Origin of the sequence: Alteraurantiacibacter lauratis (assembly GCF_037154155.1) — a bacterium.
GTDB classification, from domain to species: Bacteria; Pseudomonadota; Alphaproteobacteria; order Sphingomonadales; family Sphingomonadaceae; genus Alteraurantiacibacter; species Alteraurantiacibacter lauratis.
On sequence record NZ_JBANRN010000003.1, the window covers coordinates 1 to 112,964 of the forward strand.

The 112,964-nt window shown below is 64.8% G+C and carries 103 protein-coding genes, 2 tRNA genes and 2 pseudogenes (1 of these 107 running past the window's edge); 57 read left to right on the top strand and 50 right to left on the bottom strand.

The window, feature by feature from the left end; genetic code table 11:
• Positions 1-75: 75 nt before the first annotated feature.
• The 3 genes and pseudogenes from WFP39_RS03825 to WFP39_RS03835 form a co-directional block, all read left to right on the top strand.
• Positions 76-471: pseudogene (locus WFP39_RS03825) on the top strand (alpha/beta hydrolase); the annotation flags it as partial.
• Between the two features lie 15 nt (positions 472-486).
• The gene (locus tag WFP39_RS03830; RefSeq protein ID WP_336917826.1) at positions 487-1,305 is read left to right on the top strand and encodes a tetratricopeptide repeat protein; all 819 of its coding nucleotides are present in this window, start codon (positions 487-489) and stop codon (positions 1,303-1,305) included.
• Positions 1,302-2,300 carry an LLM class flavin-dependent oxidoreductase gene (locus WFP39_RS03835; RefSeq protein ID WP_336917827.1) on the top strand — a complete coding sequence of 333 codons (999 nt, stop codon included), beginning with the start codon at positions 1,302-1,304 and terminating at the stop codon, positions 2,298-2,300. Before WFP39_RS03830 ends, WFP39_RS03835 begins: the two co-directional genes overlap by 4 nt.
• A 122-nt stretch (positions 2,301-2,422) precedes the next feature.
• Here WFP39_RS03835 and WFP39_RS03845 read toward each other — a convergent pair whose 3' ends face one another.
• From WFP39_RS03845 to WFP39_RS03865, 5 genes are all read right to left on the bottom strand, one after another.
• Positions 2,423-6,940 carry an autotransporter domain-containing protein gene (locus tag WFP39_RS03845; RefSeq protein WP_419716200.1) on the bottom strand — a complete coding sequence of 1,506 codons (4,518 nt, stop codon included), beginning with the start codon at positions 6,938-6,940 and terminating at the stop codon, positions 2,423-2,425.
• A gap of 180 nt (positions 6,941-7,120) precedes the next feature.
• Complete coding sequence (locus WFP39_RS03850) at positions 7,121-7,651, bottom strand: DUF3237 domain-containing protein (protein WP_336917828.1); 531 nt, start codon at positions 7,649-7,651, stop codon at positions 7,121-7,123.
• The gene (locus WFP39_RS03855) at positions 7,651-8,400 is read right to left on the bottom strand and encodes an SDR family NAD(P)-dependent oxidoreductase (protein WP_336917829.1); all 750 of its coding nucleotides are present in this window, start codon (positions 8,398-8,400) and stop codon (positions 7,651-7,653) included. Before WFP39_RS03855 ends, WFP39_RS03850 begins: the two co-directional genes overlap by 1 nt.
• 13 nt (positions 8,401-8,413) lie before the next feature.
• On the bottom strand, positions 8,414-8,803 hold the full coding sequence (locus WFP39_RS03860; RefSeq protein WP_336917830.1) for a nuclear transport factor 2 family protein: 390 nt from the start codon (positions 8,801-8,803) through the stop codon (positions 8,414-8,416).
• Positions 8,800-10,446 (bottom strand): GMC family oxidoreductase, encoded by a 1,647-nt coding sequence (locus tag WFP39_RS03865; RefSeq protein ID WP_336917831.1) that lies wholly within the window; start codon positions 10,444-10,446, stop codon positions 8,800-8,802. Before WFP39_RS03865 ends, WFP39_RS03860 begins: the two co-directional genes overlap by 4 nt.
• A 159-nt stretch (positions 10,447-10,605) precedes the next feature.
• Between WFP39_RS03865 and WFP39_RS03870 the strand changes: the two genes are divergently transcribed.
• Positions 10,606-11,757 (top strand): cobalamin-independent methionine synthase II family protein, encoded by a 1,152-nt coding sequence (locus WFP39_RS03870; RefSeq protein ID WP_336917832.1) that lies wholly within the window; start codon positions 10,606-10,608, stop codon positions 11,755-11,757.
• A gap of 2 nt (positions 11,758-11,759) precedes the next feature.
• On the top strand, positions 11,760-12,518 hold the full coding sequence (locus tag WFP39_RS03875; RefSeq protein ID WP_336917833.1) for an IclR family transcriptional regulator: 759 nt from the start codon (positions 11,760-11,762) through the stop codon (positions 12,516-12,518).
• Here WFP39_RS03875 and WFP39_RS03880 read toward each other — a convergent pair.
• The 3 genes from WFP39_RS03880 to WFP39_RS03890 all read right to left on the bottom strand — a co-directional run bounded on the left by WFP39_RS03880 (position 12,515) and on the right by WFP39_RS03890 (position 15,386).
• Complete coding sequence (locus tag WFP39_RS03880) at positions 12,515-13,084, bottom strand: hypothetical protein (protein WP_336917834.1); 570 nt, start codon at positions 13,082-13,084, stop codon at positions 12,515-12,517. The two genes, WFP39_RS03875 and WFP39_RS03880, sit on opposite strands and share 4 nt — an antisense overlap.
• A 129-nt stretch (positions 13,085-13,213) precedes the next feature.
• The gene (gene desA, locus WFP39_RS03885) at positions 13,214-14,638 is read right to left on the bottom strand and encodes a syringate O-demethylase (protein ID WP_336917835.1); all 1,425 of its coding nucleotides are present in this window, start codon (positions 14,636-14,638) and stop codon (positions 13,214-13,216) included.
• Between the two features lie 34 nt (positions 14,639-14,672).
• Complete coding sequence (locus WFP39_RS03890) at positions 14,673-15,386, bottom strand: alpha/beta fold hydrolase (RefSeq protein WP_336917836.1); 714 nt, start codon at positions 15,384-15,386, stop codon at positions 14,673-14,675.
• A gap of 140 nt (positions 15,387-15,526) precedes the next feature.
• On the opposite strand from WFP39_RS03890, the gene WFP39_RS03895 reads away from it, so the two are divergent.
• Positions 15,527-16,399 (top strand): methylenetetrahydrofolate reductase, encoded by an 873-nt coding sequence (locus WFP39_RS03895; RefSeq protein WP_336917837.1) that lies wholly within the window; start codon positions 15,527-15,529, stop codon positions 16,397-16,399.
• Positions 16,400-16,416: 17 nt separating this feature from the next.
• Positions 16,417-17,340 carry a bifunctional methylenetetrahydrofolate dehydrogenase/methenyltetrahydrofolate cyclohydrolase FolD gene (gene folD / locus WFP39_RS03900; protein ID WP_336917838.1) on the top strand — a complete coding sequence of 308 codons (924 nt, stop codon included), beginning with the start codon at positions 16,417-16,419 and terminating at the stop codon, positions 17,338-17,340.
• A 38-nt stretch (positions 17,341-17,378) separates the two neighbouring features.
• On the opposite strand, the gene WFP39_RS03905 is transcribed toward folD, so the two are convergent.
• Positions 17,379-18,344, bottom strand: coding sequence for a magnesium and cobalt transport protein CorA (locus tag WFP39_RS03905; RefSeq protein ID WP_336917839.1), 966 nt, complete (start codon positions 18,342-18,344; stop codon positions 17,379-17,381).
• A gap of 45 nt (positions 18,345-18,389) precedes the next feature.
• Between WFP39_RS03905 and WFP39_RS03910 the strand changes: the two genes are divergently transcribed.
• The 3 genes from WFP39_RS03910 (at position 18,390) to WFP39_RS03920 (ending at position 20,902) form a co-directional block, all read left to right on the top strand.
• A complete protein-coding gene (locus WFP39_RS03910) occupies positions 18,390-19,877 on the top strand; it encodes a flavin-containing monooxygenase (RefSeq protein ID WP_336917840.1) in 1,488 nt (495 codons plus the stop codon).
• Positions 19,878-19,888: 11 nt separating this feature from the next.
• Positions 19,889-20,650 (top strand): competence/damage-inducible protein A, encoded by a 762-nt coding sequence (locus tag WFP39_RS03915; protein WP_336917841.1) that lies wholly within the window; start codon positions 19,889-19,891, stop codon positions 20,648-20,650.
• An 81-nt stretch (positions 20,651-20,731) separates the two neighbouring features.
• Positions 20,732-20,902, top strand: a complete 171-nt coding sequence (locus WFP39_RS03920; RefSeq protein WP_336917842.1) for a Flp family type IVb pilin — start codon at positions 20,732-20,734, stop codon at positions 20,900-20,902.
• Between the two features lie 96 nt (positions 20,903-20,998).
• On the opposite strand, the gene rplA is transcribed toward WFP39_RS03920, so the two are convergent.
• Together rplA and rplK are read right to left on the bottom strand one after the other, a co-directional pair.
• On the bottom strand, positions 20,999-21,691 hold the full coding sequence (rplA, locus tag WFP39_RS03925) for a 50S ribosomal protein L1 (protein WP_336917843.1): 693 nt from the start codon (positions 21,689-21,691) through the stop codon (positions 20,999-21,001).
• Positions 21,692-21,695: 4 nt separating this feature from the next.
• Positions 21,696-22,127 (bottom strand): 50S ribosomal protein L11, encoded by a 432-nt coding sequence (gene rplK, locus WFP39_RS03930; protein WP_336917844.1) that lies wholly within the window; start codon positions 22,125-22,127, stop codon positions 21,696-21,698.
• A gap of 239 nt (positions 22,128-22,366) precedes the next feature.
• Here rplK and WFP39_RS03935 point away from each other — a divergent pair, with 239 nt between their 5' ends.
• A complete protein-coding gene (locus WFP39_RS03935; RefSeq protein ID WP_336917845.1) occupies positions 22,367-23,998 on the top strand; it encodes a DUF5597 domain-containing protein in 1,632 nt (543 codons plus the stop codon).
• A gap of 26 nt (positions 23,999-24,024) precedes the next feature.
• Here the strand turns inward: WFP39_RS03935 and nusG are convergent, their stop codons facing one another.
• Both nusG and secE read right to left on the bottom strand, forming a co-directional pair.
• A complete protein-coding gene (nusG, locus tag WFP39_RS03940) occupies positions 24,025-24,561 on the bottom strand; it encodes a transcription termination/antitermination protein NusG (protein WP_336917846.1) in 537 nt (178 codons plus the stop codon).
• Positions 24,562-24,606: 45 nt separating this feature from the next.
• A complete protein-coding gene (secE, locus tag WFP39_RS03945) occupies positions 24,607-24,831 on the bottom strand; it encodes a preprotein translocase subunit SecE (protein ID WP_336918075.1) in 225 nt (74 codons plus the stop codon).
• A gap of 298 nt (positions 24,832-25,129) precedes the next feature.
• Here secE and WFP39_RS03950 point away from each other — a divergent pair, with 298 nt between their 5' ends.
• The gene (locus WFP39_RS03950) at positions 25,130-26,665 is read left to right on the top strand and encodes an alanine/glycine:cation symporter family protein (RefSeq protein ID WP_336918077.1); all 1,536 of its coding nucleotides are present in this window, start codon (positions 25,130-25,132) and stop codon (positions 26,663-26,665) included.
• 74 nt (positions 26,666-26,739) lie between these two features.
• On the opposite strand, the gene WFP39_RS03955 is transcribed toward WFP39_RS03950, so the two are convergent.
• Positions 26,740-26,815 (bottom strand) — tRNA-Trp (locus WFP39_RS03955).
• An 80-nt stretch (positions 26,816-26,895) separates the two neighbouring features.
• Between WFP39_RS03955 and aat the strand changes: the two are divergent.
• Positions 26,896-27,465, top strand: a pseudogene (gene aat / locus WFP39_RS03960) (leucyl/phenylalanyl-tRNA--protein transferase); the annotation flags it as partial.
• Positions 27,466-27,554: 89 nt separating this feature from the next.
• Here the strand turns inward: aat and WFP39_RS03965 are convergent.
• Genes WFP39_RS03965 through WFP39_RS03980 form a run of 4 tightly spaced genes read right to left on the bottom strand, consistent with a single transcriptional unit; the run spans position 27,555 to position 29,705 of the window.
• Complete coding sequence (locus WFP39_RS03965; RefSeq protein ID WP_336917847.1) at positions 27,555-28,175, bottom strand: DUF2155 domain-containing protein; 621 nt, start codon at positions 28,173-28,175, stop codon at positions 27,555-27,557.
• On the bottom strand, positions 28,172-28,570 hold the full coding sequence (locus WFP39_RS03970) for an NADH:ubiquinone oxidoreductase subunit NDUFA12 (RefSeq protein WP_336917848.1): 399 nt from the start codon (positions 28,568-28,570) through the stop codon (positions 28,172-28,174). The genes WFP39_RS03965 and WFP39_RS03970 overlap by 4 nt, the downstream gene beginning before the upstream one ends.
• Before the next feature lie 60 nt (positions 28,571-28,630).
• The gene (locus tag WFP39_RS03975) at positions 28,631-29,137 is read right to left on the bottom strand and encodes a DUF192 domain-containing protein (protein WP_336917849.1); all 507 of its coding nucleotides are present in this window, start codon (positions 29,135-29,137) and stop codon (positions 28,631-28,633) included.
• Positions 29,127-29,705, bottom strand: coding sequence for a regulatory protein RecX (locus WFP39_RS03980; RefSeq protein WP_336917850.1), 579 nt, complete (start codon positions 29,703-29,705; stop codon positions 29,127-29,129). Before WFP39_RS03980 ends, WFP39_RS03975 begins: the two co-directional genes overlap by 11 nt.
• 129 nt (positions 29,706-29,834) lie before the next feature.
• Here WFP39_RS03980 and WFP39_RS03985 point away from each other — a divergent pair, with 129 nt between their 5' ends.
• Positions 29,835-31,565 (top strand): fatty acyl-AMP ligase, encoded by a 1,731-nt coding sequence (locus WFP39_RS03985; RefSeq protein WP_336917851.1) that lies wholly within the window; start codon positions 29,835-29,837, stop codon positions 31,563-31,565.
• 27 nt (positions 31,566-31,592) lie between these two features.
• Here WFP39_RS03985 and WFP39_RS03990 read toward each other — a convergent pair whose 3' ends face one another.
• Both WFP39_RS03990 and WFP39_RS03995 read right to left on the bottom strand, forming a co-directional pair.
• On the bottom strand, positions 31,593-31,952 hold the full coding sequence (locus WFP39_RS03990) for an MAPEG family protein (protein WP_336917852.1): 360 nt from the start codon (positions 31,950-31,952) through the stop codon (positions 31,593-31,595).
• A 13-nt stretch (positions 31,953-31,965) separates the two neighbouring features.
• Entirely contained in the window at positions 31,966-33,498 is a 1,533-nt protein-coding gene (locus tag WFP39_RS03995) for a DUF389 domain-containing protein (protein ID WP_336917853.1), read from the bottom strand.
• A gap of 103 nt (positions 33,499-33,601) precedes the next feature.
• On the opposite strand from WFP39_RS03995, the gene WFP39_RS04000 reads away from it, so the two are divergent.
• From WFP39_RS04000 to WFP39_RS04010, 3 genes are read left to right on the top strand one after another with little or no spacing between them, the layout of a single operon-like run.
• A complete protein-coding gene (locus tag WFP39_RS04000) occupies positions 33,602-34,804 on the top strand; it encodes a toxic anion resistance protein (RefSeq protein ID WP_336917854.1) in 1,203 nt (400 codons plus the stop codon).
• Positions 34,804-35,601 (top strand): hypothetical protein, encoded by a 798-nt coding sequence (locus WFP39_RS04005; protein ID WP_336917855.1) that lies wholly within the window; start codon positions 34,804-34,806, stop codon positions 35,599-35,601. The genes WFP39_RS04000 and WFP39_RS04005 overlap by 1 nt, the downstream gene beginning before the upstream one ends.
• A complete protein-coding gene (locus WFP39_RS04010; RefSeq protein ID WP_336917856.1) occupies positions 35,601-35,912 on the top strand; it encodes a polyhydroxyalkanoic acid system family protein in 312 nt (103 codons plus the stop codon). The genes WFP39_RS04005 and WFP39_RS04010 overlap by 1 nt, the downstream gene beginning before the upstream one ends.
• A gap of 3 nt (positions 35,913-35,915) precedes the next feature.
• Here the strand turns inward: WFP39_RS04010 and WFP39_RS04015 are convergent, their stop codons facing one another.
• Genes WFP39_RS04015 through WFP39_RS04025 form a run of 3 tightly spaced genes read right to left on the bottom strand, consistent with a single transcriptional unit; the run spans position 35,916 to position 38,198 of the window.
• Entirely contained in the window at positions 35,916-36,374 is a 459-nt protein-coding gene (locus WFP39_RS04015) for a DUF2721 domain-containing protein (RefSeq protein ID WP_336917857.1), read from the bottom strand.
• Positions 36,375-36,389: 15 nt separating this feature from the next.
• On the bottom strand, positions 36,390-37,424 hold the full coding sequence (locus WFP39_RS04020; protein ID WP_336917858.1) for a mannose-1-phosphate guanylyltransferase: 1,035 nt from the start codon (positions 37,422-37,424) through the stop codon (positions 36,390-36,392).
• A gap of 45 nt (positions 37,425-37,469) precedes the next feature.
• On the bottom strand, positions 37,470-38,198 hold the full coding sequence (locus tag WFP39_RS04025) for an energy transducer TonB (protein ID WP_336917859.1): 729 nt from the start codon (positions 38,196-38,198) through the stop codon (positions 37,470-37,472).
• A 191-nt stretch (positions 38,199-38,389) separates the two neighbouring features.
• Here WFP39_RS04025 and WFP39_RS04030 point away from each other — a divergent pair, with 191 nt between their 5' ends.
• From WFP39_RS04030 to WFP39_RS04040, 3 genes are read left to right on the top strand one after another with little or no spacing between them, the layout of a single operon-like run.
• Positions 38,390-39,067, top strand: a complete 678-nt coding sequence (locus tag WFP39_RS04030; protein ID WP_336917860.1) for a response regulator transcription factor — start codon at positions 38,390-38,392, stop codon at positions 39,065-39,067.
• The gene (locus WFP39_RS04035) at positions 39,057-40,466 is read left to right on the top strand and encodes a sensor histidine kinase (RefSeq protein WP_336917861.1); all 1,410 of its coding nucleotides are present in this window, start codon (positions 39,057-39,059) and stop codon (positions 40,464-40,466) included. Before WFP39_RS04030 ends, WFP39_RS04035 begins: the two co-directional genes overlap by 11 nt.
• On the top strand, positions 40,463-41,071 hold the full coding sequence (locus WFP39_RS04040; RefSeq protein ID WP_336917862.1) for a hypothetical protein: 609 nt from the start codon (positions 40,463-40,465) through the stop codon (positions 41,069-41,071). Before WFP39_RS04035 ends, WFP39_RS04040 begins: the two co-directional genes overlap by 4 nt.
• A gap of 119 nt (positions 41,072-41,190) precedes the next feature.
• Here WFP39_RS04040 and WFP39_RS04045 read toward each other — a convergent pair whose 3' ends face one another.
• From WFP39_RS04045 to WFP39_RS04075, 7 genes are all read right to left on the bottom strand, one after another.
• Positions 41,191-46,089: a hypothetical protein gene (locus WFP39_RS04045; RefSeq protein WP_336917863.1), complete on the bottom strand. Its 4,899-nt coding sequence runs from the start codon at positions 46,087-46,089 to the stop codon at positions 41,191-41,193.
• Positions 46,090-46,121: 32 nt separating this feature from the next.
• Positions 46,122-47,423, bottom strand: a complete 1,302-nt coding sequence (locus WFP39_RS04050; protein ID WP_336917864.1) for a surface lipoprotein assembly modifier — start codon at positions 47,421-47,423, stop codon at positions 46,122-46,124.
• Positions 47,424-47,557: 134 nt separating this feature from the next.
• Positions 47,558-49,675 carry a glycoside hydrolase family 43 protein gene (locus tag WFP39_RS04055; RefSeq protein ID WP_336917865.1) on the bottom strand — a complete coding sequence of 706 codons (2,118 nt, stop codon included), beginning with the start codon at positions 49,673-49,675 and terminating at the stop codon, positions 47,558-47,560.
• 81 nt (positions 49,676-49,756) lie between these two features.
• A tRNA-Lys gene (locus WFP39_RS04060) sits at positions 49,757-49,832 on the bottom strand.
• Between the two features lie 17 nt (positions 49,833-49,849).
• Entirely contained in the window at positions 49,850-50,278 is a 429-nt protein-coding gene (gene folK, locus WFP39_RS04065) for a 2-amino-4-hydroxy-6-hydroxymethyldihydropteridine diphosphokinase (RefSeq protein ID WP_336917866.1), read from the bottom strand.
• A 68-nt stretch (positions 50,279-50,346) separates the two neighbouring features.
• Positions 50,347-51,222, bottom strand: coding sequence for an N-carbamoylputrescine amidase (aguB, locus tag WFP39_RS04070; RefSeq protein WP_336917867.1), 876 nt, complete (start codon positions 51,220-51,222; stop codon positions 50,347-50,349).
• 48 nt (positions 51,223-51,270) lie between these two features.
• Positions 51,271-52,107, bottom strand: coding sequence for a class I SAM-dependent methyltransferase (locus WFP39_RS04075; protein ID WP_336917868.1), 837 nt, complete (start codon positions 52,105-52,107; stop codon positions 51,271-51,273).
• A 127-nt stretch (positions 52,108-52,234) separates the two neighbouring features.
• Here WFP39_RS04075 and msrA point away from each other — a divergent pair, with 127 nt between their 5' ends.
• Positions 52,235-52,771 (top strand): peptide-methionine (S)-S-oxide reductase MsrA, encoded by a 537-nt coding sequence (gene msrA, locus WFP39_RS04080; protein WP_336917869.1) that lies wholly within the window; start codon positions 52,235-52,237, stop codon positions 52,769-52,771.
• Between the two features lie 7 nt (positions 52,772-52,778).
• Here the strand turns inward: msrA and WFP39_RS04085 are convergent, their stop codons facing one another.
• A complete protein-coding gene (locus WFP39_RS04085; RefSeq protein ID WP_336917870.1) occupies positions 52,779-53,915 on the bottom strand; it encodes a hypothetical protein in 1,137 nt (378 codons plus the stop codon).
• A 58-nt stretch (positions 53,916-53,973) separates the two neighbouring features.
• Positions 53,974-55,206, bottom strand: a complete 1,233-nt coding sequence (locus tag WFP39_RS04090) for an RsmB/NOP family class I SAM-dependent RNA methyltransferase (RefSeq protein ID WP_336917871.1) — start codon at positions 55,204-55,206, stop codon at positions 53,974-53,976.
• 55 nt (positions 55,207-55,261) lie between these two features.
• On the opposite strand from WFP39_RS04090, the gene WFP39_RS04095 reads away from it, so the two are divergent.
• Entirely contained in the window at positions 55,262-55,420 is a 159-nt protein-coding gene (locus tag WFP39_RS04095; RefSeq protein WP_336917872.1) for a DUF1674 domain-containing protein, read from the top strand.
• Here WFP39_RS04095 and WFP39_RS04100 read toward each other — a convergent pair.
• Genes WFP39_RS04100 through WFP39_RS04115 form a run of 4 tightly spaced genes read right to left on the bottom strand, consistent with a single transcriptional unit; the run spans position 55,417 to position 60,452 of the window.
• Positions 55,417-56,001 carry a hypothetical protein gene (locus WFP39_RS04100; RefSeq protein ID WP_336917873.1) on the bottom strand — a complete coding sequence of 195 codons (585 nt, stop codon included), beginning with the start codon at positions 55,999-56,001 and terminating at the stop codon, positions 55,417-55,419. The two genes, WFP39_RS04095 and WFP39_RS04100, sit on opposite strands and share 4 nt — an antisense overlap.
• Positions 55,998-57,038: a ferrochelatase gene (hemH, locus tag WFP39_RS04105; RefSeq protein ID WP_336917874.1), complete on the bottom strand. Its 1,041-nt coding sequence runs from the start codon at positions 57,036-57,038 to the stop codon at positions 55,998-56,000. The genes WFP39_RS04100 and hemH overlap by 4 nt, the downstream gene beginning before the upstream one ends.
• A 40-nt stretch (positions 57,039-57,078) precedes the next feature.
• On the bottom strand, positions 57,079-59,496 hold the full coding sequence (locus WFP39_RS04110) for a molybdopterin cofactor-binding domain-containing protein (RefSeq protein WP_336917875.1): 2,418 nt from the start codon (positions 59,494-59,496) through the stop codon (positions 57,079-57,081).
• A gap of 38 nt (positions 59,497-59,534) precedes the next feature.
• Positions 59,535-60,452: a P-loop NTPase gene (locus WFP39_RS04115; RefSeq protein WP_336917876.1), complete on the bottom strand. Its 918-nt coding sequence runs from the start codon at positions 60,450-60,452 to the stop codon at positions 59,535-59,537.
• A gap of 185 nt (positions 60,453-60,637) precedes the next feature.
• On the opposite strand from WFP39_RS04115, the gene hflK reads away from it, so the two are divergent.
• The 3 genes from hflK (at position 60,638) to WFP39_RS04130 (ending at position 64,404) form a co-directional block, all read left to right on the top strand.
• Positions 60,638-61,840 carry a protease modulator HflK gene (hflK, locus tag WFP39_RS04120; RefSeq protein ID WP_336917877.1) on the top strand — a complete coding sequence of 401 codons (1,203 nt, stop codon included), beginning with the start codon at positions 60,638-60,640 and terminating at the stop codon, positions 61,838-61,840.
• 1 nt (position 61,841) lies between these two features.
• Positions 61,842-62,675, top strand: a complete 834-nt coding sequence (gene hflC, locus WFP39_RS04125) for a protease modulator HflC (RefSeq protein ID WP_336917878.1) — start codon at positions 61,842-61,844, stop codon at positions 62,673-62,675.
• 175 nt (positions 62,676-62,850) lie between these two features.
• A complete protein-coding gene (locus WFP39_RS04130; RefSeq protein WP_336917879.1) occupies positions 62,851-64,404 on the top strand; it encodes a trypsin-like peptidase domain-containing protein in 1,554 nt (517 codons plus the stop codon).
• A gap of 93 nt (positions 64,405-64,497) precedes the next feature.
• Here the strand turns inward: WFP39_RS04130 and WFP39_RS04135 are convergent, their stop codons facing one another.
• Positions 64,498-66,624: a transglycosylase domain-containing protein gene (locus tag WFP39_RS04135; RefSeq protein WP_336917880.1), complete on the bottom strand. Its 2,127-nt coding sequence runs from the start codon at positions 66,622-66,624 to the stop codon at positions 64,498-64,500.
• Between the two features lie 377 nt (positions 66,625-67,001).
• Between WFP39_RS04135 and WFP39_RS04140 the strand changes: the two genes are divergently transcribed.
• The 7 genes from WFP39_RS04140 to WFP39_RS04170 all read left to right on the top strand — a co-directional run bounded on the left by WFP39_RS04140 (position 67,002) and on the right by WFP39_RS04170 (position 75,165).
• Entirely contained in the window at positions 67,002-68,483 is a 1,482-nt protein-coding gene (locus WFP39_RS04140) for a putative bifunctional diguanylate cyclase/phosphodiesterase (protein WP_336917881.1), read from the top strand.
• 98 nt (positions 68,484-68,581) lie between these two features.
• The gene (locus WFP39_RS04145; RefSeq protein WP_336917882.1) at positions 68,582-69,838 is read left to right on the top strand and encodes a methyl-accepting chemotaxis protein; all 1,257 of its coding nucleotides are present in this window, start codon (positions 68,582-68,584) and stop codon (positions 69,836-69,838) included.
• A gap of 71 nt (positions 69,839-69,909) precedes the next feature.
• The gene (locus WFP39_RS04150; RefSeq protein ID WP_336917883.1) at positions 69,910-72,297 is read left to right on the top strand and encodes a chemotaxis protein CheA; all 2,388 of its coding nucleotides are present in this window, start codon (positions 69,910-69,912) and stop codon (positions 72,295-72,297) included.
• Positions 72,294-72,776, top strand: a complete 483-nt coding sequence (locus WFP39_RS04155; RefSeq protein WP_336917884.1) for a chemotaxis protein CheW — start codon at positions 72,294-72,296, stop codon at positions 72,774-72,776. Before WFP39_RS04150 ends, WFP39_RS04155 begins: the two co-directional genes overlap by 4 nt.
• A 50-nt stretch (positions 72,777-72,826) precedes the next feature.
• On the top strand, positions 72,827-73,192 hold the full coding sequence (locus WFP39_RS04160) for a response regulator (RefSeq protein WP_336917885.1): 366 nt from the start codon (positions 72,827-72,829) through the stop codon (positions 73,190-73,192).
• A 9-nt stretch (positions 73,193-73,201) separates the two neighbouring features.
• Positions 73,202-74,320: a chemotaxis-specific protein-glutamate methyltransferase CheB gene (gene cheB, locus WFP39_RS04165; RefSeq protein ID WP_336917886.1), complete on the top strand. Its 1,119-nt coding sequence runs from the start codon at positions 73,202-73,204 to the stop codon at positions 74,318-74,320.
• A complete protein-coding gene (locus tag WFP39_RS04170; RefSeq protein WP_336917887.1) occupies positions 74,317-75,165 on the top strand; it encodes a CheR family methyltransferase in 849 nt (282 codons plus the stop codon). Before cheB ends, WFP39_RS04170 begins: the two co-directional genes overlap by 4 nt.
• Before the next feature lies 1 nt (position 75,166).
• Here WFP39_RS04170 and msrB read toward each other — a convergent pair whose 3' ends face one another.
• The 4 genes from msrB to WFP39_RS04190 form a co-directional block, all read right to left on the bottom strand.
• Positions 75,167-75,574: a peptide-methionine (R)-S-oxide reductase MsrB gene (msrB, locus tag WFP39_RS04175; protein WP_336917888.1), complete on the bottom strand. Its 408-nt coding sequence runs from the start codon at positions 75,572-75,574 to the stop codon at positions 75,167-75,169.
• A 69-nt stretch (positions 75,575-75,643) separates the two neighbouring features.
• Positions 75,644-76,315 carry a glutathione S-transferase family protein gene (locus WFP39_RS04180; protein WP_336917889.1) on the bottom strand — a complete coding sequence of 224 codons (672 nt, stop codon included), beginning with the start codon at positions 76,313-76,315 and terminating at the stop codon, positions 75,644-75,646.
• Between the two features lie 44 nt (positions 76,316-76,359).
• Positions 76,360-76,728, bottom strand: coding sequence for a hypothetical protein (locus WFP39_RS04185; RefSeq protein WP_336917890.1), 369 nt, complete (start codon positions 76,726-76,728; stop codon positions 76,360-76,362).
• A 37-nt stretch (positions 76,729-76,765) separates the two neighbouring features.
• Complete coding sequence (locus tag WFP39_RS04190) at positions 76,766-77,290, bottom strand: nuclear transport factor 2 family protein (RefSeq protein WP_336917891.1); 525 nt, start codon at positions 77,288-77,290, stop codon at positions 76,766-76,768.
• 128 nt (positions 77,291-77,418) lie between these two features.
• On the opposite strand from WFP39_RS04190, the gene WFP39_RS04195 reads away from it, so the two are divergent.
• The 8 genes from WFP39_RS04195 (at position 77,419) to WFP39_RS04230 (ending at position 88,367) form a co-directional block, all read left to right on the top strand.
• Complete coding sequence (locus WFP39_RS04195; RefSeq protein WP_336917892.1) at positions 77,419-78,189, top strand: nuclear transport factor 2 family protein; 771 nt, start codon at positions 77,419-77,421, stop codon at positions 78,187-78,189.
• Between the two features lie 4 nt (positions 78,190-78,193).
• Positions 78,194-79,624: an NAD-dependent succinate-semialdehyde dehydrogenase gene (locus tag WFP39_RS04200; RefSeq protein WP_336917893.1), complete on the top strand. Its 1,431-nt coding sequence runs from the start codon at positions 78,194-78,196 to the stop codon at positions 79,622-79,624.
• Positions 79,625-79,684: 60 nt separating this feature from the next.
• Complete coding sequence (locus WFP39_RS04205) at positions 79,685-81,244, top strand: FAD-binding oxidoreductase (RefSeq protein ID WP_336917894.1); 1,560 nt, start codon at positions 79,685-79,687, stop codon at positions 81,242-81,244.
• A 10-nt stretch (positions 81,245-81,254) separates the two neighbouring features.
• Positions 81,255-82,310, top strand: coding sequence for an amidohydrolase family protein (locus WFP39_RS04210; protein WP_336917895.1), 1,056 nt, complete (start codon positions 81,255-81,257; stop codon positions 82,308-82,310).
• Between the two features lie 48 nt (positions 82,311-82,358).
• Positions 82,359-83,216 (top strand): SDR family oxidoreductase, encoded by an 858-nt coding sequence (locus WFP39_RS04215; protein ID WP_336917896.1) that lies wholly within the window; start codon positions 82,359-82,361, stop codon positions 83,214-83,216.
• A gap of 1 nt (position 83,217) precedes the next feature.
• Positions 83,218-84,861 carry an MFS transporter gene (locus tag WFP39_RS04220; RefSeq protein ID WP_336917897.1) on the top strand — a complete coding sequence of 548 codons (1,644 nt, stop codon included), beginning with the start codon at positions 83,218-83,220 and terminating at the stop codon, positions 84,859-84,861.
• 3 nt (positions 84,862-84,864) lie between these two features.
• The gene (gene mdlC, locus WFP39_RS04225) at positions 84,865-86,418 is read left to right on the top strand and encodes a benzoylformate decarboxylase (RefSeq protein ID WP_336917898.1); all 1,554 of its coding nucleotides are present in this window, start codon (positions 84,865-84,867) and stop codon (positions 86,416-86,418) included.
• Between the two features lie 128 nt (positions 86,419-86,546).
• A complete protein-coding gene (locus WFP39_RS04230; protein WP_336917899.1) occupies positions 86,547-88,367 on the top strand; it encodes a DEAD/DEAH box helicase in 1,821 nt (606 codons plus the stop codon).
• Between the two features lie 12 nt (positions 88,368-88,379).
• Here the strand turns inward: WFP39_RS04230 and WFP39_RS04235 are convergent, their stop codons facing one another.
• From WFP39_RS04235 to WFP39_RS04250, 4 genes are all read right to left on the bottom strand, one after another.
• A complete protein-coding gene (locus WFP39_RS04235) occupies positions 88,380-88,910 on the bottom strand; it encodes a superoxide dismutase family protein (RefSeq protein ID WP_336917900.1) in 531 nt (176 codons plus the stop codon).
• A 71-nt stretch (positions 88,911-88,981) separates the two neighbouring features.
• Entirely contained in the window at positions 88,982-89,443 is a 462-nt protein-coding gene (locus tag WFP39_RS04240; protein WP_336917901.1) for a DUF3237 domain-containing protein, read from the bottom strand.
• An 11-nt stretch (positions 89,444-89,454) separates the two neighbouring features.
• Positions 89,455-90,699, bottom strand: coding sequence for a serine hydrolase domain-containing protein (locus WFP39_RS04245; RefSeq protein ID WP_336917902.1), 1,245 nt, complete (start codon positions 90,697-90,699; stop codon positions 89,455-89,457).
• Positions 90,700-90,764: 65 nt separating this feature from the next.
• Positions 90,765-92,252 (bottom strand): lignostilbene-alpha,beta-dioxygenase, encoded by a 1,488-nt coding sequence (locus WFP39_RS04250; RefSeq protein WP_336917903.1) that lies wholly within the window; start codon positions 92,250-92,252, stop codon positions 90,765-90,767.
• Between the two features lie 138 nt (positions 92,253-92,390).
• Here WFP39_RS04250 and WFP39_RS04255 point away from each other — a divergent pair, with 138 nt between their 5' ends.
• From WFP39_RS04255 to fdhD, 13 genes are all read left to right on the top strand, one after another.
• Positions 92,391-92,855 carry a Saro_0803 family transcriptional regulator gene (locus WFP39_RS04255; RefSeq protein ID WP_336917904.1) on the top strand — a complete coding sequence of 155 codons (465 nt, stop codon included), beginning with the start codon at positions 92,391-92,393 and terminating at the stop codon, positions 92,853-92,855.
• Positions 92,856-92,927: 72 nt separating this feature from the next.
• On the top strand, positions 92,928-94,265 hold the full coding sequence (locus tag WFP39_RS04260) for an MFS transporter (protein WP_336917905.1): 1,338 nt from the start codon (positions 92,928-92,930) through the stop codon (positions 94,263-94,265).
• Between the two features lie 91 nt (positions 94,266-94,356).
• Entirely contained in the window at positions 94,357-95,469 is a 1,113-nt protein-coding gene (locus WFP39_RS04265) for an S-(hydroxymethyl)glutathione dehydrogenase/class III alcohol dehydrogenase (protein ID WP_336917906.1), read from the top strand.
• Positions 95,470-95,642: 173 nt separating this feature from the next.
• Positions 95,643-96,026 carry a VOC family protein gene (locus WFP39_RS04270; protein WP_336917907.1) on the top strand — a complete coding sequence of 128 codons (384 nt, stop codon included), beginning with the start codon at positions 95,643-95,645 and terminating at the stop codon, positions 96,024-96,026.
• A gap of 3 nt (positions 96,027-96,029) precedes the next feature.
• On the top strand, positions 96,030-96,416 hold the full coding sequence (locus tag WFP39_RS04275) for a VOC family protein (protein WP_336917908.1): 387 nt from the start codon (positions 96,030-96,032) through the stop codon (positions 96,414-96,416).
• Between the two features lie 4 nt (positions 96,417-96,420).
• The gene (locus WFP39_RS04280) at positions 96,421-96,804 is read left to right on the top strand and encodes a VOC family protein (protein ID WP_336917909.1); all 384 of its coding nucleotides are present in this window, start codon (positions 96,421-96,423) and stop codon (positions 96,802-96,804) included.
• A gap of 10 nt (positions 96,805-96,814) precedes the next feature.
• A complete protein-coding gene (gene fghA / locus WFP39_RS04285) occupies positions 96,815-97,657 on the top strand; it encodes an S-formylglutathione hydrolase (protein ID WP_336917910.1) in 843 nt (280 codons plus the stop codon).
• An 8-nt stretch (positions 97,658-97,665) separates the two neighbouring features.
• On the top strand, positions 97,666-98,094 hold the full coding sequence (locus WFP39_RS04290; protein ID WP_336917911.1) for an NAD(P)H-dependent oxidoreductase subunit E: 429 nt from the start codon (positions 97,666-97,668) through the stop codon (positions 98,092-98,094).
• The gene (locus WFP39_RS04295; RefSeq protein ID WP_336917912.1) at positions 98,091-99,641 is read left to right on the top strand and encodes an NADH-ubiquinone oxidoreductase-F iron-sulfur binding region domain-containing protein; all 1,551 of its coding nucleotides are present in this window, start codon (positions 98,091-98,093) and stop codon (positions 99,639-99,641) included. Before WFP39_RS04290 ends, WFP39_RS04295 begins: the two co-directional genes overlap by 4 nt.
• Positions 99,638-100,189, top strand: coding sequence for a molybdenum cofactor guanylyltransferase (gene mobA, locus WFP39_RS04300; protein WP_336917913.1), 552 nt, complete (start codon positions 99,638-99,640; stop codon positions 100,187-100,189). The genes WFP39_RS04295 and mobA overlap by 4 nt, the downstream gene beginning before the upstream one ends.
• Positions 100,189-103,035 (top strand): formate dehydrogenase subunit alpha, encoded by a 2,847-nt coding sequence (fdhF, locus tag WFP39_RS04305; protein WP_336917914.1) that lies wholly within the window; start codon positions 100,189-100,191, stop codon positions 103,033-103,035. The genes mobA and fdhF overlap by 1 nt, the downstream gene beginning before the upstream one ends.
• Positions 103,035-103,250, top strand: coding sequence for a formate dehydrogenase subunit delta (locus tag WFP39_RS04310; RefSeq protein ID WP_336917915.1), 216 nt, complete (start codon positions 103,035-103,037; stop codon positions 103,248-103,250). Before fdhF ends, WFP39_RS04310 begins: the two co-directional genes overlap by 1 nt.
• A 17-nt stretch (positions 103,251-103,267) precedes the next feature.
• Positions 103,268-104,032, top strand: coding sequence for a formate dehydrogenase accessory sulfurtransferase FdhD (gene fdhD, locus WFP39_RS04315; RefSeq protein ID WP_336917916.1), 765 nt, complete (start codon positions 103,268-103,270; stop codon positions 104,030-104,032).
• Between the two features lie 10 nt (positions 104,033-104,042).
• Here the strand turns inward: fdhD and metW are convergent, their stop codons facing one another.
• Together metW and metX are read right to left on the bottom strand one after the other, a co-directional pair.
• Positions 104,043-104,630, bottom strand: coding sequence for a methionine biosynthesis protein MetW (gene metW / locus WFP39_RS04320; RefSeq protein ID WP_336917917.1), 588 nt, complete (start codon positions 104,628-104,630; stop codon positions 104,043-104,045).
• Entirely contained in the window at positions 104,627-105,736 is a 1,110-nt protein-coding gene (gene metX / locus WFP39_RS04325) for a homoserine O-acetyltransferase MetX (RefSeq protein ID WP_336917918.1), read from the bottom strand. Before metX ends, metW begins: the two co-directional genes overlap by 4 nt.
• Positions 105,737-105,805: 69 nt before the next feature.
• Between metX and hisC the strand changes: the two genes are divergently transcribed.
• Both hisC and WFP39_RS04335 read left to right on the top strand, forming a co-directional pair.
• Complete coding sequence (hisC, locus tag WFP39_RS04330; RefSeq protein WP_377923225.1) at positions 105,806-106,954, top strand: histidinol-phosphate transaminase; 1,149 nt, start codon at positions 105,806-105,808, stop codon at positions 106,952-106,954.
• Positions 106,951-107,859, top strand: coding sequence for a prephenate/arogenate dehydrogenase family protein (locus WFP39_RS04335; protein WP_336917919.1), 909 nt, complete (start codon positions 106,951-106,953; stop codon positions 107,857-107,859). The genes hisC and WFP39_RS04335 overlap by 4 nt, the downstream gene beginning before the upstream one ends.
• A gap of 6 nt (positions 107,860-107,865) precedes the next feature.
• Here the strand turns inward: WFP39_RS04335 and WFP39_RS04340 are convergent, their stop codons facing one another.
• From WFP39_RS04340 to trxB, 3 genes are all read right to left on the bottom strand, one after another.
• Positions 107,866-108,321: a DUF3237 domain-containing protein gene (locus WFP39_RS04340; RefSeq protein WP_336917920.1), complete on the bottom strand. Its 456-nt coding sequence runs from the start codon at positions 108,319-108,321 to the stop codon at positions 107,866-107,868.
• Positions 108,318-109,610, bottom strand: coding sequence for a flavin-dependent oxidoreductase (locus WFP39_RS04345; protein WP_336917921.1), 1,293 nt, complete (start codon positions 109,608-109,610; stop codon positions 108,318-108,320). Before WFP39_RS04345 ends, WFP39_RS04340 begins: the two co-directional genes overlap by 4 nt.
• 126 nt (positions 109,611-109,736) lie before the next feature.
• Positions 109,737-110,708 carry a thioredoxin-disulfide reductase gene (gene trxB, locus WFP39_RS04350; RefSeq protein WP_336917922.1) on the bottom strand — a complete coding sequence of 324 codons (972 nt, stop codon included), beginning with the start codon at positions 110,706-110,708 and terminating at the stop codon, positions 109,737-109,739.
• A gap of 167 nt (positions 110,709-110,875) precedes the next feature.
• On the opposite strand from trxB, the gene WFP39_RS04355 reads away from it, so the two are divergent.
• Both WFP39_RS04355 and WFP39_RS04360 read left to right on the top strand, forming a co-directional pair.
• Positions 110,876-111,931: a hypothetical protein gene (locus WFP39_RS04355; protein ID WP_336917923.1), complete on the top strand. Its 1,056-nt coding sequence runs from the start codon at positions 110,876-110,878 to the stop codon at positions 111,929-111,931.
• A 123-nt stretch (positions 111,932-112,054) separates the two neighbouring features.
• A protein-coding gene (locus WFP39_RS04360; RefSeq protein ID WP_336917924.1) for a carotenoid oxygenase family protein crosses the window boundary here: on the top strand, positions 112,055-112,964 show its 5' portion. It continues 689 nt past the right edge of the window; the window shows 910 of its 1,599 coding nt (coding positions 1-910); it begins with the start codon at positions 112,055-112,057; its stop codon lies off the right edge, out of view.

Consider the following 112,964-nt stretch of genomic DNA (forward strand, 5'->3'; position numbering starts at 1 on the left):
TCGCCAGAAACTTCCTATCCGCCGTATGCCTTGCCGCCGCCGTGGCTTTCTGGCTCTGATTGAGTCTCGACCCTAGCAATCCCCGACCGGCTGGCCGGACTTGTCGGCATCGCCGCCGCACCGGACTTTACCGATTGGGGCTATTCGCCGGAACAGAAGGCGCAGCTGGCCGCGGGGCAAACCGTGTTCGAGGATAATCCCTATGGCCCTGAACCCACGCCGACCCATGCCGGTTTCTGGGCCGATGGGGAAAGGCTGAAACTGCTTGATGCGCCCATCGCCCTCACTTGCCCGGTGCGGCTGATCCACGGTCAGGAGGATGCCGATGTGCCGCCCGCGATCTCGCTGCGGCTGGCGGCGGCCTTGCGTTCAGACGATGTGCAGGTGACGCTGGTCAAAGGCAGGGATCACCGCCTGTCGCGCGATGGGGATATTGCCCTGCTGCTCCGCACGCTGGCCGCTTTGGCCTGAACGGATTTGTCGCTCATGCTCCTTATTGCCTCGCTTGCCTTTGCCCAGCTGACCATCCCGCTCAACCTGCCCACTTTCGGCAGCCCCGACGCGCCGCGCGCCGCCCCGGTGGAGGTGTCCGCCGCCACTGCGCGCCTTGCTGCCTGCATCAGGCAGGCGCGCGACAATCCGGATGCGGCGGTGGTGGCCGCGCTGCAATGGCAGGAGGGGTTGAGCCCGCCGGCCACAGCCGCCCCGCAGGAATGCCTGGGCTTTGCGCACACAGAGGCAGGACGGTGGGACGCCGCCGAAACTGCCTTTGTCGCCGCGCGCGATGCGCTGCTGGCGGGCAATGCGGCCGAACGCGCGCGGCTGGGCGCGATGGCGGGCAATGCCGCGCTGGCGGGCGGGCGGCTGGAGCAGGCGCTGGACCTGCTGACAACCGCCCAATCCGACGCAGGCGCGGCAGCCAATGCCGATATGGCCGGCGCGATCGCGGCCGACCGGGCGCGGGCGCTGGTAGCGCTGGGCCGCGAACTTGAGGGGGCGCAGGCGCTCGCCAGCGCGCGTGACCTCGCCCCGCAGGATGCCACCGTCTGGCTGCTGTCGGCCACACTGGCGCGGCGGATGGAGGATCTGGCCTCTGCACAGGGATGGATCGTCACCGCAGCACGGCTGGACCCGCGCAGCGCAGCGATTGCCCTCGAAGCCGGCCTCATAGCCGCACTGGCGGGCGAGGACGATACCGCACGGCGGAACTGGCAATCGGTGATCGAAATGGATCCGCAGTCTTCACAAGCCGCTGCCGCGCGCCAATATCTGGCCCAGATCGATAGCCAATCGGAAAGCCCATGATCCCGCTCAGCGTCCTTGATCTCGTCCCGATCCGCGAAGGCAGCGATGCCCGCGCCGCGCTGGCAGAGGCCTGCGCATTGGCCCGCGTGGCCGAGGAGGCGGGATACCGGCGCTATTGGGTGGCCGAACATCACGCCACGCCCGGCATTGCCGGCGGCGCCACCGCCGTGGTGCTGGCCGCTATCGGCCATGCGACACGCACAATTCGCATCGGGGCGGGCGGGATCATGCTGCCCAACCACAACCCCTTCGTGATTGCCGAACAGTTCGGCACGCTCGATGCGCTGTTTCCGGGCCGCGTCGATCTGGGGCTGGGCCGTGCGCCGGGCGCCGCGCCGATACTGGGACAGGCGCTGCGCAAGGATCTGGGGCGCGCGGCCGAGTATTTCCCGCAGGACGTGGTGGAACTGCGCGCGCTGCTGACGGGCGATATCGACCTGCCGATTGCCGCGACGCCGGGCCTTGGGGCAAAGGTCGATCTGTGGATGCTCGGCTCCAGCCTGTTCGGCGCGCAGCTCGCCGCCCGGCTGGGCCTGCCCTATGCCTTTGCCAGCCATTTCGCGCCCGATCATCTGGATGCGGCGCTGGCGACCTATCGCGAACACTTCCGCCCATCGGCCTGCCTGGAAAAGCCGTATGCGGCAGCGGCGATGACCGTGATCTGCGCCGAAACCGACGCCGAGGCGGACCTGCTGGCCAGTTCGCAGGATCAGGCCTTTGTGCGCCTTCGCACCGGCGATCCGGGCAAGCTGCCTCCGCCTGTGCCCGGTTACCGGCAATCGCTCTCGCTCTCGGAACAGGGGATGCTCGAACGGCTGGCCGCGGCCCGCGCGGTAGGATCGCCGCAGACCGTGCGTGCCCGGATTGCCCGTTTTGTGGAGCGCACCCGCGCGGACGAGATCATCGTGTCGGGCGCGACATTCGATCCGCTGGCCCGGCAGGAATCGCTGAGGCTCACCATGGAAGCGGTCGGCGGCACAGTCCTCGCCGCCTGACAATCGCGGCGGCGCTGTGCCGCGCCCGTGCATCCCGACCCACCCACGCGAAGCCCACGAAAAAGGGGCCGGAAGGTTTCCCCTCCGGCCCCTGTTTGTTTGCGTGTCGGTGAAACCGAACCTTAGCGGCCCGAACCCGGACCGTAGGTGATTTCCACGCGGCGGTTCTGCAGTTCGCGCACGCCGTCGGCGGTGGGAACGCGGTTCTGCGTTTCGCCGAAGGCTTCGCTGGAAATGCGTGCCGCGGGGATGCCGCGACCCACCAGATATTCCTGCACCGCGGCGTTGCGGCGTGCCGACAGGCCGACATTGTACTGCGCCGAGCCCGAACGGTCCGCGTGGCCGGCCAGCATGATCGCGGCGCTGCCGCAATTGCCGTAAGCCGTGACGGCCGAGTTGAGCACCGTGGCCGCTTCAGCCGTGATCGCCGAGGAATCCCAATCGAAGAACACGATGTAGGGGCCCTGGTTGCACTGCACCACCGGCGGCGGAGGCGGCGGGGGCGGAGACGGCGGCGGCGGGGGAGGCGGCGGCGGGGGCGGCGGGGGCGGCGGCGGAGCCACCGGCGCCGGCGCGCGGCCACCCAGTTCAAACCGCAGCGTTGCGGTACCGCCGTGCACCTCGTGCACATCGCCGATCCAGCCCTCGTAGCCCAGCCGCAGCGACACGCGATCGCTCAGCGAGGCGGCGAGGCTGAGGCCCGCAACAATCGCATCCTCATCCCGCTGGGGGCCGAGCACCGTGAAGCTGGCACCCGGTTCCGCGGCAAAGGCCGTGCGGAAGCTGGACGGCGCGTCTTCAAACTGGTGACGCCAGCCGACCTTCGCTTCCGGCATTACATTGCCGATCGGCAGGCCCAGACGCAGACCCAGTTCAGAGGTCGCATAGCTGTCCTTGCCGCCGGCAACGGCCAGATTGGCCGCCGTGCCGCCCGCTTCGGTGAAGCCCTTCAGCTTGGCCGAGACATAGTCGAGGCCGGCATAAGGCGTCAGCGTGGCACCGCCCAGCGGGATGCGGTAACCCGCTTCGCCGCCCAGCGCCCAGATCGTGGCATCCACATCAGCCGTGGCAACGCCGTTGATCGTGCGCACTGCGATCTGGCGGGTCGAGGCACCGCTCAGGTCCGAATAGCTGCCCGACACCTTGAGGTAGAGCGAGCCCGGATCGTAAGCCGCATAGCCGCCGATCTGGTAGCCATCGGAATCGAGTGCTCCGCCGAACTGGTCGAAGGTCACATCGTTCTTCACATAGCCACCGCCAAGGCCGATCACCCCGTATTCACCCACGCGGACATCGAAACCGCCTGCGATGAAATACTGGTCACCCGAAAGGCCGGTGGCATCCTGCGCCGGATCGCTGTCGATATCTTCCGAGGCATAGCTGCCGCTGACCCAGATGCCGGCCGGGCTTTCACGCCGGCAGGATACCGTGCCATCGGTGAGACGCAGCGCCGCGCATTCACCCATGTCACCCAGCACGCCGTTGAAGCGCGAACCCATCCAGCCGAGCGACTGGAGATAGGTCGCATATTGCGCCCCGTGCATGGTGCTGAGTGCCGAGCGGTAGACATTCGCATCATTGATCAGGAACATCTCGGCCATCAGGCCGCCCCAGGCGCCGGTCGCGGTCGGCGAATACACCGCCTCGATGGCAGTGGCCGCGGACTGCTGGTTCGGAGTCAGGTTGAAGCCTGCCGCGTTGAAGTCCAGGCGCGAGATGCGCAGGTCCACATTGTTGGCATTGTCATACACCGCCACCGGGTTCAGGAAGATCGAACCGGTATTGGTGCGGACATTGGCGAACTGGCCCACGCGCGTTTCGGCATCGATGATGTCGTTGAAGACATAGACATCATCATACAGCCCGTTGGGCGTGGACAATTGCACCAGCAGATTGCCGCCGGTCAACGTTGCCGTGTTGGCGTTGACATAGGGATAGGCCGCCTGCGCCGCCGCTGCCGCCGTGAAGGTGGGCAGTTGCATTTGCAGCGTGCCGCCCGGAGCCACGGTGAAGCTGTCCACATTGACTGCGGCCGGTCCATCGTAGTTCGGGTTGTTCGCCTGCTGGTTCACCAGATACAGCGTCGCGCCATTCTGGATCGTCAGGCTGCCCACCAGCGGGCCGACCGGGCCTGCCGCAGCAGTGCCAAGGCTTGCCGAGTCGATGATCATCGTGTCCTCGATCGGATTGACGATGCCATCGAACGTGGTGACGCCACTGACGATGTTGATCGCATCGTCGCCGCTCAGCTTGATGTTGCCATAGACATTGCTGGCCCCGGTGAAGTTCACCGTTACCGCATTGGGCGCATCGGTGAGGTCAATCGCCGTGCCGTGCTGGTAGGTTGCCCCGCCATCGCTGCTCTGGCGCGCAATGATGGTGCCGCCAGCATTGGCGATGGTCATCATCGCGTCTTCGCCCACCGGATTCGGGTTCTCGTCGTAAGTATCGACCAGAATACCCGTTGCCGTGCTGCCCGTGCCGTTGGTGGTGGTGGTCACCCGGATCGTGCCGCTGTTGGTCAAGGTGGCGGTGTTGGACGCAGAGTTGAAGTAGATGCCGACCGCGGTGGCGTAATCTTCGCCTGCGACCTCTTCGCCCAGAGCGCCCAGCGTGGAGGAGGCCGTAACCGCCAGCGTGCCGCTGTTGGCAACCGTGCCGGTAATGGCATTGGTCCAGCCATCCCAAGGGCTTTCCTCCTCGGCAGTGGGTGACAGTTCACCACCGCCACCGCCGCCACCATGACCGCCGCCGCCACCATGACCGCCGCCGCCTTCGTCTTCGACAATCGGATAGACATCGGCAAAGAAGCCCATGCCGCCGGCAAAGGCGTAGACATAGCCATCCGAAACCGCATTGGCGGTGACGGTGTAGGTGCCGCCATTGCTGACATTGAGATCCAGCGGTTCACCGCGCGAGACATAGCCGCGCGCATCGGCATAGGCCGAAGCGTAGTCGGTGCCCGTGGTCGTTGCCGACGCGCTGGTGGTGTAGGTGCCGGTATTGGCAAAGTTTGCAGTCACGCCCTGCAACGGTGCCAGAAGATACTGGTAGAGACCGACAGCGCCGGCATAGCTCCCCGCGCCTGCCCCATCGGCTACCGAGGTGGCCCCTGCATTGAACGTGCCCGCATTGGTGAAGCTGGCCGACGCGCTGCCGGTCATTTCCGCCTGCTGGTACACCGCTGCGCCGATATTCGTCTGGCTGTTCGCTTGCCCGTTGGAGCTTGAAGTGGCCGATCCGGTGATCGACAGCACGCCGCCCGCGGCATTGGTCAGGCTGATCGTGCCCGTACGGCCCAGGAAGCTTTCCGGCCCGCCTGCCTCGACAGTCTGGTGGATCGTGCCATTGGCAATGGTCTGCGCGTAAGCGCCCAGGTCCAGGTAGACCGGAACGATTACGTCGTCCGGCTCTTCATATTCGCCCGTCGAGATTGCCGTAGAAGCAAAGGCGAAGCGCATTTCGCCCGCATTGGTCAGGCTGACCGAGGGATCCCCGTCATCCGCGCCGCTCGCCTGCGCCTTGAGCACAATGCCGCCGCCCTTGTCTTCCTCTAGGGTCGAGAAGGCAGTGCCGCCCAGCGTGGTCGCGTTGGCGTAATGGGCAGCGGTTGCCGTGGCCGTGGCCGCCACCAGCACATCGCCGGCGGCCTGGTTCGTCATGGTGATGGTCGCGGTATCCTCACCCACACCGTTGGTGCGCGAACGCAAGTGCACAAGGCCATGCTCGCCGCCGCCAGCTTCGGCCACGGCCGAGGCATTACCCGCGCTGGATGTGCTCGCCGCCGTGGCGCTGAGATCGAGCAGGCCGCTGTTGGTGAGCACGGTGAGCGTGGTCGCATCGCTCGCGCCGTTGCCCGAGGAGCGCATGTAGATGGCTTCGCGCGTGGTTGCTTCCGCAATCGCGTCGTCAATCGCGGAGGCATTGGCATCGGAATAGACAACGAGCGAGCCGGTATTGGTGCTGGTTGCCGTGGCGTTGCCATCGGTGTTTTCCGAAATCCCGGCTTCCTGGTGGAAGCCGCCGGTGACATTGGCGATGGCGCGGGCAGCGAAAGTGTCTTCACCAAAGCCGGGCGCGAAACCACCCAGCGCCGTGGCCTCTGCGCCCGCGGTGAGCGAACCGGTGTTGAGAGCGGTTGCGGCGACGCCGTCAATCGGCGCTTCGATAATCTGGGAAACAGCATCGGTAACGCTGGCAAAGGCCTGAGCAGGGCCGTTGCCATCCTCGCCAGTCGACGTGGCGGAGGCAAGAACCGAGACATCGCTGCCGTTCTCAAGATAAAGCGTGCCGGGCGGAATTTCCGCGATTGTGAGCGCTTCCTCTTCGTGCTCCTCGCCCGGAACCCCCTGCACGATCGTGCCGGTGGGGATGTCGGTCACATTGGCAACTGCGGCGGCAGCGGTGGACACCGTGCTGACACCAGAGGAAAAATCCTCACCCGATGAGAAGACGAACTCGTCGGGGAGCTGCACGCCCTCCAGAATGGTGGTTTGAACTGACTGGGCAAGTGCCACCCCTGCAACGCAAAGGCTGATCACCGAAACGCTAGTCGCAAGCGACTCTCGTGACACAATCCTCATAACTTCTCTCCCGGATCGGCGTCTTTGGCGCCAACAAAATGTTACGCCAGTTACCATCCAATGCGAGTCCTACTGCGAAGACTTGCACTGCAACATTGATACCGATCAAAGCCGTTTTGTTTCCCGGCTTTGAAGAGAAAATCCAAATGTTTGAATTTTATTAGTATTTGCGCAGCGAATTGCCGACCGCAGTGGTGCGCGCATGGGGATATATTTGGGGAAGGCCCTGATCGCGACTCACACCAGTGCGTAATAACGCAGGCAATTGCCGTCGCTGCGACGCTCGCCGACCCCGACAAAGACGTGCCGCGTCAGCCAGTCGTGCTTGCCCACCGGCGTTTCGAATGTGGGGTTGCCGCGCAGATAATAGTCCTCGTGCGGAACGGGCGCGCCGCCCGCAAAGGCCCAGTCACGCAGCCGGGCCATCGTGTCGGGCTTGCGTCCCCACAGAAAGCCCTTGTTGTGCAGCAGGATGATCGTGCCGTCCTCCTCCTCCAGCAGATAGCGGGCATCGAAAACGGCAGTATCGTCGGGCCGGAAATAGGCGTAATCGCCGCCTGAGCCCGGAATCGCACGGCCGCGCAGACGCGGGCCTTCGAATGTGCCGCCCTTCACCAGCACCGCGCTGCGCATCCCGCCATTGGGGTGCGGGGCCATGGTGTAGACTTCGGGAAAGGTCAGCCGCACTTCCATCACGAATTCCAGGCGCGGATTGTCCAGCGTGGAAAAGGGCGGGGTGAAGGGGGTGGTGTCGGAAAAGTCGGTCATCAACGCAACTCGATCAGGCCGCCATCAACAAGCATGTCGATGCCGGTAATGAAGCCCGCATCCGCGCTGGCGAGGAACAGCACAGCTTTCGCCACTTCCTCGGCCGTGCCCATGCGGTGCATCGGGATATTGGCGATCATCATCTCCTTCAGCCGCGCGACATCCTCCGGTCCCATGCCGGGATTGCGGTGCAGCAGCGGCGTGTCGATGGGGCCGGGGCTGACGAGGTTGAGGCGGATCTTGCGCGGCAGCAATTCCTTCGCAAACACCTTCATCGCCATGGCGAGGCCCGCCTTGGCCGCCGAATAGGTGCCGTTCCCTTCCAGCGCGCCGTGCGCGCCAATCGAACTGGTGACGACGACCGCCCCGCCCTCGCCCATGATCCGCACCGCCTTTTGCAAGGCAAAGACGCAGCCTTTCAGGTTGATGGAATGGACATGGTCCCAATCGTCTTCGGTGATGCGTTCCAGCGGGGCAAAGCCGCCCACGCCGGCATTGATGAACAATACATCGATGCGCCCATCCGCCGCCTCCACTGCGCGCACCACATCGGCGGTGCTGGCGATATCGGCAATGTCGGATTGGTAGCTGCTTGCGCCGGGAATGGTCGCCACCGCTTCGTCCAGCGTCGCGCGGTTGCGCCCGGTCAGGTGCACCTTGGCCCCTTCGGCGGCGAAGGCCTGCGCGGCTGCGAGGCCAATGCCCGAATTGCCGCCCAGAACAAGCACGACCTTGCCCGAAAAGCGCATGTCTTCCCTCCTCTCAGAAGGGGCCGATGGGGTTCGGCCCGCCCTCGATCACATCCTGCATCACGTCCCAATGTTCCGCGATCATCCCGTCCTCGATGCGGAAGATGTCGATCACCGCCCAGCCCAGATCGCCCGGCCAGCGTCGCACATGGTAATGCACCGTCACATGGTCGCCATCGACAAAGGCGCGCTTCACATCGTGCACCGCATCGGGCGTTGCCTCGCGGATCATGTCGAGAAAGCGCTTCAGCCCTTCCCTGCCCGGTTCGGCTGCCTGGTTGTGCTGGATGTAACCGGGCGCAATGAAGCGATCGACTGCGCCCGAATCCATCGGGTTCAAGACATGGGCAAACATGTCGAGCACCAGTGCCAGATTGGCCTCTTCCTGCGCGGTGCGGCTCATGCGGCCACCTGCTGCGGCAATTCGTCCGCGGGCAATTTGCGCCCGCGCATCGCGTCCACCGCCTTTTCGGCCAACATGATGACGGGCAGATTGGTGTTGCCGCCGGGCACGGTGGGCATCACCGAGCAATCGATCACGCGCAAGCCCTCCACGCCGATCACGCGGCATTCCTCGTCCACCACGCTGCGATCGCCCATCCCCATGGCGCAGGTGCTGGTGGGGTGCTGCGCGGTATAGCAGGTGGCGCGGATCAGATCGGTCAGCTCGTCATCGCTCTGCGCAGCGGCACTCGGCATCCGTTCCTCGCCCACGAGGCGCGCCATCGGTTCACTGGCATAGATGCGGCGCGCGGTGCGGATGGCGCGGCGCATCTGCACGAGGTCGGCCTCCTCCGCCATCAGATTGAGGGTAACTGCGGCTTCCTCCAGCGGGTCGGCGCTTTTCAGTTCCACCCAGCCGCGGCTTTCGGGGTGCAGTTGCACCACGCCCGCCCAGAACACATGATCCTGTTCGGGCTTGATGCCGGGGAACCAGGTCTGCGCGTCGAACCGGATGGGGTTGACCATGATCTGCATGTCGGGCCGGTCGAGATCGTCGGCGGTGCGCACCACGACATTGCACGAATTGAGCTGGCTCGCCATCGTGCCCTTGCCCGTCAAGGCCCAGCGCACGGCGTTGAGCGCCAGCCTGTCCCAGCGCAGATGCCGCAGGAAAGTCACCCGCTCCTTTGCCAGCCATTCAAGGCTGGTGGTGGGATGTTCCTGAAGGTTCCGGCCCACGCCGGGGCTGTCGTGCAGCACCTCCTTGCCGAAATCCTTCAGATGCGCGGCCGGGCCAATGCCCGACAGCAGCAGCAGATGCGGCGAGTTGTAGGTGCCGCCCGACAGGATCACTTCGCGCCGGGCGCGCACGATCCTCTCGCCATCGGGCGTGTGAATCGCAACGCCCACCGCGCGCTTGCCTTCAAACACCACGCGGGTGACCTGCGCGTTCTGCCGCACGTCGAGGTTCTGGCGGCCAAGCGCGGGCTTGATATAGGCGCTGGCCGCCGACACGCGCAGGCCCTTGTCATCCACCGTCTGCTCGCCGCGGGCAAAGCCTTCGGGCACCGCGCCGCCCAGATCATCGGTGGTGGCGAAACCGGCATTGGCCGCGCTCGCCATCATTTCCTCGTGCAGCAGATAGGGGCTGTCGATCGGGCGGATGCGCACCGGGCCGCCGGTGCCGTGATACAGGCTTTCGCCGCGCCAGCTGTCCTCCATCTTGCGGAAATAGGGGAGGCAATCGGCATAGGACCAGCCGCGCGCGCCCATTTGCGCCCACTGGTCGTAATCGGCCGGATGGCCGCGCATGGCGAACATCCCGTTGATGCTGCCCGATCCGCCCATGACCTTGCCCCGCGGCATCGGCATCCGGCGGCCGTTCAGATGCGGCTCCGGCTCGGTAAGATAGCGCCAGTTGAACTGCGGCATGATCATCGCGCGCAAAAAGCCCAGCGGCATACGGATATAGGGGTGATCATCGCTGCCGCCCGCCTCCAGCAGCAGGACATTGCTCTGCACGTCTTCGGAAAGGCGCGCGGCCACCACGCAGCCCGCGCTGCCACCGCCCACCACGATGTAATCGAACCCTGCCTCAACCATATCCGGCGATCTCTCTCCTGTCGGGCACATATGCTAACGACCGTTACGATTGCGCGCAACTGGCAGAACCCGGCGGAGTACGAGGCGGCAATTATTTCATACTTGCGTTAATTTCGCATATCTGAAATAAGCGGCGACTTAAGGAAGGGGCTTCATTACGTGATCGAAACCACCCATGTCGGCAGCCTGCCCCGCGGGCCGGAACTCGTGCCGCTGCTCCTTGCCCGCGACAAGAGGGAGGATTTCGATGCCGACGCCTTCGACCGCGTGGTGCAGGCCGCAGTGGACGATGCCGTCCGCCGCCAGGTCGAGGCGGGGATCAACATAGTCTCTGACGGGGAACTGGGCAAGGTCGGCTATTCGACCTATATCATTGAGAGGCTTTCAGGTTTTGGCGGCCATTCGCCGCGCAAGCCCGCGCTGGATCTGGCCGCCGTGCCCGATCTGGCGAAGAAGCTTTCCGCCATCATGGGCACGCAGGAATTCACCCGCGCCAGCGCGATTGCCAAGGTGGAACTGGTCAATCTCCAGCCGCTGCATGACGATATCCGCCGGTTTGCCAATGCCCTAGCCGACTATGGACGCAAGGCGGATGGGGCGACGGTAAAGGCCTTCCTCAACACCGCCTCGCCGGGCCTTATCACCGCGTTCCAGCCAAACCAATATTACCCCAGCCACGAGGCCTATCTGGCCGATCTGGTCACCGCCATGCGGCCCGAATATCACGCCATCGTCGAGGCGGGCTTTCAGGTGCAGTTCGACTGCCCTGACCTCGCAATGAGCCGCCACACAGGCTATCAGGACATGAGCGAGGCCGAGTTCCTCGCCACGATCCGTGCGAATGTCGATGCGCTGAACGAGGCGACCGCCGATATCGACCCTGCCGCCATGCGGATGCACATATGCTGGGGCAATTACGAAGGTCCCCACGACTTCGATATTCCGCTGGAAAAAATCATCGATACCGTGCTGGCGGCCCGGCCCGCCACCATTCTGTTCGAACACGCCAATCCGCGTCACGAGCATGAATGGAAGGTCTGGCGCGATGCGGCCGAAGCGGGCAAGCTGGAGGGCAAGATCCTTGCCCCCGGCTTTATCGACAGCTGTTCCAACTACCTTGAAACGCCCGAACTGATTGCGCAACGCATTGAACGCTTTGCCGAAATTGTGGGAAAAGACCGCGTAATCGCCAGCTCGGATTGCGGATTTGGCACCTTTGCGGGATACGGCAAGATCGACCCCGCCGTCGCATGGAAGAAGCTGGCGGCGCTTCGCGAAGGGGCGGACATCGCGGACAGACGGATCAGCTGACCATGACAGACATCCTTTCCAGCGCCCAGAACTCGCAGGTCAAATCGGCCACGCGCACGCTTGATATCATCGAATATGTGGTGGCGCATAACCGCCCCATGGTGGCGCAGGAAATTGCGACCGCACTCAGCATCCCGGTGTCGAGCCTGTCCTATCTGCTCTCCACGCTGGTCGAGAGGCAATATCTGGTGCGCGAAGGGCGCCGCTATTCCTGTGGGCCGGGTCTGGCGCGCCTGCAATCCACCAATCCCGGCTTCACCCTGGCCGACCGCGCCGCGCCGCTCGTGCGCACACTGCGCGTGCAGCTGGACGAGACGACGAGCTTCTTCGTCCGCGACGGGTGGGAAATCGAGGCGATCGTCACAGAATCGAGCGAGCAGGCGCTGCGCTATTCGGTGCCGCAGGGCCGCCGCCTGCCGATGCACGCGCTGGCCGCGGGCAAGGTGCTGCTGGCTGCGCTGCCGCCCGAAGAACTCGACCGCTATTTCGCCGAAAGCGAACGGCGGCATTTCGCCGAAGCCACCATTACCGACGAGAAGCGCCTGCGCGAACAGCTGGAAGAGGCACGCCGCACCGGCTTTGCGATGACGGACGAGGAATTTTCGCTTGGCATCGTCGGCATCGCCCGGTTGGTGACGATCGACGGCGAACCGGTCGGCTCGCTCAGCGTGGCAGTGCCCAAGGTGCGGTTCGACGATGACCTGCACGCGCGCGTGGCGGACCTGCTCGATCGCACCGCCGATTTGCTGGAAGGCAATTAGAACCCGTCGAGGAAATCTGCCGCGACACGCGGAGCCTCAGGCTCACCGGAGGGCGCTGGCGGCTGTTCTGCCGCGTCACCCGTCAAGGTGCGGCGGTAAACCCGGCCCGATTCCCAACCGCCAAGCGCGTCTCCTTCGGCTGCCCGAACCAGCGCATAGGGCGCCAGATCCGTGCCCACATAAATCATCTGCGCGCTGTCAGGCCCGGTCAGGCGAAAGCGAAAGATATCGGGGATCGCGCCGGGACGCGGATCGTCGAACGCCAGCTCCACCGCGCCCTGGTATTCCAGCGCGGTCATGCTGGCGGTGGTGCGGATGCCGGGCCGGATATTGTAGAAGGCATTGCCATCCGAATTGAAGGTCTGCGGCCGGGTCCAGCGCCCGCGCCATTCGCCTTCGCGCGGTTCCTCCAGGTGGAAGCGGAAAATGGTGACGCCGCCCGCCTGCAGGTCCCATGCACCTGCCAACCCGTCAGGCGCGGCGTCGCCGTCCTCCTGCGCCGCAAGCGGAGCTGATACCACACAGACGAACAGGGCGATAAAGGTCAAGAGGAGCCGCAGGGTCATGCCGGCGCTGATACATGGCCTGCCCATACCCCCGCAAACGAAAAGCCACCAAAGGGAGATGTGCAAAAGGGGCGACCGGTTGACCGGCCGCCCCTCCTCTCTCCGTCTCTCCGCGGAGTGGTTGTGCGTTTAGCGGTTGGCGCCCACGCCGGTCGCGCGCCAGCTGTCCGCATAGGCGGTACGGGCCACGTTCGAATAGGGAACGGGGCTGATCACGGCCTTGATTTCGGTCTGCACATGCGGCTCGACAGTCGGCTTGGAGGTGCCGCCATTCGGCTCGCCCCACACCAGCTTCACTTCCTTGCCCATTTCGACCTCGTCCGGATCGATCATGGCGAGGGTGAGCATCTTGCCTTCGTTCGACGAGTAGCCGACCCAGGTCGACACGCCGATGAACTTGCCGTCCACAGTGCGCACTTCATCAAACGGGTGCATCGCGTAAACTGCGCTGGGGAATTCGAAATACTTGGCCCGGTCGCCATTGGCGAAGAGCGAGGACATCACACGCGTCATGTCTTCGTTGTCCAGCGCCAGCGTGACCTTCTGCTTGTGCTTCTGGTCCTTCATCTTCTCCAGCGCTTCGCGGCCCACAAAATCATGGTCGAACTTCACGATGTGGCCATAGCCGATGTCCCATGGGGTCAGGTAATAACCCTCGATGCTGTCCGGCACATAGGAACCGCCGATCGAGCACATTCCGGCATAGGAATTGGCCGAGGCCCAGGCGCGGAAATCCTTCATCATCTGGCTGTCGCCGGTGTAGAACGCGGGCAGCGGCGAAGGCAGCCAGCCCGATTCCAGCGTGTTCGACGAATAGGCCCGGCCGCCGACCAGGGCGAGGCCGAATTCCTTGCCGGCTTCCACCAGCGCACCGTGGACGGTGGCGTAATCTTCCCACGGGCCGAAGAGTTCGTAACCGGGCTGGCCCGCCATGCCGTGACGCAGCGCGATCACATCCTTACCGGCAATGTCGATGTGGGCCATGTTGAAGAACTTGAGGTCCGGCGGGGTCTGGCCCATGGCCTTTTCCAGCACTTTCATCGCGTTCGGGCCCTGCAGCTGGAAGCGGTAGTTCTTGCGTACGCCGTCGGTGCGCATCGCAGTGCGCTCGTCACGCTCCACGGTCACATTCCACTTGCTGCCGTCGGGCTTGGGATACTGGGCGTGGAATTCCACCCACTCGATCGCGGGCGCACGGCCTACCAGGCTGAATTCGTTTTCGGCAAGGTAGAACAGGATGACGTCACCGATCACATAGCCATCGGGCGTGACGGGCACATACTGCTTGGCCTTGTTGACGGTGAAGTTCTTGAAGCTGTTGATCGCGGTGTATTCCAGCAGCTGGAAGGCTTCCGGCCCGCGCACATAGAGTTCGACCATGTGGTAGGACTGGTTGAACAGCACCGCGGTCTTGGCCCAGGCGCGCTGTTCGTTGCGCCAGTTGGAATATTCGGCCGGAACGCCCGGATAGACATTGGGGCCGACCTGCTGGTTGCGCAGGAAGTCCACAATATTGCCTTGCGCGTCCAGCTTCTGCTGAAGGGTTTCACTCATGGTATGCTCCTCTCCTCGAAAGGGTGCGGGTTGATCAGGATGCCGGCCTGTCGAGCCAGCGGGTGATGGCATCATTCACCGCTTCGGGAGCTTCGGGCATGATCATGTGACCAGCCCCCGGAACGATGACGAGTTCGGAATTGGGAATGCGCGCGGCAATATCGGCGTGCTGCGCAGGGCTGGCCCAGCTGTCCTGCTCGCCCGTCATCACCAGCACGGGACAGGTGATCTGGGAAACGAGCGTTTCGACTTCGGGCCGGTTCAGCAGCGCCTTGATCTGGGCGTCGAACACGGATTGGCCCATCGACAGGCACATTGCGCGCATCGGATCGTAAATGGCAGGGTTGGCACGGTTCGCCTCGGCCACCATCGGCGGCAGCCAGTGATTGACGAGCGCGGGAAAGCCCTGTTCGTGACCCACGGCCTGAAGCGCGGCACGGCTGGCAGGTTCGTTTGCGCCCAGCGGATGAATGCCGGTGGACACCAGCGCCAGCCGCCGCACGCGATGCGGCGCCAGGCGATAGACTTCCAGCGCCACGCGCCCACCCATGGAATGGCCGAACAGATCGAACCGCTCTGCCCCCAGCCGGTCCGCCTCTGCCAGAGCGATTCGCGCCATATCGGCAAGCGAATCGGCCGGGGCATCCTTGCTGCCGTAGGAATCCACCGCATGCGATTGCGCAAAGGCGGCCGTCTGCGCGGCATAGATGCGCGCATCGCAGATCAGGCCTGGCAAAAACAGCAGCATGGGTGAAAAGGGACTCTCGCCTGTTCGCTCTTATGAAAATTTCGTCTATACGAATAAAGCCCCCTGCGCTAGGGGCTTTGTGATGAGGCGTGCGGCAGCTAGGAGCGGCCCGCGCGGCCTGTGGAAGAGGAGAAGCGTCGATGTCCTATGCTGCAATTCATCCCAACTGGGAAAAGTCCCCCGAAAACATGGTGGATGGCTATTCGCTGGAGATGACGGCGAAGGAGATCGAAGGCCTGAAGGAAGCGGCCCCGCTGATCCGCCCCGGAACCCAGATTGCCGTCACCTTCCTGCCCGGCGAAACGCTGGAACAGCGCGTGGACGCCGCTGTGCTGGTCCGCGAACTGGGCTTTGAACCCATCGTGCACCTTTCCGCCCGCCGCATTGAAAGCGAAGAACAGCTCGACTGGTATCTGGGCGAAATCACCCAGAAGGCGGGCGTGAAGCGCGTCTTCATCATTGCAGGCGACCCGCCGGAACCCGAAGGCCCCTATTCGACCTCGCTCCAGATCATCGAGACGGGCCTTCTCGAAAAGCACGGCATCGAGATCGTGGGCGTTGGCGGTCATCCCGAAGGTCACCCGAACAACACCCCGGCAGAGCTGTGGGACTGGATGGAACGCAAGATCGCCGCCGTCCGTGCGCACGGCATGGTGCCGCTGGTCGTCACCCAGTTCGCCTTTGACGATGATGCCATCGTCGCCTGGCTCGCGGAAATGCGCCAGCGCGGCATCGATGTGCCGGTGCGTCTGGGCGTCCCCGGCCCTGCCGGGATCAAGCGCCTGCTGGGCTTTGCCAAGCGCTGCGGCGTGGGCGCCAGCGCCAGCGTGATGAAGAAATACGGCATCAGCCTCACGAACCTCATCGGCAGCGCCGGACCGGACAAGCTTGTTGCCAGCCTCGACAAAAAGCTGGGCGCGGAACATGGCCGCGTGCGCCTGCACCTCTACCCCTTCGGCGCGCTGACCGCATCGGCGGAGTGGATTAACGCTTACCACGCCAAGCATTCCTGATAAGGCGCAGCGCATTTATGGCACAGATCATTGATGGCAAGGCGGTGGCGAACCGCCTTGATGAAAAGAGCAAGGCTGAAGTGGACGCCATGATCGCCGCCGGGATGCAGCGTCCCGGCCTGGCGGTTATCCTTGTGGGCGATGACGGGGCCAGTCAGGTCTATGTCCGCCGCAAGATAAAGGCCTGCCAGAAGGTCGGCATCACCAGCATCGAACACCGCCTGCCTGCCGATACCACGCAGGAAGACTTGTTGAAGCTGGTGCACGAACTGAACAATGATCCCGCCGTGCATGGCATATTGTGCCAGGTGCCGCTGCCGCCCCATATCGACACGCGACTGGTGCTGCGCTCGATCAGCCCGGACAAGGACGTGGACGGGTTCCACCCGGTCAATGTGGGTCGCCTGTCCACCGGAACCGGCGGCATTGTCCCCTGCACCCCGCTGGGCGTGATGATCCTGCTGCAAAGCGTCATCGACGGTTTCAAGGGCAAGGATGCGGTGGTGATCGGCAAGTCAAACATCGTCGGCAAGCCGGTGGCAAACCTGCTGCTCGACGCCGAATGCACCGTGACTGTCACGCATATCTACACGCACGGGCTGCCCGATATCTGCCGCAAGGCCGATATTATCGTGGCAGCGGCAGGCGCGCCGCATCTTGTGAAAGGCGATTGGGTGAAGCCCGGCGCCGTGGTGATCGATGTGGGCATCACCCGCGTGATGGACGAAGCCACCGGCAAGGAGCAGTTGCTGGGCGATGTTGATTTCGACAATTGCCAGCACGCGGGCGCGATCACCCCGGTTCCCGGCGGTGTCGGCCCGATGACGATTGCCTGCCTGATGGCCAATACCGTGCAGGCGGCCAAGGCGCTCCAATCGGGCGGGAACAGCCGCACTGCCGATTACGAGGACGCACCCTCGCGCTCCATGTTTGGCGGCTGAAAGGTGAAGGGCGGCCACCAGGGCCGCCCCGCCAGGCGCTAGAGCCAACCGATCCGACGGAACCGCCAGAACAGCAGCGCACAGATTGCGCCGATCACGCCCAGCACGATGAAATAGCCGTACCGCCAGGTAAGTTCGGGCATGAATTCAAAGTTCATGCCGTAAATCCCGGCAATCGCGGTCGGCACGGCGAGGATCGCAGCCCAGGCAGCCAGTTGCCGCGTGATGGCTCCTTGCCGGCTCTGTTCCAGCAGACTCGCCACTTCCAGCACATTCCCCAGCGCATCAAGCAGGCCCCGCACCCGGCTGACCGCGCGGCGCGTGTGATCGTAAACATCGCGGAAATAGGGGCGCGCGCGCGCGTCGATTGCGGGAAGTTCGCTCTGCGCCAGTTTGCCGACCATCTCCTCCATGCGGCCCGCAGTCACTTCCAGCCGGCGCAGGATACGGCGAAGGCGGAAAATGCGGCGGATATCCGACGCTTGCGGAAACGCCTCCACCGCCCTGTCCTCCATCGCCTCGGCGGTGCGCTCCAGCGTGTCGAGCAGCGGATCATAGCCATCGACAATGAAATCGAGTACAGTGTGCAGTACAAAATCCGGCCCTTCGGCCAGCCGTTCGGGCAGGTTTTCCAACTGGCTGCGCAAATCGGTGTGGGCACGGGGACTGCCCAGCCGCACGGTGATAATGAAATTATCGCCCAGAAAGATCGCCGTCTGCCCATAGGACAAGGCGTCATTCTTGTCCTGAGCAGCGGTTCGGGCGATCACGAAGAGCTGGCTACCATAGGCTTCGGCCTTGGGCGGATGACGCGGGGTCAACGCATCCTCCACCGCCAGCGGATGCAAGCCGTAGCGATCGGCAAGGGAAGCCAGGTCCTCTGCGCTGGGTTCGACCAGCCCGATCCAGTCGAATTCACCGCGCCGCGCAGGGGCGGCGGCGGCCAATGCATCGGCGAGCAGCACATGGCCATCACGATAGCGGCGGGCAGCAATGGTCGTCATCACGCGGGAGGTGACACGGCGCGCGCCTGCTGGCAATCCTGATGCATGAGCAAACCTGTCGATGTGCTGATCGTGGGGGCGGGGATTTCCGGCCTGTCAATGGCGGTGCATCTGCAACGGGCCTGCCCCGATCACCGCTTTGCCATTGCGGAGGCGCGCGCGCGCGCGGGCGGCACCTGGGATCTGTTCCGCTATCCCGGCGTGCGGTCGGACAGCGATATGCACACGCTGGGCTTTGGCTTTGCCCCGTGGCGCGGGGAGAAGGCGATTGCGGCGGGGGCCGATATCCTCGCCTATCTGGACGAGGTGATTGCCGATCAGGGCCTTGCCCCGCACATCGCCTATGGCACGCGCGTGCTGGCGGCGGACTGGCGCGCAAGCGAGGCGCTGTGGCATGTGACGCTGGCCGACGCAGCAGGCGAGCGGGTGGAGCGGGCGCGCTTCCTTTATCTGGCCGCCGGCTATTACGATTACGAGGAGCCTTATCAGGCAGACATTCCGGGGCTGGAGCGCTTTGCGGGGCCGGTGGTGCATCCGCAATTCTGGCCACCTGACCTCGACTGGAGCGGCAGACGCGTGGTCGTGATCGGATCGGGAGCCACCGCCGTCACGCTGGTTCCCGCGCTGGCGGAGCGGGCAGCCCATGTCACCATGCTGCAACGCACGCCAAGCTGGCTGGTGGCGCAGCCTTCGGTTGACCGGCTGGCGCGCGCCCTGCGCCGCATCCTGCCGGAAAAGGTCGCCTACCGCCTGACGCGCTGGATCAACACGCGGCTGCACGTGCTGGTCTACAACCGGGCGCGCAAGCGGCCCGATCAGGTCGCCGCGCTGCTCACCCGGCGGCTGAAGCGGGCTTTGGGCGCAGCCTACGATCCCCGACATTTCCGGCCGCCCTATCCCCCGTGGGAACAGCGGCTGTGCCTTGTGCCCGATGGCGACTTGTTCCGCGCGCTGCGCGAAGGCCGCGCCGCGATGGCGACGGGCGCAATCGCGCAAGTCGAGGCAGACGGCGTGCGGCTGCAGGATGGCACGCATATCCCGGCCGATATCCTCGTTACCGCGACCGGCCTTTCGCTGGCGATCGGCGGCAAGATCGCCCTCTCGCTCGACGGCGCGCCGGTGGATTGGGCAAAGCGCTGGTTCTACCGCAACGCGATGTTCTCGAATGTGCCCAACCTTGCCGTGGTGTTCGGCTATCTGAACGCCAGCTGGACCCTGCGGGCGGATATGACCGCCGATTACATCACCCGTGTCCTCACCGAAATGGCGCGGCGCGGTGCGGATGTGGCGGTGCCGGTGCGCAGCGATGACGCGCCGGAAAAGGCGGTCGATCCCACTTTCGGCTTCTCGTCCGGCTATCTGGCGCGCGCCGCACCGCTCATGCCGCGCAGCGAGGCGGAGCTGCCCTGGCGGCTCAACATGGATTACCTCGCCGACCTGGCCGATTACCGCAAACGCCCGGTGGATGACGGCGTGCTGCGGTTTGGAAAAGCGGGCCAAAGTCCAGTGGAACAGGGCGGCGAATTGCCCTAACGCAGCGCACCATGACATCGACACGCATCTACCGCGCCGCCCTCCTCGTGATCGGGGACGAGATTCTCTCCGGCCGTACGCATGACAAGAATATCGCCCAGATCGCCAGCTGGTTGCAGGTGCAGGGAATCCGCCTGACCGAGGTGCGCGTGGTAGCCGACGATATGGACGCGATTGCCGAGGCGGTGAACGCGCTGCGCACCAAATACGATTACCTCTTCACCACCGGCGGCATCGGCCCCACGCATGACGATATCACCGTGGACGCAGTGGCACAGGCATTGGGTGTTCCGGTGGTCATCCACCCCGAAGCGCACGCGATCCTGGCCGATTATTACAAGGACAAGGAAGGTGGGCTGACCGAAGCGCGCCTGCGCATGGCGCGCGCGCCCGAAGGGTCAGGCCTCATCCCCAACGCGATGTCGGGCGCGCCGGGCATCCGCCACGGCAATATCTTCATGATGGCGGGCGTGCCCAGCATCACCGCGCAGATGCTCGCCGCGCTGACAGGCACGCTCGAAGGCGGCGCACCGCTGATTTCGGAAACCGTCGGCGGCTGGATCAAGGAGAGCGAAGTGGCCGATCTCCTGCGCCAGACCGAAAAGGCGCACGAAGGGTGCCAGATCGGCTCCTACCCCTTTTTCCGCGAAGGGCGCACGGGGGCCAATTTCGTGGTCCGTTCCACCGATGCGGACAAGCTGGCCGCCTGCCTGGATGCGCTGTGCGCAGGACTGGCGGCGCGCGGGCTCGCCTATACGCGCGGCGGAATCTGAAACAGCCCTGCCAGCGGCTTAACCCAGCTTGGCAATCCGGCGGCAAGCAAGCGCGGCGATCCTGCGTTCAGGAGATGCGCCATGCCGCGGAATATGTTGCAGGATGAAAGCGGCGCCACCGCGATCGAATACGGCCTGATCGTGGCGCTGATTGCGGTCGCATTCATTATCGCCTTCCGGACGCTGGGCTTCAATCTGGCGGATGTGTTCACCACCCTGTCTGACACGCTTGCCAACAGCAATGCGCGCTGAGGGGGGAAAGCAAAAGGGCCGACGGGATTTTCTCCCACCGGCCCTTTGTGATTGCTCCAGCCGGACCTTGCGGCCCGCTTGCGCCTGACGACGGGTTTAGGCGCCTTCGACTTCGGCGAGGTCCAGCTTCAACCCCGGACCCATGGAGGAGGTGATCGACACCTTCTTCACATACTTGCCCTTGGCGCCCGCCGGCTTGGCCTTCACCACGGCACTGGTCAGCGCCTTGAAATTGGCCTTGAGCGCATCATCAGCGAACGACAGCTTGCCGATGCCCGAATGGATGATGCCCATCTTTTCCACGCGGAATTCGACCTGGCCGCTCTTGGCGTCCTTCACGGCCTGCGCCACGTTGGGGGTGACCGTGCCCAGCTTGGGGTTCGGCATCAGGCCCTTGGGGCCCAGCACCTTGCCGAGGCGACCCACCACACCCATCATGTCGGGCGTGGCAATCACGCGATCGTAATCGAGATTGCCGGCCTGCATGTCTTCCATCAGGTCTTCGGCACCGACCTTGTCGGCGCCGGCAGCCAGCGCCTTTTCGGCGTTCTCACCGCGGGCGAACACCGCCACGCGCACGTCCTTGCCGGTGCCCGAAGGCAGCGACACCATGCCGCGCACCATCTGGTCGGCGTGACGCGGGTCAACGCCCAGGTTCATCGCCACTTCGACGGTTTCGTCGAACTTGGCGGCATACTGGCGCAACGTGGCGAGAGCCTCGTCCACGGTGTAGAGCTTTTCGCGGTCGAGCGCGGCGAGAGCCTTGGCCTTCTTCGTCAGCTTTGCCATGTCGTTAACCCTCCACCACGTCGAGGCCCATCGAACGGGCAGAGCCTTCGATGATCTTCATGGCCTGGTCGATATCGTTCGCGTTGAGATCGGCAAACTTGGTCTGGGCGATTTCGCGGATCTGCGTCTTCGTCACCTTGCCAGCAACAGCCTTGCCCGGCTCCTTGGAGCCGCTCTTCAGGCCGGCGGCCTTCTTGAGCAGGAAGCTGGCGGGCGGGGTCTTGGTGATGAAGGTGAACGAACGGTCGCCATACACGGTGATCTTCACCGGAATCGGCATACCCTTTTCAAGGTCGCCGGTCGCCGCGTTGAACGCCTTGCAGAATTCCATGATGTTCACGCCGCGCTGACCGAGCGCCGGGCCGATCGGCGGCGAGGGGGTGGCAGAGCCCGCGGGCACCTGCAGGTTGATGTAACCTTCAATCTTCTTGGCCATGGGGCCAACTCCTTCTTCTCACTGCCGGGGCGCTGTTTCCAGAAACCCCGCATGGTAAGCGGTGATAGCGGGCTGCACGCAGCCCTCCCGCACGGAAATCCCCTTGCAGGGACGGCGCGCTCATAGCCGGGCAGCGCCAAAAAGCAAGCGCCGAGTCGGCAAAGGCTGTCCCCGCAGGCTTTGCATCGGGCCGCGTTCAAGGCATGGTGGCGCGCAAGTGATTGAAATGGGGTGAGGGAATGGGCGCAACCGTAAAACAGCTTGCCGCGCTGCTGCTGGCGTCAATGTTGGCGATGGCACAGCCCGCGCAGGCCGACACGCCCCTGCCCCGGATCGAGGCCGGGGCCCTGCGCCCCATGCTGGTGGTGGATGGGCAGCCATTTACCGCGCTGGCGGTGCAGGCGAACAATTCGTCCAACTATCCCGCCATTCTGGGCCGCGTCTGGCCGGTTGTGGACCGGGTGAGCGCCAATACGTTGATGATGCCGGTGGCATGGGAACAGATCGAGCCGGTCGAGGGGCGCTTCGATTTCAGCTTTGTCGACACGCTGCTGGGCGAGGCGCAGGAACAGGACAAACGGCTGATCCTGCTGTGGTATGGCACATGGAAGAACACCAGCCCTGCCTATGTTCCTGCCTGGGTCAAACGCGATCCGCAGCGTTTCCCCCGGATGCGCCATGCCGATGGGGGCGTGCATGAAGTGCTCAGCCCGCATGGCGAGGCCACGATGCAGGCCGATGCCCGTGCCTTTGCGCAGCTGATGCGCCATCTGGCGGCGCACGATACCACCCGCCGCGTCATCATGGTTCAGGTGCAGAACGAAGCCGGCAGTTGGGGCCTGGCGCGCGACCATTCGCCGCAGGCCGAGGCCTTGTTTGCCGCGCCCATTCCGGATGATCTGGCCCGCGCGATGGATATGCCCGCCGTGTCATGGGCCGACGCCTTCGGCACCCGCGCAGAGCAGTTCTTCATGAGCTGGCACATTGCCCGCTATATCGACCATGTCGCCCGCGCCGGGCAGGCCGAGCTGGCGTTGCCGATGATTGCCAATGCCGCGCTGGGCAACGCCTTTACCGACGAACACGGCGAAGTCGGGCCATCGGGCGGCCCGAACTGGAACGCGCTGCCTATCTGGCGCGTGGCCGCCCCGTCGCTGGCAGGCATTGGGCCGGACATCTACACGCGCGATGCGGCGGCGGTGCACCGTTTCCTTGATCGCTATTCCGAACACGGCCCGCTGATGGTGACGGAAATCGGCAATGCGGCCGAATATGCCCGCTTCGTCTGGCCCGCCATGGGCCGGGGCGCGGTGCTGTTTTCGCCTTTTGGCATGGATCATACCGGCTATTCGAATTACCCGCTGGGGGCCAAGCTGCTCGACGAGGCAACGCTGGAGGCCTTTGCCGCGCCGTTCCGCCTGTTCGCCTCTGCCGGGCCGGAATGGGCGAGGATTGCGGCGGATCGCCCCATCTGGGGCGTGGCGCGCGGGAACAGCCGGGCGAACGAAAGCACCGTGATGGGCCGCTGGCGGCTGACCGCGCAATTCGGCAGCTGGGCCTTTGGCGAGGATGGCTGGACCTGGATCGCCACCGATCCGCACCCTCTGGCCGATCAGCCCGAAGGCGGGCTGGTGGCGGCGCAACTGGCGGAGGATGTCTTTCTGGTCAGCGGCCGCCATGTCCGCCTGCGCCTGTCACTGGCCGATCCGCAAGGCGGCGAAAGGCACGAACTGATCGAGGCGCAGGAAGGCACCTTCGTAAATGGCGAGTGGGTGATGACCCGCCGCTGGAACGGGGACCAGATCGACTACGGCTTCAATTTCGGCGCAGAGCCGGTCTGGCTGCGGATCGAGATGCACGCGCTGCGCTGAAGGCAAGGCGCGTGCGTGGATCGCGCTTACTTGACCAGCTCGACCTCGTCGAAGCCCAGTTCCACCGGGGTGGCGCGGCCGAAGATCGACACGGCGACCTTGACCTTCTGCTTCTCGAAATCGAGTTCTTCGACGACGCCGTTGAAGCTTGCGAACGGGCCGGCGTTCACCTTGACGCTGTCGCCGATCTCGTAATCGATGTGAACTTCGTGCTTGGGTGCGGCCTGCGCCTCGGCAACGCCGCCGAAATAGCGGGCGGCTTCCTTTTCGGAAATCGGCTGCGGCTTGTTGCCCGATCCCAGGAAGCCCGTAACCTTGGGTGTGTTCTTGACCAGGTGATAGACATCGTCGGTCAGGTTCAGCTTGGCCAGCACATAGCCGGGCATGAACTTGCGTTCGACCTGCACCTTCTTGCCGCGCTTCACCTCGGTCACGGTTTCGGTGGGCACTTCCACCGCTTCCACACCGTCGGACAGGCCCAGCCGTTCAGCTTCGGCCAGGATCGAATCGCGCACCTTGTTCTCGAAACCGGAATAGGCGTGGATGATGTACCAGCGGGCCATCTGTTATCTCTTTCGTATCAGGGTTTGCGCAGCAAGGTTGGCGTATCAGGCAAGCGACAGGAGCCAGCGCACGACCGCGCTGAACACCGTATCGACGCCGAGGAAAAACAGCGACAGGATAATCATCAGGATAAAGACGAAGATGGCGGTGCGCACCGTTTCTTCGCGGGTGGGCCACACGACCTTGCCGGTTTCCGACTTCACCTGCTTGAAAAACTCGCTCGGCGATGTGCGGGGAGCCTTGGCGGCGGTCTTGCTGTCTTCGGCCATCGGGTAATCGCCTTTTCCTGTCCATCCAGCCACGCACGTGGCCGATCCTGCATACGCCTTTCGCCATAGGATCATCGCCGCCCCGGCCCAAGCGGCCGGGAGGGGCAGGGATGCTCCGATGTCGGGAGGCGAGCGGCTATTTAGGGCGATGGGTCACGATTGGCAAGACATCCGATAGCGCCCGCGCATCCTGTCCGGTTGCAAATGCAACATCAGGGCTGGTCAGCGCGCCCGCGTGAGATTAGCGTTGCGTGCTTCAGGGGTTACTTACCAGCGAGGGGAATGCCACTTGGCAAACATGGCGGCGGCAGCAGCGGACGGGGCAGTGGAAACGCAGGCCGCCGGCCTGATCGATCACATCACCAATGTGTCGGATTTCATCTGGGCAGGCCTGTGGAACGGGGCCGAAGTCATCCCCTTCCCGCCGATGGTGATTGTGCTGCTGGGGATTGGCCTGTGGATGATGGTGGGCCTGCGGTTCTATCCCATTCTCAAGCTGGGCGCCGCCTTTGCTGGTCTGTTCAAGGGCCGAAAAGGACAGGGCGCGGGCGAGATCAGCCCCTTTGCGGCGTTGTCCACCGCACTTTCCGGCCAAGTCGGCACCGGCAATCTGGCCGGCGTTGCCACTGCGATCACGCTGGGCGGTCCGGGCGCGATCTTCTGGATGTGGATCACTGCGCTGATCGGCATGGCACTGGCCTTTGGCGAAGGTGCGCTGGCGATCCGTTACCGCGAGCGGACCAGCGACGGCGCATGGCGCGGCGGACCGATGAGCTACATCATGATGGGGCTGGGCCCCAAATGGACGTGGCTCGCCATTGTATTCTGCATCGGCACGCTGTTTTCCGCGCTCGTCACCGGCAATTCGATTCAGGCCAACGCCATGGCCGACGGGATGAACGAACTGTTCGGCATGGAAGATTGGCTGGGCGGCCTGATAACCGCGGTTTTGGTGCTTATCGTCATTCTGGGCGGCATCCGTTCGATTGGCAATGTGGCGGAAAAGATCGTGCCCTTCATGGCGGGGGCCTATATCGTGATGGCGCTGCTTGCGATCATCCTCGATTTTCAGGACATCCCTGAGGCGTTCGGCCGCATTTTCGACGGCGCGTTCAACCCGCAGGCGGCGAGCGGCGGCTTTCTGGGTGCCGCCGTGATCATGGCGATCCGGGCCGGCGTTGCCCGCGGCCTTTTCTCGAACGAGGCGGGGCAAGGCTCTACCCCCATTGCGCACGCAGTGGCGCAGACCGACGATCCCGAACAGCAGGGCCGCATGGCGATGCTGGGCACCTTCATCGACACCATTGTGATCTGCACCATGACCGCGCTGGTTATCCTGACGGTGGAGGGCAACTTCACGCATAACGGCCAGCCGGTGCTGCATGCCTGGCAATCCGATCTCAACGGTTTTGCCATGACCAGCGGCGCCTTTGCTGCGGCGTTCCCGGTAACGCTGGCAGGCATCCCCATCGGGACGCTGGTGGCGAGCCTGGCGCTGATCCTGTTCGTGTTCACCACGCTTCTCACCTGGTCCTATTATGGCGAGCGAGCGATCACCTTCATGTATGACCGGGTGCCCGGCTCCACCCGTGCGGGCGAAAAGCGGCTGCATCTGGCGTGGCGCGTGCTGTGGTGCGTGGTGATCTATGTCGGCGCAGTGCAGGAACTCGATTTGGTGTGGCGGCTGGGCGACATTGCCAATGCGGCGATGGCCTTGCCCAACCTGGTCGCGCTGACGCTGCTGTCGGGCGTGGTGTTTGCGCTGGCCCGCGGGGATCGCAAGGCCGGGCCTGATCACCTGCGCGACACGCCCGAAGAACCAGACCAGTACTGACGGGAACCTGACGCACCCTAACGGCCCCGTCCTCACCGAGAGGACAGGCCGAATCGGGCCGAAAAGCGGGAAATTGGCAGGGGCGATAGGATTCGAACCTACGACCCTCGGTTTTGGAGACCGATGCTCTACCAGCTGAGCTACACCCCTGCACGGGTGACGCGCCCCTAATACGCCTTGCTGCTTATGGCAAGCGACGACAGCCGATCCGATATGCTAGATGCGTGACGATGCACGCCCCCGTTCCCGCGATTCTGCCTGATGAGCTGCTGCTGCGGGCATACCGGGCAGGCGTTTTCCCGATGGCCGATTCGCGCGAGGATCCCGATGTCTTCTGGGTGGAACCGCGCCGCCGGGCGATCTTTCCGCTCGACCGGTTCCAACCTTCACGTTCGCTGCTGAAAGCAGTGCGGCAGGACCGGTTCCGCGTCACCTGCGATGCCGATTTCGCCGCAGTGATTCGCGCCTGCGCCGCGCCGCGCCCGGATCACCCCGAAACCTGGATCAGCCGCCGGATCGAGGCGAGCTATATTGCGCTGCACGCGGCCGGCCATGCCCATTCAATCGAATGCTGGCAGGGCGATACGCTGGTGGGCGGGCTGTATGGCGTTGCCTTTGGCCGGGTGTTCTGCGGCGAAAGCATGTTCAGCCGCGCGGACAACGCCTCGAAGGTGGCGCTGGTCTGGCTGGTCGCGCTGATGCGCCATGCCGGTTTTCGCGTGCTCGATTGCCAGTTCATGACCGATCACCTCGCTTCGCTGGGCGCGGTGGAGGTCGAACGGGCGGAATATCTGGCGCTGGTGGAAGATGCCTGCCGCGATGGCTTTGCCGCCGATCTGCCGGGCGCATGGCGCTGGTTTGCGCAGGGGGGCGAAGGCGCCGCGGGTGATCAGGTGTCCGCTGCGTCGGAGGCAGGAGCCGCCGCTTCGGGGGTGGCGGCAGGCGATGGCGCGGCAGAGGGTGCCGCAGATGCAGCCGACGATCCGGTCGGACGCGCGACGGGTTCTTCCTCTCCGGGAAAGCGCATTGCGCAATCCTTCACCCAGACATCATAGACCGGGTGCTCAACCACGTTGACCGCCGGGGCTTCCTTGTAAAGCCAGCCGGAAAACACGCGCCGCCATTGCAGATCCGCCCCGGCAGCGGCGCGTTCCTGCACCAGCACCTGCACGAAAGCGCCGGTCAGCGGCGGATTCTCCCACGGCGGCGTGCGTTCGCAACTGGCGAGGCGGATGATCACATCGTCCACCCGCCGCGCCTCGCCTGGCTTCAGTTCGATGTCGCGGCTGATATTGTTGCGTTTGTTGAGGAGACCGACAGTCGCCACCCGCTCCGCCAGCGGCGTGCCAAGATTGCCCTCGCCTGCAATCGCCGGGAGGGGAGCCTGCGCGATTTCGTCCGGAATCTCGGTTTCTTCCGCCTGCGGTTCGGGCGCGCCGGACGAACAGGCCGCCAGAACCGCCGTGGCCGCCAGCCACGCCGCCCCGATCACGAGGCGCGGCGCCCTCACGCGTCGGGCGTCCAGGCTTCGTAATCGCCGGTGGCGCGGGCCCGCTGCCCGCCGCGTTCCAGCGCGCCGGCCGGGCGATAGGCGGCGGGGGTGCCAGTGGCGTTGGGGGTGAATTCCGCTTCCCAGATGCGCGGCGGCGGCAGATGGCTTTCGGGCAGTTCGTCATAAGAACCGTGCAGCCAGCCGTGCCATTCAGCCGGCACACGACTGGCGTCGTTGGGGCCGTTATAGATGACCCAGCGCCTCTCGCGCGCGCCGTCCTTCAGGTGGCGGGTGCGGAAATAGCGGTTGCCCGCGAAATCCGTGCCGACCTGTTCGCCGTTCTTCAACGAATACCAGAGCGTGCCGATGGTGGCGCCGTCCCACCAGGTGAAGATTTTTCCGAGGAATCCCATGCCCGCGCCGTTACAAGCTTTTGCCCCATCTGCGCAAGCGCTGCGATGGGCCTTTGCCGCTTACCATTCGACAAGATCGCCGGGCGCAATGCCCAGCTGCTCTGCGCGCCCGCCATTGATTTCCAGCACGGCCTTGGCCGGCGCGATCGAGGGGATCGGTTCTTCGGAATAGGGTGTGGTCATGGCGGCGATGTTGAGGATACGGTTATCCGGCCCGATGAAAATGATGTCGAGCGGAATCACCGTGTTGCGCATCCAGAAACTCGCCATGCGCACTTGTTGGAGCGGAAAGATCATGCCTTCATCCGCGCCCATGGCGGTGCGGAACATCAGACCGCGTGCCTGATCCTGCGGCGTGGCGGCCACTTCCACCCGGAAGCGGTGCACCTGTCCGCCGCTTGTCACGGTCAGGTCAGTTACCTCCAGCCCCGAAACCGGGTGCCGCCCTTCCGCCTGCGCTGGCGCGGTTCCGGCCGTATCGGTGGTCGCCTGGGTGGAGCACGCCGCCAGCGCCACGGCTGCGGGAACCAGCAGCATCCGCAAAAGGGCACGACTTTTAATTGCCATCGTCTGCATCATCCTGTTCGCGCGCCCATTCCTCGGCAGCCTCAACGCTGGGTGCATTCACCATTTCGCGCGCAAAGTCGAGGCTATGCCCGGCGCGCAGCATCGCCGCCACCTGCTTTTCACGCCGCTCGCGGTCGGGCGGCGCGGCGGAAAACGGGCCGAAGCGGCGTTTGCGCACCATCGCCAGCGCGGCATGGCGCAATTGCGATTCGCCAGGCCGCAGATCTTCGCGCAGTTCGGCAGCTATGCCGTCCTGCCCCAGCACTTCGGCCACGCGGCGGGCGCCGTATCCGCGCCGCAGCAGGCTGTCCTGCTTGCCCTTCGCAAAACCGGCATCGTCGATATAGCCAAGCTGCGCATAGCGTTCTACCAGCGCCGCCACATCGGGAGCTGGCCCATCGGCAACCCATCCCTGTTCGCGGATTTTCCGCTTCAGGTAGCGTTCAAGCCGCGCCCCCGAAGTGGCGTAGCGGGCGACATAGGACAGCGCCAGATCACGCAAGCGCGCGGGATCGAGCGGTCTTTTCGCCCGTTTCGTCTGCTTACACTCTTGTTTATAGGTGCCCATTGGCCTTATTCGTGCCACACTTCCTGACAAATGGAAAAGTTTGTCGCGGGTCCGGGGGGATTCCCGACCCGTTGTTGCGAGGAGGGGAAGCGCCGCAAGAGCGCTCGAATCAAGGGTTACCCTGACTTCATGACCATGCTGATACCCACACCCAATGATTGCCCGCTGCCGCGCATCCGTTCGGATTTCGCGACCTTCAACGAGGCGATCGATTACGCGGCCCGCAGCGCGAAGGGCATGAATTTCCACGATATGCGCGGCGAACTGGAGCGGGTCTATCCCTATTCAGAGATGCGCGCCGATGCCGTGAACATGGCTTACCGCCTGATCGACGCCGGGATCGTGAAGGGCGACCGGGTCGCGCTGATTGCCGAGACGGGGCCGGATTTCGCCGCGCTGTTCTGTGCCTGCACGCTGGCAGGCGCCTGGCCGGTGCCGCTTCCCTTGCCCACCACGTTTGGGGGCAAGGACAGCTATATCGAGCAATTGGGCATTCAGCTTTCCAGCGCCGACCCCAAGATGCTGATCTATCCGCCCGAAATTGCCGAAATGGCGCAGGCAGCGGCGGATCGGCAGGGTTGCGAAGGCGTCGACTGGGCAAGTTTTGCCACCCGCCCCGCCCCGCCGGTGGATCTGCCCACCGCACAGCCGGATGACATCTGCTATCTGCAATATTCCAGCGGCTCGACGCGTTTCCCGCAGGGGGTGGCGGTGACGCACCGCGCCTTGCTGCACAATCTGTATGGTCACGCGGCCAGTATGAATATCGGTGATGGCGACCGCGGGATCAGCTGGCTTCCGTGGTATCACGACATGGGGCTGGTCGGGTGCTTCCTGTCTCTGGTGGCCAACCAGGTCAGTGTCGATTACCTCAAGACCGAACATTTCGCACGCCGTCCGCTCGCCTGGCTCGATCTGATCAGCCGCAACAAGGGGTTCTCGCTCTCCTATTCGCCCACATTCGGGTATGACATCTGCGCGCGGCGCATTTCCAGCCAGAGCAATGTGGCCGAACGTTTCGACCTGTCGCGCTGGCGGCTGGCGGGCAATGGCGCGGACATGATCCGCCCCGATGTGATGCAAAACTTCGTCAACGCCTTTGCCCCCGCAGGTTTCAAGGCCAGCGCTTTCACCCCCAGCTATGGCCTCGCCGAAGCCACGCTGGCGGTCACGGTGATGCCGCCCGGCGAAGGCATCCGCGTGGAACTGGTCGAGGAAGAACGCCTGTCGGGCGCTCCGCGTGATCTCTCCCGTCCTGCCCGGTACCGTGCCATCGTCAATTGCGGAAAGCCGCTGCCCGATATGGACGTGGAAATCCGCGGCGAAGACGGAAAGGCCAAGGCGCATCACCAGATCGGCAAGGTCTGGTGCCGGGGGCAGTCGGTCATGCATTCCTATTTCCGCAACCCGGAAGCAACCGCCGCTTGCCTGGTGGATGGCTGGCTGGACACCGGCGATATGGGCTATCTGAACGAGGATGGCTACCTGTTCATCGTCGGCCGCGCCAAGGACATGATCATCATCAACGGCAAGAACCATTGGCCGCAGGATATCGAATGGGCGGTTGAACAGCTTCCCGGTTTCAACCACGGCGACATCGCCGCCTTCGCGATCGAGACCGAGAGCGGCGAGGAAGCGCCGGCGGTGCTGGTGCATTGCCGCGTGTCCGATCCCGAAGAGCGGGTAAAGCTGCGCAACGATATCCGCGACCGCGTGCGCGCGATCACCGGCATGAACTGCGTGGTTGAACTGGTGCCGCCGCGCACTCTGCCACGCACTTCGTCGGGTAAATTGAGCCGGGCAAAGGCGCGCAAGATGTATCTGGCGGGCGAGATCGAACCATACGAGATCGCCGCTTAGGGGTCTGCTTGATCCGGAATTGAAGGCTTAGCCCCGGATCAGCACGCCCAGCAGCACCAGCAGCGCGCCCAGCGACACTGCCCACACTGGCGTACGAAGCTTGGGCACGCCCGCCCAATAGAGCGGCAGATAAACCGTCCGCGCGCCCAACCTAGCCCAGGCGGCAAGCGCGGTCGTGTCGCTGCCCTTGCCCGTCACCGCCACACCCATCAGCGCCACAATGGCGATGGGGAAGGTTTCGAGGAAATTTGTCTTTGCCCGCTCCAGCCGACCGGCCACGGGGTCAAGCGGCGGCAGGCTTTCGTCGCGCGCGCCCAGCAGGATGTGCGCCAGCAGCAGCAGGCATCCCAGCCCCAGCACCGTGATCTCGGTCGATTGGGCAATCATCGCAAGTCCCCCTTTATTGCGCGCCGGGTGCAATCGTCCATCTGGCCACGAGCGGAGCCGGCCCGGCCTCCACCGCGACATCGGCCACCCCCGATTGCCGCAACTGTTCGGCCACGGCCTCGGCCTGATCCTGCGGGCCGCGCAGCAACAGCGCATCGCCGCGCCGCCGCGCCGCCCAGCGAATGAGGGCAAGCGCCTGCTCACCCGCATCGGTTGGCTCACCTTCGGCAAAGGCCACGGTGGGAAGCGGCAATTGCGGCGGTATGATCTCGATCCGCCATGCAGGATCGGCCGCGATCAGGCGCGCTTCCAGTTCACGATAGGTGGCCAGCCCCGCGCCGGGCAAAGCAGTCATCCGCACCTGCGCCCGGCGATTTTGCCGGTCCACCAGCACATCGCTTTCCTCCACCCCCGCGATCACTGCCAGTCGGGCAGCCAGGTCCTCGGCGCGGCGGTTCGCCTCCTCGCGCGCGCGGGCGGCGGCAAGGCCCGCCTCCTCCGCCGCGCTGGCTCCGGTGCCGACCTGGTATTGTGTCAGCGCCACGGCGAATTCGCGGTTGAGCTGGCGGCGCAGGAAACGTTCGGCCTGCAATTCGGCCTGGGGCGCGAGTTCGGGGGTCAGCACAGTTGCAGTCACCTGCACCGGCTCGGCAGCGAAATTGATATCTACCTGCGACAGGCGCGCGCTGCTTGAAAAGGGCAGCATCACCGCGTTGTTGATCGCCCGCGTTGCCTGCGCTTCCCACGCAATCTGGCGCAGCGCAATGCCCAGTGGCACGGCCAGCGCCATGAACACCACGAGCAGCACAACATCCTGAAACCGCGTGTGTTTTGACGAAAGTCTGGCGTTAAAGCCATAAAGCCGCGCCATCACCGCAGCAGACAGGGCAATAGTGACAAGGTTGGTTACAAACAGCAGCAGCGCGCCCGAAAAGACCGGCCAGTTCCATGTCGCCAGTCCAAAACCCACCACCGCCAGCGGCGGCATCAAGGCGGTGGCAATCGCCACGCCCACCACCGCGTCCGCCCTGCCCCGGATCAGCGCATAGGCGCCGGCCAACCCGGAAAACAACGCCACCAGCAGATCGAACAGATTGGGCCGGGTGCGCGCCGCAATCTCGCTTGTCACATTCTGCAGCGGCGACAGGAATACGATCAGCGCGGTGAAGGACACCGCCAGCAATGTGCCTACCGCTATCGCCTTGGCGCATTTGCGCAGCCAGACATAATCGCCCGATGCCGCAGCAAAGCCGAGGCCGATGATCGGCCCCATCAACGGTGCGATCAGCATCGCCCCGATGATGACGGCGGGCGAACCGAGCAGCAGGCCCAGAATGGCGATCCCGGCCGACATGGTGGCCATGAACAGGAACCGGGCGGATACATCGGCTTCCTCGCGCCGCAATTCGACCAGCCCCGCCTGATCGACCGTGGCCACCACTTCGCGCCGCCACCACGCACGGAAGCTGCCGATAACCCGGCCAAAGCCCATCCGCGCGGACGCAGTTGCCTGATTGTCGTTCACCGCCATCTCTCCGTTCTTCAACCGAACCCTAGGGGTCTGCTTTGCCTGTGTGAATGCTTGAAAAGCGTGTCTTGTCCACCTAATACAGTTCACACGCAGTGGGCGGGGCGAAGGATCAAGGGCCATGGCATCGAGCAACGAGACGACAACCGCGACCGAACTCAAACTCACTCCGCCCGATCCGGTGCCCCCCGTGGCGCCCGAAAAGGCCGTGGGGCTGGTGCCGCTGGCAGAGGAGAAACGCTCCAAGCTTGACGAGAAGGTGGACAATTTCGTTGCCGAACTGGTGGCGCTGGATGCCAAATCGCCCGATTTCGGACAAAAGGTGGACCAGATCACCAATATGGGCCGCAAGGAAATCATGGCCGCGGCTGGCATGTCCAACCGCTTTCTTGATCGGCCCGTGCGCGCGATGGACAAGGACAGCGGCGTGGGCGCGGACCTTGCCGAACTGCGCCGCACGGTGGAGGATCTCGACCCCGGCCGCGCAGGCAAGATGACCGGGCGCAAGCTGTTCGGCATCATCCCCTTCGGCAACAGCCTGAAGAACTATTTCGACAGCTACACTTCCGCGCAGGGCCACATCCAGGCGATCCTGGCGCGGCTGGCCAGCGGCAAGGACGAATTGCTGATGGACAATGCCGCTATCGATGTGGAACGCGCCAAGCTGTGGGAAGCGATGGGCAATCTGGAACAGATGATCCACATCGCCCGCAAGCTGGATGAGCGACTGGAAGAAAAGGCCGCCGATCTGGACGCGACCGACCCGGAAAAGGCGCGCGCGATCCGCGAAACCGCGCTGTTCTATGTCCGCCAGCGCACGCAGGATCTGCTGACGCAGATGGCGGTATCGGTGCAGGGTTACCTTGCGCTCGACCTGGTCAAGAAGAACAATGTCGAACTGGTGAAGGGCGTCGACCGCGCCAGCACCACCACGGTGGGCGCGCTGCGCACCGCGGTAACCGTGGCGCAGGCGATGACCAATCAGAAACTGGTGCTGGGCCAGATCACCGCGCTCAACACCACCACAGCCAACATCATCGATTCCACCGGCAAGCTGCTGCGCGAAAACACTGCGCAGATTCACGAACAGGCCGCATCGAGCACGATCCCGCTGGAAACGCTGCAACGTGCGTTCCAGAACATCTATGACACGATGGACGAGGTGGACAATTTCAAGGTCCGCGCGCTGGAATCGATGAAGCAGACGGTCGATGTGCTGACCGACGAAGTAGAGAAGTCCAAGGGCTATATCGCCCGCGCCGAAGGGCAGGCCAAGGCGGCGCAGGCGGCCAGCCAGCCCTCGCTGCTGAGCCTTGAGGGCTGATGGCGGACGACCTGACCCGGCAAAGCGATCGGCTGCTGGCCGATGCCCAAGACCTGCTGCGCGACAACCGGGCGGGCGGGCGGCACCGGCTGACCGGGCCAGCGATTGGCGCAGGTTCGCGCCGCTTGCGCAAATCGAACCTTGCCACGCGGCTGAAACTGATCGCCGCCTCGCTCGCCGCGATCGTTATCGCATCGGGCGTGGTCGGGCTGATCGTCGATGGCATCGGCTTTGTCGGCGCGATGCTGACCGTGCTGGCGATGGCGGCCGCCGTGCTGATCTTCGGCAATTACCCCAAGGTCAAGGTGCCCACGCGCGCCGACCTCATCCGCACGCAGGACGCGCGGGCGCTGGTGGCGCGCACCGAATTGTGGCTGGAAAGCCAGCGCGCCGCCTTGCCCCCGCCCGCCGTGCGGCTGGTGGAGGACATTGGCACGCGGCTCGACGCGCTGGGCGCGCAGCTCGCCCATGTCGATCCCGTCCACCCCGCCGCCGCCGAAACGCGCAAGCTGGTAGGCGAAATCCTGCCGGAAACCATTGAGGCCTACCGCCGCATCCCCGTGCATCTGCGCAGTGAAGCGCGCGCAGGCTCCACCCCCGATGCGCAATTGGTGGAAAGCCTCGCCAAGATTGCCCGCGAGATCGATCAGGTGACGCGGCAATTGGCCGAAGGGTCGCTGGATGATCTGGCGGTGCGCACCCGATATCTCGATTACCGCTATGGGACAGGCAGCGATGCAGGCATACCACTGCCCGACCTTCAACCGGCCGACACGCAATTCGCGGAGAGAAAATAATGGAAGTCGCCATCCCCCACACTCTGGGCCGCGAGGAAGTGCGCCGCCGCCTGTCCGGTTCGGGTAGCCAGATCGCCGATGCGATCCCCGGCGGCATGGCGCAGGTGACCAGCGAATGGCTGGACGAGGACACGCTGGGCCTCACCATCACCGCAATGGGCCAGCCGCTCAACGGTCGGATCGAGATTGCCGATGATCAGGTGGTGTTCGTGATGGATCTGCCCCTCGCGCTCAGCTTCATCAAGCCGATTGTCGAAGGCACGATCCAGCAGGCCGGGCAGAAGCTGCTCGCCCCGCCCCCTGCGGGCTGACGTTTACAGCTTGCGATCAAGTTCGAGATAGCTGCGCGGAATACGCAAAGCGGCCGTGCCCTCGCGCGTTTCGCGCAAGAACAGCCACAGTGCGGACATGAGCAAGGCAATCGCGGCGATGAAAACCGCGGCGGCCACGGGTTGCAGGCTGAAATCGGCAAACTCCTGCAGGAACAGCAGCACCACGGTCAGCCCGATGGCGAGGCCTGATATCACAAGCAGCAGGATCGCCCGTCCGATCAGCTTGATGCGGATATCGACGGTGCGAATTTCGCGCACGATCGCATCGTGTTCGGCCCCTTGTGTTTCGGCATGACGGGCCTGCAGCACGCGGCTGCGATCCACCACGCGGCCGAGGCGATTGGACAGGATGTTCAGGATATTGCCGATCGCCACCAGCACGAACACCGGTGCCAGCGCCAGCTGGATGGTTTGCGCGATCAGCCCTCCGCCCATGTCCATGCCTGAAAATCCCCGCTATTGCTGAACTGCACCGGTCAGCTTGCCCACCTTTTGCGCGCCGTCCATCGTGGTGACCAGCACCTCGCCCCCATCCACGATAACCGCCACATCTGCAAGCCCGATCAAGGAGATACGCGGACCATCCGATATTGCCAGCACATTGCGGCAATCGACCAGTTCGGCGCGGCCCTGCACCCGGTTGCCATCGCTGTCGCCCTCGCGCGCATCGCGCAGCGCCTGCCAGTTGCCAATATCGGACCAGCCCATCGCGGCGGGCACCATCGCGGCGCGCGCGGTCTTTTCCATTACCGCGTAATCGACCGATTCCCCGTCAAACCCGGCAAAGGCGGCCGCGTCGGGGTAAAACGCCGCGCCATCCGCGCGCCCCTGCGCCACCGCCTGTTCCACCCCGGCGGCGATATCGGGACGATGGGCACGCAGTTCATTCCGGAAAAAGCCCGCGCGAAAGGCAAAGATGCCCCCGTTCCAGCTGTATCCGCCATCAGCCAGGAACTCCATCGCGCGGGGCAGATCGGGCTTTTCGACGAAGCTCTCGACCGTGAAGCCACCCTCCAGCGGGGCACCCCGCTTGATATAACCAAAGCCGGTTTCGGGCGCCGTGGGCGTGATGCCGAAACTGACCAGCCAGTCTTCTGCCGCCAGTCGGGCCGCCGCCTCGGCCGCTGCATGGAAGGCCGCCACATCGGCGATGAAATGGTCGCTGGGGCATACCAGCATCACGGCGTCTTCAGGCAGGCGGCAAGCCGCCAGCGCTATCGCGGCGGCGGTATTCTTCGCCTCAGGCTCCATGATCACGCTGGCACCGGGTCTGCCGCCAAGCTGCGCGGTGATGTGTTCGAGATGCTGCGCGCCGGCGACAACGATGGGCGCGGCAAAGCGGGCTGCATCGGTGCAGCGATCCAGCGTTGCCTCGAACAGGCTGCGCTCCCCCACCAGCGGCAGGAAGGGCTTGGGCTTGGCCTTGCGGCTGACCGGCCACAACCGCGTTCCGCTGCCGCCGCACAGGATCACGGGATGAATCAGGGTCATGCGGTGCCAAACTCCATGCGTGTTCCCGGCGCGCCTGGCCGCGGATTATTGCCGGCGAAAGAAATCCTGCCTCCAGCCATAGCGTGCCGGAACCGGATTGCCACTGGCATCGCGCGCCGGATTGAACCGGATCCGCTCGATAACCAAGGGGCATAACAGCGCATTGGTGGCCGGGTCCGGCCCGGCGCGCGAGACGCTGCAATCATAGGCGCGGCCATCCACACCCACGGTGAAGACCACGGTGACCGAAGTGCCCTCGCGCACTTGCCGCCCGCCTTCGGGAATGGGAAAGTCGCGCGCGGAATTGATGCTGCCCGACAGAACCGACGGCCCGCTGGCAAGCCCGCTGCCGCGCCCCTGCCCCGCATTGCCGCTGCCCGTGCCATCGCCCGGCCCCTGCGCGCCGGTGCCATCGCCCATCTCGCGCGCGCCAGAGGCGTTTTCGGTTCCCGTCGAGGCCGCGCGCGGCACCGGGCTGGGCTTCACGGGTACAGGATTTGCCGGTACCACCACTTCCCTGGCGGTCGCTTGCCGCCCCGGATCGCCGGCCGCGCCTTCGTCTTGGCTGTCGGGTTCGGGCGCAGGCGCCGGCGGAGGGGGACTGGTGATCGTCACGGTAAAGCCGCGCGTGGCCTGTTCCACCATGCGCGCGGTGAAATCGGGGGCCAGCAGCCGCATCAACAGCGCGCCTGCCGCCAGATGCGCCAGCAGGATGAGCAGCACCAACCACCAGCGCGGGCGGCGGCGCGGTTGATAGATGCTGCCATCTCCCACCACCTCGCGCGTCTCCCACTGCCTTCAAGGGTAAGAATTGCAATTCTAACGGCATTTGTCATCTTGGCGACAAGTCAAGTCGCGCCCCAGATGCGGTTATCTGGTTTATTGCCGTTTTCTGGCAAGGTTGCAATTTGGCACGCACTGACAGGATCTGGCGTGCGCAAGGCATTGGACAAAGGACATTGGGCATGAAACTGCTGTATGTCGAAGATAATGCCGATGCGGCTGCCGATGTCTCGGCCCTGCTGGCGCGGCAGGGGTGGCAGGTGGTGTGGGAAATGCGCGGCACCGAGGGTTTGCGCCGCGCGGCGATGGAACCGTTCGACACGATCATCCTTGACCGGATGCTGCCCGATATGGACGGGCTGGACATTGTCCAGCGCCTGCGGGAAAGCGGCGTGGATGCCCCCGTGCTGATGCTGTCGGCGCTGGGCCGGGCGAGCAACCGGGTGGAGGGGCTGGACGCGGGCGTCGACGATTACCTGGCCAAGCCCTACGAGCCGGAGGAATTGCTGGCCCGGCTGAAGGCGCTGGTGCGCCGGGCCGAAGGGCGCGCGCATTCGGCCATCATCATCTATGGCCAGTTCGAATGCCATGTGAAGGCGCGCACCGCCTTTCGCCGCAATGTGCACATCCCCCTTTCTCCCAAGGAATTCGAACTGTTCCGCTATTTCATGGAAAATGCAGGCGAAACGGTCACGCGCGACATGCTGCTGCGCGATGTGTGGAAGATGAACTTTGATCCCCAGACCAATGTGGTGGATGTGAATATCGGCCGCCTCAGGCGCAAGCTGGAAGCCGGTTTTGACAAGCCCGCGCTGGAAACGATCTGGGGCACGGGATACCGGCTGACGCGTGGCGAATAGCTCTCCCTTGCCCGAAAGTGGCCCTGCCAACCGGGACATGCCGCCCGCGCGATCGATCTTTGCGCGGATCGTGCGGCGGGCCATGCTGTTCACGCTGGTGGCGCTGCTGTTGCTGTTTGCCATTACCGCCTGGGAAGCCTGGCGGGCCACCGAACGTTCACTGGCGATGACGGTGGACACCGATATTGCGGGCCTTGTCGATATCTACGCCACCGGCGGCGAGGCGGAATTGCTGGCGCGGCTGGCGGATCGCGCCACGCTGGTCCGCCTCGAAGGGCGGCGCGCGCGCTATCTGGCGGCGCGGCCCGATGGTACCGTGCTGGCCGGGAATGTGGCTCGCTGGCCCGATCTGGGCGCAGGCCTCTCCGAGGCCGGTTTCCTGACATTGGATGATGGCACACGTGTCTATGCCCGCGCCACGAAGCTGGGCCCGGATATCGATCTGCTGGTGGCGCGCACGTACGAACGCGACCGGGCGGCCCTGCTGCGGCAGGCGGCGCTGTTCGGCGCGGTAGCCACATTGATCGTGCTGGCCACCGGTCTGCTGGGCCGCCGCGCCGCGCGCAATCTGCGCCGCCGCATCCGCGCGATCAGCAAGGCCTTTCGCAGCGCGGAGGAGGGGCGCGATCCCGATCTGGCGGAAAGCGAATGGGATGACGAGATCGGCGAACTCGCCACGCTCAGCACCCGTGCCATCTCACGCTCTGCCAATCTGGCACGCACGCACCGGCATATGTCGGATCACATTGCGCACGAAATCCGCACCCCGCTCACCCATCTCGATGCCCGGCTGGTGAACACAATGCGCAGCCTGCCCGACGGAGCGGACCCGGCTCTGCTCGACCAGTGCCGCCGCGACATCAGAGGCGTGGTGACGATGCTCGATTCGCTGCTCGACATAGCCAGCAGCGAAGCGCGGGTGGGCGACATGGCCGGTCTGTCTCCGGTCGATCTGTCCGCGCTCGCCAGCGATCTGGCCGAACTTTACGCCGGCAGCGCGGAAGAAGAGGGGCTGACCTTGCGCACCTTCATCGAACCTGATGTGACGATTCTGGGCGAACCCATGCAATTGACGCGCCTTCTTTCCAACCTGCTCGACAATGCGATCAAATATGTGCCCCGCGGCGGGCAGATCACGCTGTCGGTCGCGCGCGGGCCGGTGATCGAGGTGCGCGACGATGGGCCGGGCATTGCCCCCGAACTGCGCCCGCTGGTGTTCGAGAGGTTTCGCACCGGGCAGAACCCCGCAGGCAAGACCAGCCATGGCCTGGGGCTGGCGCTGGCCCGCGCGATTGCGCTGCGGCACGGCATGGGGATTGCACTTGCCGATTCGCAGGTAGGCGCGCATTTTGTGATCAAGCCGCACGCCATGTGGAATGCAGGGGAGACAAGCGCATGAAACGCCTTGCCATGATCTCGCTGGGCGCAATGGTCGCCGGATGTGCGGCAGCAGGCGGCGCGCCTTTGGCGGCCCAATCCGTCCCGGCACACGCCGTCTCTGCACTGCCCGCTGTCTACCCGCAGTCCACCGGCAATCCGCTGCTCGATGCGGCCGCGCTGCTTGCCGCGGCGGATTCCGTCACCCAGCCGGAACAGCGCGCGCCGCTGATCGAACGGCTCGACGCGATGAATGTGCGGCTGGCCGACGGGGCGCCGGATGATCCGCTGGGCGAATGGCGCAGCCAGCATCAGGCGGATGAAAGCAATCCGTGGCGCGGACGCACGCTGGGCCCGGCCTATCGCCGCGCCAGCCTGGCGGCAGGGCAAAGGGTGCGTATCGAACAGATCTTCTATGCCGGGCAACGCGCGCAGATTGCTGCGCAGGCCAGTGGCGGCGGGCAGGTTGCGATCGCCATTGCCAATCCGCGGGCCGAGGCAGTGTGCCAAAAGCAGCTCTCTCCCAATGCCAGCTGCGACTGGCTGCCGATCTATACCGAGCGTTTCTCGATCGAACTGGAGAACCGCGGGCGCGACAATGCCAGCGTCTATATCGTGATCCGCTGAACGCGCCGCCGGTCGTTTCAACTCACGCCGCCAAAGCAAAAAAGGCCCGCCGGGGGGTCGCAAACCCGGCGGGCCTTTCTGGTGCGGGACCCGTTTGCACAGGGCCCCGCCGTCGCGTCTCACCGGGCGCCGCCCTGCCGCGCCATATAGGCTTCAAGCTGGGCGCGTTGGTCGGCCGAGTAAAGAATGCCGCTGCCGGCGATCTGTTCCAGGCCCGGCGCAACAAATTCGGCCGGACCCGCGGCGGACGCTGCCGCTGGCGCGCTGTCCCAGCGATTCCATTCCGCAGGCGCGGTTCCAGCCGATTGCAGCGACTGGCTGCCTTGGCCGCTACCGCTGCTGCCGCCCGAGAGCGTTCCGTTGCCGAAGATCGCCGCGCCGATCACTGTCTTGGCATTGCCGCCGGCGTGATAGGCGCCGTAGCTGAAGCCCAGCGTATCGGCATCCCCGCCAAACGCCCCATTGCCCCACAGATAGCAGGTGTCGGACGCGCAATTGGCGTTGCCGCCGACGCCGGGAATGAAGAACTGCAAGGTCAAATTGGGATTCACCGTCAGATTGGTTTGCGACAACTGCGGATTGGCGATGCCGCCAAGGGTGCCATATTGCAGCGACAGGCCCGGCACGGTGACCGTGGCTTCCATCGCGATGCGGTTCTGCGCACCCAGCACGATTGCCATGTCCCCGGTAAAGGTGCCAGGAGCCACGCTGCCATCGACGATGGTCGGTTGCGTCGCGGCCAGCAGGTCGTAATGGATCACGCCCGATGCTGGCAGCACAAAGCCGTCTGCCACGGGACGGGTCATCACATAATGGAAGCCCTGGTTGGCGTTCAGCGTGAACGGATTTCCGCCGGTATTGGTGCCGTTGGTCCAGCGCCCGATCAGCACATCGGTATTACCGAACACATCGGTCTGGCTCGTCGTTCCCCTTGTGCGCGTGGTGCCCCCGGTGCGGGTGTAGGACAATAGCCCGCCATTGGCGTCGAGCGTGTAGGCCGTTGCATCAAATCCCGATTCGCTACCTGCCGTGCTACCGCCCGGAAGCGCCAGCGTGGTGCGGAAGAAGATCTTGGGGTTGAGCGGATCGAACCCGCCGGTATAGCCGGTCAGCATACCGCCACCGCTCGGCAGGTCGGGCCGCGTGCCGAGGCTGTCCAGCTCAATTCCGCTGGTCCCGAAAATCGCGATGCCGGTGATCTGCGCATTCGTGTCGCTGACGGTATAGACGAGGCCTGCGCTTGCCCCGCCATCGCCGAACAGACCGCCGCGCACATAGCTGGAACACTCAACCGCGCAGGCCGCGCCCAGAATGCCCGTCGTCTCCATCCCGCCTTCAAAGCGGCCTGTGGTGGTGTTGAGCTGGAACCCGCCAAGCTGAGGGCTGGCCGATCCGCCCGTGGTCGCCGCGCTCCAGCCGCGGTTGTCCATATAGACATCCATCTCGAACCCGACGCGCGGCGGCGTACCGTAACTCACCGCCAGCGATCCTTCAAACGAACCGACAGAGCCTGCGGCCCCCTGCTGGTTGGTGGGCGATGTGCCGCCGACAAGGATGTAATCGACCTTGCCCGTGGTGGGCAGGTTGGTCGGCACGGTGCCGGTCAGCACATGGCTGTTCCAGTTGGAATAGATGGTGCCGCTTGGCCGCGCGAACCGCGACCAGGCGACATCGCTGCCGATCTTGCCCGATTCCATCGCGGTGAAATTGCCGTCGGAAGCGAAATTGCGGATCGCGCTGCTGGCATAGGAAATCTGGCCGATCACGCCGTTGGCTGCCACGTCCACGCTGGTCGTCGCGCCGACGCCGATGCCGTTGGGGTCGGAAATCCAAGTATGGCCATTGGCGATCTGAACCGGCCCGCCCACGGGGAAGCCAGTGAAATCATCGGGAATCCCGCCGCCAGTCAGGAAGGCAAGGTAACTGGTCCAGAAATCGAGCGCCGCGCCCTGGAAATTGGCCGCCAGCAGGCCCAACGCGTCGAGAATCGCCAGATAGGCCTCGATCTGCGCCTGCGTCAGCGCGGTATAGCCGCTGGGCAGCCCTCCGCCCGCCAGATAGGCGTAAAACGCGCTGATCGCCGCCAGATAATCGGCATAGACCGGCAGGCCGGTGAAATCCGCCGGATCCCCTCCGCCCTGAATGAAGGCATAATATTGCGCGAAGAAGCTGTTCAGGCCCGCAAAGCTGCCAAACCCGCCAGCCACGCCCGAAAGCGCCGCCAGATAGGCTTCGATCTGCTCTTGCGTCAGCGCGGTGTAATCGCCCGGCAAGCCGCCCGCCGCCAGGAAGGCGTAATAGGCGTTCAGCGCGGCCACATAATCCTGATAGATCGGCAGGCCGGCAAAATTGGCCGGGTTGCCGCCATTGCTCACAAAGGCGAAGTAATCGGCAAAGAAGGTGTTGAGGCTGGAATAGGCACCAAATCCTCCCGCTGCGTTGAGCGCCGACAGATAGGATTGCAGCGTCGCCAATGGCAGCGCGGTGTAATCGCCCGGCAGGCCGCCGGCTGACAGGAAGGCGTAGTACTCGTTCAGCGCCGCAACATAGCTCTGGTAAACCGGCAGGCCGGAGAATGTGCCGGGCAGCCCGCCTGCAGAAATATGCGCGAAATAGGCAGTGAAGAAATCGGACAGACTGCCCAATTGCGCCGCAAAGCCGCCCGCCGCGTTCAGAGCGGCCAGATAGTCACGGATCTGGCTGGCAGTGAGCGCGGTGTAATCGCCCGGAAGGCCTCCCGCGTCGAGAAAGGCGAAATAGGCCTGCAAGGCGCTGGCGTAGGTCTGATAGACAGGCAGGCCCGCAAACAGATTGGCGCTGCCGCCGCCTGCCAGGAAGGCGAAATAAGCCTCCAGCAAATCCGCATTGCCGCCCAGCAGCGCGGCCAGTTCCCCAGAACGGCCGATCGCGTCGAGGTAGATCGCCAGCACATTCAGCGATGCCGCATCGTAATCGCTTGGCAGACCGCCTCCGGCCAGGAAGGCGGCATAGGCGTTGAGCGCGTCCGCAAAAGCGGGCAGGTTCAACGAAGGCAGGCCGGTGAACAGGTCCGGGTCGCCCCCGCCCGACAGATAGGCCAGGTAACGGGTATAGAAATCGGCCAACCCGCCCAGGAAAGCGCCCGTCGCACCCTGCGCCTGCAACGCCGCGACATAGGCGGCGATCTGCTGCTGCGTCAGCGCGGTATAGCCGCTGGGCAGCCCGCCCTGCGCAAGGAAGGTGTAATAGGCATCGAGCGCGGCGGCATATCCGGCAAACACATTGGCGTTGAGGCCCGCCCACAGGTCAATATCGCCGCCACTTTGCAGGAAGGCGAGGTAATCGGCGAAGAAGTCCGCATTGCTTCCCAGAAACGCCGCCAGCGCATCGGCATCGTCGAGCGCGGCGAGATACTGGTTGAGCAGCGTGACATCGCCGGTGAAGGCTGAGGGCAGGCCGCCGCCCGCCAGGAATGCGAAATAGGCGTTCAGTTGCGTCGCGTAACCGGCAAAGATATTGGCGTTGAGCTGCGCGAAATCATCCACCGCGCCGCCGCCCTGCAAATGGGCGAGGTATGCCGCATAAAAACCCGCCTTGTCGCCCAGAAGCTGCGCGAACAGCCCCGACCGGTCCAGCGCCTCCAGATAATTGCGCAGCTGCTCCGGGGTCAGCGTGGAGGATGCACTGGGCACCCCGCCTTGGCGGAGATACTCGAAATAGCTGGCCAGCGCCGCGGCATAGGTTTCGGCAAAGGCAAAGCCGCCGCTGGCCAGGTAATCGGCCAGCACCTGCTGGTCTTCCTCGGAAAGCTGCTGCGCCAGCCCGCTGCTGGCGAGGAAGGCGATATAGCTGTCGAGCACTTCCTGCGATGCGCCGGCAAATTCGGCGGGATTGCCCCCGCCGCGGACAAAGGCGAAATAGGCGGTGACGAGATCGGTATAGCGGGATGCGAAAAGGTTCGGATTGCCGCCTTCCCGAAGGAAAGCCAGATACGCCTCGGCCAGCGCGCGGTTCTGCGCCGACAGCTCGGCCAGCCGGCCCAGATTGGCCTGATAGGCAAGGAAGGCATTGATATCGGCTTGGCTTGCGCCGGTGAATTGCGTCGGCACGCCGCCCGCGCGGATCAGGTCGAGATATTGCGAAAGGAACCCGGCATAGGCGGTGAGGAACTGCGCCCCCGCCCCGCCATTGGCGAGATAGCGCAGATAGGTGCGGATGATGTCCGCCTGCGCCGCAGGGAAAGGCCTGCCGCCGTTGAAGCCTTGCAGATTGGCGGCCAGCGCCACCAATTGCGCCAGATCACCCACCGGATAGGTATCGAGGCGCGGATTGCCGTTGGCCGCATCGACCCGGCGGCCCAGCGCCACGATGTCGGACGCCGCGCCCGCCGCCGCCAGGCCATCGCCCAGCGATACCGGCAGGCCGTTTTCCGCCGCCGCCAGCGGCCCGCCCTCGCCAAGGTCTGCCACGTCGGGCTGTCCGGCACTGGCAAGGCCCGCGCCGACCGGCGGCTGGCTGCCGCGCGCCACGACCTGCCGGATATTCCCGCCTCCCGCAGCGGCCCACATCTGCCCGGCTTCAAAGCTGCGCTGCACACGCCCGCGCGTGATGGTGGCAATCCCGCTCAGCGTGTGGCCGTCGCTCTGGCCGTTTTCCTGCACGGTGAAGCTGGCCGCATTGCCGGTGCCGCCCACGCGCCCTTCCACCCCGTCGGGCATCCGCACGACCGTAACGACATCGCCCGCGCCCGCCACGGTCACGCTGCCCTTGTGCAATGAAACCGAATCGTCGGTGTTCAGGGTGAATTCGGCCCCTTCGCTGAACGACAGGGTGGCGCCATTATCCTGCCGCAACTGCAACAGGCCACGGCCGTGGTTCACCCTTTCGCCTTCGGCAACATGGGTGCGCCCGGCCGAGGAGAAGAGCACGCTGGAGGCCTGCGCCGGAACGCTGGCCAGCGCCAGCAGCGAGGCGGAAAGAAACAGGGCGCGCCCCAGCGGGCGGCGGCTGGGCGAGGAGGTAAGGGTCTGGCGGATCATGATGCTGGTTCCCGTATGTCGCGTGAAAGGGATCAGAATTCGAGGCGCACACCGGCCGAGACGGTGAAGCGGTCGTAATCGTAAAGGGCGATATTGCTCCAGTTGCGCGTGAAGCTGGCGCGCGGCTGGAAGAACAGGCTGTCGGTCAGCGCCAGTTTCAGTCCGATCTGCGCGTCCACCCGTTCATCATGCCGCTTCACCAGAAACAGCACATCGGCCGCGTCATACCGGCGCATGTCGAAGGCGATGCCGCCCTGCACCGCCAGCCGCTCGGTCAGCGGATATTCGCCGCCCAGCGAGGCGTTGGCGAACCAGTTGGAATAGGCATCGCCTGCCTGGCGGCGGGTTTCTTCCTTGCCGGCGGACAGCGTGGCCGAAAGGTTGCGTGTGACATAACCCAATGCGACCGCAAACCGATCGGCATCAAGCAGCGGCTGATTGTCGAAATCCAGCCGGTTATATTGCGCCGACACGGTGATGGCGCGTCCCTGGCTGAGCACATTGGTATATTGCGCCACCGCGCCATAGCTGTTGCGGTAGCCATCGCCATCCAGCCAGAAGCGCTGCACCTGGCCCGACAGCGAGAGGACATCGCGGTTGGCGAAGCTGTGCGCGAAACCGGCGGTGCCCGTCAGGCTGGCAGTGTCGAAAGCGGAGGTATCGAAATTGTCACGCCAGCTGCCAAGGACAGAGGCAAACAGCCGATCCTGCCGCGATACGGCGGTAACGCCCGATACGCCGCCGGTCAGCTCGTAGAACTCGTCCTTCTGCGCGCGCGCGCCCGGCCCCAACTGGCCCGGCCCAAGGAAGGAGAACAGCGGGATGGTGATCTGCGTGAGATCCGTGGCGGCGTTGATATTGTCATCATGGCCTGCGCGCGCATCGAGGAAGCCCGACACATCGCTGCCGCCGCCGGCAATCTGCCGGTCAAACTGGCGGACAAAGCCGGTGAAGCGCTGGCGCACCGGATCGGGGAGGCTGGGATCGTCCACCACGGTCGCGAATTCGCGGCGTGCGGTGTCGATATCGCCTGCCAGCGCGTAGGCGCGCGCCAGTTCGGCCCGCGCGGCGGCGTTTGTGGGCTGCACGGCCAGCACGCGTTGCAGCGCAATGATCGCCGCGCCGTAATTGCCGCTGTCGAGCGCGGCGATGCCCAGCGCATAGTCAAATTCCGGATCACCCGCGCGCGCCGCCTCCTGCGGGGCAAGCGCGGCATAGGCTGCCGCCGCTGCTTCAGGCGATTGTTGCTGCGCGGCTGCGGGCAAACCCGCCACCCCCGCCAGCAAGGCCGCCATCGCCGGCAGAAAGCGAGTTACCCAAATCTTGCACATCATCAGCCCTGTTCCCCAAGTCGAAGGATCGAATTGAGGCCAAGCCTATGGCAAATGCGGGAAATCCGCCCCTGACAAGCCCGGTTGAAGCTGTGACAGTGCCCGTTAGGATCGTGACGGCAGTAGGGGGCAGCTGCTTATTCCGCCGATTGCCAGCGCAGCACCGCGCCATTGCGGCGATCGGGCGCGGCGCCCGCAAGATCGGCGGAATAGGGATCGCCGGTGCCGGGCGCGATGCCGATATAACGGTGCGTGGCAAGCGACAGCAGCATGAATTCACCGCCCAACATATCCTGCCATTGGAACAGCACGGCGTTTTCATCGCGCAGGCCTTCGGGTGCGATCAGCCGCACATCGGCGGCAAGCCCCGCACCCGTTACCGCCAGAAAGCGCCCGCTCTCCACCGCTTCCAGCGCCACGCGCCCCAGACCCCGATCATGCACACGGAAACGCACACCAGCGCCCGCCGCGCTGTCCGATGCGGCGCTGACATGGTGCAGCATCCCGTGCGGATTGGCCCAGGCAAGGCTTTCATCCGCCAGATTGTGTATCGTGATGACACGGCCCAGCGGCAGGTTGCGGCTGCGATCGGCCAGCGGCTCTGTCACGGTGAAGTGGTCGAAATCGGCCCAGCCTTCGCTTTCGCCAACCGCGCTATAGGCAAACAGGGCAAAGCGCACGCCCTGAAAGGTCTTGAGCTGGTATGGCGTGCGGATTGCCCCGCCAACCGGCGTGAAATCAGTGCCGTTCCTGCTGTAGCTGAAGCGCGCGGCTTCCTCCTGCGCATCGAAAGTCAGGCGCAGATGCACCAAGTGGCCGGGCAGCGGGAGATGGCTCTCGGTGTCGCTCGCCTGATCGTAGAGGCGCAGGGCGTAGGCATCGCCATCGCGCATGACGCCGAGTGTCGCATGCGGCAGGTTGAGCAGGCCTAGCCCCGCAATATCGCCCGGTGCAAGGCCGCTGGCGTCCAGCAGTGCGGTTGCCTCGGATAGCGGTGCCACAGCGCGCTGCGTCACACTGCCGCGCGCACGCAGGAAATCGGGCGCAAGGCGCGGGCGCAGCCGCAGGAAGCCGGGCCGTTCGGTCAGCGACCAGCGGCTGTCGTCCGGGTGATGGTTCCATTGCCACACCGGTTGCAGAGCCGGGCCATCGAATGTGTCATACCGGTCCCATGCGGGGGTCGGCGGTTGTTCGTGACCGGTGGCAGGCTTCACCCAGGTACGCGGGGATCGCCCCGGATTGCCCGGCAGGCCGAACATGGGCCAGCCATCCTGCCAATGCACCGGCGACAGGAAAGTGGTGCGCCCCATCGCGCCTGTATCCATCATCGAGAAGCCCCACCAATCCCCGTTGGGAAGCTGCACCAGCCCGCCCTGATGCAGCGGGGTGGCGCCGTGGGCATTGGCGCTGGCTGGCCGCGTGAATTCGAAAGCCGCACCGGGGCCGGGCAGCGGCTTGCCGAGACCGTTATCGGCCAGCCACCAGCCGCGCTGCGTGCCCATCGTCTCGCCCGCGCTGATGACGGCGGTTTCCCACGGGCCGTCCAGCCGATCCGCCCGCGCCGCCTGCATCCGGCCGGTGGGCGCGTAATTGGCGCTGATGATCCAGTATCGCCCGTCGATCTTGTAGAAATGGTGCCCCTCGCCCATTGCGTTGCCGGCAGGGATGATTACCCGCTCGGTTCCGGGGATAAAGCCTGACAGGTCGCGCTCCATTTCAATCAGGCGCACCTCGTCATAGCCGGTGACCGCCCAGACGCGCCCGTCATCGTCGAACAGCACCGATATGTCGTGGGCATCGCCGGGGATGGAGCGGTGCGTCCACGGCCCGGCGGGATCGCGCGTCGCGAAATGCTGCAGGCCGTGCCCGTTCACATTGGCGAAGATGTGGAACGTGCCGTCGTGATAGCGCAGCGAAGGGGCCCAGATGCCCTGCCCGTAAATCTCCTGCCCCTGCTCCATCCGCCAGGCGGGCCCAAGGTCGAGCCGGTCGAAAGCGTAGGACACCAGCCGCCAGTTCACCAGATCGCGCGAATGCAGCAGCGGCAGGCCCGGCATCATATGCATGGTGGTGCCGGTCATGTAATAATCTTCGCCCACGCGGATGATGTCGGGATCCGAAAACTCGTCCTGAAACAGCGGGTTGGTGAAGGTGCCGTTGCCGTTATCGGCCGTCCAGCCAGTCGCCGGCGCGTGCTGGGCTGCGGCTGGAACAACCACCAGAAACAGCGCCAAAATACCAAGCCAGAACCGCACACGCCCTCTCCTTGGCGCGAAGGAGAGCCTATTACTCTGACAATTTCAAGCCGGTTGGGGAGCGAGTGGAGAAGGCAAATATGGTGAGCCCGACAGGATTCGAACCTGTGACCCGCTGATTAAAAGTCAGCTGCTCTACCTACTGAGCTACGGGCCCACGCCTTTGGGATGGCGTCACCTAGGCAGGGGCCTGCGCCGGGTCAAGCGCGCATATAGCTGCGCCAGCGTGAAGCCGGTCAGCGGATCGCGCCAGCCGCGCGCAATCGCTGCCGCCGGTTGCAGCACAAAGCTGCGTGCACGAAACAGCGGATGCGGCACGATCAGGCGCGGCGGCAAAGCCACCACCCCGCCCGACCACAGCACGATATCGAGATCAATTACGCGCGAACGCCAACGCTGCCCTCGCCGCACGCGCCCCAGTTGCGCCTCCAGCGCCTGAAGTGCGTCGAGCAGGTCCAACGGATCGAGATTCGATTCGAGCAGCAGCGCCCCGTTGGCATAGCGGCGCAAGGAGGGGCCGATGGGCGCGGTTTCGATCACCCGCGCCATCGCCACCACCTGTCCCAGCGGCCCGTCGATAATTCGCGCCGCCGCGCTGAGCACGGCACGCGGATGCCCAAGCCGCGGATGGCGCTGATTCGATCCCAGCGCGATCAGGTAGAGGTGGCGGCTCAGATATCCTCCGCAATGCGCCCGTAAAGCTGCGGGCGGCGGTCGCGGAAAAAGCCCCAGCTGGCACGGTGGCGGCGCGCCGCGTCCAGATCGAGCGTCGCCACGAGCACCCCGGTTTCATCAGCGCCGTATTCGGCCAGGTAATCGCCCCATTCGTCGCAGATGAAGCTGTGGCCGTAAAAGGCGATGCCGCTGTCGTCCGGGCCTTCGGTGCCGATGCGGTTGGCGGCAACCACCGGCATGCAGTTCGATACCGCATGGCCGATCATTGCGCGGCGCCACATCCGGCTGGTGTCCATGCCCGCATCCTTGGGTTCGGAACCGATGGCGGTGGGGAACAGCAGCACCTGCGCTCCCAGCAGAGCGAGGCAGCGCGCGGTTTCGGGATACCATTGATCCCAGCAGATCCCGATGCCGATGCGCGCCGTGCCGGTGGGCGTGGGAATGTCCCATACCTTGAACCCGTCATTGCCGGGACGGAAATAGAATTTCTCCTCATACCCCGGCCCATCGGGAATGTGGCTCTTGCGATAGGTGCCCATGATCTGCCCATCAGGCCCGATCATCGCCAGCGTGTTGTAGTAATGGTGCCCGTCCCGCTCGAAAAAGCTGGTGGGGATGGCGACGTTCAGCCGCGCAGCCAGCGCCTGCATCGCGATAACCGAGGGGTGTTCGGCCAAGGGCTTGGCCAGCGCGAAGAAATCGTCCTTCTCCTCGCGGCAGAAATAGGGGGAGGAGAACAGTTCGGGCGGCAGGATCAACTGCGCGCCTTTTGCCGCCGCCTCCTCCACCAAGGCAGAAACGGCGGCGATATTCTCCGCCTCGTCCCAGGAACCGAGGGGCAGTTGCAGGGCGGCGACAGTCAGCGTGGTCATGCCAGCCGCTTAGCCGCCCTGCTCTGTTACCTCAAGCTGTGCCAGCGATCAGGGCCGCTTGCGGAACAGCAGCGTCATCCGGTCGCTCTCGCCAATCGCGGCGCGACGGGCGCGTTCCTCGCTGCCTTCGGGCGCGCCGGCAAAGCTGGGCGGCAATGACCACACGCCGCGTTCCCAGTTCGCCGGATCGGCCGGGTTGGCGTTGATATTACTGCGCGCGACCAGTTCAAAGCCGTAGGCCTCAAACAGCGCAATCACGTCCTGCTCGCGCTGGTAGCCGTTGTCGCCCAGCACATAGGAGGCGGGCGCGTCGGGCCGCGCGCGGTGCTGTTCCACGCCCACGAGGCCATCGTCCTTCAGCAGGGCGCGCAGGGTCACGGCCAGATCATGGAACCAGCCGAAGCGGCGGATATTGTGAATCTCGCGCATGATCATCACGCGGTCGACCGTGCCGTTCAGCTCTTCCGGAACGCTGCCGATATTGGCGCCGATCACCCGCGCGCCGCCCGCCGGCACCCAGCCGGCGGCCTGACCGGGGAAGTTTTCGGCGGTATTGCGCATCGACTGGAAAAAGCCGGGGCCGCCGCTTTCGCCCACATTGGGGTTGAGGCCGATATAGGTGCCCTGTGCCCCCAGATAGGGGATCAGGATGCGGCTGAACCAGCCACCCGATGGCATGAAATCCACCACCGTCATTCCCGGCTCGATGCCGAAGAAGGTGAGCGTTTCGGCCGGATTGCGCCACCGGTCACGCGCCCGATCGCCGTCGCGGATGGGGCTTGCCAACGCGTCTGCCAGCGCCGGATTGGCCGGGTGATGATGATGCGCAGCCGAAGGCGCTTGCGCAGCGGCAGGGGCGGAAAGCGCAAGCGCGCAGGCAGTCATCAAAGCGGCGGAAATTCGCATGGGCCTACTCCATCAACCTGGGGGGATATGGCCACAACCTAGCCCGAAGGCGGTGGATGACAAGCAGGTCTTTCGTTACCATTTGGGGCGTCAAGGAGACAAGAAAATGGCAAGCAGTCAGGCAATCGTCGCGGGCGGATGCTTCTGGTGTACCGAGGCGGTGTTCAACGACGTGGCCGGCGTCAGCCGGGTTGAAAGCGGCTATATTGGCGGGCACGTGGCCGATCCCACATACAAGCAGGTGTGCACCGGTGTGACCGGCCATGCCGAGGCGGTGCGCGTGACCTTCGATCCGGACGCGGTCTCGCTGGCGGACATCTACGACATGTTCATGGGCACGCATGATCCCACGCAATTGAACCGCCAGGGCAATGATGTGGGCACGCAATACCGCAGCGCGATCTTCCCGCTGGACGATGCGCAACGCGCCGAGGCCGAGGCCGCGATTGCCCGCTGGAATGAGGAGAATCCCGGCAGGAAGGCGGTCACTACGATTGAAGGCCCGGCCACCTGGTATCCGGCGGAAGATTATCACCAAGGATACTGGTATGGCGAAGGCCAGCGGAACCCCTATTGCCTGGCGGTGATCCCGCCCAAGCTGATGAAACTGCGCAAGAGCTTTGCGGAAAAGGTAAAGAGCTAGGCTTTGCTTACCTGCGCGACAGCAGGCCAGCCACCCATTCGCGCAGGCGATCCCACAGCGAAGGTGCGGCTTCTTCTGCCGCCTCGGCTTCTTCGCGCAGCAGGCGCGCGCGCAGCGAATTGTGGGGGCCGTCCACGATGTTGAGCTGCCGCGGTTCGGGCGGCATCATCCACGCGAGATCAGGGCCGTCAGCCGCGTCCGCCATGTCGTTCATCGGGAAGGGCGCAGGCGCCATGGCAGGCGCCGGCTCGTCCAGCACGGCTTCCACCGGCAGGTCGAACACCGGCTCCTCCACATCCGCCCCGGCGGCCTCGACCCTTTCCGGCTGTTTCCAGGCAATGCCGGGATCGGGCAACGGGATCGGCGCGGACAGGGCAGGCGGCGGTGCCACAGGATGCCATATATCGCCCAGCCGTTCGATGGACGACACGTGCTCTACCGGGGAAGAGTGCGGAGTTTCCGGCATGGTCGGAGCAGGGGGAACTGCCTCAGAATGGGGTCCGGAGTCGGGCTGCGGTTCGGGTTCAGGCTCGCAGGCCAGGGGAACAGGCAGCGCGGCAGATGCAAGCAGCGGCTGCGCTTGCGGCACGCGCGACGCGGTCAGATGCCGCATCCGCGCCAATTGCTCCTCGATCGAGGGGATGGAATCGTCGGAAGGCTCAGAGTCAAACTCAGAGCCAGGGGCCATGAAAGCGGCATCGTCGGCGTCGGGCCATGGCGCAAGATTGTTCAGTCCGGCGACAGGCCCGGTATCGGATTCCGTTTCCGCCTCATCTGCCCATTCGTCGTCGGCTGCGGCTTCCTCGTAATCCTCCGCAAAAGCCGGACCGGCTTCAAGGGCAAGCGCGGGTTCGGGCTCCCAATCATCCTCGGCATCTATCGGGGCGAGACCCAGCAACATGGACGGCACCGCGCGGCGTTCGGCCGCCAGCGGATCGCCCGCCTCTTCCATGATCTGCGCCCCGCCCATCGCCATGGCGATCTGCGCCTCGGCCAGTTCATCGGGATCAAGCACGAGGACGGGCCTTTTCTTCGGCTTGCCCATGCGGCCGCCCAGCAGGCTGCCATAAGGTCCATCAGCGAAATGGCCCGCCGAAAGCAGCGCTTCGTGATCCGCAATTTCAAGGCGTTGAGCAAGGGCCATGGGCAAAGCCTAGGGCGATATGGTGCCGATAGGCTTTCGGTTTATGGTTACCGCGCGCTTAACGCACGAATCGCGCAATGAAGAAGCCGTCGAGCCCGCCCGCCTCCGGCAACAGGCCCGGATGCGTGCGCAGCCAGCCTTGAGAAGTGGGGGCAAGGCCGCGGGGCAATTCCTCCGCCCGGATCAGATCGGGGGTGAGGGTAATGCGCGCCGCCTGATCCTCCCCTTCCGCCTCTTCCAGCGAACAGGTGGCGTAAACCAGCCGCCCGCCGGGGACGAGCCAGCGCTGAGCCCGGTCGAGCAGTTTCGCCTGCAATTCGGCCATCTCGGCAATCTGGCGCGGGCCAATGCGGTGCAGCACGTCCGGGTGGCGGCGGCAGGTCCCCGTGGCGGTGCATGGCGCGTCGAGCAGCACGGCATCGAACGGCAGCTTCGGTTGCCACTGCAAGGCGTCCGCCTCGATCACATCGGCAACAAGCCCGGTGCGGGCGAGATTTTCGTGGAGGCGTTCCAGCCGCTTTGCGCTCATGTCGAGCGAGGTGACGCGCCAGCCATTTGCAGCCAGTTGTAGCGTCTTGCCGCCCGGCGCGCTGCACAGGTCGAGCACGCTGCGCCCTTTGCCCGGCCCCAGCAGGCGGGCGGGCAGGCTGGCGGCCAGATCCTGCACCCACCACGCGCCTTCGCCAAAACCTTCGAGCGTTTCCACCGCCTGCCCGCGCGCCAGCCGCACATGGCCCGGCATCAGCGATATGCCGCCCAGCCGATCCGCCCATTCCTGCGTGGTGGCGGCATCTTTCAACGTCAGGTCCAGCGGCGGCGGTGCGGCCAGTGCGGGGGCGATCTGATCCGCCAGCGCGCCCCAGCGCATATGCACGGCATCGGGCAAGGTCGGTGCATCGGGCAATGTCACGCGCCTTTTCGACAGGGTGGAGAACACGCCATGCGCCAGCCTTCGCGGCCCGCCGTCGAGCAGTGGCAGGCACGTTGCCACCACCGCATGCGGCGGGGTATCGAGCCGCAAGGTCTGCGCCAGCATCAGGCGCAGCACGGTGCGCACCTTGGCATCATCAGCCAGCCTTTGCCGCGTAGCCGTGTCGATCAGCGCGTCGAGATCGACCAGCCAGCGCAAGGCCTCCCCCGCAATCGCACGGGCCAGCGCACGATCATCGCTCCGCTCAATCCCGCGCAAGGCACCGGGCGCAGCCTGTTCCAGCGTTTCGCCCCGGCGCAGCACGGCGTCCATCAAACGCAGAGCGGCGCGGCGGGCGGGAAATCCTGCGGTATCGGTCATCCCCGGCCATTAAGCCGCATTGCCAATCCGCGCCAGTGCCGCCATGTTTGGAGCCATGACCAAGCGCGCAACCAAGCGGCCCAAAGCCTTCGTAAAGCCCGCCCACTGGACCAGCGATCCCGCGCCCGCACCGGCTCCGGCCACGAATGACGAAGAACTATCCCCCACCCGCTATGGCGACTGGGAAAAGAACGGCATCGCGATCGATTTCTAATCTTTCTTCCCCTGATCCGCCGGGCCGAACATTTTCACCCAATCGACCTTGGCCAGCGCCACCAATGCCGCCAGCATCGCCACCTGAATCGCAATGCTGGCCGGGCTGGTCAGCGTCTCGCGAAACGCGTCGCCCAGGCTGGTATGCGCCACCAGATATTGCGCCGATCCGGCATAGAAGGTGTAGGACACCAGCCGCCCGGCAAAAAACGCCAGCGTAAACGGCAGGATGCGCACCCCCGCCAGCCCCACCGCGCCGAATTGCTGCGCCGAAGGGAGCGGCGACACGGCAAAGAACACGAGCGCCAGCAATCCGCCATGCTTCTGCCGTTCAAACGCCGCGCGCGCAGCGGCGAGGTTGGCACGCGTCTTGTCCGACAGTCTGCCCGCGAAAAAGCGGAAGCCAAGCGCCAGCAGATAACGCCCCGACGAAGACGCCAGCGCCGCCACCGGCACCAGTCCCCACAAGGGCAGGTTGGAATTGATGCCAAACAGCACAATCACCGACCATGTCGGCGGCCCGAAGGCGGGCATCAGGTTGATGGCAAAGACAACCGCGAACAGGATCAGATATTCGGTCAAATCCAGCCCGCCAGCTCGCGCCGGATCAGCGCTTCGAGCATGTCGATGCCCACCGGCTTGTCGTTGAGGCAGGAGAGCGCGGCAAAGTGCTCGCCGCCGCATTCGTCCACGAATTGCTCGCGCCCGCGGATCGCCAGCTCCTCCAGCGTTTCGAGGCAATCGGCGGAAAAGCCCGGCGCGGCAATGGCAAGGCGCCTGGTGCCGTTCGCCGCTTCCTCGGCAATCACCGTGTCGGTGGCGGGCTCAAGCCATTTGGCGGGGCCAAACCGGCTCTGGAACGTGGTGCGCAGCCGCATGGCAGGTCGCATGCCGCTGGCCCGCAAGGCATCACCCAGCAGGCGCGCGGTCTTCATGCAATGGCAGTGATAGGGATCGCCCAGTTCCAGCGTGCGTTTGGGCATGCCGTGGAAGGAGAGCAGCAGCACTTCGGGTTCGAAATCCAGCGCATCCAATTGCGCGCCGATATCCTCGGCCAGCGCAGCGATGTGCAGCGGCTCGTCATGATAAGGCGGCATCACGCGCAAGGATGCCTGCCAGCGCATTGCACGCAGCGCGTCGGCGGCCTTGTCCATCACCGTGGCCGTAGTCGCGCCCGAATATTGCGGGTAAAGCGGGGCGAGCACGATCCGTTCGCAGCCCTTGTCCATCATCGCCTGCAACTGGCGCGGGATCGACGGTTCGCCATAGCGCATTGCCCAATCGACCACCACGCCCTCGCCCGCCAGCCTCTCGGCCAGCGCCTCGGCCTGCCGCATGGTAATCGCGGCCAGCGGCGATCCGTCCTCGGTCCACACCTGGCTGTAGGCATGCGCGCTCTTTTTCGGGCGGACATTGAGGATGATGCCGCGCAGGATCGGCTGCCAGATAATTGCCGGGATTTCGACCACGCGCCGGTCGGACAGGAATTCGGCCAGATAGCGGCGCACGGCAGAGGTGGTGGGCGCGGCGGGCGTGCCGAGGTTGACGATCAGCACGCCCACTCTGCCGCTGGCGACAGAAGGGTGATCGGCGGGGAGCGATTGGGGTTGCCAGGTCATTGCGGCTGCCTTGCCGAAAGGTGATCGGTGCGCAAGGGGTCTATTGGTCGGCCATGCCCGCATCGCCTCCGGCATCGGGCTGGATGCTGTCCAACTGCTCCGCCGTGGTGGCGCTGGGCATGGCCGGATCGGTTGCCGCAGGGCCAGTGGCCGCGGGTGCGGCCTGCATGGCGCGCGACAGGTCGAAGGGCAGGGTGCGGAATGTAAGGCCCGTGGCCGATTGCAGCGCGGCGGCTATTGCCGGGGCGACCGCAGGCACGCCGATTTCGCCCGGATCGAAGCTGTCCTCCTCGCTCTCCACCAGATCGATCACGATGCGCGGACAATCGGCCAGCGATGGAAGCTTGAGATCGGCCAGCCGCGCAGTGGTAGGGCGGCCTTCGTCGTATCCGGTGGCACAGCCCAGTGCGAGCCCCAGTGCGAAGATGACACCGCCCTCGATTTGCTGGATGGCGATATCGCGGTTGACCACGCGGCCGATATTGACGGCCACCGCAATCTCGCTCACCCCGATGCCCCGCTCGCCGCTGCCGGCAGTGGCGACAACCGCGATACGGCCCGTGGCGCCCGCGCGGGTCATGCGGTGGCAGGCGATGCCTTGTCCCGTGCCGGGTGCGCCGCCTTCCCAGCCCGCCAGCCGCGCGGCGCGCTGCAGGCAATCGACCAGCGCGGGATCGCCGCCCAGCATGGCAATGCGGTAACCCATCGCTTCATGCTGGCCGCGCAGCGCCGCTTCGTTGACCACGCTTTCGATGGCAAAGCATGTGACCGCATCGCCGCCACCGCGCATCCGCCCGGCCGGCAGCGGCAAGTCCACCGGTATGTGATAGGCGGCCAGATTGGAGATGGCGTAGGGCGGATCGATCCCTTCCATCGCCAGCGGATCGGCCCGGCCCGCTACCGCATCCTTGGCGGCCCAGCTTGTCAGGTTGGCGAACAGGCGGCGGCCAAGTTCCAGCGCGGCAGGCGGGGTTGCCACGCGCAACCGCAGAGCAGCGATGCGCCCGTCGCCGGTCAACTGCGCCCCTGCCAGAATCGCCGCCGGGGCGCGGGGGTAAAGCGCGGCCTGTTCCTCTGCGCGCGACCAGACCAGTTGCACCGGCCGCCCCAATTCGCGCGCGATCAGCGCGGCCTCTATCGCCTGGTCGTGTTCCAGCCGCCGGTCGAAACTGCCGCCTGCGGGCATCGGGTAGAGCACGACATCGGCGGTGGAGAGGCCGATGGCGCGGGCCGCTGCAAGGCGGGCGGCTTCGGGAAACTGGCTGGCCATCCACAATTCCAGCTTGCCCCCGGTCAGCCGCGCGGTGACGCTGGTCGTCTCGATGGTGGCGTGGACGGCGGGCGCGATGTCGAACCGCAGGGCCATGGTAGGGGCAAAGCCGTCATCGCCTGCCCCGCGCTGCGCGATCAGCTGTCCGGTGCCCCGCCGCACGCCATCATCGAGGCTGGCGGTCAGCCGTTCGCTGCGCACCACGCGCGAGGCGGCAAAGCGCGGGTTCATCGCGGTCAGCGCCCGTTCGGCGTTCCACCAATCGGTCGCGGCGACGGCCAGCCAGCGTTTGCCGCGCACCACGCCAACAAGGCCGGGGACGCCCGCAATCCGCTCCAGATCGTAACCCACCAGCTCGGCCTCGGTCTGCGGGCCGTGGCGGATCGCGGCATAGACCAGATCGGGCAGGCGCACATCGGCGGTGAACAGCCAAGACCCGTCCACCTTGGATGGCAGGTCGAGGCGGGGGTAGCCGGTCGAATGGTCCTCGTTGTCCGGCTCCTGCCCGTTGTCACTGGCCGGGACAAGGGCCGGATCGCGCGGCGGATCGGGGCGCAAGGGCGGCGGGTCAGGCGGATCAAATCCGGCAGCCTCCGCCGCGAGTTCGGCAAAGGTCAGGCGGTTTTCGCCGTGAATGACAAAACCGCCCGCAGCCTCGCACTCCTCCCACGCCACGCCCCAGCGCGCGGACGCTGCCATCTGCAGCATGGCGCGGGCAGACGCGGCGGCGATGCGGCACGGCAGTTCATAGGCGGCCATGCTGGTGCCATCCGCCGTGGCGGTAAAGGCGTTGGTTTCCGCCCAGCGGCGCAGCAGCAGATCGTCCGCCTCGTCGCTCAGCATGGGGATTGCCAATTCGCGCAAGGGAGCCCATCGCGCCGCGAGCGGCAGATTGGCATAGGCGCCGCTGACAGGCGCCGGCTCCACCGCCATCTGCCGCCAATCCGCGCCCAGTTCCATCGCCACCACCTGCGGTAACAGCGTGGTAATGCCCTGCCCCATTTCGATCTGCGGCACCGCCACGGTGATGACACCGTCATCGCCGATTTTGAGCCAGACATCGAACACCGTCTCGCCCGCCAGCGGGTCGAGCGGGTTGTCGAACCGGCGCGGCAGTAGGGCGAACGCCACCAGCAGCCCGCCGCCCAGCGCCACCCCGGTCAATACGCCCCGCCGTGTCAGCTTCACCGCCTGCTCCCTATCGCTTCGGTGCCTTTAGGTGCCGCTCAACCCGCCGGCCTGTCGAGCCATTCGGTAAGCTTTTGCGCAATGCCGGCAAAATTGCGGCCCTGCTCGCTATCGTTGGCGGCCGGCGGCTGGCCCGTATCGCTAGCCACCCGGATCGCCATGTCGAGCGGGACGCGGCCGAGGAACGCATGGCCCAGCGCCCGCGCCGCCGCCTCTGCCCCGCCGCGCCCGAACGGATCGCTGCCTTCGCCGCAGTGCGGGCAGATATAGCCTGCCATGTTCTCGACAATCCCCACCACGGGGATCTGCGCCTGCGAAAACAGGTCGATCGCACGGGTCGCGTCGATCAGCGCCAGATCCTGCGGCGTTGTGACGATCACCGCGCCATCGGGCTTGAACTTCTGCAGCATGGTCAGTTGCACATCGCCCGTGCCCGGCGGCAGATCGACCAGAATGAGATCGGCATCGCCCCAGTCGGCCTCCATCATCTGCGTCAGCGCCTGCCCCACCATCGGGCCGCGCCAGGCAATCGCCTTGCCGCCTTCGATCAGCTGCGCCATCGAGAGCAGCCGCACGCCGAATTCGCATTCCACCGGGATCAGCGTCTTGCCCTCGGCGCGAGGGCGACCGCGCGCCGGATCGAGCAGCATGACCTGGCTGGGGCCGTAGATATCGGCATCCACCACGCCCACCTTGCGGCCCATGCCCACCAGCGCCACGGCCAGATTGGCGGTCAGCGTGGATTTGCCCACCCCGCCCTTGCCCGAACCCACCGCCACGATGCGGCGCTTGGGCTTGTCCGCCATCAGGCCCACGCGCACCTCGGCAACGCCCGGCACCGCGCTGGCGGCGGTTTCCAGTTCCTTCTGCAATTGTGCCGCCGCGCTGCGGCCCAGCCCGCCGGCATCAGCGATGATCGTGGCGACACCATCGGCAAAGCGAACCGAGCGGACCATGGACGAAAGTTCAGGTGGCAAAGCCTGGCGAATATCATCTGCGCTTGTCATGGCGCCCCTGCTAGCCCTTGTTCGCGCAATACGCAGCGAAAATTGCGCGCCTTCCCCTGTTTTTTGCCGATTTGCCCCCTATACAAGTTGGCATGGAGAGAACAGGCGGATTGATCGAAAGGATCGCACTGGCAATGGCCGGCAAGCGAAACCCATGGGGCGGTTCCGGCAGTGGCGGAAACGATGGCGGCAAGGATGGTTCTGAACCTGAGGCAGGGGCGAGTGGCAAGCCCGGTTCTGCAGGCGGCTCCGGCGAAGGGCTGAAGGGCGAAGGCAAGCCGCCGCGCGGCCCGCGCAATCCCTGGCTTCCCGGCGGCGGCAGCGAAGGCCCGGCTGATGGACAGCCGCCGCGCCGTTCCGCCTCGATCGAGGATCTGTTCAAGCAGCGCGGCCCCGAAGGCCCGCGTCGTTCAGGAGGCGGTGGCCCGCGCGGTCCCAATTTCCGTATGCCGCAGCGCCCCGGCGGAGGCAGTTGGCTGCCGCTGGCGCTGGGCGCGGTTGCGGCGGTGTGGCTGTTTGTCTCAAGCGTTCACTTCATTCAGCCGCGCGAACAGGCGGTGGTGACATGGCTGGGCGGGCGTTTCAGCCATACGCTCAATCCCGGCACCAATTTCACCATGCCCTGGCCGATCCACGTGGTGGATGTGGAAAATGTCAGCGAAATCCGGATCGAGCGGATTCCTGCCGGGAACGAGGAAAAGCTGATCCTGACGGCCGACCAGAACCTGGTGAATCTGTCCTATCTTATCCGCTGGAACATCTCTGACCTCGCGTTGTACCGGTTCCAGCTGTCCGACCCGAACGAGACGCTGCTCGAAGTGGGCGAGGCGGCGATGCGTGCGGCCGTGGCCGAACAGGATCTCGACACCGTGCTGACGGGTGAAGGCCGCGCCACCATTGAAGGGCAGGTGCGCCGCAATATGCAGGGTATTCTCGACGCTTTCCGTGCCGGCATACAGGTGCAGGGCGTCGAAATCGCCCGCACCGACGCGCCCTCGCAGGTGATCGAGGCCTTCAACGATGTTCTCGCCGCGCGCCAGAACGCCGAGCGCAACCTTAACGATGCGCGCCGGTATGAACAGCAATTGCTGGCGCAGGCACAGGGGGATGCGACCGCATTCAACAACATTTACGAGGAGTACCGCCTGGCTCCCGAAGTGACCCGGCGCCGCCTCTATTACGAAACCATGGAAAACGTCCTCGCCAACACCGACAAGACAATCGTCGAAGCAACGGGTGTGACCCCCTATCTGCCGCTGCCTGAACTGCGCCGCCGCGCGGCCGCCAGCGCAGCCGCTGCCGCTGCCCCGGCTGCGCCCGTGACGGGAGGACAGTAAGATGTGGGAAACGCACAAGAATTCGCTGATCGCGCTGGGTGTGCTCGTCGTCGCCCTGCTCAGCAGTGTCGTGATCGTTCCGGAAACCATGCAGGGCGTGAAGATCCGCGCGGGGGAGCCGGTCTATACGATCAACCGCTTCGATCCTAACCAGCCCTTTGGCCAGACGGGCGCGGGCATTTACTGGCGTATCCCGCTGTATGAACGCATCCAGATGGTCGACCGCCGCGTGCTCGACCTCGACATGGAGCGCGAGGAAGTGCTGGCGGTGGACCAGCAGCGCCTGGTGGTCGACGCCTATGCCCGCTTCCGCATTATCGACCCCGTTCTGATGGTGGAGCGCGCCGGCACCGAACAGCAATTGCGCTCGGCCCTGCTGCCGATTCTCAACTCCGCGCTGCGGCAGGAACTGGGCCGTCGCACCTTTGCCAGCCTGCTGACGCCTGAGCGCGGCAATGCCATGACCAATATCCGCGACGCGCTCGACCGGCAGGCACGCACCTATGGCGCACAGGTGCTCGATGTGCGGATCAAGCGGGCCGACCTTCCCGAAGGCACGCCGCTGGAAGCCGCCTTTGCACGCATGGAATCGGACCGTCAGGAAGAAGCCGAAACGATCCGCGCGGGCAGCCGCCGCGACGCGCAGATCATTCGCTCGCAAGCCGAAGCTGCCGCCGCGCGCATCTATGCCGATGCCTATGGCAAGGATCCCGAATTCTACGACTTCTACCGGGCGATGCAGTCGTACCGCCGCACCTTTGAAACAGGCGAAGGCGAAAGTTCGATCATCCTTTCGCCCGACAACGAATATCTCCGCCGTTTCCGGGGTGGCTGACGCGGCGTTCGCGTCCGGCCCTTCCGGCAACATCCACCCGGCGCTTGCACGTGTGCCCAGCTGACGACTACATTTGTCGTTCAAAGCCCGTTCAGGTGATTTGGGCTGGAACAGGCGCCTGGGACAGGCATTCCGCTGCAACAGCCAAACGGCATTGCAGAGGCAGACAACAAGGATGAACAAGGACGTGAAGCCAGTGCGACTTTCCTACGGCATCACTTCGGCCCTGCTGATCGGCGGGGCTGCCATTTCGCTCGCCACCGGTCACCCCGCAGGGGCGCAAGTGGCGCAGAACGAGCTTCTGACAGGCCGATCGGTGCCGGTGGCAGGCGCGCCATCGAGCTTTGCCGACCTGACCGAGGTGCTGATGCCGGCGGTGGTGAACATCTCCACCCGCCAGCGCATCACCATCGAAAACGTCAACCCCTTTGCCGGCACGCCCTTTGCCGACCTGTTCGGCAATCGCGGCGGCGGCACCCCGCAAACGCGCGAGGCGCAGTCGCTGGGATCGGGCTTCATCGTGTCGGCCGATGGCTATGTCGTCACCAACAACCACGTGGTGCGCCCCGATGGGCGCGCGCGGCTGGAATCGATCACGGTCACGCTGTCGGACGGCACGCCTTACGAGGCGACGTTGGTGGGCACGGACGAGCAGAGCGATCTCGCCGTGCTCAAGATCAACCGCAGCCAGCCCTTCCCCTTTGTGCGCTTTGGCGATTCGAGCCGGGCGCGCGTGGGCGACTGGGTGATTGCGATCGGCAACCCGTTCGGCCTCGATGGCACGGTGACCGCGGGGATCATTTCCGCCGTCTACCGCTCCACCGGCAGCCGCGGCGCGTTTGACCGCTATATCCAGACCGATGCCAGCATCAACCGCGGCAATTCGGGCGGCCCGCTGTTCGATATGGCGGGCAATGTGATCGGCATCAACAACGCCATCCTTTCGCCTTCGGGCGGCAATGTCGGCATTGGCCTTGCCATCCCGGCAGAGGACGCGCAGCCGATCGTGCAGCAGCTCATCAACGGCCAGACGATCGAGCGCGGCTTCCTGGGTGTGCAGATCAATCCGGTCGACCGCGACTTTGCCGCCGCCTTGGGAATCCCGGAAAACAGCGGCGAATTCATCCAGAGCGTGCAGCCGGGCCAGGCAGCCGAGGCAGCAGGTCTGCGCGCAGGCGACGTGGTGATTTCGGTCAACAACGAGGAAATCACCCGCAACCGCAGCCTGTCCTATATCGTTGCGAATATCCGCCCCGGCACGCGCGTGCCGGTGGAATATATCCGCGACGGGGAACGCCGCCGAACCACGGTGACCGTGGGCCGCCGTCCCAGCGAGGAGGAACTGCGCTCGCAGGCGCAGGGCTTCGATACCGATGCCGAAGGTCAGGGCGAGCTCGATCCAGCCAAGCAGAGCGGCGTGCTGGAACAGGTGATGGGTGTGCAGGTGCTGGCCATCACCCCGCAGATTGCCCGGCAGCTGGGGTTGCCGCAGAACACGGTGGGCGTGGTCGTGGCCGCGGTCGATCCGGGTTCGGATGCGGCGCAAAAAGGCCTCGCGCGCGGCACGGTGATCTTTACCGCCAACGGCCGCGCGGTCGCTACTCCGGCCGAACTCGAAGCGCAGGTACGCGCCGCGCAGGGTGAAGGGCGCGAGGCTGTGCTGCTGCGCATCGGCGGACGCGGCCAGCCTGAACGCACGGTTCCGGTGCGCCTGCGCCGGGGGAACTGAACCGAAGGCAGGCTGTCGCGCCTGTCCCAACGCAAAGGGCCGCCCCCGATCAGGGCGCGGCCCTTTTGCTTGCACATCTAACGCAAAGCCATATCAGGGCCGTCTGACAGGGCCACCAGTCGCCTGCTCAAGGAAGTCGTCATTCGCCGCCGGCGGCGCGGAAGGCGGCGCATTGCCGGGAAGGCCCATGCCTTCCACGCTGTCGCGGCGCGGTGCCGGCACCCGGTCCATGGGCGGATCGCCCGGCCCCGACGGACTGCTGCCCTGCCGCTGTGGCTCGATCAGATTGCCGCGTTCGTCGATATAGTAATAGTCGTCATACTCGCCGTAATAGGCGTCCGGATCTTCCAGTTGCCAATCGGGCAGTTTCAGCTCGGTATCGAATTCCTCCACCGGGCGACCCTGCACCGCACGGCGCATATAGGCAGCAAAGGCGCGCGCGGGCGCAGTGCCGCCTTGCAGGCCGGGGACGGCGCGGTTGTCATCCCGGCCCATCCACACACCGGTGGTTATGCCGGACGAAAAGCCCACGAACCATCCATCCTTGTTGTCGCTGGTGGTGCCGGTCTTGCCCGCCACGGGCCGCCCGATCTGCGCCGCGCGGCCCGTGCCGGTGTTGACCGCGGTCTGCAACAGGTCGGTGATCCCCGCTGCCACGTAATCGGGCACCAGTGTCAGTTGCGGGGCATTGCGATGGCGGTAAAGCTCCTCGCCATCGGCCGTGGTCACGCGCACAATGCCATAAGGTTCGACCGACTGCCCGCGCGCAGCCACGGCGGCAAAGGCGCGTGTCATGTCGAGCAGACGCACTTCCGAACTGCCCAGCACCATTGCAGGCTGTGTGTTGATTGGTGTGGTGATGCCAAACCGCCGCGCCATACTGGCCACGTTGGAAAAGCCGACTTCGTTGCCCAATTGCGCCGCCACCGTGTTCACCGAATAGGCAAAGGCGGTGCGCACATCGATATCGCCGGTGAAGCGGCCGTTGGAATTGCGCGGACTCCAGCCGTTGATCGTGACCGCCTCGTCACGCACGCCGGTGCCGGGCGTATAGCCGGCTTCCAGCGCGGCGAGATAGACGAAGAGCTTCCACGCCGATCCCGGCTGACGCAGCGCGGTGGTGGCGCGGTTGTAATTGCTGGCGACATAATCGGTGCCGCCCACCATCGCCAGGATTGCGCCGTCGCGGTCAAGGCTGACCAGCGCGCCTTGCGCACCCGCTGGGACATTCGAACGGATCGCGCTGTCAGCGGCCGCCTGCAGGCCGGGGTCGATCGTGGTCCACACCTCGATCGGTTCGAAACTGCCGCTGGGCAGCAGCAGATCGAGCTGCGGCAGCACCCAGTCGGTGAAATAACGGATCGAATTCTGCCCGGCCTCGCGCCGCAGCTTCACGGTCGAGACATCGACATCGCGCGCCAGCGCCGGGTCGAGATCGCCGTATTTCACCATCTGCGCCACCACCACATTGGCGCGGCTTACCGCAGCTTCAATGTCGGCAGTGGGGGAATAGCGGCTGGGCGCCTTCACCAGCCCGGCGATGATCGCAGCCTCTTCCAGCGTCAGTTCGCGCGCCGAATGGGAGAAAAAGCGGCGGCTGGCGGAATCGATGCCATAGGCGCCGCCGCCGAAATAAACCTTGTTGAGATAGAGTTCGAGGATCTGTTCCTTGGAAAAGTTCCATTCCAGCGCCATGGCCAGAATCGCCTCGTTCAGCTTGCGGTCGAGCGAGCGGTTCGAATTGAGGAACACATTGCGTGCCAATTGCTGCGTGATGGTGGATGTGGCGGACACCTGCCGGTCTTCGGAAAAGGCGTTGTAGACCGCACGGGCCAGCCCCAGCGGATCGATCCCGAAATGCGAGTAGAAGCGGTGATCCTCCACGCTGATCATCGCGTCCTTCATCACCTGCGGGATTTCGTCCTGCCCCAGCCATTCCCCATAGGAGGGGCCAAGCGCCACGATCTCGCTGCCGTCACGCGCCCGCACGATGATCGACTGGCCGTTCTGGCTGCTCATCAAGGCAGCAAAGGAGGGCATTTCGCGCGCGGCAAAAAATACCGCCGTGCCAATCGCAATCGCGGCCAGCGCGCCCAGCGCACCGCCCGTTATCGCCAGCCTGCCTATCCAGCGCCGGGCAAAGGCTTTCCACCCGACGGACGCGGGCTTTCCCTTGCGGTTTTGCGACGATCTGGAGCTTGCGCCCCGCCTGCTGGCCATGTGCCTCTTGGTCACCCTTTATCGGCAAAGCGGCGGGCCTGCCGCGCCCGTAAAGCCGCGTCGATCCTGCCCGCTTGCATGAGACAAGGATAACCTGCGGTTAACAGGCGATGCCTTTTCCCAATCCTGACAAGGCCCGCCATTACCGTGTGGGCGGCTAACCTGCAACACAAGCCCTGCATCGGCCGGACGCAAAATTGCCCTCCGCACGGCATCAGCCCGGCACCTACGCAGCTTGCGGGAACTGCGCATTATCCGCCCGTTCACCATTAAACCTTGCGCAACTGTTTTGTCCTATTTGCTTGAATGAGAATAATATTAGGGGGGTGATTTCGGTGCAAATTGCATGGATGCAGCTGATACGTCCGCGCTTGCCAGTGCTGTGGCCGATCGCCGCGCTCATCGCCCTGCCTCTCGTCCTGATGCTGACACTGATGGTGACAGGCGCCTTTGCCGATGGCGGTCCGGCCGAAATACACGGCAGCCATTTCCTGATCGGCCTGGCTGTCTATCTTGTTGCCGCCGTGGCCGCCGTGCGTATCGGCCTTTCACGCCTCAGCCAGCTTGAGGCGCTGGGCCTGACCGACAGCCTGTGCAATGTCCCCAACCGCCGCGCGCTGCATCTCGATACGCAGCAGCGCACCACCACGGGCGAAGACATTGCCGTCGCGATGATCGACCTCGACGGTTTCAAGAGCGTCAACGACCAGTACGGCCACGCCGTGGGCGACCGGGTGATCCGGGAATGCACCCGGCTGATGGGCGAGATCTGCGCCGGAGAGGCCAGCCATTACCGCCTGGGCGGCGATGAATTTGCCGTGGTGGTGATCGGCCCGCTGGCGGGAAACATCCTCGAAGGAATCTGCCACAAGCTGCTGGCCGCGCTGCAATCGCCGTTGATCGTCGATGACCGGCGCATCAGGCTGGGCGCCAGCATCGGCCTGACGCGATCATCTGCCGAATATCCGCTCAGTTCATCGGAATTGCTGCGCCGCGCCGATGTGGCGATGTATGTGTCCAAGGAACTGGGCAAGAACCGCTGCACCTGGTTCAAGGAGGAATTTGACCAGCGGCGCGAAGAACGCAAGCAGATCGAGAACGACTTGCGCCGCGGGCTCGAACGCGGCGAATTCCGTTTGCTGTATCAGCCCCTGGTCGATGCCAAGACGCGCGAAGTGGTGGCGGTGGAGGCACTCATACGCTGGGAGCGTCCCGATGGCCTGCGCATGGGGCCGGATGTGTTCATTCCCATTGCCGAGGAATCGGGGCTGATCGGCCCCATCGGCCTGTGGGTGCTGCAACAGGGATGCCGCGACGCGCTGAACTGGGGCAATGTCAAACTGTCCGTCAATGTCTCGGCCGCGCAATTGCGCAATCCCGAATTTCCCATCCAGCTGGGGCAGGTGCTGGAGGAAACCGGTTTTCCCCCGGCGCGGCTCGAACTGGAAGTGACCGAAACCTATCTGGTGGGCGATCCCACCGTGGCCGGGCGCAGTCTGGAAATGGTGCGCAGCTTTGGCGTGGGCGTGGTGCTCGACGATTTCGGCACCGGCTATGCCTCGATCGGGTTCCTGCGCAAATTCTGTTTCGGCAAGCTCAAGCTCGACCGGTCGCTGGTGGTCGAATCCGCGTCGGACATGGGTTCGCACGCGATGATGGTGTCCAGCATCGCGGTGGCCCGCGCCATGGACATGGATGTCACCGCCGAAGGCATCGAGACCGAAGCGCAGGCCGACATGGTGCGCGCGGCGGGATGCGACCAGATGCAGGGCTGGCTCTATTACAGGGCGATCACTGCCGACGAGATCGGCGCCATCGTCTCCTCGGAAGACCCGGACATAGCGCTAACGGGAACTTAACCATGCCGGCGCAAACGATCGGGCAAAGTGGCACAGGGCGGGGCTGAACGATGACACAGACGGGCGCAACAGTGGCAGCAGAAGGACTTTTCAACAGGATGGCGGGCAATATGCCCGATCGGCAGCCCGAAGACCGGCTGCGCGCGGTGCTGGCAGCGGGGCTTGCCCTCGGCGTGGCACTGGCGGCGCTGGTGTGGGCGGCGCTGGCGCTGGGCGGCGAAGCGGGCGGCACGGCCCGCACCGCGATGGCGGTCCTCGCCGCGCTGGGCGGCGGTGCTGCAGTGCTGACGGGCCTGCGCGGGTTTGGCATCCTGCGCGCAGAGATTGCGCAAGCCACTGCCGAATTGCGATCCGCCTTGCAGGAAAAGGACGACGCGCTTCTGGCGGCCAATCGGGACATCGCGGAGCTGCGCGCGCAGCACGAGCGCGAACAGGCCGAAATCGCTGCCCTCGCCGCCGGTATGGACGAATTGCACACGCAGCGCGAGCACAACCGGCAGGAGCGTGAGCGGCTGCTCAACGAACTGGCAGAACGGTTCGAACAATCGGTGGGGGATGTGGTGGGCGGCGTGGCCGCTGCCACTTCGCAACTGCAGCAGACCGCACGCACAATGGCGCATACGGCTGATCTTGCCTCCACCCAGATGCACGCACTGGCCGGCGGGCTGTCCGATGCCTCGGCCGGGGTAACGGCGGCCGCAGCGGCCAGCGACGAATTTGCCATGTCGATCGGCGAGATCAGCCGGCAGGCCGGCAATTCCGCGCAACTTGCGCGGCGCGCCACCGAAACCGCCGCCCGCGCGGACGCAACCATTTCACAATTGACCAGCAGCGCTGCCCAAGTGAGCCAGATCGTCGAAATGATCTCCACCATTGCGCGGCGCACCAATCTGCTCGCGCTCAACGCCAGTATCGAGGCCGCACGCGGGGGCGAGGCCGGGCGCGGTTTTGCGGTGGTCGCCGCAGAGGTCAAGGAACTGGCCAGCCAGACCGGCCGCTTTACCGAGGAAGTGGCGAGCCAGATCCGCGCGATGGAGGATTCCACCAGCGCCAGCGTCAAGGCGCTGCACGCCATCATGGAGCAGATTCGCGAACTGGAGGAAACCTCAATCTCGATTGCGGCGGCAGTCGATCAGCAATCGGTCGCGGGTCAGGATCTGGCGCGCAGCATCGACATGGCCGCGCGCAGCACCGAAGCGGTGACAGGCAATCTCCATCAGGTGCGCGACATATCGCAGAACACGGGCGAGGCCGCCGCGCAGGTGCTCGACTCTTCCAGCGAACTGGAGCGGCAGGCACGCCAGCTGCGCGAACAGGTGCACAGCTTCCTGGGCCGCATCCGGGCGGCCGCGTGACCGCAATTTCGTGGTCTAACTGCTTGTTAACGCGTTATTTGCCATAAGATCAGGTGAGGGAGCGGCACGAAATGGATGATCTGCTGGCCGATTTCATTGCCGAGGCGCAGGATATGCTGGCCGCGCTGGCAGGCGAGATCGTGGCGTGGGAACAGAATCCCGCCGACCGGGCCCGCATGGACGCCATCTTCCGCTTCTTCCACACGATCAAGGGCAATTGCGGATTCTTCGATTTCCCGCAACTCGAAGCGCTGAGCCACGCCGCCGAAGATGTGCTGGCCGATGTGCGTGCCGGCCGCCGCCATCCCGATACCGCGCTGGTCGATCTGGTGCTGGCCGTGATTGACCAGATTGCCGACATGATCGAAGCGCTGGACCAGAACGAGGGGATAGCTGCCGATGCGGGCAAAGACCTGATCGCGCGGCTGAAAGGCGATGCCGCAGACCCGCACGAAGACGGGTCCGACCCTGCCGCCAGCGCGGCGATATCGCCTGCGGGAAAGGCCGCGCATCCGGCCAGCACCGCGCGCCGCCGCACGGTGCGCCTGCCGGTGGACCTGATCGACCAGATCATGGGCGGCGTGTCCGACATGGTGCTGGCGCGCAACGAACTGGGCAAGCGGCTCCAGCAGATAGGCGGGCAAAGCGGGCTGGAATCCGCGTTTGGCCGGCTGGGTGCGGCGCTGGACGAGGTGCGCGACGCGATCACCCGCACACGGATGCAATCGATCGACGTGCTGTTCAACGCCTATCCCCGGCTGGTGCGCGACCTGTCTGCCGAATTGGGCAAGCAGGTGCTGGTCGAACTGGAAAACGGCGATGTGGAGCTTGACCGCGAACTGATCGAGCTGATCCGCGACCCGCTGGTTCATGTCATCCGCAACGCCATCGACCATGGCATCGAAACGCCGGAGGAACGGCGCGCCGCGGGCAAGCGCGAGATCGGCGTGCTGCGCATCTCGGCCCGCCAGACCGGGAATGAAATCCGCATCGGAGTAATTGACGACGGGCGCGGGGTGGATTCGGATGCCGCGCTCGCCCGCGCCATCGCCAACGGCCTGATCTCCGCTGAAGAAGGCGCGAGATTGTCTGCGCGCGAACGCAATCTGCTCATCTGCCAGCCGGGTTTTTCCACGCGCAGCGAAGTGACTTCGGTATCGGGTCGGGGTGTTGGCATGGATGTGGTGCGCGCCAATCTCGAACAGATCGGCGGCTCGCTTTCTATCGACAGCACGGCGGGGGCGGGCACGCGCATCCTGCTCAACGTGCCGCTCACGCTCAGCATCGTGCCTGCCCTGACTGTGGGCGTGGGCGGACAGAAATATGCGATCCCGCGCAGCTATGTCGAGGAAGTGGTGCGGCTGACCGGGCAGGCGCAGCGGCAATCCGCGGTGGGCGGCGCGCGGCTGATGGATGTGCGCGGCGTGCAGGTCCCGTGCGCCTTGCTGGGCGACGTGCTGGGCGTGGCCAATCCCGCCCGCCCCGGCGCGCTGGTGGTGATCCGCCTGGTCGGCGGCGACCTCATCGGGTTCGAGGTTGACCAGGTGTTCGATCACGAGGAACTGGTGGTGAAACCGCTCTCGCCGGTCATCATGGCCAGCGGATTTTACGTGGGCAACACGCTGATGGATGACGGCAGCCCGGTGCTGATGCTCGATGTGTCGGGCCTGACGCGCAAGGCGGGCCTCATCCGCGAAGTCGAACACCGTGTGGACCCGCAGGCCATCGACAGCAACATTGAACGCGCCGCGCGCGATCGCGTGCCCGCCCTGCTGTTCGTCGGGATGGACGGGCAGCGCCGCGTCATTCCCATGCGCGATGTGGAACGGATCGAACGGCTTCCCGCGCAGGCCGTCCGCGTGGCCGGTGCCCGCGCGCAGATTGCCATTCAGGATACCATTCTGCCGCTGGCGGGCCTCGTTCCCGGCGCGGATCTGCCTGAACGGCTCAACATCATGCTGCTGAGCGGTTCGGACCGGCAGCTTGCCTACGCCTTTGCGCAGATGATCGACACCACCGCGATCGACGCCGATCTGCGGCCGAATGGCGCGGGCGAGGACGCCTCTGCCCTTGCCCTGATAGACGATACGCCGGTGGAAGTGCTCGATTGCCCGCTCTTGTTCGCCGCCGCCTATGGGCGTGCGAGCCAGGGTCGCACGCCCCTTTGCCATCTGGTCGGGGCCGGTCAGGGCGGCTGGGCACGCGATGTGTTGCAGCCGCTGGTCGAAGCAGCCGGGTACCGCGTGGTGGCGGGCGACGATGGGCTTGCCGCGGGCGAAGCCGATATCGCCATCGTGCTTGACGATGCGCCGGCCGAACTTGCCGCGGGATCGCGGCGCGTGATCCGCCTGCGCAGCGGGCGCGAGGCGGAGCCGGACGACGCGGATACGATTTACCGCAACGATGCCGACGCCCTGCGCGCGGCGCTGCTTTCGGTGCGCATGGAGCAGGGCCGATGACGCAGCTTTGTCTTGTGGCAGCGGTCGCCGGGCGGCGCGTGGCCTTTCGCACGGCGCAGATCCATTCGGTGATCGATATGGACGCGGTGACGCCCGTGCCCGGCACACCGCCCTGTGTCGCCGGTCTTTCCGCACTGCGCAGCCGCCCGCTGACCGTGATCGATTGTGCGGTGGCGCTGGGACAGGCCGAAACGCCCATCCCGCCGGTCAAGGCGTTGGTCGTGGACCAGAACGGCTTCCTCTACGCCCTGAGCGTTGAGGAGGTGGAGGACGTGGTCTGGATCGAGAGCGAGGCCGAACCGCTGCCTGCGGGGCGGCATGGGGGCTGGGAACAGGCCGCGCTGGGCATGGTCAACGTGGGCGGGGAAATGCTGCTGCTGGCCGATCCGACGGCGGTTCTGGGCGCTGTAGAGGCTGCGACCAGCTCCAGCCCAGCCATGGGTCTGGCCGCTGCGCCTGACCATACGACCGCACACTAAGGGACTACACGAACGCGACAACACGCCGAAATAGAATGAAAGTGGGTGCCATGAAGAAGTGTCTGATTGTCGACGACTCGCGGGTCATCCGCAAGGTTTCGCGGCACATTGTCGAAACGCTCGGCCTTGAAGTGAGCGAGGCGGAGAACGGGCGCGAGGCGCTCGACCTGTGCGCCGGGCAGATGCCCGACGTGATCCTGCTCGACTGGAATATGCCGGTGATGAGCGGCATCGAATTCATCGTGCATCTGCGCCGCAGTCCCGGCGGGGACAAGCCCAAAGTGGTGTTCTGCACCACAGAGAACGATGTCGAGCATATCCGTCAGGCGATGAAGGCCGGGGCCGACGAATATGTGATGAAGCCGTTCGATCACGACACCTTGCAGATCAAGTTTCATCTGGTTGGCGCGCTGTAAGAGCCGGCAATGGATCACGCGACGGATCCCTTGACGGCGCCGGAACCGGCGGGCGGGCTCGCGACTGACGCGCGAACTGCCGCGCCTGTGCGCGTGCTGGTGGTGGACGATTCGCTGGTCGCGCGTGCGGTTTATGCCCGCCTGATCGCGGCGGAGAGCGATTTTGCACTGGCCGGGCAGGCCTCCACCGCGGAAGAAGCGCTGGAAATGCTGCGGGTCAGCGGGGTCGATGTGATCCTGCTTGATTTGCAGATGCCGGGCATGGGCGGGCTGGACGCGCTGCCGAAAATGATGGCGCTGGCGCCCAAGGCGCGCGTGCTGGTCGTCTCCTCGCTGACCGTGGAAGGGGGCGAACATACGCTGGCCGCGCTGGCGCTGGGCGCGGCGGACACTTTGCCCAAGCCCGAACCGGGCCGCTATGACAGCGAATACCGCGCGATGCTGGTCGATCGCATCCGTGCGCTGTGCCCGCGCCGAACGCAGCGCCCGGCACCGCCGCCACGCATGGCCGCGCGCGGCGCCATGCGGTCCGCGCGCGTGCTGGCAATCGGCGCCTCGACGGGAGGCATACTGGCACTGCGCCAATTCTTCGAAAGCCTGCCACCCCGCATCGGCATGCCCATCCTGGTGACGCAGCATTTGCCCGTGTCCTTCCTGCCCGCCTTCGTGGGGCAGATCGCGCGCTTTTCGGGCCGCCCTGCCCGACTGGCGGAAAATGGCGCGCTGCTGGCGGCGGACGAGGTGCTGATCGCGCCGGGCAATGCGCATCTGGAAGTGGAGGCGCGCGGCGAGGAGCTGGTGGCGCGGCTGACAAAGGCCAGCGCAGGCACCGGCTGCATGCCCTCGGTCGATCCGATGCTCGCATCGCTGGCGCAGGCGACGGGGGGCAAGGCGCTGGCCGTGGTGCTGACGGGCATGGGCCGTGACGGCACCGAAGGCGCCCAAAGCCTGGTGGCGGCGGGCGGCAGCGTGCTGGTGCAGGACGAAGCGAGCTCGGCTGTCTGGGGGATGCCCGGATCGATTGCCGGCGCAGGCCTTGCCAGCGCGATCCTTCCGCCCGCCGAACTGGCCCGGCGCATCCGACCGTATTTTGCCGAGAGCCTTGCGCCGGGGCGGACCGCCGGATGACTTTCCTCGACGACATGACCATCGGCCTGATTTCGCGCGTGCTGGAAGCGCATACCGGGCAAACCATTACCGAAGATCGCAGCTGGCGCGTCGCCACCGTGCTGATGCCGCTGTTCCGCGAATATGACATTTCCACCGGAAGCCAGCTTGTCGCCGCCATGACAGGGCCGGGAAGCGAGGCGTTTGTGGGCGCCATGGTCGACGCGCTGCTCAACAACGAAACCTATTTCTTCCGCGATATCGGCGTGTTCGACACGTTGCGCCAGAGGGTATTGCCAGATCTGGCGCGCAAGGTGGGCGACCGGCGCAAGCTGGCGATCTGGTCAGCGGGATGCTCCACCGGACAGGAAGCGCTTTCGCTGGCGATGATCTTCGCCGATCAGCCGCAGCAATGGAAAGGCTGGCGGATCGAGATCACGGCCACCGATGTGTCGGCAAAGGCCATCCGCACCGCGCGCGCCGGCATCTATTCGCAGTTCGAGGTGCAGCGCGGGTTGGCTGTGTCGCAGATGCTGCGCCATTTTGATGAAGCGCCGGGTGGATGGAAAGTGCGTCCCGACCTGTCGCGCATGGTGCGCTTTGCCACGCACAATCTTCTCGATTCGGCGCCAAAGCCGGGCCAGTTCGACCTCATCCTGTGCCGCAATGTCTTGCTCTATTTCGACGCAGCGCGCCGCACCGCCGCGTTCGAGAGGCTGTCCACCGCGCTGAAGCCGCATGGCCTGCTGCTCTTGGGAGGGGGCGAGACGGCAGGCAGTCATTGCGGCTATCTGGCGGCGCGCGACGATGCCTTCGGCCTGTATTCGCTGGTCAACCGCCCCGCGGCGGCCCATGCCCTGCGATAGGCTACGCGCCTTCGCCTTCGGGCTTGAAATCGAGGCTGGCTGAATTGATGCAATAGCGCAGGCCATCCGGCCCCGGCCCATCTGGGAACACATGGCCCAGATGCCCTTCGCAGCGCGCGCATACCACTTCGGTGCGGATCATGCCGTGGGAAACATCGCGGTGCGCCTCCACCGCATCGGGCGCGGCAGGAGCGGTAAAGCTGGGCCAGCCCGATCCGCTGTCATATTTCGCATCGCTTTCAAACAACGGCAGGCCGCAGCCCGCGCAGGCATAAAGCCCCGCCTGCTTGTTCTTCTCATACTTGCCGGTGAAGGCGCGTTCGGTGCCTTTCTGGCGCAGGATCATGTATTGTTCAGGGCTGAGGCGTTCGCGCCATTCGCTTTCGGACAGGTGCAGCTTGTCGGGCATATTTTTCTCCTCAGGCTATCCATCCATATGGGTAACCGGTCGGACAATGGAAGGGATACAAGGACCCTCTCAGCTGTTCACATCGGCATAGTCGCGCGGCGGCGGGATGCCTTCCATCTTTTCCTGCAACAGCGGGCGGAAGCTGGGGCGGCTTTTCATCACCCGGTACCAGCCATGCGCTTCCTCGTGCCCGCTCCAGTCAATTCCGCCGAGGTAATCGGCCACCGATATCTGCGCAGCAGCGGCGAAATCAGCGAGGCTGAGTTGCGCACCCGCCAGCCAGCGGCGATTGCCCACCAGCCAGTCGATATAGTCGAGATGTTCGTGCGCCAGCTTCATCGCGCTGCGCAGCGCGCCGGAATCGGGAGTGAGGCGCAGCACCAGCCGTTTCTTGAGCTTTTCGTGCAGCAGAGGATGGGTGACATCGGCAAAGAAGTTCTGGTCGAACAAGGCAACCAGCCGGCGGATTTCCGCCCGCTGCGCGGCATTGCCGAGGATCAGCGGATTGCGATCCTCCGTCTCCTCCAGATATTCGCAGATCGCCTGGCTGTCGATCAGCGGCGCACCGCGTGCCGGATCGTGCAGCACCGGCACACGGCCCGCCGGGTTCAGACGGTAGAACCCGTCATCCCCGTCCCATGGATAGACCCGTTCCAGATCGAAGGGGACGCCCTTTTCAGCCAGCGCCAGACGCGTCTTGCGGGAAAAGGGGCACAGGGCAAATTGATACAGCTTCCACATTTCGGCTGGCTTAGCGCCAAGCGCCAAGGAACTACAATGGCGAACTACAATCCCGATTGCTCCAGAATCGGCAGACACTCAGGCATCATCGCGGCAATCTGGTCATGCGTGACCAGCGATTGCGCCTCGCTTTGCAGCAATTGCCCCAGTTGTTCCGTTGTGATCCCTGCTTCGTCCAGCACCTGCGCGCTGGCCTGCACGAAGAATTCGCGCCCGCGTTCCGCCATGGCAGGGAATGCCAGCGCCCATGCCTCGCCCGCCGCCTGCCGGTTGGCGACCAGCGCAAAGGTGGCTGAGCAGCGCAGGAGAAGCCGGTGATCGAGATCGAGCGCCTGCGTGGGCATGGGGGCAGGCTGCGCCGTGGCGGCAAGCGGCAGGGCGATCAGCGTCAGACTGGCAAGAAGGGTCTTCATGCCCGCCGCCTTGGCAGCCCGATCCTTAACCCCAGCTTCACAAGCTTTCCGCCGCCTTGGCATCCATCGCCAATACCGGATTTTCCGGCCCGCTTTCGCGCCCGGCCAGAAATTCGTTGCGGATATTGCGATAGGCAAATTTCCATTCCCCCTCCACGCGCACCAGCTCGTCCTCGTAAATCCCGAAAGTGCCGAGCGTGGGGGTAAAGCGTTTGCCATCGGGCGTGCGCGGGCCGTCATTCGCACATTCGAACCAGAAACCGGTATGCCACGCCCGGTCGCCTTCCACGCGGATCACCGATTGGCACAGGACATGGCGCAGTATGGCGGGATTGCCGTCCACATCGCAGTAAATGCCTGCGACCGCTTCCTTGAAGCCCTTGGCCGCGGCGCGGATATTTTCGCGCCCCGTTACTGCACCCCGCGCAAATTCGAGCGTGCCGTCTTCGGTGAAGGTATCGGCATAGGTATCGAAATCGTTGTAATCCATCGCCATCAGGTAACGGGCCAGCAGATCCTCGATCTCGGCTCGGTCGCGGGCATAGTCAGCGGCATATTTCATGGGTGGCAAAGCTCCTCTCTCCGCCCGCACCTTAGGATTGCGAAAGGCACGCCCGCAAGGGCGTTGACTTGCACGCGGCGCCTGCGCAATCGTAAGCACAACATACGAATTGGGAGAGAGACTCGTATATGTCGGAAGATCGTATCGCCGCGCTGGAAGCCAAGCTGGCCGAGATGGAGCGCCGCCTGACCATCCGCGAGGATGAGCTGGACGTGAAGAAGCTGCAATATCTTTACGGCTATCTGATCGACAAATGCATGTATGATCAGGTGGTTGACCTGTTTGCCGACGATTGCGAAGTGCGCTTTTTCGGCGGTGTGTTCAAGGGCAAGGCCGGCGTGCGGCGCCTCTATATCGAACGCTTCCGCAAGCGGTTCACGCACAACAATAACGGCCCGGTCGACGGTTTCCTGCTCGATCACCCGCAGATCCAGACGATCATCGACATCGACCCCGATGGCAAGACCGCGCGCCTGCGCGGCCGCAGCATGATGCAGGCCGGACGGCACAAGGATTATACCCATCCCGACAAGGGCCTGGGCGTGCGCCAGTGGTGGGAAGGCGGCATTTACGAAAACGTCTACACCAAGGGCGAGGATGGCAAGTGGCGGATCAAGCTGCTCAATTATTTCCCGCACTGGCACGCCGATTTCGACAAGGGCTGGGCCTATACCGACAACCAGTACGTGCCTTTCATCACCACCCTGTATCCCGAAGATCCCGCCGGCCCGGACGAGCTGTATGATGATTTCTTCCTGTGGCCCACGCACAAGCTGCTGCCATTCCACATGAAGCATCCGATTACGGGCGAGGAAATGGTCGCCGAGCGTTGGGAAGGCGATCTGGAACGCGACCGGGTGCGCGAAGCCGAACGCGCCGCACTCAAGGCAAAGGGCTGATCCGATGACCGCTTACCCGTCGCTCCACATGATCATCAATGGCGAGAAAGTGGCGGGTGGTTCGCGCCGCACGCACACCGTGGTCAATCCCGCTACGGGCGAGAGCCTTGGCGAATTGCCGCTGGCCGATGCCGCCGATCTCGACCGCGCGCTGGAAGTTGCGGCCGAAGGCTTTGCCATCTGGCGCAAATCCACCCCGCAGGAGCGCGCCGCCGTGCTGCAAGGCGCGGCGCGGCTGATGGTGGAGCGGGCGGACGATCTGGCGCGCATCGCCACGATGGAGGAAGGCAAGCCCTTTGCCGAGGCGCGCATCGAAGTGATGATGAATGTCGGCCTGTTCAATTTCTATGCCGGCGAATGTTTCCGCCTCTATGGCCGCGAACTGGTGCGGCCCGAAGGGATGCGTTCGACCGTTCGGTGGGAGCCGGTGGGCCCGGTGGCGGCCTTTGCGCCGTGGAACTTCCCGCTGGGCAATCCCGGCCGCAAGCTGGGCGCGCCGATCGCGGCGGGGTGTTCGGTGATCCTCAAGAGCGCCGAGGAAACCCCGGCATCGGCGCTGGGCGTGCTGCAATGCCTGCTCGATGCAGGGCTTCCGCCGCAAGTGGCGCAGGCGGTGTTCGGCGTGCCGGATGAGGTGAGCCGTCATCTTCTCGCCAGCCCGATCATTCGCAAGCTGTCCTTCACCGGCTCCACCGTGGTGGGCAAGCATCTGGCAAAGCTGGCAGCGGACAACATGATCCGCACCACGATGGAGCTGGGCGGACATGGCCCGGTACTGGTGTTCAGCGATGCCGATGTGGACAAGGCGCTGGCGACCTCAGTGGGCGGCAAATACCGCAATTGCGGGCAGGTCTGCGTGTCGCCCACGCGCTTTATCGTGGAAGAGAGCGTGTTCGAACGTTTCCGCGATGGCTTTATCGAAGGGGCCAAGGCACAGGTCGTCGGCAACGGGCTTGATCCTGCCACCACGATGGGCCCGATGGCGAACGCCCGCCGCCCCGAAGCGATGGACCGGCTGATCGGCGATGCCGTGGCCAAGGGGGCAAAGCTGGGCACCGGCGGCGAACGGATTGGCAATCAGGGCTTCTTCTATGCCCCCTCGGTCCTTTCCGAAGTGCCGCTGGACGCCGCCATCATGCACGAGGAGCCGTTCGGCCCGGTCGCCATCATCAATCCCTACAAGGGCGAGGAAGCAATGATCGCGGAAGCCAACCGCCTGCCCTATGGCCTCGCCGCCTATGCCTGGACATCGGACGTCCAGCGGCAGCGGCGCCTTGCCGCGCAGCTCGAAGCCGGGATGGTGGGCATCAACAGCCACATGATCGGCGGGGCTGACGCGCCCTTTGGCGGGGTCAAATGGAGCGGCCATGGCAGCGAGGACGGGCCGGAAGGCGTGAAGGCCTGCATGGTGCTGAAAGCCGTGCACGAAGGCTGACGCAATTCAACTGGCCAGAGGGGCAAAAACCTCGCGCGCCGCAATCGGGGAGAGAACGCCATGGATCACCGGACCCTGCCACCGGGCAGCCTTGATGCCGCAATCGCCGCGATGCAGGCGGCAATCGGGACGGAGCACGTGCTGCTGGATGATGAACGGATGGCCGATCACGGTGACCCCTTCGCTCCGCCGGGCGATTGGTACCGCCCCGGCGCGGTGCTGATGCCCGGCAGCGTGGAGGAGGTGCAGGCGATCCTGCGCATCGCGACCGAACACGGCACGCCGGTGTGGACCAGCAGCCAGGGCCGCAACAAGGGCTATGGCGGCGGCGCGCCGCGCGTATCGGGCAGCTTCACCATGAGCCTGCGCCGCATGAACCGCGTGCTGGAAGTGGACGAGGCCAATTGCATGGCGCTGGTCGAACCGGGCGTGCGCTTCTTCGACCTGTACGATCACCTGCGCGCCATCGGCAGCAAATTGTGGATGAGCGTGCCCGATCTGGGTGGCGGCTCGATCATCGGCAACGCGCTGGAACACGGCGTGGGCTACACCCCGATTGGCGATCATTTCGCTAACCACTGCGGCATGGAAGTGGTGCTGGCCAATGGCGACATCGTGCGCACCGGCATGGGCGGGATGAGCAATCCGCACAACTGGCTGGTCTATCCGCACAGCGCAGGGCCAAGCTGGGACGGCATTTTCACCCAGTCCAATTTCGGCGTGGTGACCAAGATGGGCGTAGCGCTGATGCCGCCGCCGGAAGTCTATGCGCCGGGCTGGTTCATGCTCGACAACGAGGAGCATTTCGGCACTTTCCTGGAAGTGCTGCGCCCGCTGATGATCGACGGCACGATTTCCAACCAGCCGATGATCATCAACGCGGTGTGCGCGGCCTCGGCCTTCTGGGGGCGCGAGGACTGGTATAGCGGCACCGATGCCATTCCCGATGAGGTGATCGACAGGATTGCCGCCACGCCGGGCTTTGGTCGGTGGGTAATGCGCTTTGCCGTGCAGGGCGATGCGCCGGTGGTGCGCCACAACCGCGCCAAGATCGAAGCTGCCTTTGCGACAATTCCCGGCGCCTCGGTAATGTTCGAGGAGTTCGACGGACACAATCTGCCCGAATTCGACAACCCGCACCACCGCGTGCAGGCGGGCATCCCGTCAATGGCGCTCGACCGCATGACCCGCTGGTATGGCGGGGAAGACGGCGGCCATATCGGCTTTTCCTGCGCCATGCCGATCGCGGGAAAGGACGGCTGCGCGATCCGCGACCTGACCGCCGGCGTGCTGCGCGAACGCAACCTCGATTATTCCGCCGCGATCATCGTGGGCCGCCGCAGCATGATCCATGTCGCGCTGGTGGTGTTCGACACACGCAACGAGGAACAGACACGCAGCGCCTATGCCGCGACCAAGGCCATGCTCGCACCCGCGGCAAAGCTGGGTTACGGCGAATACCGCAGCCATGTGGACTTCATGGACGAAGTCGCCGCGCTGTACGATTTCAACAACAACGCACAGCGCCGCCTGGCGGAAAGGATCAAGGATTGCCTCGATCCCGCCGGCATCCTTTCCCCCGGCAAGCAGGGCATCTGGCCTGCAGCCTACCGCAATTGAGGACCACGACGTGACCCACGAACTGAAAACCGGCGGCGACCGCGGCTATCTGCGCATCGCGACCGAGGAAGCCTTTGCCACTGCCGAACAGATGGACGCGATCCTGCGGCTGGTGAAGGAGGGCCGCGCAGACAAGGGCACCGTGTCGCTGTGGGGCTTTTACGGCACCAGCCCTTCGGAACGCACCACCTTCATCCGCGAACGGCTGCTCGATCTGGGGCCGCTTCGCATTGCGGCGATGGACGATGCAGGCATCGACAAGGCGGTGCTGGCGCTGACCAGCCCCGGCGTGCAATCGCTGCATGATGTGGAGGAGGCGAAGGGCATTGCCCGCCGCGCCAACGACCAACTCAAGGCCGCCTGCGAAGCCTATCCCGACCGCTTCGTGGGGATGACCGCAATCTGCCCGCAGGACCCCGCATGGTCGGCGGAGGAACTGCGGCGCGGCAAGGAGGAGCTGGGCTTTGCCGGGGTGCAGGTGAACAGCCACACGCACGGGCATTATCTGGACGAGGAACAGTTCGACCCGATCCTGCGCGCCTGCGCAGATATGGACATCCCGCTCTACATCCACCCGCAAGGCCCGCCCGACAACATGATCGGCGGCATGGTGGAAGCAGGCCTCGAAGGCGCGGTGTTCGGCTTTGCGGTGGAAACCAGTTACCACGCCATGCGCCTGCTGACGACGGGCGTGTTCGACCGCTACCCCAGCCTGCAACTGGCGCTGGGCCATGGCTGCGAAGGGCTGCCCTTCTGGATCGACCGGCTGAATTACATGTTCAATGCAGGCGTGCGGTCGAACCGCTATCCGCGCCTGAAGCCGCTCCAGCACCCGCTGCACTATTACCTGCGCAACAATCTGTGGGGCACCACCAGTGGCCTGCCCAGCCCCGCCAGCATCCGCCTGATGATGGATGTGATGGGCGAAGACCGGGTGATGTATGCGATGGATTACCCCTATCAATATGTACCCGACGAAGTGCGCCTGCTCGACACAATGGACATGAGCGACGCGCAGAAGCGCAAGTTCTTCCAGACCAATGCGGAAACGCTGTTCAAGTTGTAAAAATTCGCGCATTTTCGTGCGCGCACACATCCTGGGGAGAGGATTGATATGACAACCTTTGGCGTAACCGGTGCCAGCGGCCAGCTGGGCAAGTTCGTGCTCGACGAGCTTTTGACCAAGGTGGACGCAGGTTCCATCGTGGCCTTTGGGCGCGATGTTTCGAAACTGGCGGATTACGCGGCCAAGGGCGTCACCGTGCGCGCGATGGATTACGACAAGCCCGAAGATCTGGCGGGCCAGCTGGCAGGGGTTGATCGGCTGCTGCTGATTTCGGGCAGCGCGCTGGGCCAGCGCCCGCGCCAGCACGCCGCCGTGATCGACGCGGCCAAGTCGGCGGGCGTGTCCTATATCCTCTACACCTCGATCTTGAATGCGCCCGATACGCCGATCCGGCTGGGCGCGGAACACAAGGCGAGTGAGGAAAGCCTGGCGGCGAGCGGCCTCACTTACGATCTGGCGCGCATGGGCTGGTATAATGAGAATTATATCGGCGCCCTGCCCGCGCAGGTGGAATTCGGCCTGATTACCGGCGCGCAGGGGGAGGGGCGCATTTCCTCCGCCAGCCGTGCCGATCTGGCCGCAGGGCTTGCGGTGATCCTGACCACGGGCAAGGGCGGCGACATCTACGATCTGGCTGGCGATGACAGCTGGACGATGGCCGAATTCGCCGCCGAAGTGAGCCGCATTGCAGGCAAGCCCGTGCGGTATGAGAACATGAGCGAGGCCGATTACGCCGCCTCGCTGCTCGCCGTGGGCATCCCGGAGGCCTATGCGCCGGTCATTGCCAATTCGGCCTTCGCCACATCTTTGGGCGCGCTGGAGAACAACAGCCGCACGCTCAGCCGCCTGACCGGCCGCCCCACCACGCCGATTGCGGCAACGATTGCCAAGGCGCTGGGCAAATAAGATGGCAAGCGAAGCCGCGCCCCCGCAAGCCCCGGCCCCTGAAAAAGCCAGCAGCAAGATCAGCCCCTATGGCTGGTATGCGCTGACGCTGGTTTCCGCTGCCCAAGCGATGAGCCTGCTCGACCGGCAGATCCTGTCGATCCTGGCCAATGACATTCGCGAGGATGTGGGCATCGGCAATGCCGAGATCGGCCTGCTCTACGGCACGGTGTTCGCGCTGTTCTATGCGCTGTTCTCGCTGCCTCTGGGGCGGCTGGTGGACGGCTGGATCCGCACTCGGCTGCTTGCGATCTGCCTCGCCGTATGGTCGTTCTTTGCCGGACTATCCGCCTTTGCCACGGGCTTTGCGCTGCTGGCGATCAGCCGCCTTGGCGTGGGGATTGGCGAAGGCGCAACGCAGCCTGCCGCCAATTCGATCATCTTTGACGCGCTGCCCAAAAGCCGCCGCGGCGTGGGCATGGCGGGCCTCGGCATCGGCCTTGCCATCGGCCTTGGCCTGTCGATGGCGGTGGGCGGCATGGTCAGCCAGTGGTGGGATATGCGTGTGGCGGCAGGTGCGCCATCCTTCGGCTTTTCCGGCTGGCAGTTCGCCTTCCTGGTCTCGGCGCTTCCCGGCTTTCCGCTGGCCTACCTCATCTACCGCCTGAGAGAACCCGTGCGCGGCGGGATGGACGGTATCATCGCGCCCAAGGATCCTGCGCCGTTCAAGGCCAGCGCCAATGTGCTGGGATCGGTGGTTCCGGGCACCAACTGGTTCTATCTCTGGCACCGCAAGGCGGGCGCGCGGCAATGGGCGATCAATCTGGCCGGCCTTGCCATCATCCTTGGCGTGGCCACACTGCTGGTGCATCTGGCGCAGGGTTTCTCGCCCCGTCCCGCCTTGCAAATCTGGGGCGCGGAGATTGACCCGCACTGGATGCAATGGGGCGTGGCCGCCTTCGGTGCCTTCGTCGTGCTGAACCTGTTCCAGAGCTTCAAGCTGACCGACAAGCCCGCCTATAACGTCATCCTGTCCCCCTCGCTCATCCTGCTGATGATTGCGGGCGGATTGCAGACCGCGATCAATTACGGCGTGATGGCCTTCACCCCCACCATGCTGATCACGCAGTTCGGACTGACCCCGGCGCAAGCGGGCGCGCAATTCGGCCTGCTGGCGGCGGCGCTGGGTATCATCGGGCCGCTGGTGGCGGGGCCGCTCGCCGATTTCCTCAACGCGCGGATGGGCGGCAAGGGCATGGTGTGGCTGATGCTGCTCAGCCTTGGCATTTCGCCCTTCTTCGGCATCTGGGCCTATAGCGCGGAGAATGTGACCGATTTTTACCTGCGCTTCAGCGTCTACAGCCTGATCCTGACATTGTGGCTGCCGCCTGCCTATGCGTTGATGCTGGGGCTGGTGCTGCCGCGGATGCGGGGGATCACCTTCTCCACCTACATGATCATCCAGACGCTGCTGGGCCTTGGCATTGGCCCCTATGCAGTGGGCATCGTGGCCGACCAGAACGGCGGGGTGCTGAGCCAGGCGATCATCTCGATCAACGCGGTGGTGCCCTTCCTCGTGCTGTCGCTGCTGATCGTGCTGGCGCGCTACAAGCGGGACGAGGCAAGCATACTCGACCGCGCCCGCGCCGGCGGGGAGGCGGTGTAGGCCATGGTGACGGTTCGGGACGCATCCTTCGCGGTGTTCGCCCATTACGGGGTGGACCGGCTGTTCGGCAATCCGGGCAGCACCGAACTGCCGATGCTGAAAGGGCTGCCCTTCCCCTATGTCATGGGCCTGAACGAGGCGGTGGTGATGGGCATGGCCGATGGCTATGCCCGCGCCAGCGGCAAGCCTGCGCTGGTGAACCTGCATTCCAGCGCGGGCACCGGGCACAGCCTTGGCAATCTGTTCACCGCTTATCGGAACAACACGCCCATCGTGGTAACGGCAGGCCAGCAGGCGCGCAGCATCCTGCCGCATGACCCGTTCCTGGGGGCGGAGCGGCCAAGCGAGTTTCCCCGGCCCTTCGTGAAATATTCCATCGAACCGGCACGGGCAGAGGATGTGCCGCTGGCGCTTGCCCGTGCTTTTGCCGTCGCGCTGACGCCGCCGATGGGGCCGGTCTTCGTCTCGATCCCGGTGGACGATTGGGAGCGCGAATGCGCCTTGCCGCTGCTGCCCGACCTCTCGCTTGCCACCCTGCCCGACCCCGCCGGGGTGCAGCGGATCGCCGGGATGCTGGCGGATGCAAAAAACCCCGCGCTCATCATCGGCACCGGCCTTGCAAACAACCCTGACGGCTGGGACGCCGCGATAGCGTTGGCCGAAAAGGCAGGGCTGCCGGTCTGGGCCGCGCCCTATGCCGCGCGGGAGACATTTCCCGAAGACCATCCGCAATTCGCCGGTTTTCTCGCCGCATGGCGCGACAAGATCAATTCGGCGCTTGCCCCTTATGATGCGCTGCTGGTGGTGGGCGCGCCGGTCTTCACCTATCACGTGGAAGGGCACGGCCCGCATTGGCCCGAAGGTGCCGCGCTGGCCGCGCTGTCCGAAGACCCCGCGCATCTGTCCAACCTGCCGGGAGGCACAGCGGGCAGTTTCGGCGTGCTGGGCAATCCGGCGGCAGGTCTTCGGCAATTGGCCGATCTGCTTCCCGCCCGCGCCTTTACCGGCACCAGCCACCAGCTGATCGACCCCGCGCCGGAGATGAAGGCTGCTTATGTCCTCAAACGCATTGCCGCGCTGCGCCCTGAAAATGCGGTGATCGTGGAGGAAGCCCCCACCGCGCGCGGGCCGGAGCATGACACGCTACCCATCCGGCGCAAGGGTGGGTTCTACACCTGCGCCAGCGGGGGGCTGGGCTATTCGCTGCCTGCGGCAATAGGCGTGGCGATGGCGCAGGATGACAAGGTGATCGCCATTCTGGGCGATGGCAGCGCCATGTACACCATTCAGGGGCTTTTCAGCGCCTTTCAGGAGCGTGCGAATGCCAGCTTCTGCATCCTCAACAATTCGGCCTATGCCGCGTTGACCGGCTTTTCGGGCGAATTTGGCATGAACCATGTGCCGGGCTGCGATCTGGGTGGCCTCGATTTTGCCAAGCTGGCCGAGGGGCAAGGCGTGCCCGCGCGCAGCGTTTCCCGCGTGGAGGAACTCGACGACGCGCTGGCGTGGAGCTTTGCGCAAACAGGGCCAAGCCTGCTCGACATCCGCATCGCCTGAAGGCAAACCGGCGCACGATTAGCCAAGCGGGCATTTTGCGTGTAAGGGGGATGCAACAAGGCGGCTCCGCATCATGGGATTCGGAAAGCCAGCCTCGCTTGGTTACCCCCGGAAAGTCTACCTCCCTTATGCCTTTTGACCACCTGCCCGCGCCGCTTGCCACGGCGCTTGCCGCACGCGGCTATGCCAATCTGACCGAAGTCCAGTCCGCCGTCGTGCAACCCGAAGCCGCAGGCCGCGACCTGCTCGTGTCCGCGCAGACGGGTTCGGGCAAGACGGTCGCCTTTGGCCTCGCGCTTGCCGAAAACCTGCTCGATGCCGATGCGCAAGTGCCGCGCAATTCCGGGCCGCTCGCGCTTGTCATTGCCCCCACGCGTGAACTGGCACTGCAGGTCGCGCGCGAACTGGGCTGGCTGTATCAGGGCGCGGGCGCGCGCATTGCGACCTGCGTTGGCGGGATGGACGCCAGCAAGGAACGCCGCAATCTGGCGGGCGGCGCGCAGATCGTGGTCGGCACGCCCGGACGCCTGCGCGACCATCTGGAACGCGGCGCACTGAACCTGACGGGCCTTCGTGCTGCCGTGCTCGATGAAGCGGACGAAATGCTCGACATGGGTTTCCGTGAGGAGCTGGAGGCGATCCTCGACGCCGCGCCCGAAGGCCGCCGCACGCTGCTGTTTTCCGCCACGCTGCCGCGCCCGATCGTGGCCTTGGCAACACGCTATCAGAACGATGCCTTGCGCATTTCCACCGTCGAGCAGGACCGGGGGCATGGCGACATCGCCTATCAGGCGATTACCGTGGCCCCGCCCGAAGTGGAAAACGCGGTGGTCAATCTGCTGCGCTATCACGAGGCGGAAACCGCCATTCTGTTCTGCGCCACGCGCGAAAAGGTGCGGCACCTCTCGGCCATCTTGCAGGAGCGCGGCTTTGCCGTGGTGGCGCTGTCGGGTGAACATTCGCAATCCGAACGCAACACCGCGATGCAGGCGCTGCGCGACAAGCGGGCGCGGGTGTGCGTGGCAACCGATGTCGCCGCACGCGGCATCGACCTGCCCGGCGTCAGCCTTGTGATCCATGTCGAAATCCCGCGCGATGCGGAGGCTTTGCAGCACCGTTCAGGCCGCACGGGCCGCGCAGGCAAGAAAGGCACCGCCGTGCTGATCGTGCCCTATCCGCGCCGCCGCCGGGTGGAATCGATGCTGCGCGGGGCGAAGATCAACGCCGAATGGGTGGAAGCGCCCACCGCGCAGATGATCCGCGCCGCCGACCGCCAACGCCTGCTGCTCAAACTGATGGAGCCGGTGGAACTCGACGAGGAAGACCGCAAGCTGGGCCTCGAACTCCTCGAACAGAAAAGCGCGGAGGAAATCGCCGCGCTGCTGGTTCATGCGCACCGCGCCGCCATGCCGCAGCCTGAAGAGCTGACCGCGGGCACGCCCGACGCGCAGCGCGCCGCGCAGGCCGAACGTCACCGACCGGGTTTTGAGGACACGGTCTGGTTCCGCCTCGACATCGGGCGCAGCCATGGTGCCGATCCCAAATGGATCCTGCCGGTGCTGTGCCGCCGGGGCCATGTCTCGCGCAACGAAATCGGCGCGATCCGCATTGGGGCGCAGGAGAGTTTTGTGCAGATCCCGCGCGCCATCGCCGACAAGTTCGCCGACGCCGCCCGCCGCACGGGCGAGCAGGAACGCGAGGCGGGCGAGGAATCTCTGCTTATCGAACGCAGCGCCGGAGCACCGCGCGAAATGGCACGGCAGAACCGGCGGCACGGGTCGCGCGAAGGCAATGACAATGCACCGCGCGGCGAATACCGTCCCGGCCCGCGCGTCGCAGCCAAGCCCCACCGCAAGGGGGGCAAATCCTTTCCCGGCAAGACAGCAGGTGGCCCCGCCCTGTTCAAGAAGGGCGGCAAAAAGCCCTTCTCGAAGGGGCCGCGCAGCTAGGCCAAGGCCAGTTTAACGCGACACGAAAATACCGCAGGCGATCCGGTCTCCGCTGTTCCCGGCGGGATCGGTCATCTGGTCATCCGGCCCGGCATGGACGATGAAGGCGGACCCATCCGCATCGAACAGTCCTTCGAACGTCGCGCCGCCGCCGAGCATATACGACAAACTGCCCCGCCCGTTGGCGCCCACCTCGACATTGGGCATATCGCCGGCGTGCTGGCCCGACGGGCTGTTGAGGCCGTGCGTGTGGCCTCCGGGGTTCCAATGCCCGCCCGCCGCGGCAAAGGTCGGGGTGCAAGCGCCGGTGGTATGCACATGCACCCCATGCGGTCCGGGCGTCAGGCCAACGACTTCGAGATCAAGCCGCAGGCCGTTGGTGGTGGCGGTAACGGTCGCAAGGCCGGCCGGGGTGCCATCGGCCAGGAACAAGGGCGCAGCGGCGCGCTGGGCCGTGCCGGCCTCTCCATAAGTGGCGCAGGCGGCCAGCGATCCCAGCAGCAGCGGGGTGGCGGTAAGGGCGGCGACAGTCTTTAGAAGCATGAACAAGGCTCCCGTGGTTTTCCTATCAATGCACGAGAATGGCGATGGCTCCCACGCATCGCAACCCGGCTCTAAAGCACCCGCCACACCCACAGCTTGATCGAACTGGCATAGCGCGCGCCCGAACAGATGAAGATCGAGCGATTGAGCCAATCATACGGGCCGGTGGGCGCGATGAATTCGGGCACGGTGCGGAAGTAGTATTCGGCCGGATCGACATCCTCGCCCCGGCGCAGACGATCCATAACTTCGGCCGGGCCGTGGCGCAGCCCCTTGTTGCGGATCTGGATCAGCGCGCCGTCATCGGTTTCGATGGCGTAAATGGCATCGGCGACGGTCACCCCGTCGGGCCGGGTCAATTGCCAGTCCGCGCTGTTGCCCATCAGCCGCCCCGAAATGCGCGGGCCTTTCACGTAACCGCCGGGTTTGATCGGGATGATCCGCCGCGTGCCATCGACCACGGGGCCGATTTCACGCGGCGGCTCCAGTTCACCGCTCGCTTCGTACACGAATTCAAGTTCAGGCTTGATCATGGCAATCGGGCTCAATTCTTGGCGATCGCGGCAAAGTAGGCGAGTTCGTCCGGCACCAGCCATGCGGGCTCCACCGGCGGGTGATAGCTCAGCTTCACGATCACCGTGCGGCTGGCCGGGTGGACATAGATAAACTGCCCCGCCAGCCCAACCGCGGCATAGGCGCCCGGTTCACTATCGACCTGCCATGTCTGCAAGCCGTAACCAGGCATCGCCTGGCCGGTTGGCTTCATCGCGGTCATCTGCGCCACCCAGCCTTCGGGCAGCACACGCACCGCGCCGGCCAGCCCGTTTTCGAGCATCAGTTGGCCCAACCGCGCCCAATCGCGCAGCGACGCGTTAAAGCCCATGCCGTTGAGCGCGCGGCCTTCCCCAACCGGGCCATCGGCCAGGAAATGTCCGCCAAATTCCGCGCCCAGCGGTTGCCAGATGCGCGACTCCATCAGGTCTTCCAGCTTCTCGCCTGTCGCTTCCTCCAGAACCCAGCCCAGCACGGCCGTGTCGAGCGTGGCGTAATTGAAGGCCGTGCCGGGTTCGCCGCGCGCCGGGATGCCGACCGCAAAATCGGCAAAGCGGCGCTGGTTGCGCACAATCGCCGCCTCATGAATCTGCGCGGCAAGGCTGGGATTTTCGCCGAAATCATAACGCTCCTCAATATCGGCGCCGCTGCGCATTTCGAGCAGGTTGCGGATCGTCGCTGCTCCATAGGCTCCGTCGGCCAGCGCAGGGACATAGGTGCGCACTGGATCATCGAGGCTCGCAATCTCGCCGCGTTCCAGCGCCTGCCCGACCAGCATGGCGGTGATCGTCTTGGTCATCGAAAAGCCGATGTGCGGCGTTTCCGCGCGCATCCGGTTGCGGTAATCCTCGAACACGATCCTGCCATCCTTCAGCACAAGAAAGGCGTTGGTGAAGGTGGCATCGGCCCATGTCGCATAATCGACCTGCCGCCCTTGCAGCGCGGCAGCAGGCATGGCCAGCGGATCGCCCCGCGGCAGATCGCGCGGCGTTTCAGGGGCCGCCACACTGCGATAGGCAAAGACCTGATGGGTGTTGCGGAAGGTGAAAGCATTGATCGCCGGGTTAAGCCATTCCCAGCGCATTGCCACCGTGGCGGCAGATGGCGCAAGGCTGCCGTCGATTTCGGCCTGCGAAAAAGGCGGCGCAGTTTCAGGCGCAGCAGGCGCCTGCCCCTGCGAACAGGCGGCGATGCTCATCAGCAGCGCTGCGGCCGCGGCGGACAATACGGCTTTCATGGCAGTTCTCTCCCCCGGACAAGCTTGCCCAGGGGAGAACGGAAATCAAGCCCTGACCCGCTGCCTCAGGCCGGTTCCGCCACTTTGGCATCCAGCCCGATATCCTCGGCCCTGGCAAAATTCCCGTGCAGGCCAAAACGCAGGCGGATGGGGATGTTGATCGTGGCGACTGGCCCTTTCTCGATGTCGAGCGCGTCGAACACGAGGAGGTCGGTGCGCTTCTCCTCCAGCCGGTTGCACAGCATCAAGATCCAGCCGTCGCCTTCGGGCGCGTCCTTGGATCGCGGCACGAAACAGGGTTCCTGCAGGCTGGACACCGGCCCGCACCACCAGTGCTGTTCCGCCCCGTTTTCCAGATCCTTCAGGAACAGGCAGTTCATCAGGAAACCGCCCGCGCTGCCGCCCTTCAATTCGCACGGGCGGCGCATGTCCATTTCCAGCCCCCAGGTGTAGCGGTTCTTCACACCGGTGAAGCGGTCGTCGATGCGCGGAAACTCGCTGGCGGTTTCGGTCAGCTGCACGATCTCGTCGAACTCCTCCCCGTTGCTCGCCATATCCACGGTCCAGCGCGTCAGCTTGCTCATCGCTTCGGCCCCGTTGAAAGGCGCGCCGTGCACATCGGGGAAGAAGGGGAACATGTTGTTCTTCGCTTCGGGCACGATGAAATGCACCTTGCTACCGTCCTGCCAGGCGTTGACCGTATGGCTGGCAAAGCAATTGCCGCGCTTGAACCAGCGGATGTCCTCCTGCTTCAGATCGTCGCGGCGCGGAATGATTCCCAAATAGACTGGCAGCGTGGTATCAAAACCAAAATGCGGCTTTCTCTGCTCCAGCCGTTCCCAGCTGCCGATGGAAGGCACGATATGCAGCACGAGGTAATCCTGCGTGATCGCAAAATCGTGCATCATGCAATAATAGGGCACCTTGAACCACACTTCTCGCACCAGCTTGCCTTCGGGGCTCACTTCCATCAGCGCAACATCATCGGTGCACAATCCGCTGGCGGCGTAGCCGATGGCGACCATGTTGCCGGTGACCGGATCGATCTTGGGATGGGCGGTGAAGGTCTGGCTTCTCATCGCGCCTTCCCACGTCTCGAACGCCTCGGTCTCCATGGTCACCGGATCCATGATGAGCGCGGGACTGTCCTCCTTCATCGCCCACAATTTGCCGGCATAGATCCAGGCATTGGTGTTGGCAGTGGAACGAATCATGCCTTTCACCGACGGGTCATCGGTCAGCGGGTTGCGGTACATGCCGAACAGGCTGCGCCCGGCGGCACGTTCGGCCTTCCATTTGTCGGTCTTGGCCCAGCGCTGGCGGAAATCGCATTGCCCGTCGTGGAAATGGAAGCGGGTGATCATCCCGTCGCCGTTGAAGCTGATGTCGTCCCCCAGCATGGGCGGGAATTGCGGATCGGGCTGCACGCGGAAGAATGCCCCGTTCAATTCGCGCGGAATTTCGCCCTGATGCTCCAGATCGGTAATGTCCGCCTCGATCCGGCTGGGGGTGTTAAATCCGGTGAAATTGGGGGTATCGGGAAAATGCACCATGGGTTTCGTCCTCTCCTTGCGCCAGATTGTATGCTTTACTAACGAATAGGCAAGATAATCCCCCGTGGCCGGATACCGGCTTTGGGGTGGGGTTTTCGCACTTTTCGGGATGGGGACACCGGCTTGGATCAGCCTGCATTGACGGCGGACAAAAACAACGATGCAGCAGGCAATGCCGCCGGGGCCGAACTGGGGGCGCTGGAAGGCATTGTGGGCTTCCACATCCGCCTGGCGCACGGCGCGGTCTACCGCCATTTCACCGAAACCTTCTCGCATCTGGGGCTGACGCAGAAGCAAGTCAGCCTGCTGTGGCTGGTCGGTGATCATCCCGGCATTGCGCAGATCGAAGTCGGCAACCGCCTGCGGATGGACCGCGCCACCACCATGACCATCGTTAACCGGATGCAGGAACGCGGCTATCTGCGGCGCGAGCGGTCCGACCGCGACGGCCGGATGCAGGCGCTGCACCTGACAGCGGCGGGAGACGCCGCGCTGGTGGAGGCAAAGGCGTGCATTGAAAGCCACGAAACATGGCTGAAAAGCCGCTTCACGCCGGACGAAGTCAAGAAATTGGTGGAAATGCTGTCGCGAATCCACGAATGAAGGCGGCAAGAGCTTGGAGAGAGGATCTTAACAATGGCCGGAGCATCGGGCGGTGGAAATCCCGTCGCCGTCATGAACGATACCCCCATGGGCATGCGGCAGATCATTGTCGTGGCCCTGATGGTGCTGCTGAACGCACTGGACGGGTTCGACGTCCTGTCGAGCGCCTTTGCCGCGCCCGGCATTGCCGCAGACTGGGGCGTGGAACGCGATGCGCTGGGCATCATGCTGTCGGCCGAACTGGTGGGCATGGGCTTCGGATCGGTCATTCTGGGCGGCATGGCGGACAATTTCGGCCGCAAGAGCACCATGCTGATCTGCCTTGTCGTCATGGCGATCGGCATGTGGTTTGCCCATGATTCCAACACGATCGTGGAAATCACCATCTGGCGCTTCATCACCGGCCTGGGGATTGGCGGGATGCTGGCGGCCACCAACGCGGTGGTGGCGGAAACGACCAGCAAGTCGGGCCGCTCCATTTCGATGGCGCTCTACGTGATCGGCTACCCGCTGGGCGGCGTGATCGGGGGCTTTGCCGCGCAGGGCTGGCTGCTTGTGGAATATGACTGGCGCGCGGTGTTCCTGTTCGGCGCGGTGGTGACCGCGGCGATGATCCCGCTGGTGCTGCTGCTGGTGCCCGAAACGCCGGCCTTCTATGCCTCGCGCCGGCCCGCTGGCGCGCTGGAAAAGCTCAACAAGTCCTTGCGTGCCTATGGCAAGGACGCGATCGATGCTCTGCCGGTAATCGAGAATACCGGCCCCAAGCCCAAGGTCACGGACATTCTGTCCAAGCCCAAGCTGCGCAAGATCACCCTGCTGCTGGCCTTTGGCTACATGTTCCACACGCTGACCTTCTATTACATCCTGAAGTTCGCCCCCACCATCGTGGCGGGCGCCGGCTTCAGCCAGCCGGACGCGGCGAGCAGCCTGACCTATGCCAATATTGGCGGCGCGCTTGGCGGTTTCCTGTTCGGCTTTGCAATGAAGCAATTCGGCATCAAGGGCCCGACGATCGGTGCCGCGCTGCTGGGCGTGGCAGCGGTGGCGTGGTTTGGCCTGGGCCATGATACCTTGTGGACCTGGCGCATCGCGGCCTTCTTCACCATGTTCTTCCTGAACGCGGCGATCGTAGGCTATTATGCGGCATTCGCGCGCGGCTTCCCGGCCTATGCACGGGCCACCGGCACCGGCTTTGTGCTGGGCGTGGGTCGTCTGGGTGCGGCAGGTTCACCCATCATCGCGGGCTTCCTGTTCACCTGGCTGGGCGATTCGGAACTGCTGGCGGTATCGCTCATCATGTGTTCGGGTTCGGTGCTCGGCGCGCTGATGCTGTGGTTCCTGCCCGATGACGAAGGCGATGCGCTGATGGCCGAAGAGGAAGCGGCCGCCCGCGCGCTGAAGGCTGCCTGATGCCTGCTGCTTGAAATGATGCGCACGGGGCCGGAGCCAATCCGGCCCGGCCCCGCCGCCTGATGATTGCCCATTTTCGGAGAGAACACCCATGAAGACCCGCGCCGCCGTCGCTTTCGAAGCCAAGAAGCCGCTGGAAATCGTCGAGCTTGATCTGGAAGGCCCGAAGGCGGGCGAAGTGCTGGTGGAAATCATGGCCACCGGCATCTGCCACACTGATGCCTACACGCTGGACGGATTTGACAGCGAAGGCATCTTCCCCAGCGTGCTGGGCCATGAAGGCGCAGGCATCGTGCGCGAGGTTGGGCCGGGCGTAACCAGCGTGAAGCCCGGTGACCATGTGATCCCGCTCTACACGCCGGAATGCCGCCAGTGCAAATCCTGCCTTTCGGGCAAGACCAATCTGTGCACCGCAATCCGCGCCACGCAGGGCAAGGGCCTGATGCCCGATGGCACCACGCGGTTTAGCTACAAGGGCCAGCCGATCTTCCATTACATGGGATGCTCGACCTTCTCGAATTTCACCGTGCTGCCCGAAATCGCGGTTGCCAAGATCCGCGAAGACGCGCCGTTCAAGACCAGCTGTTATATCGGCTGTGGCGTCACCACGGGCGTGGGCGCGGTGATCAATACCGCCAAGGTGCAGGTAGGCGACAATGTGGTGGTGTTCGGCCTCGGCGGGATCGGCCTCAATGTCATTCAGGGCGCGCGGCTGGCGGGCGCGAACAAGATCATCGGCGTCGATATCAACCCGGACCGCGAGGAATGGGGCAAGCGTTTCGGCATGACCGAATTCCTGATGTCCAAGGGCATGAGCCGCGAGGAAGTGGTCGCCAAGGTGGTCGAGATGACCGATGGCGGCGCCGACTACACCTTCGATGCCACCGGCAATACCGAAGTGATGCGCATGGCTCTCGAAGCCTGCCACCGCGGCTGGGGTACCAGCATCATCATTGGCGTTGCCGAAGCGGGCAAGGAAATTGCCACCCGCCCCTTCCAGCTCGTCACGGGTCGCAACTGGCGCGGCACCGCGTTCGGCGGCGCCAAGGGGCGCACCGATGTGCCCAAGATTGTCGACATGTACATGGCCGGCAAGATCGAGATCGACCCGATGATCACGCATGTGATGGGGCTGGAGGAGATCAACACCGCCTTCGACCTGATGCATGCGGGCAAGTCGATCCGCAGCGTGGTGGTGTTCTAAGGTCCAGCTGTTTCCGGCCGCTGCACGGGTATAGCCGCTGCCCACCGGGGCGCGGCGAAGGCAGGCTGCGGCCCGCATTTCAACATTTCACAAGACCGAAGTTTTCGGCTATGTGATAACCTAAGGTGAGCGAAGCCCGTTGCGGGATTCGCCTCAGGAGAGAGGCCAAGCGCATGTTCAATCACATTTTCGTGGGCACCAACGATATCGACGCGGCGCGCAAGTTCTATGACGCGACCATGGGCGTACTGGGCTATGGCGGCCATCCGCTGCCGCACGGCACCGTCTATCCCAGCGAAAGCGGCAGCTTCATCGTGGCCAAGCCCGCCAATGGCGAAGCGGCCACGTGCATGAACGGCTTCACGCTGGGCTTCAAGGCGAAGTCTTATGCCGAGGTCGATGCCTGGCACGCGGCCGGCCTCGCCAATGGCGGCACCGATGCGGGCGAACCCGGCTTCCGCGCGCAAAGCCCCGGCAATATGTACGGCGCTTATCTGCGCGATCCCGACGGCCACAAGATCTGCGCCTTCACCGCCAATGTCGGACCGAAGGAATAACAGGTGGGACTGTACTTCACGCATGTGATGGTGGGGGCGGATGATCCCGCCGCCTCCATCGCCTTTTACGATGCCATCTTTGCCACGCTGGATGTGCCGTCGCAGAAGATGGAAGACCGTGCCTTTTACGGCGAACCGGGCACGGGCATGTTTGCCGTGGGCCGCCCGCGCAACGGCGAGGCGGCAACGCCCGCCAATGGCGGCACGATCGGTTTCGGCGCTCCTGATATCGCCACGGTCAATGCCTGGCACGCGGCGGGCCTTGCCAATGGCGGAACTTGCGAAGGTGCCCCCGGCCGGCGCGATTACGGCCAGCCGATGTACGGCGCATACCTGCGCGATCCGGTGGGCAACAAGCTGTGCTGCTTCACCATGAATGTGGAAGGTTGAACCGATGTATTCGCACAACATGGTGGGCACCAACGATCTCGCCGCATCCAAGGCGTTCTATGACGCCGTGTTCACCGCGGTGGGCGGCAAGCCGGGAATGCTGGACGAAGCCAAGGGCCGCGTAACCTACATCCACAAGGATGGGATCTTCGTCGTGACCAAGCCCATCAACGGCGAGCCTGCAACCGTCGCCAATGGCAACACGATCGGCTTCCTGATGGAAAACCCGGCTGAGTGCGATGCGTGGCACGCAGCAGGGGCGGCGGCTGGCGGCACGCCGTGCGAAGACCCGCCCGGCCCGCGCCCCTTTGGCGACCGCACGCTGTATCTCGCCTATCTGCGCGATCCGACCGGCCACAAGCTGTGCGCGCTGCACTGGATGGCCTGAGGACGGGTTGATGACACTCGAAAGGGTCAGCACACATCGCAGCCATGGCGGCACGCAGGGCGTCTACACGCACACCAGTGCCGCCACCGGCACGCCGATGACCTTTGCGGTCTTCGTGCCCGATCATGAACCGGGCGCAAAGCTGCCGGTGCTGACCTATCTTTCGGGCCTCACCTGCACCCATGCCAATGTCATGGAGAAAGGCGAATACCGCGCTGCCTGCGCCAAGCATGGCGTGATCTTCGTCTGCCCGGATACCTCTCCGCGCGGCGACGATGTGCCCGATGACGAAGGCTATGATTTCGGCAAGGGCGCCGGCTTCTATGTCAATGCGACGCAGGAACCGTGGGCGGCGAATTTCCGGATGCGCGCCTATGTCGAAGAGGAATTGCCCACGCTGATCGCGGCCAATTTCCCCATGGCGGATACGGAGCGGCAGGGGATCACCGGCCATTCAATGGGCGGCCACGGCGCGCTGACCATTGCTTTGCGCAATCCGCCAGCCTTCCGCTCGGTCTCGGCCTTTGCGCCGATTGTTTCGCCCCTGAACTGCCCGTGGGGCGAAAAGGCACTGACGGGCTATATCGGCGCGGACAAGGCGGCATGGCGCGAATACGATGCCTGCGCGCTGATCGCGGACGGTGCGCGCCTGCCCGATCTGCTGGTCGATCAGGGAACAGCGGACAATTTCCTTGCCGAACAGCTGAAAACGCACCTGCTGCAAGAGGCGGTTGCCGCCGCCGGGATGCAAGCCACCATCCGGATGCAGGACGGTTACGACCATTCCTATTTCTTCATCTCGACCTTCATGGCCGAGCATATCGCCTGGCACGCCCAGCGGCTGAAAGCCTGAGAAAGACCATGCCCAGCAAGGAACAGAAAATCGGCGAAATCATCGCCAGCCACGCCGCCAAGGAAGGGCCGCTGCTGCCCATCCTGCACGATGTTCAGCACGAATTCGGCTGCGTCGATGTCGAAGCGGAAGCGGTAATCGCCAAGGCGCTGAACCTGACGCGCGCCGAAGTGCACGGTGTGGTGAGCTTCTATCACGATTTTACGCCCACCGCCGATCCGCGCCCCGTGGTGCAGATCTGCCGTGCCGAAGCGTGCAAGGCGCGCGGCGTCGAAGCGATTATTGATGCGGCCAAGCAGGCGGCGGGCGAGCGGGTGGCGATCCACACCGTCTATTGCCTGGGCCTGTGCAGCGCCGGGCCTGCCGCGCGGGTCAAGGATGACCTGCATATCCGGCTGGATGCGGCGGCCGTGGCCGAACTGGTGGAAAACGCATGACGATTGTTCGTATCTCTGACGATGCGCTGGCCCGCGCGGGCGGGGCGGACAAGCTGGCCGCGGCTTTTGCCGCCAAGGGCTGTGAGGTGCAGCGCACCTCCAGCTGGGGGATGCACTGGCTCGAACCGCTGGTGGAGATTGACGGGAAAGGCTTCGGACCGGCGACCTTGGCCGATGTCGATGCCATTCTCGCAGGCACCAGCGACAAGGCGATCGGCGTGATCGAACAGCATCCCTTCATCGCCGCGCAAACGCGGCTGACCTTTGCGCGCGCGGGAAAGACGCGCCCCTTGAGCCTTGAGGACTATGCGGCCAGCGGCGGCTGGAGCGGGCTGGCACGCGCCCGACAAATCGGCAGCGAGCAGATCCTTGCCGAAGTGCTCGAATCCGGTCTGCGCGGCCGTGGCGGCGCGGGTTTCCCCACCGGCATCAAGTGGAAGACCGTGGCTGCTGCACCCGGCCCGCAAAAATACATCGTGTGCAACGCCGACGAAGGCGACAGCGGCACCTTTGCCGACCGCATGGCGATGGAAGGTGATCCCTTCGCGTTGATCGAAGGCATGGCGATTGCCGGCGACGCCGTGGGCGCGCGGCAGGGTTATATTTACGTGCGCAGCGAATATCCCGACGCCATCCGCAAGCTGAATGCCGCGCTCGCCCTGTGCAAGGACATCATCGCCCCGTTCCAATGCGAAGTGCGCGTGGGAGCAGGCGCCTATGTCTGCGGCGAGGAAACCTCGCTACTCAACAGCCTGGAAGGCAAGCGCGGCGAAGTGCGCGCCAAGCCCCCGCTGCCCGCGCTGGAAGGCTTCATGGGCCGCCCCACGGTGGTCAACAATGTGCTCTCGCTCGCCGCCGTGCCGCATATCCTGATGGAAGGCGGCGCTGCGGAATATGCCGCTCGCGGACATGGCCGGTCGAAGGGCACGATGCCGGTGCAGCTGGCGGGCAATATCAAGCATGGCGGCCTGTTCGAAGTGCCGTTTGGCGTGACGCTCGATTACCTCGTCAACGAGATCGGCGGCGGCACCGCGTCGGGCCGTCCGGTCAAGGCGGTGCAGGTAGGCGGGCCGCTGGGCGCCTATATCCACCCGGACCAGTTCGATATTCCCTTTGATTATGAAGCCTATACCGCAGCCGATGCGCTGATCGGCCATGCCGGTGTGACCGTGTTCGACGACACGGCGGACATGGGCGCGATGGCGCGCTTTGCGATGGAATTCTGCGCCGCAGAAAGCTGCGGCAAGTGTACGCCCTGCCGCATCGGTTCGACGCGCGGGGTGGAGCTGATCGACCGCATCCGCGATGGCGGAAGGCAGCGCGATGTGCTGGAGCTGGCCCCGCAAATGCACAATGCGAAAAAGACCGTGGGCCGCAGCGTGGCCGACGAAGTCGAGCTGCTGACCGATCTGTGCGAGACGATGAAGTTCGGCTCGCTCTGTGCGCTGGGCGGCTTCACGCCCTATCCGGTGATGAGCGCGCTGAAGCACTGGCCCGCCGATTTCGCGCCCGATCTGGCCGACAGCCTGCCGGACGCTGCCGAATGAGTGTGATGGGCCTTGTTCTGGCAGGCGGGCAAAGCACCCGCTTTGGCAGCGACAAGGCGCTTGCCGTGCTGGGCGGCGACACGCTGCTGGCGCGCGCGGTGGCCACGCTGTCGCAATGGTGCGACAAGGTGGTGATCGCGGGCCGCGATGACGAAGCGGCGCAGACGCTTGCGCCGTGCATCCCCGACTGGCCGCAACCCGGCCTCGGCCCGTTGGGCGGGATGGCCGCAGGGCTTGCCCATGCCCGCAAGCATGGCTTTGCCAGCGTGCTGAGCTGCGGCGTGGACAATGCCGGATTGCCGCAGGACACGCTGGACGCGCTCACACCGCCTTCGGCCTATCTTGCATCGCAGCCGGTTATAGGTCATTGGTTGGTTGAAGCTGAAGCAGCTGCCGCGGCTATCCTCCAGAGTGAAGGACGCCGCTCGATGCTCGCCTTTGCCGCCCGCGCACAAGCGCGCCCGGTGAACGCAGCATCCCCCCCTGCAAATATCAATACACCGGCTGACCTGGCCGCAATTCAGGCAGCCGAGCTGGAGCACAAGTGATGGGTTACGAACGCCAGAAGGATTTCGGCACGCCGGCCAGCAAGTCGGCCGAAATGGTCACGCTGACGATAGACGGACGCGAAGTCACCGTGCCCGCAGGCACATCGGTGATGCGTGCCGCTGCGGAAATCGGCGGCGACATTCCCAAGCTGTGCGCCACCGACAATGTGAAGGCCTTCGGCTCGTGCCGTTTGTGCCTGGTCGAGATTGAAGGCGCGCGCGGCACGCCTGCCAGCTGCACCACGCCGGTTGCGCCCGGCATGAAGGTGCAGACGCAGACCCCGCGCCTCGCCAAGCTGCGCAAGGGCGTGATGGAGCTCTATATCTCCGATCATCCGCTCGATTGCCTAACCTGCAGCGCCAACAACGATTGCGAATTGCAGGATCAGGCCGCGAATGTCGGCCTGCGCGATGTGCGTTACGGCTATTCGGGTGCAAACCATCTCGGCCTCGCCACAGATACCTCGAACCCCTATTTCGATTTCGATGCCTCCAAGTGCATCGTCTGCAGCCGCTGCGTGCGCGCCTGCGCCGAGGTGCAGGGCACATTCGCGCTGACGGTGGACGGGCGCGGCTTTGCCAGCATGATCTCCGCCGGGCAGACGGTGGACGATTTCCTCTCGTCCGAATGTGTCAGCTGCGGCGCTTGCGTGCAGGCCTGCCCCACCGCGACGCTGCAGGAAAAGAGCGTCAAGGAAATCGGCAAGCCCGAACGCGCCGTGGTCACCACCTGCGCCTATTGCGGCGTTGGCTGTTCGTTCCGTGCCGAAATGCGTGGGCAGCAATTGGTGCGCATGGTGCCGTGGAAGGATGGCAAGGCAAACCACGGCCATTCCTGCGTGAAAGGCCGCTTCGCCTGGGGCTATGCCAACCACAAGGATCGCATCACCAGGCCGATGATCCGCGAGAGCATCGACCAGCCCTGGCGCGAAGTCAGCTGGGAAGAGGCAATCGGCTTTGCCGCTGCCAAGATCACCAAGATCAAGGCCGAGCACGGCCCCCGCGCACTGGGCGGCATCACCTCCAGCCGCTGCACCAACGAAGAAACCTTCCTGGTGCAGAAGCTGATCCGCGCCGGTTTTGGCGCGAACAATGTCGATACCTGCGCACGCGTGTGCCATTCGCCCACCGGCTATGGCCTGTCGCAGACCTTCGGCACCAGCGCGGGCACGCAGGATTTCGATTCGGTGGAAGATGCCGACGTGATCGTCGTAATTGGCGCCAACCCGACCGACGGCCATCCCGTCTTCGCCAGCCGCATGAAGAAGCGCCTGCGCGAAGGGGCAAAGCTGATCGTGATCGACCCGCGCCGGATCGATCTGGTGCGGTCGCCGCATGTGGAGGCTGCCTATCACCTGCCGCTGCAGCCCGGCACCAATGTCGCCGTGCTGACCGCGATGGCGCATGTGATCGTGACCGAAGGCCTCGTCAACGAAGCCTTTGTGCGTGAACGCTGCGACTGGGACGAGTTTCAGGATTGGGCGCGTTTCGTTGCCGACGAAAAGCACAGCCCCGAATTCCTGGAAGCCGTGACCAAGGTGCCCGCCGCCGATCTGCGCGCCGCCGCGCGGCTTTATGCCACCGGCGGCAATGGCGCGATCTATTACGGTCTTGGCGTAACCGAGCACAGCCAGGGGTCGAGCACGGTGATGGCGATTGCCAACCTTGCGATGGCCACCGGCAATATCGGCCGCCGCGGCGTGGGCGTGAACCCCTTGCGCGGCCAGAACAATGTGCAAGGCGCCTGCGACATGGGCAGCTTCCCGCACGAATTGTCGGGCTACCGCCACATTTCCAACGCCGATGCCCGCGCGCTGTTCGAAGCGGATTGGGGCGTGAAGCTCGATCCCGAACCCGGCCTGCGCATCCCCAACATGCTCGATGCCGCGATCGATGGCAGCTTTAAGGCGATCTACATCCAGGGCGAGGACATTCTGCAATCCGACCCCGATACGCACCATGTCGCCAGCGGCCTGGCGGCGATGGAGTGCGTGATCGTCCACGACCTGTTCCTGAACGAAACCGCGAATTACGCGCATGTCTTCCTGCCGGGCTCAACCTTCCTGGAGAAGGATGGCACCTTCACCAATGCCGAACGCCGCATCCAGCCGGTGCGCAAGGTGATGGAACCCGCCAACGGCTATGAAGACTGGCAGGTGACGCAGCTGCTCGCCAATGCCATCGGCTGCGGCTGGAATTACACCCATGCAAGCCAGATCCTGGCCGAGATCGCCCGCCTCACACCCACCTTTTCCGGCGTGAGCTGGGAACGCGTGACCAGTGGCGAACCGCTGCAATGGCCGGTGAACGAAAAGGCGCCCAAGGGCAGCCCGATCATGCACGTCGATGGCTTTGTGCGCGGCAAGGGCAAATTCGTGGTGACCGAATATGTCCCCACCGACGAACGCACCGGCCCGCGCTTCCCGCTGCTGCTGACCACGGGCCGCATCCTTTCGCAATACAATGTCGGCGCGCAGACCCGCCGCACCGCGAACAGCGTGTGGCATCAGGAAGACGTGCTGGAAATCCACCCGACCGATGCCGAAAATCGCGGCCTCAAGACCGGCGATTTCGCGCGGCTCGCCAGCCGTGCGGGCGAAACCACCCTGCGCGTGCTGGTGACTGACCGCGTGGCGCCCGGCGTGGTCTACACCACTTTCCACCACCCTGCGACGCAGGCCAATGTCGTTACTACCGACAATTCGGACTGGGCGACCAATTGCCCCGAATACAAGGTGACCGCGGTGCAGGTAACGCCCAGCAACGGGCCGAGCGAATGGCAGGAGGAATATGCCGACCTCTCGGCCCTCGCCCGCCGCATCGAAGCGATGGAGCCTGCGGAATAATGGACGATACCAAGCTCATCCGCATGGCCAACCAGATCGCCACCAACCTCGCCGCCAAGGGCGAGGCGGTGGCGGTTGCGGAAACCGCCGAGCATATCGGCAAATTTTGGGATCCGCGCATGAAGGCGGCGATCTTTGCCGATGACCTCTCGCGCTTGACCCCGATTGCGCGTGCCGCCATCGAAAAGCTGAAGGCGCAAATGACTGCCGCCTGACGCGAAGGCGCGAGATAATGACCGAATTGATGCAATATGGCAGGGACGGGGCGATAACCCCCGTCTCGCGCCAATTCGTGCCCGAAGTGCCTGTGGCGCTGGAATTCAACGGGCTTGCCTATGCCGTGATGATGGCAACGCCTGCCGATCTGGATGATTTCGCGCGCGGCTTTGCGCTTACCGAAGGGCTGGCGGCGACGCCTGCCGACATCACCGACATTGCCGTGGCTGAGGTGGACAAGGGCTGGATTGTGCGCGCCACGCTATCCGGCCTCGGTATCGACAAGCTGACCGACCGGGTGCGCGCCCGCGTGGCCGAATCGAGCTGCGGGCTGTGCGGGATCGAAAATCTCGAAGCGGTTGCGCGCCCCCTTCCCGCCGTTGCCGCGCATGAGGCGATCAATGCGGCGGCGATCTTCTCGGCTCTTGGCCAGTTGCGCGATCATCAGCCGCTCACCCGCGCCACCAATGCCGCGCATGCCGCCGCCTATGCCGACAGCGGCGGGCGCATTGTCTGCGTGCGCGAGGATGTGGGCCGCCACAATGCGATGGACAAACTGGTGGGCGCGATGGCGGCAAAGGCGCTGCCCATGCAGGGCGGCTTCATCCTGTCGACCGCGCGCTGTTCCTACGAGATTGTCGAAAAGGCGGTGCGGGCAGGAGCAACAACGCTCGCCACTATATCGCTGCCCACCAGCATGGCGGTGGAGCGGGCGCGGGCGGCGGGCCTTTCGCTGTGGTGCCTGGCGCGGGAGGACAGCGTGATCTGCGTGAACGGTTAGCGGCGCGGCCCTACCGGCTCAACCGGAACACCGCGTGCTCCGCGCGCCAATTGGCGTTGAAACTGCCGATTTCGCGTCCATCCGCAAAGAACCAGCAGCCTTCCACCTTCACGCCCTTTTCGGCCAGCAGATCGCGGAAATCCTCCACCGTCAGATGGTGGATATTGGCGGTGGCATACCAGCTGACCGGCAAGTGCCGCGTTACCGGCATCCGTCCGCCCAGAAGCAGCGCCATGCGCATTTTCCAATAGGCAAAGTTGGGGAAGCTGACAAAGGCGGTGCGCCCGATACGCAGCAATTGATCGAGCAGCCAATCGGGTCGCTGCGCGGTCTGCAAGGTCTGGCTGAGGATGGCAACATCGAACGCGCCATCGGGGTAATCGGCCAGATCGCGGTTGGCATCGCCCTGAATCACCGAAAGCCCGCGCGCCACCGCACGTTCGACTTCTTCCGGATCAATCTCCAGCCCGCGCGCATCCACGTGCTTTTCGCGGGTGAGCACATCCATCAATTCGCCATCGCCGCAGCCCACATCGAGCACGCGGACGCCCTGCGGCACAAGGCTGGCGATCTTGGCGAGATCGGGGCGCAGGCTCATCCCACGAAACCCTTCACCACCCGGTCAAGCGCTGGGACATCGAGCAGGAAACTGTCATGCCCGAACGGCGCGGACAGTTCGACAAAGCTGACAGGGGCGGCCACCGCATTCAGCGCGTGGACGATGTTGCGGCTTTCCGCCGTGGGATAAAGCCAGTCGGTATCGAAACTGATGACGCAAAACCGCGTGCCGCTGGCCCCGGCAAAGGCATCGGCGAGGCGCCCCCCTGCTTCCTCCGCCAGATCGAAATAATCCATCGCGCGGGTGATATAGAGGTAGGAATTGGCGTCGAAGCGGTTGGTGAAGGCAATGCCCTGATGCCTGAGATAGCTTTCGACCTGAAAATCGGCATCAAAGCCGAAACTCTTGGCATCGCGATCCTGCAAGCGGCGCCCGAATTTCTCGGTCAGCCCCGCTTCGGAAAGATAGGTGATGTGCGCCGCCATGCGCGCCACGCTCAGCCCCTTTTCCGGGCCTTTCCTGCCGCCCCCGTAATAATCGCCGCCGCGCCAATCCGGATCGGCCATGATCGCCTGCCGCCCCACTTCGTGAAAGGCGATGTTCTGCGCCGAATGCCGCGCCGTGGTGGCAATCGCCAGCACGCAGTCAGCCCGGCCGGGCCAGTTGGCTGCGAACGACAGCGCCAGCATTCCGCCCATCGATCCGCCCACCACCGCGTGCAGCCGGTCAATCCCCAACTGGTCGAGCAGCGCCACCTGCGCGCGCACCATGTCGCGGATGGTGATGACGGGAAAGCGCATCCCGTAAGCCTGCCCGTCTTCGGCCAGATCGGCAGGCCCGGTGGAGCCCATGCAGCCGCCGATGATATTGGCGCAAATGACATGATAGCGGCTGGTGTCGATCGGCAGGCCCGGCCCCACCATCCGTTGCCACCAGCCGGGCTTGCCGGTGATGGGGTGGGTGCGCGCGACGAACTGATCGCCCGTCAGCGCATGGAAAATCAGGATCACATTGCCCCGGTCCGCCGCCAGATCGCCATAGGTTTCGTAGGCCAGGCGCACGTTTGGCAGCACCTTGCCGCTGTCGAGCGGGAGCGGCTGGGCGAGGTCAAGCGTGTTGAGTTGAGAAGCGAGCGCGGTTGCCATTGCGAGAGCGGACTTGGGGCTTTGCGTGCATACTGTCAATTGTGCGCGGTCCGCGCTAAGGGCAGCGGCGTGACAAACGCGAACGACACCACCCTTTCCGCCCCTGTTCCCACTGGCGTGTCCACCGGGCCGCAGGTCAAGCCGTGGATCGCCGCGATCCATGCCTATGTTCCGGGCAAGTCGAAAAGTGCCGATGGCAAGCCGCTGGTGAAGCTGTCGGCCAATGAAAACCCGCTCGGCACCAGCGCGGCGGCGATGGCGGCGCGGGCGAGCATTGCCGACGCCGCCGCCTATCCCGATCCCGATTCCACCGCCCTGCGCGAAGCCTTGGGCAATCTGCACGGGATTGATCCGGCGCGCATTGTCTGCGGCACGGGATCGGACGAATTGCTGAACCTTGCCGCGCAAGCCTTTGCCGGGCCGGGGGACGAGGTGGCCTATGTCCGTTATGGCTTTTCGGTCTATGACATTGCTGCGCGCCGTTGCGGCGCGGTACCGGTTGTTGCGCCCGACAGGGATTTTGGCACCGATGTCGATGCGCTGCTAGCCTGTATCACGGACAGGACGCGCGTGGTTTTCCTCGCCAATCCGAACAACCCCACCGGCACCTATCTGCCGCGTGCCGAACTCGCCCGCCTGCACGCCGGGATTCCGGCCGATGTGCTGCTGGTGGTCGATCGCGCCTATGCCGAATATGTCGATCCGGCTGATGATGACGGCGCGCTCGCACTGGCTGCGGCGGCAGGCAATGTGCTGGTGACGCACACCTTCAGCAAGATTTACGGACTTGCCGGCGAACGCATTGGCTGGGGCACTGGCGCGCCGGGCATTGTCGATGCGCTCAACCGCATCCGCGGGCCGTTCAATGTTACCAGCACCGGGCAAGCCGCCGCGATAGCCGCGGTGAAGGACCAGGCCTTTGTCGAGGCGAGCCGCGCGCACAACCGGGCCGAGCGCGAACGATTCGTTGCCGCAATCGAGGCCTTGGGCAATCACGGCCTGCGCGCGGTGCCGAGCGAGGCCAATTTCGTGCTGGTGCTGTTCGAAGGTGCGCTCACCGCCGCCGCCGCAATGGAAGGCATTGCGCGGGCAGGTTACGCGGTCCGCCACCTGCCGGGGCAGGGCTTGCCGCAGGCCTTGCGCATCACCATCGGCACGGCCGCGCAAATGGACGATATTGCCCGCGCGCTGCGCAGCATGGCAGAAGCTGCCAAATGAGCTTTCGGCGCGTTGCCATTATCGGCCTTGGCCTGATCGGCGGTTCCATCGGCCTTGCCTTGCGCGATGATGGCCTTGGCACCGTGACCACCGGTTACGATGCCGATCCGGCGGTGCGGGTCCGGGCACGGGCGCGCGGCCTGGTCGATCATGTATGCGACGATCCGGGCGAGGCGGTGCGCGGCGCCGATCTCGTCATCCTGTGCGTGCCGGTGGGCGCGATGCGCGATGCCGCCGCCGCCATCGCGGCAGACCTGTCGCCGCACTGCGTGATCAGCGATGTCGGGTCCTCCAAGCGCACCATCACCGATGCGCTGACCGATGCCTTGCCGGGGTTCGAGATCATCCCAGCGCACCCCGTGGCGGGCACCGAACATTCCGGACCCGATGCCGGCTTTGCCACGCTGTTCAACCAGCGCTGGTGCATCATTACCCCGCCCCCCGGCGCCAATCCGGCCAAGGTCGCCGCTCTGGTGGATTTCTGGGAAAGCCTGGGCGCAATGGTCGAAACCATGGATGCCGACCATCACGACCGCGTGCTGGCGGTGACCAGCCACATCCCGCACCTCATCGCCTATACAATCGTCGGCACCGCCAGCGACATGGAGACGGTGACCCGCAGCGAGGTTATCAAATATTCCGCCGGCGGCTTTCGCGATTTCACCCGCATTGCCGCCAGCGACCCGACCATGTGGCGCGATGTGTTTTTGCATAACCGGGACGCGGTGCTGGAAATGCTCGACACCTTCCTCACCGATCTGGCGCTGATGCGCGAGGCGATCCGCGCAGGCGACGGGCAGATGATGTTCGATACCTTCAGCCGCACCCGCGCCATCCGGCGCAGCATCGTGGCGCTGGGGCAAGACGATCCGCGCCCCGATTTCGGGCGCAGCGATCACAAGTAAGCGCGCTCAGGCCACTCGGTACACGCTCAGGCGCACGGTGGAGCCAATCTTGCCTCCGCTGGCGAGAAACAGGCTGGAATTGACCCAGGTGTAATCGGGATGCCCGCTGTCCAGCCGGATCGCGGTGCGCATATAGTATTCGCTGGTGGGCACATTCTCGCCCGCGGCAATGCGCGCTGCCACCTCGGCGCTGGCATGGCGGATACCGCGGCTGATCACTTCGATCACCGCGCCTTCGGCCGTTTCGATGGCATAACGTGCGTCGAGTTCGGCCACGCCATTTACGCTTACCGTCTGCCAGTCCGCCCCCACATGCAGGATGCGGCCCGATATGCGCGGGCCGCTGGCGCTGCCGCCGATGATCGGGATGATGCGGCGGGTGCCGCTGGCGCAGGCGCCCATCTCGTGCGGACGGGACAGCTCCACCACTAGATCGCAGGCATGTTCCAGCGCGATGGTCACGCCGCCACCCGCGCCACCTTTGCGCCTGCGGGGATGGTGCGCGGTGCGTTGTTCAGTTCTTCGCGGGCAAAGCCCGCCGCCTTTTGATAGGCAAGCATGAAGGCAGCGCGTTCCGCCGCCGGGATCACATCGTCGATATGGTCGAACACGCCGCCGCAGCGTTCCTCCACCATGCCCAGCAGGCCGAACGGCCCGGCGCCCCGGTTGCGCAGCGCGAGGCTGCCGACCTTTTCGCACAATTCGGCATCATATTGCGCCAGCGCCGCCGGCGTGACGCCCACCTCCAGCATGATGCGGCCGATCACGCGCCCGTCGATGATCGCCTGCGATGCGCCGTTGGATCCGGTGGGATACATCGGATGCGCCGCATCGCCCAGCAGCGCCACCGGCCCATCGACCCATGTGGGCAGCGGATCGCGGTCGATCATCGGGTTTTCAAACGCCACTTCGGATTTGGCAAGCAGCGCGGGCACGTCGAGCCAATCATAGACAAAGCCGTCAAATTGGTGCGCAAACTCGCTCAGCTCCACCGCGCGGAACCAGCCCGATTTGCTCCAGTCGTGGTCGGCATCGAAGGTCTGTTCGGCAATCCAGTTGATGTCCGCCCGCCCGTCGTCACCCGGATGCGAGATCGGGTAGAACACGATGCGGTGGCGGCTGGTGCCAAGGCCGACAAAGGACGATCCGCTGCGGATGGGCACATCGCGCGCGGTGCCGCGCCACATGATCGTGCCGCCCCAACGGATCGGCGGCTGGCCGGGGTGCATCTGTGCGCGCACCGTCGAATGGATGCCTTCCGCCCCGAACAGCAACGCGCCCCGGTGTTCGGAACGGCTGCCGTCGCGCGCGGTGACGAGTGCGGTAACGCCGCCATCGGCTTCCTTGCGGTATCCAGTCACCTGCTGGCCCAGATTCACCGCATCGGGTCCCAGCCGTTCGAGCACCTTGCGGTAGAGCAGCAAATGGAACTTGCCCCGGTGCACGGCATATTGGTGCCAGTTATATCCCGCCAGCTTGCCGCGCGGTTCGGAGTAGATATCGCGCCCGTTGAGGCCCACCAGCGCCCATTCGCGCGCGGGGATGCCGACGTCGTCCAGCTCCGCCTCGCCAATGCCCAGATCCTCCAGCTCGCGCACGGCGTTGGGCTGGATGTTGATCCCCACGCCCAGCGGGCGCAGTTCGGCTACGCTTTCGAAGACGGTGCAGGGCACGCCGATCTGGTGCAGGGTAAGCGCAAGGGACAAGCCGGCAATTCCGCCGCCGGCAATCAACACGGTGTCGTGCTGCATCTGGACCGTCTCTCCGGATGGTGGAACCAGCGCCAGAGGCGCGCTCAACCGTAAAAAGCGACGCCTAGCCGCCTCTATCGGGTGAGACAATCACCTTCTGCCCGGTAAGGCGAAAGCCCGTAGCGCCTATTGCGCCGCCTCTGCCTGCTTTGCCGCGTGGTCGCGCGCCGCCAGGAAGCGTTCGGCATCGAGCGCCGCCATGCAGCCGGTGCCCGCCGCCGTCACCGCCTGGCGATAGGTGTGATCCATCACGTCGCCGCAGGCAAACACGCCGGGGATCGCGGTTTTCGGCGTGCCCGGCTCGACCACGATATAGCCGCCCTCGTCCAGTTCCAGCTTGCCCTTGAACAGCTCGGTCGCGGGCGCATGGCCGATGGCGACGAATGCGCCGTCCACTTCCAGCGTGGACTTTTCGCCTGTCACGGTATCGACGAGTTCCAGATGGCCCAGCGTGCCGTTTTCGCCTGCGACAAAGCGTTCCACCGCCTTGTTCCACAGCACAGTAATCCGCTCGTTTGCGAACAGGCGGTCCTGCAGGATCTTTTCCGACCGCAGCGAATCGCGCCGGTGGATCAGCGTCACATCGGGCGAATGGTTGGTGAGGTAGAGCGCCTCCTCCACGGCGGTATTGCCGCCACCGATCACCGCCACCTTCTTGCCGCGATAGAAGAACCCGTCGCAGGTGGCGCAGGCCGATACGCCCTTGCCGCCCAGTTCCTGTTCGCCCGGCACGCCCAGCCATTTCGCCTGCGCGCCGGTGGCGATCACCAGCACATCGCCCACATATTCATCGCCCGAATCGCCAATGGCGCGGAACGGGCTGCCATTTGCCAGATCGACCGAGACAATCGTGTCCCACATCATCCGCGTGCCGACATGTTCGGCCTGCTTCTGCATCTGTTCCATCAGCCACGGCCCTTGGATCACATCGGCAAAACCGGGATAGTTTTCGACATCGGTGGTGATCGTCAGCTGCCCGCCGGGTTGCAGCCCCTGCACCACGATCGGCTCCATCCCCGCACGCGCGCCATAGATCGCGGCGGAATAGCCGGCCGGGCCAGAGCCGATGATAAGCATACGGGTGGTGTGAACAGCCATGGAATCGTGTCTTTCGCCTGAATCGTTCGCCTGAATCTTTCGCCGTGGAGTTAGGCCGCAGCGCCCGGCAATTCAACCGCCCGCCCTGTGGACAGCGGGCAGGCTTTACTTGGGGGGACGATGGGTTAGGTTTGCGGGGAAAACATAAAGCATCAACGGGGAGAGAGATGGTGCGCGTATGGAGCGGCCTTGCCATGGCGGGCTTGCTGGCGCTTGGTGTGCCGGCAGTGGCGCAAACGATTGAGGACGAAGTGGGCCGCCCGCCTGCCCCGCCCGCCGGATGGCAGGCGCCGGTCACCCCGTGGGGCGATCCCGATATGCGCGGCACCTATCCGCTCGAAAGCATGGGCTCCACCCCGATGCAGCGCCCCGCGCATTTCGGCACGAGGCGGCTGATGACCGAGGAGGAATACCGCAATGCCTTCCTGTCGGCAGAGGAGCTGGCCGAGCTGGCCGATGTGGAGGACGAGGCGGGCGTTCTGGGCAGCGGCAACTGGTTCGAACGCGGCGCACCGCTGCGCCAGACATCGCTGATCGTGGAACCGGCCAATGGCCGCGTGCCCCCGCTGACCCCGGCGGGCGAGGAATTGCGCGCAGCGATGCGCGACAGCTGGAACATCGCGGTGTTCGAAGGGCCGCAGGATTTCAACAGTCTTGATCGCTGCCTTTCGCGTGGCCTCCCCGCCAGCATGATTCCCTTTCCCTACAATAACGGCCTGCGCGTGTTTCAGGCGCCGGGTCTGGTCGTCATCAATCTGGAGATGATCCACGAAACCCGCGTGATCCATCTGGGCAATGCGCCGCCGCTGCCCGATGCGTTGCGCAGCTATCTCGGCCATTCGCGCGGGCGCTGGGAAGGCAACACGCTGGTGGTGGAAACGACACATCTCAACGGCCTGTCGCCGATGGTGATCGTGGGCCCCACCAACCGCCCCATCCCCACCAGCGACCAATTGCGCATGGTCGAACATTTCACGCTGACGGGGCCGGGGCAGGTCTATTACGAGGCGTGGGTGCACGATCCCGTCGTGCTGACCGAGCCGTTCAAGATGGGCTTTCCCTGGACGCGCGACGACGATTACCAGCCTTTCGAATATGCCTGCCACGAAGGCAACACGATCCTGCCCGCCTATATCCGCGCCACCTCGCCCCGCTTTGCCGATTGGCGCGAGGCCAATGGCGGAACGCGCGATCCCGCGCCGGTGGTGCGGCAAGGGAATTGATCCGGGAAAGTGATGGCCCCCACACTGTAACGCGCGTTAGCAATTTGCGCTTGTCAAACGCAGCGGTGCGCGGGACTATACGGACAGGAAGCGCGGGGGAACATCCGCGCCGGGGAGAGGGTGATGACGGATAACGGCAAAGGGCCGCGGCTGGACCGGCGCGGCTTTATCGGTGGCGCGGCGTTAGGGAGTGCCGCGCTGATCGGGATGAGCGGACAGGCACTGGCGCAAACGGGCGGTGCGGCCCATCCCTCTGGCCCGCGCCCTTCCGGTTCGCCGCAAGTCGATTTCCCGGACGATCCGCGCGCCTTTGGCGGCGGCCCGGCCTCGGCCCGCAACCGCACCGAAATGGACCAGCGCGATTGCGAGGTGGAAGGCGACTGGCCCACCGACCTCGACGGTGCGTTCTACCGCGTGGGGCCGGACCCGCAATATCCCAAGCCCGAAGCCTATATCGGCGACATTCCCTTTGACGGGGAAGGCCATGTCTCGATGTTCCGCATCCAGAACGGCCATGTCGATTACCGCACCCGCTATGCCCGCAACGCCCGCTTTGTGGCGCAGGCAGAGGCGCGGCGCAGCCTGTTCGGCATGTATCGCAACCCGTTTACCGACGATCCATCCGTGGCCGGCCTCAACCGCGGCACCGCCAACACGCAATTGTTCCTGCATCACGGCAAGCTGCTGGTGTTCAAGGAAGACAGCCCGCCGGTGGTGATGGACCCGCTGACGCTGGACACGCTCGACCCCGAATACACATTCGGCGGCAAGCTGGAGAGCCAGACGCACACCGCGCACCCCAAGATCGACCCGGCGACCGGCGGGCTGATCGGCTTTGGTTACGAGGCGACCGGCTTCCTGTCGAAGGACATCAATGTCTACGAGGCAGACCGGGACGGGAACATCGTCTGGTCGGTCACCGTGGCCGCGCCCTATGCGGGCATGATGCACGATTTCTGCGTCACGCAGGATTACATCGTGCTCTATCTCGTCAACATGGTGGCCGATGAAAACCGCATCCGTGCAGGCGGCG

What these genes read in the sequence shown, in the direction of transcription:
- WFP39_RS03830 (WP_336917826.1), top strand. Translation starts at nt 487, where the DNA reads ATGCTCCTTATTGCCTCGCTTGCCTTTGCCCAGCTGACCATCCCGCTC.
- WFP39_RS03835 (WP_336917827.1), top strand. Translation starts at nt 1,302, where the DNA reads ATGATCCCGCTCAGCGTCCTTGATCTCGTCCCGATCCGCGAAGGCAGC.
- WFP39_RS03845 (WP_419716200.1), bottom strand. Translation starts at nt 6,940, where the DNA reads ATGGTAACTGGCGTAACATTTTGTTGGCGCCAAAGACGCCGATCCGGG.
- WFP39_RS03850 (WP_336917828.1), bottom strand. Translation starts at nt 7,651, where the DNA reads ATGACCGACTTTTCCGACACCACCCCCTTCACCCCGCCCTTTTCCACG.
- WFP39_RS03855 (WP_336917829.1), bottom strand. Translation starts at nt 8,400, where the DNA reads ATGCGCTTTTCGGGCAAGGTCGTGCTTGTTCTGGGCGGCAATTCGGGC.
- WFP39_RS03860 (WP_336917830.1), bottom strand. Translation starts at nt 8,803, where the DNA reads ATGAGCCGCACCGCGCAGGAAGAGGCCAATCTGGCACTGGTGCTCGAC.
- WFP39_RS03865 (WP_336917831.1), bottom strand. Translation starts at nt 10,446, where the DNA reads ATGGTTGAGGCAGGGTTCGATTACATCGTGGTGGGCGGTGGCAGCGCG.
- WFP39_RS03875 (WP_336917833.1), top strand. Translation starts at nt 11,760, where the DNA reads ATGACAGACATCCTTTCCAGCGCCCAGAACTCGCAGGTCAAATCGGCC.
- WFP39_RS03880 (WP_336917834.1), bottom strand. Translation starts at nt 13,084, where the DNA reads ATGACCCTGCGGCTCCTCTTGACCTTTATCGCCCTGTTCGTCTGTGTG.
- desA (WP_336917835.1), bottom strand. Translation starts at nt 14,638, where the DNA reads ATGAGTGAAACCCTTCAGCAGAAGCTGGACGCGCAAGGCAATATTGTG.
- WFP39_RS03890 (WP_336917836.1), bottom strand. Translation starts at nt 15,386, where the DNA reads ATGCTGCTGTTTTTGCCAGGCCTGATCTGCGATGCGCGCATCTATGCC.
- WFP39_RS03895 (WP_336917837.1), top strand. Translation starts at nt 15,527, where the DNA reads ATGTCCTATGCTGCAATTCATCCCAACTGGGAAAAGTCCCCCGAAAAC.
- folD (WP_336917838.1), top strand. Translation starts at nt 16,417, where the DNA reads ATGGCACAGATCATTGATGGCAAGGCGGTGGCGAACCGCCTTGATGAA.
- WFP39_RS03905 (WP_336917839.1), bottom strand. Translation starts at nt 18,344, where the DNA reads ATGACGACCATTGCTGCCCGCCGCTATCGTGATGGCCATGTGCTGCTC.
- WFP39_RS03910 (WP_336917840.1), top strand. Translation starts at nt 18,390, where the DNA reads ATGAGCAAACCTGTCGATGTGCTGATCGTGGGGGCGGGGATTTCCGGC.
- WFP39_RS03915 (WP_336917841.1), top strand. Translation starts at nt 19,889, where the DNA reads ATGACATCGACACGCATCTACCGCGCCGCCCTCCTCGTGATCGGGGAC.
- WFP39_RS03920 (WP_336917842.1), top strand. Translation starts at nt 20,732, where the DNA reads ATGCCGCGGAATATGTTGCAGGATGAAAGCGGCGCCACCGCGATCGAA.
- rplA (WP_336917843.1), bottom strand. Translation starts at nt 21,691, where the DNA reads ATGGCAAAGCTGACGAAGAAGGCCAAGGCTCTCGCCGCGCTCGACCGC.
- rplK (WP_336917844.1), bottom strand. Translation starts at nt 22,127, where the DNA reads ATGGCCAAGAAGATTGAAGGTTACATCAACCTGCAGGTGCCCGCGGGC.
- WFP39_RS03935 (WP_336917845.1), top strand. Translation starts at nt 22,367, where the DNA reads ATGGGCGCAACCGTAAAACAGCTTGCCGCGCTGCTGCTGGCGTCAATG.
- nusG (WP_336917846.1), bottom strand. Translation starts at nt 24,561, where the DNA reads ATGGCCCGCTGGTACATCATCCACGCCTATTCCGGTTTCGAGAACAAG.
- secE (WP_336918075.1), bottom strand. Translation starts at nt 24,831, where the DNA reads ATGGCCGAAGACAGCAAGACCGCCGCCAAGGCTCCCCGCACATCGCCG.
- WFP39_RS03950 (WP_336918077.1), top strand. Translation starts at nt 25,130, where the DNA reads ATGGCGGCGGCAGCAGCGGACGGGGCAGTGGAAACGCAGGCCGCCGGC.
- WFP39_RS03970 (WP_336917848.1), bottom strand. Translation starts at nt 28,570, where the DNA reads ATGGGATTCCTCGGAAAAATCTTCACCTGGTGGGACGGCGCCACCATC.
- WFP39_RS03975 (WP_336917849.1), bottom strand. Translation starts at nt 29,137, where the DNA reads ATGGCAATTAAAAGTCGTGCCCTTTTGCGGATGCTGCTGGTTCCCGCA.
- WFP39_RS03980 (WP_336917850.1), bottom strand. Translation starts at nt 29,705, where the DNA reads ATGGGCACCTATAAACAAGAGTGTAAGCAGACGAAACGGGCGAAAAGA.
- WFP39_RS03985 (WP_336917851.1), top strand. Translation starts at nt 29,835, where the DNA reads ATGACCATGCTGATACCCACACCCAATGATTGCCCGCTGCCGCGCATC.
- WFP39_RS03990 (WP_336917852.1), bottom strand. Translation starts at nt 31,952, where the DNA reads ATGATTGCCCAATCGACCGAGATCACGGTGCTGGGGCTGGGATGCCTG.
- WFP39_RS04000 (WP_336917854.1), top strand. Translation starts at nt 33,602, where the DNA reads ATGGCATCGAGCAACGAGACGACAACCGCGACCGAACTCAAACTCACT.
- WFP39_RS04005 (WP_336917855.1), top strand. Translation starts at nt 34,804, where the DNA reads ATGGCGGACGACCTGACCCGGCAAAGCGATCGGCTGCTGGCCGATGCC.
- WFP39_RS04010 (WP_336917856.1), top strand. Translation starts at nt 35,601, where the DNA reads ATGGAAGTCGCCATCCCCCACACTCTGGGCCGCGAGGAAGTGCGCCGC.
- WFP39_RS04015 (WP_336917857.1), bottom strand. Translation starts at nt 36,374, where the DNA reads ATGGACATGGGCGGAGGGCTGATCGCGCAAACCATCCAGCTGGCGCTG.
- WFP39_RS04020 (WP_336917858.1), bottom strand. Translation starts at nt 37,424, where the DNA reads ATGACCCTGATTCATCCCGTGATCCTGTGCGGCGGCAGCGGAACGCGG.
- WFP39_RS04030 (WP_336917860.1), top strand. Translation starts at nt 38,390, where the DNA reads ATGAAACTGCTGTATGTCGAAGATAATGCCGATGCGGCTGCCGATGTC.
- WFP39_RS04040 (WP_336917862.1), top strand. Translation starts at nt 40,463, where the DNA reads ATGAAACGCCTTGCCATGATCTCGCTGGGCGCAATGGTCGCCGGATGT.
- WFP39_RS04045 (WP_336917863.1), bottom strand. Translation starts at nt 46,089, where the DNA reads ATGATCCGCCAGACCCTTACCTCCTCGCCCAGCCGCCGCCCGCTGGGG.
- WFP39_RS04050 (WP_336917864.1), bottom strand. Translation starts at nt 47,423, where the DNA reads ATGATGTGCAAGATTTGGGTAACTCGCTTTCTGCCGGCGATGGCGGCC.
- aguB (WP_336917867.1), bottom strand. Translation starts at nt 51,222, where the DNA reads ATGACCACGCTGACTGTCGCCGCCCTGCAACTGCCCCTCGGTTCCTGG.
- WFP39_RS04075 (WP_336917868.1), bottom strand. Translation starts at nt 52,107, where the DNA reads ATGACTGCCTGCGCGCTTGCGCTTTCCGCCCCTGCCGCTGCGCAAGCG.
- msrA (WP_336917869.1), top strand. Translation starts at nt 52,235, where the DNA reads ATGGCAAGCAGTCAGGCAATCGTCGCGGGCGGATGCTTCTGGTGTACC.
- WFP39_RS04085 (WP_336917870.1), bottom strand. Translation starts at nt 53,915, where the DNA reads ATGGCCCTTGCTCAACGCCTTGAAATTGCGGATCACGAAGCGCTGCTT.
- WFP39_RS04090 (WP_336917871.1), bottom strand. Translation starts at nt 55,206, where the DNA reads ATGACCGATACCGCAGGATTTCCCGCCCGCCGCGCCGCTCTGCGTTTG.
- WFP39_RS04095 (WP_336917872.1), top strand. Translation starts at nt 55,262, where the DNA reads ATGACCAAGCGCGCAACCAAGCGGCCCAAAGCCTTCGTAAAGCCCGCC.
- hemH (WP_336917874.1), bottom strand. Translation starts at nt 57,038, where the DNA reads ATGACCTGGCAACCCCAATCGCTCCCCGCCGATCACCCTTCTGTCGCC.
- WFP39_RS04115 (WP_336917876.1), bottom strand. Translation starts at nt 60,452, where the DNA reads ATGGTCCGCTCGGTTCGCTTTGCCGATGGTGTCGCCACGATCATCGCT.
- hflK (WP_336917877.1), top strand. Translation starts at nt 60,638, where the DNA reads ATGGCCGGCAAGCGAAACCCATGGGGCGGTTCCGGCAGTGGCGGAAAC.
- hflC (WP_336917878.1), top strand. Translation starts at nt 61,842, where the DNA reads ATGTGGGAAACGCACAAGAATTCGCTGATCGCGCTGGGTGTGCTCGTC.
- WFP39_RS04130 (WP_336917879.1), top strand. Translation starts at nt 62,851, where the DNA reads ATGAACAAGGACGTGAAGCCAGTGCGACTTTCCTACGGCATCACTTCG.
- WFP39_RS04135 (WP_336917880.1), bottom strand. Translation starts at nt 66,624, where the DNA reads ATGGCCAGCAGGCGGGGCGCAAGCTCCAGATCGTCGCAAAACCGCAAG.
- WFP39_RS04145 (WP_336917882.1), top strand. Translation starts at nt 68,582, where the DNA reads ATGGCGGGCAATATGCCCGATCGGCAGCCCGAAGACCGGCTGCGCGCG.
- WFP39_RS04150 (WP_336917883.1), top strand. Translation starts at nt 69,910, where the DNA reads ATGGATGATCTGCTGGCCGATTTCATTGCCGAGGCGCAGGATATGCTG.
- WFP39_RS04155 (WP_336917884.1), top strand. Translation starts at nt 72,294, where the DNA reads ATGACGCAGCTTTGTCTTGTGGCAGCGGTCGCCGGGCGGCGCGTGGCC.
- WFP39_RS04160 (WP_336917885.1), top strand. Translation starts at nt 72,827, where the DNA reads ATGAAGAAGTGTCTGATTGTCGACGACTCGCGGGTCATCCGCAAGGTT.
- cheB (WP_336917886.1), top strand. Translation starts at nt 73,202, where the DNA reads ATGGATCACGCGACGGATCCCTTGACGGCGCCGGAACCGGCGGGCGGG.
- WFP39_RS04170 (WP_336917887.1), top strand. Translation starts at nt 74,317, where the DNA reads ATGACTTTCCTCGACGACATGACCATCGGCCTGATTTCGCGCGTGCTG.
- msrB (WP_336917888.1), bottom strand. Translation starts at nt 75,574, where the DNA reads ATGCCCGACAAGCTGCACCTGTCCGAAAGCGAATGGCGCGAACGCCTC.
- WFP39_RS04180 (WP_336917889.1), bottom strand. Translation starts at nt 76,315, where the DNA reads ATGTGGAAGCTGTATCAATTTGCCCTGTGCCCCTTTTCCCGCAAGACG.
- WFP39_RS04185 (WP_336917890.1), bottom strand. Translation starts at nt 76,728, where the DNA reads ATGAAGACCCTTCTTGCCAGTCTGACGCTGATCGCCCTGCCGCTTGCC.
- WFP39_RS04190 (WP_336917891.1), bottom strand. Translation starts at nt 77,290, where the DNA reads ATGAAATATGCCGCTGACTATGCCCGCGACCGAGCCGAGATCGAGGAT.
- WFP39_RS04195 (WP_336917892.1), top strand. Translation starts at nt 77,419, where the DNA reads ATGTCGGAAGATCGTATCGCCGCGCTGGAAGCCAAGCTGGCCGAGATG.
- WFP39_RS04200 (WP_336917893.1), top strand. Translation starts at nt 78,194, where the DNA reads ATGACCGCTTACCCGTCGCTCCACATGATCATCAATGGCGAGAAAGTG.
- WFP39_RS04205 (WP_336917894.1), top strand. Translation starts at nt 79,685, where the DNA reads ATGGATCACCGGACCCTGCCACCGGGCAGCCTTGATGCCGCAATCGCC.
- WFP39_RS04215 (WP_336917896.1), top strand. Translation starts at nt 82,359, where the DNA reads ATGACAACCTTTGGCGTAACCGGTGCCAGCGGCCAGCTGGGCAAGTTC.
- WFP39_RS04220 (WP_336917897.1), top strand. Translation starts at nt 83,218, where the DNA reads ATGGCAAGCGAAGCCGCGCCCCCGCAAGCCCCGGCCCCTGAAAAAGCC.
- mdlC (WP_336917898.1), top strand. Translation starts at nt 84,865, where the DNA reads ATGGTGACGGTTCGGGACGCATCCTTCGCGGTGTTCGCCCATTACGGG.
- WFP39_RS04230 (WP_336917899.1), top strand. Translation starts at nt 86,547, where the DNA reads ATGCCTTTTGACCACCTGCCCGCGCCGCTTGCCACGGCGCTTGCCGCA.
- WFP39_RS04235 (WP_336917900.1), bottom strand. Translation starts at nt 88,910, where the DNA reads ATGCTTCTAAAGACTGTCGCCGCCCTTACCGCCACCCCGCTGCTGCTG.
- WFP39_RS04240 (WP_336917901.1), bottom strand. Translation starts at nt 89,443, where the DNA reads ATGATCAAGCCTGAACTTGAATTCGTGTACGAAGCGAGCGGTGAACTG.
- WFP39_RS04245 (WP_336917902.1), bottom strand. Translation starts at nt 90,699, where the DNA reads ATGAAAGCCGTATTGTCCGCCGCGGCCGCAGCGCTGCTGATGAGCATC.
- WFP39_RS04250 (WP_336917903.1), bottom strand. Translation starts at nt 92,252, where the DNA reads ATGGTGCATTTTCCCGATACCCCCAATTTCACCGGATTTAACACCCCC.
- WFP39_RS04260 (WP_336917905.1), top strand. Translation starts at nt 92,928, where the DNA reads ATGAACGATACCCCCATGGGCATGCGGCAGATCATTGTCGTGGCCCTG.
- WFP39_RS04265 (WP_336917906.1), top strand. Translation starts at nt 94,357, where the DNA reads ATGAAGACCCGCGCCGCCGTCGCTTTCGAAGCCAAGAAGCCGCTGGAA.
- WFP39_RS04270 (WP_336917907.1), top strand. Translation starts at nt 95,643, where the DNA reads ATGTTCAATCACATTTTCGTGGGCACCAACGATATCGACGCGGCGCGC.
- WFP39_RS04280 (WP_336917909.1), top strand. Translation starts at nt 96,421, where the DNA reads ATGTATTCGCACAACATGGTGGGCACCAACGATCTCGCCGCATCCAAG.
- fghA (WP_336917910.1), top strand. Translation starts at nt 96,815, where the DNA reads ATGACACTCGAAAGGGTCAGCACACATCGCAGCCATGGCGGCACGCAG.
- WFP39_RS04290 (WP_336917911.1), top strand. Translation starts at nt 97,666, where the DNA reads ATGCCCAGCAAGGAACAGAAAATCGGCGAAATCATCGCCAGCCACGCC.
- WFP39_RS04295 (WP_336917912.1), top strand. Translation starts at nt 98,091, where the DNA reads ATGACGATTGTTCGTATCTCTGACGATGCGCTGGCCCGCGCGGGCGGG.
- mobA (WP_336917913.1), top strand. Translation starts at nt 99,638, where the DNA reads ATGAGTGTGATGGGCCTTGTTCTGGCAGGCGGGCAAAGCACCCGCTTT.
- fdhF (WP_336917914.1), top strand. Translation starts at nt 100,189, where the DNA reads ATGGGTTACGAACGCCAGAAGGATTTCGGCACGCCGGCCAGCAAGTCG.
- WFP39_RS04310 (WP_336917915.1), top strand. Translation starts at nt 103,035, where the DNA reads ATGGACGATACCAAGCTCATCCGCATGGCCAACCAGATCGCCACCAAC.
- fdhD (WP_336917916.1), top strand. Translation starts at nt 103,268, where the DNA reads ATGACCGAATTGATGCAATATGGCAGGGACGGGGCGATAACCCCCGTC.
- metW (WP_336917917.1), bottom strand. Translation starts at nt 104,630, where the DNA reads ATGAGCCTGCGCCCCGATCTCGCCAAGATCGCCAGCCTTGTGCCGCAG.
- metX (WP_336917918.1), bottom strand. Translation starts at nt 105,736, where the DNA reads ATGGCAACCGCGCTCGCTTCTCAACTCAACACGCTTGACCTCGCCCAG.
- WFP39_RS04335 (WP_336917919.1), top strand. Translation starts at nt 106,951, where the DNA reads ATGAGCTTTCGGCGCGTTGCCATTATCGGCCTTGGCCTGATCGGCGGT.
- WFP39_RS04345 (WP_336917921.1), bottom strand. Translation starts at nt 109,610, where the DNA reads ATGCAGCACGACACCGTGTTGATTGCCGGCGGCGGAATTGCCGGCTTG.
- trxB (WP_336917922.1), bottom strand. Translation starts at nt 110,708, where the DNA reads ATGGCTGTTCACACCACCCGTATGCTTATCATCGGCTCTGGCCCGGCC.
- WFP39_RS04355 (WP_336917923.1), top strand. Translation starts at nt 110,876, where the DNA reads ATGGTGCGCGTATGGAGCGGCCTTGCCATGGCGGGCTTGCTGGCGCTT.